This is a genomic window from Cellulomonas sp. Root485 (assembly GCF_001426705.1).
Taxonomy (GTDB): Bacteria; Actinomycetota; Actinomycetes; order Actinomycetales; family Cellulomonadaceae; genus Cellulomonas.
This window is the reverse complement of sequence record NZ_LMFC01000001.1, coordinates 1,305,803-1,421,145: the sequence shown is the minus strand read 5'-3', so window position 1 is coordinate 1,421,145 and position 115,343 is coordinate 1,305,803. Positions and strand designations below refer to the sequence as shown.

Below are 115,343 nucleotides of genomic sequence, written 5' to 3'. Positions count from 1 at the left end.
CTCGGGCGTCGAGCGCGTCAGGGTCGGGGTCTCGACCTCGACGAAGTCCTGCGCGTCGAGCACCCGTCGTGCAGCCTGGTTGGCCTTGGCGCGCAGGCGCATCGCACGGGCCGGCGCGGGCCGGCGCAGGTCCAGGTACCGGTACTTGAGGCGCGCCTCCTCGCCGACGGTCTCGTCGAGGGACGACGAGACCTGGAACGGCAGCGGCTCGGACTCGTTGAGCACGACGACCTGGGCGGCGACGAGCTCGACCTCGCCCGTGGCAAGGTTGGGGTTCTCGTTGCCCGCTGGCCGACGACCGACCTCGCCCGTCACCTGCAGCACGTACTCGGCCCGCAGCCCGTGCGCGACGGCCTCGTCCCGCACGACGACCTGGGCGATGCCCGAGGCGTCCCGCAGGTCCACGAACGCGACCCCACCGTGATCGCGACGCCGGTCCACCCAGCCCGTGAGGGTGACGGTGGTACCGATGTGCTCGGCTCGCAGCGAGCCGGCCGTGTGGGTGCGGAGCACGGAAGGTCCTTCGGGGTCGGGGGTGGGAGCGCCCAGCGGACGCCCGCACGATCTTAGTGCCCGGGCTGCGTGCGCCCCGCCGACATTTCGATGATCGTCCGCACGCGCGTGACCATCGGTGCCGCCGGTACCGACGAGAAGCCGAACCGCACAGCGGGCACCACCGGTGCGACGGCGCCGAGGTCGGCCGACCCCCACAGTGCCCGGACGGCGGTGATCGCGTGCTGGTCACCGGCGACGTACCACTCCCGCCTGCCCTGCCCTGCCGTGCCGCGTGTACGGACACCGTCGAGGAGCAGACGCGCGAACGGATCGGCGGCGGTGGCGACGAGCGTCGCGACCGCGTGCTGGCGCGGCACCGCCACCAGCAGCCGGCCCAGGCGCGTGCGCGAGCCGATGGACAGGTCCGCGGTCAGCGGGCCGGCGCGCAGACGCCAGCGACGTCGACCCTCGTCCGCCCGCAGCCCGACCGGCACCACGTGCACCGCGTCGAAGACGTAGGTCCCGGCCAGGAGGTCCGCGACGTCGTCGCGGGGAGCCAGCAGGACGCGCAGCCCGTCGGCACGCTCGACCATCACGTCGGAGAAGGAGCCGAGCGGGGACGTGCGCCACCGCCCCACGACGATGCGTGTGCCTTCGGTGGTGCCGAACCCGGCGATGTGACCGTCGAAGGCCAGTCGCTGGGGTGCGGTGCCGGTCGGGCTCGTCATTCGTCGTGTCCCTCGCGCCGGGCGTGCCCGCCGATGGCGGGACGGATCGCTGTTCAGGGGCAACGACACCACGCCGCCGCGCGTCCAGCACTCCGAGAGGAACCTCAGAAGAGGACCGGCTGTGCCGCCGCGACCGGCGGCTCGAGCACCGTCAACCCCGCGGGGGCCAGGCTCCCGGCCGGGTAGGTGCCCTCGCCGGGGGTCTCGTACCGCCCCGCGCGGTGCCCCGCCCGGTCGGCGAAGCCGTGCCGCACGAGGAGGGGTCGGACGCGCTCGTCGAGCCAGCGGACGTACTCGCGCGGCGCGTAGGCGCCCCGCCCGTACAGCTCCTCGTAACGAGGCACGAGCGCCGGCGCGTGCTCGCGCAGCCAGGTGAGGAACAACGGCTTCACCGGTCCGCGCAGGTGCAGAGGCAGCACCGTCACCCCGGTCGCGCCGGCGTCGGCGAGGTCGCGCAGCAGGGAGTCGAGGTGCGCACGGTCGTCGGTCAGCCAGGGCAGGACCGGAGCGACCATCACCCCGCACGGCAGCCCGGCCTCCCGGACCGCGCGAACGAGGTCGAGGCGTGCCCGCGGCGTCGGGGTGCCCGGCTCCACGGCCTGCTGCAGCGTCTCGTCCCGGATCGCCAGGGACACGCCGATCCCGACCGGAACCGCGCGGGCGATCTCGCCGAGGAGCGGGAGGTCACGACGCAGCAGCGTCCCCTTGGTCAGGATGGACAGCGGCGTGCCGCTGTGCGCGAGCGCCTCGATGATCCCGGGCATGAACCGGTACCGGCCCTCGACCCGTTGGTACGGGTCGGTGTTGGTGCCGAGCGCGACGTGCTCACGCGCCCACGTCGGCCGGGCGAGCTCGGCCCGCAGCACGTCGACGACGTTCGTCTTGACGACGATCTGCGTCTCGAAGTCCCGACCAGCGTCCATGTCCAGGTACTCGTGCGTCGGCCGGGCGAAGCAGTAACCACAAGCGTGGAGACAGCCCCGCGTCGGGTTCACCGTCCAGCGGAACGGCATGCGCGACGCTTCGGGCACCTTGTTCAGCGCGCTCTTGCAGGTGACCTCGTGGAAGGTGACGCCGGCGAACTCCGGGGTGCGCACGCTCCGCTGGAGACCGGCGAGCGTCAGACCCGGCAGCGCCGTCGCGTCGTCGGTCCCCAGCTTCTGCGCGTCCCATCGCATGTCCCCATGCGAACATGTGTTCGAATACGTGTCAAGCAGGCACGACGCGCGGCCAGAGGTCCGACGCGTCCGGGGTCCATGTCACCGCGTCCGCCTCGACCTGCTCGCCCGAGCGGATGTCCTTGACCTGGTCGCCCGCCTGCTCGTCCTCGCCCACGAACCACACGAACGGGATCCCCCGGCGGTCGGCGTGCCGGATCTGCTTGCCGAACCTCGCCGCGGACGGCGCGACCTCGACCGGGATCCCCCGCGCCCGCAGCGCGGCGGCGACCGCGTCGGAGCGGCCCCGGTCGTCCTCGTTGCTGACCGCGACGAGCACGGCGCTGGGCACCGACCGGGTGGTCGTGACCAGGCCGTTGCTGATGAGGCGGGACACCAGCCGGGAGACGCCGATGGACAGGCCGACCCCGGGGTACGTGTTGGCGCCGTCCGAGGCCAGCGTGTCGTAGCGACCGCCGGAGCAGATCGACCCGAGCTGCTCGTGCCCGACGAGGACCGTCTCGTAGACGGACCCCGTGTAGTAGTCGAGCCCCCGCGCGATCTTGAGGTCGGCGACGACGACGCCGGGCGCCCGCACCGCCGCCGCCCGGATGAGCGCTCCCAGCTCCTCGAGCCCCTCGTCGAGGAGCTCGTGCGCTGCTTCCTGCTCGGCTGCGAGCGTCCGGACACGGTCGATGACGGTCTCGTCGGACCCGCTGATCGCGGCGAGCGCGAGGCACGCACGGGCCTGGTCGTCGGAGGCGCCCGACTCGGCCACGAGGAGCTCGGCGACCGCGTCCGCGCCGATCTTGTCCAGCTTGTCGATGCTCCGCAGCACGGCGTCGACGTCGGTCAGCCCGAGCCCGCGGTAGAAGCCCTCGGCGACCTTCCTGTTGTTCACCAGGATGCGCACCGGAGGGACGCCGATGTCGCGCAGCGCACCGAGCGCCTCGGCCATGACCAGCGGGAGCTCGACCTCGTAGTGGTACGGCAGCGTGCCGGCCCCGACGACGTCGATGTCCGCCTGCACGAACTCGCGGAACCGCCCGTCCTGGGGTCGTTCGCCGCGCCACACCTTCTGGATCTGGTAGCGCCGGAACGGGAACGCGAGGTGCCCGGCGTTCTCGAGCACGTAGCGCGCGAACGGCACGGTGAGGTCGAAGTGCAGACCGAGGCCGCGCTCGGCCTCGCGGTGTCCACGGGTGGCTGCCTCGTCGGGATCCTCCTGCAGGCGCCGCAGCACGTAGACCTCCTTGGAGGTCTCGCCCTTGCGCAGGAGCTGGTCCAGCGGCTCCACGGCCCTCGTCTCGATCCCCACGAACCCGTGCAGCTCGAATGTGCGGCGCAGGACGTCGAGGACGTGCTGCTCGATGATGCGGCCATCGGGCAGCCACTCGGGGAATCCGGACAGGGGGGTCGGTCGCGCCATGGGGCCCGATCTTTCCAGACCGGCCGGGGTCTCAGAGACGCGCGAGGTACGGGTTGTGGACGAGCTCGGTCGCGATGTCGGTCGTCGGGCCGTGGCCGGGGACGACGACGGTCTCGGGCGGCAGGGTCGCGACGACCTCGCGGAGGGTCCGCTGCATCGTCGCGTCGTGACCGCCGGGCAGGTCCGTCCGCCCGACGGAACCTGCGAACAGCACGTCTCCCGTGAAGGCCAGCGCCCCGAGCAGGTACAGCGTCGACCCCTCCGTGTGCCCGGGCGCGTGCCGGGCGACGATGCGCAGGCTCCCGAGCTCGAGCAGCGTGTCGGCCGAGCGGACGTCGTCGACGGCTCCGAACGGCTCGACGCGCTGCGGTGCCGTGTAGGAGGCGGGGTCGACGCCCGTCGCGACCAGCGCCTGGGCGAGCGGTCCCGACGGGTCGTGCGTCGGACCGGCCGCCGAGCCGAGCAGGCCGAGCGTGCCGAACGGGTCCGCGAGCCGGTACACGTCGGCCGCGTGCAGGACGACGGGCACGTCGAGCGCGGCGGACAGCCGACCGGCGTCCCAGGTGTGGTCGACATGACCGTGCGTGGCCAGCACCGCCGCCGGGCGCAGGTCCCGCTCGGCGACGAGCGCCAGGACGTCGTCCATGACACCCGCCCCGGCGTCGACGACGACGCACGACCCGTCGTCGTCGACGAGGACCGAGCACCGGGCCCCGAAGACCGCGGACACCACCGTGACCACCTGCATGGGACGCACGGTAGCGCCCCGGCGTGTCCGGACTGTGATGTCGCACGGCGGTGCCGCTGGTGGCCCGTCGCCAAGGCTTGCCTAGACTGTCCCGGGTCCCCTACATGCAGTGCGGCTGGCGGACGACCGGTCGCACCGAACGACGACGCGAGGAGCGAGTGCGTGTCCACGAAGACCGAGCGTGAGTACGAGCGCCGCCGGTACGAGAAGTGGCAGGAGCGCCAGGCCAAGGCGCGCGCCCGCCGCCATCGCAACCGCGTCATCGCGGGCAGCCTCGTGGCCGCCCTCGTGCTCGCCACGGGTGTCGTCGCCGCGATCGCTCTCACCAACGACGACGAGCCCGCCGCGACACCCACGTCGTCCCCGACGGCTCCCGCCAACGCAGCCGAGGTCCCGGACCCGTCGCTCGCGCAGGGCCGCACGTGGACCGGTGACATCGCGCTGACGCAGGGCGACCTCGGCATCGAGCTCGACGGTGCTGCCGCCCCGCAGGCCGTCGCCAACTTCGTCACGCTCGCCGGAGACGGCTACTTCGACACCACGAAGTGCCACCGGCTGACGCAGGAGGGCATCTACGTCCTCCAGTGCGGCGACCCGACGGCCCTCGGCACCGCGGACCCGACCACGGGCGGCACCGGCGGCCCCGGCTACACGTGGGGCCCGATCGAGAACGCGCCGGCCGACAACGTGTACCCGGCCGGGACGATCGCCATGGCACGGACCGGGAACGACGGCAGCTCGATGGGCAGCCAGTTCTTCCTGGTGTACGAGGACTCGACTATTCCCGCAGACACTGCGGGTGGCTACACCGTGTTCGGCCACATCACGTCCGGTCTGGACGTGCTGCAGGCCATCGCCGACGCGGGCACCGTCGAAGGGACCGAGGTCCCGGTGTCCGACGTCATCATCGAGGGAGTGAACATCCAGTGACGCAGACCCCGACGTCCGGACCCGTGCCCGACGACTCCGTGCCGGCAGCAGACGCCGAGCAGCTCGAGGCACCCACCGTGCCCGACGAGGTCGACGCAGCGGCTGCCGGGACGGTCACGGAGGACGCTCCCCCGGTCGACACACCCGAGGAGAGCCCGGAGGCCGAGGCCGTGCCGGCCGCCGAGCCCGCCGACGACGCACCCGTCGATGCTCCGTCCGAGGAGGCCGAGACGGTCGACGTCGCGACCGACGAGAGCGACGCGGGGACTGCGAGCGACGGTGCCGCGGTCGACGAGAGCGCTGAGCCCGAGCAGGCAGCCGACGAGGCGACCAGCGAGCCCGAGGCGGCAGCGACGGACGTCGCCACCGAGCCCGAGGTGACGGACGCCGCCACCGAGCCCGAGGCGACGGCGACGGACGTTGCGACCGAGCCCGAGGCGACGGCGACGGAGGTTGCCACCGAGCCCGGGGCGGCGCCGACCGAGGCTGCCGGCGAGCCCGAGGCGGCGCCGACCGAGGCTGCCGGCGAGCCCGAGGCGGCGCCGACCGAGGCTGCCGGCGAGCCCGAGGCGGCGACGGCGGAAGCGGAGGCTGCCACCGAGGCCGAGCCGACCCCCGCGCCGGTGCCGACGCCGGCGACGGCCCGGCCCGTCCCGCGTCCGCGGCCGGTCCCGCACCCGCCGGCGCACCCCGCGCCGACGACGATCGACGCCGCCGCTCCGGCTGCACCGGTCGCACCCCCGCAGGACGCCGCAGAGGCTGCACACGCGGCGACGTTCGGCAGCGTCGACGACGAGGGCAACGTCTCCGTCCGCGAGGCCGCGGGCGAGCGCGTCGTCGGTCAGTACCCGGGCGCGACGACCGAGGAGGCGCTCGGCCTGTACGTGCGCCGCTTCCTCGACCTGCAGGCGAAGGTCACGCTGTTCGAGGCACGCCTCGCCGCGACGGACCTGTCGGTCAAGGAGATCGACCAGACCCTGGCCCGGCTCACCGACGAGGTCGCCGAGCCGGCCGCCGTCGGCGACCTCGACGGGCTCCGTGCACGTCTCGAGGCGCTGCGCACGACCGCCGCAGAGCGCCGGGCCGTCGCCGAGGCCGAGCGCGCCGCTGCGCGCGAGGCCGCGGTCCTGGCCCGGACCGAGATCGTCGAGCAGGCCGAGAAGATCGCCTCGACGGACCCGTCACGCATCCAGTGGCGTCCCGCGGGCGAGCAGCTGCGCCTCCTGCTGGACCAGTGGAAGGAGGCGCAGCGCTCCGGCCCGCGCCTCGACCGGCCGACGGAGGAGTCGCTCTGGAAGCGGTTCAGCCACGCGCGCACGACGTTCGACCGCGAGCGTCGCCACTTCTTCGCCGAGCTGGAGTCGCGCAACGCGTCGGCCAAGCAGGTCAAGGAGAACCTGGTGACCGAGGCCGAGCGGCTGCAGTCGAGCACCGACTGGGGCGCGACCGCAGGGGTGTTCCGCGACCTCATGGCGCAGTGGAAGGCCGCCGGGCGTGCCAGCCGGGCCGACGACGACGCGCTGTGGGCCCGCTTCCGTGCGGCGCAGGACGCGTTCTTCGCGGCTCGTGATGCCCAGTCGGCCGCGACCGACGAGGAGTTCCGCGCGAACCTCGAGGTCAAGGAGGCGCTGCTCGTCGAGGCGGAGGCGCTGCTGCCCGTGACCGACCTGGCCGCGGCGAAGTCGGCGCTGCACCGGATCCAGGACCGCTGGGAGGCCGCCGGCAAGGTCCCGCGCGCCGATGTCCAGCGCATCGAGGGCAGGCTGCGCGCCGTCGAGACCGCTGTCCGCGACACCGACCAGGCTCAGTGGAAGCGCACCAACCCCGAGACCCGAGCACGGGCCGAGGGGGCTGCCGCGCAGCTCGAGCAGGCGATCGCCGGGCTCGAGGCCGACCTCGACCGCGCCAAGGCCGCGGGCGACGCCCGCAAGATCGCCGACGCGCAGGCCGCGCTCGACGCCCGCCGTGCGTGGCTCGAGCAGGTCCAGCGCGCCGCTCAGGACGCCCGCGGCTGACAGCCGTCGTCCAGCGGACGAGGCCCTCGCCCTCCGGGCGGGGGCCTCGTCCGTCCACAGATCCCGACGGGCGCCCCCGGGGCACCCGTCCGACCGTCATGCTGCAGCGGTGAGCACCCGTCTCGACGAGTTCCGCACGACCCTCCCGGTCCTCCCCCGCACGGTGAGCCGGGACGACGTCGGCGCCGCCGCGTGGTTCGGGCTGCTGCGCGACGGGGTCGTCCGGGTCGTCTGGGGTGACGTCGCCATCGCAGCGGACCTTCCCGACACCCCGGAGCTGCGGGCGGGTGCGCTCGCCGCGCTGGTGCCCGCCCGGGGGGTCCTCGGGCGCCGGACCGCAGCGTGGGTGCACACAGGCCGGTACCCACCCGTGCGGGTCGAGGTGCTGGTCAGGACCGGCGGGCGACGGACCGACCCGCACCCTGCGCGCGTCGCGGCGGAGGCGACGCTGCCACCGTCGGACGTCGTGCGAGTCGGGACCCACCGGGCGACGTCGGTCCAGCGCACAGGAGTCGACATCGCACGGATGCTGCCTCCGGAGGAGGCCGTCCCGACGCTGCGGGCGTTGCAGGACGTCGGCTTCGAGCCCACCCGAGCACTGGACCACCTGGCCGGTCTCCGGGGGCACCGGGGTGTCCGCCAGGCGTACGCCACGCTCGGGGACTTGTGACCCGTCAGGCGCGGATCGCCGGCTCCTCGGCCGCCTTCGCCCCGGTGATGCGGTAGACGTCGAACACACCCTCGACCTTGCGTACCGCGGCGAGCACGGACGCGAGGTGGGACGGCTCCGCCATCTCGAACACGAACCGCGACAGGGCGACCCGGTCACGCGACGTGGAGACCGACGCCGAGAGGATGTTCACGTGCGAGTCGGACAGCACCCGGGTGACGTCCGAGAGCAGCCGGCTGCGGTCGAGCGCCTCGACCTGGATCTGCACGAGGAACAGCGACGTGCTGTTGTGGCTCCAGGCGACGTCGACCATGCGCTCGGGCTCCGAGCGCAGGCTCGTCACGTTGATGCAGTCGCTGCGGTGCACGCTCACGCCGGCGCCGCGCGTCACGAAGCCCACGATGTCGTCGCCCGGGACCGGGGTGCAGCACTTGGCCAGCTTCACCCAGATGTCGTCGACACCCTTGACCACGACGCCGGGGTCACCGGTGCGGACCCGACGCTGCGTCTGGCCGGGGCGGGCGACCTCGGCGAGGTCCTCCTCGGCCGCCGGCTCCCCGCCCATCGACTGCACGAGGCGCTGCACGACCGTGCCGGCGGACACCTGGCCCTCGCCGATCGCCGCGTACAGCGCGGAGACGTCGGCGTAGCGCATCTCGTTGGCCAGGGCGACGAGGGACTCGTGCGACAGAAGGCGCTGGATGGGGAGGTTCTGCTTGCGCATCGCCTTGGCGATGGCGTCCTTGCCGTGCTCGATCGCCTCTTCGCGGCGCTCCTTGGAGAACCACTGACGGATCTTGTTGCGCGCCCGCGGGCTCTTGACGAAGCCCAGCCAGTCGCGCGACGGACCCGCCGTCTCGGACTTCGACGTGAACACGTCGACCACGTCGCCGTTCTCGAGCGACGAGTCCAGCGGTACCAGGCGGCCGTTGACGCGCGCACCCATCGTGCGGTGACCCACCTCGGTGTGGACCGCGTACGCGAAGTCGACGGGGGTCGAGCCGGACGGCAGACCGATCACGTCGCCCTTCGGCGTGAACACGTAGACCTCGGAGCCGGCGATCTCAAACCGCAGCGAGTCGAGGAACTCGCTCGGGTCCGCGGTCTCCTTCTGCCAGTCGACCAGCTGACGCAGCCACTGCATGTCGTTGCCGGCGGAGTCCTTGTCCGTCGTGCCCGCGTTCTTCGCGCTCTCCTTGTACTTCCAGTGCGCCGCCACCCCGTACTCGGCCCGGCGGTGCATGTCGTGCGTGCGGATCTGGATCTCGACCGGCTTGCCGCCAGGCCCGATCACCGTGGTGTGCAGCGACTGGTACAGGTTGAACTTGGGCATCGCGATGTAGTCCTTGAACCGCCCCGGCACGGGGTTCCAGCGCGCGTGCAGCGCACCGAGTGCCGCGTAGCAGTCCCGCACCGAGTCGACCAGGACCCGGACGCCGACCAGGTCGTAGATGTCGGCGAAGTCGCGGCCGCGCACGATCATCTTCTGGTAGATCGAGTAGTAGTGCTTCGGTCGGCCGGTCACCGTCGCCCGGATCTTGGCCTTGCCCAGGTCGGCGCCGACCTGCTCCCGAACCGTGGCCAGATACTCCTCACGAGCCGGCGCACGCTCGGCCACCAGGTGCACGATCTCGTCGTAGACCTTGGGGTAGAGGGTCGCGAACGACAGGTCCTCCAGCTCCCACTTGATCGTGTTCATGCCGAGCCGGTGGGCCAGCGGGGCGTAGATCTCGAGCGTCTCGCGCGCCTTCTTCTCCGCGGAGGCCGCGGCGACGAACTTCCAGGTCCGGGCGTTGTGCAGTCGGTCGGCCAGCTTGATGACGAGCACCCGGATGTCCCGGGACATCGCGACGACCATCTTGCGGACGGTCTCGGCCTGCGCCGCGTCTCCGTACGTGACCTTGTCCAGCTTGGTCACGCCGTCGACCAGCATCGCGATCTCCGGACCGAACTCGCGACGCAGCTGGTCGAGCGAGTAGTCCGTGTCCTCGACGGTGTCGTGCAGGAGCGCGGCGGCGAGCGTCGACGGCGTCATCCCCAGCTCGGCCAGGATCGTCGCGACGGCGACGGGGTGCGTGATGTACGGGTCGCCGCTCTTGCGCAGCTGACCGCGGTGCGCCTTCTCGGCCACCACGTACGCCTGCTCGACGACCGCGAGGTCGGCCTTCGGGTGGTTGGTGCGCGCAGCCTGCAGGACGGGCTCGATCGCCGGGAACGCAGCACCGCTCCGGGCGCCGAACCGGCCCAGGCGCGAGCGCATGCGGCTGGAGGGCGAGTCGTTCTGCGCCGGGGGGAGACCGGTCTCGGGCGTGCGGACGTCTTCGCTCATCACACCCCCTCCCACGGTCGAGGCGACAGTCTACGACCGAGTACGGGTCGACACGGTCACGAGCACGACGAGGAGGCTGGTCAGGGCACCGCGAGCAGGACGTCGATCGCGTGGTCCGGCAGAAGATCACGCCCACCCAGCGCCTCGAGCTCCACGAGGAACGAGAGTCCGATGACCTCGGCCCCGCACCGTTCGAGCAGCGCGACCGTGGCGGCAGCCGTGCCACCGGTCGCCAGCACGTCGTCGATCACGAGCACCCGGGACCCGGCAGGAACCGTCGCAGGGTGGATCTCGATGGTCGCCGTGCCGTACTCGAGCTCGTAGGACTGCGCCTCGGTGGGCCCGGGCAGCTTGCCGGCCTTGCGCACCGGCAGCACCCCCGCACCGAGCGCGACCGCCACGGGAGCGGCGAGCAGGAACCCGCGCGCCTCCATGCCCGCGACGAGGTCCACCGGACCGTCGACCCGGCCGGCGATCTCGGCGATGACGTCCGCGAACGCGGCGGCGTCCGCCAGCAGCGGCATGATGTCGCGGAACAGGATCCCCGGCTGGGGGTAGTCCGGCACCAGCCGGACCAGCTGATCGATGCGCTGCAGCAGCTCCGCACGCGCCGCGGGGGCACCCGTGGGCACCCCCGCCGCGCTGTCCGGACCTGTCACCGCTTGCGCTTCGGCTGCGCGGCGTTGCCCTGGTGGGCGCCCGGCTTGAGCGCACCGACCGGCACGCGCAGGTCCTCGGCCGAGACCGACACGTCCTCGCCGCTCGCCGCACGCGCGGCGCGGGCGTCCAGGACCTTCTTGGTGTGCTCGCGGATCGCGGGCTCCCGCTCCCGCAGCGCCACCTCGAACGGCGTCGCCAGGAAGACGGACGAGAAGGTGCCGATCAGCATGCCGACGAACAGCGCGAGCGCGATGTCCCGCAGCGTGCCGGCACCGAGGAGGAAGGCGCCGACGAAGAGGATCGCGCCGACCGGGAGCAGTGCGACCACCGAGGTGTTGATCGAGCGCACCAGCGTCTGGTTGACAGCGAGGTTCGCCTTCTCCCCGTACGTGTACCGCGACTGGAGCAGCGTGTCCGCGGTGTTCTCCCGCACCTTGTCGAAGACGACGACGGTGTCGTAGATGGAGTACCCGAGGATCGTCAGGAAGCCGATCACCGTCGCCGGAGTGACCTCCCACCCAATGGCGGCGTACACGCCGACCGTGATGATCAGGTCGTGGAACAGCGCGATCAGGGCCGCCGCGGCCATCCGCCAGTTACGGAAGTAGATCGTCATCACGATCGTGACGAAGAGCAGGAAGACCAGGATCCCGGTGATGGCCTTCTGCGAGAGGTCCTTGCCCCACGACGGCCCGATGAACGAGCTGGTGACGTTCTCCACCGGCACGTCGTACGCCTCGGCCAGCGCGTTCTTGACCTCGGTCACCTCGTCCTCGGTGAGCGTGGAGGTCTGGATGCGCAGCGAGTCGCCGCCGACGGTCGTGACCTTCGGCTGCTCGTCGGGCGAGATCTGGGTGACCGTGTCGATCGCGAGCTGCTGGCCGGTGTCGGAGACCCCGGACACGACGAACTCCGAACCGCCGCGGAACTCGATGCCGGGGTTGAGCCCAGGCTTGATCAGGAAGATCGCGGAGAGCACCACGAGCACCGTCGAGATGGTGAACCAGATCTTGCGTCGACCGACGATGTCGTACGACCGACGGCCGGTGTAGAGGTCGTTGCCCCACTGGGCGAATCCGGAGGCCATCAGTGCTCGTTCCCCTCGGTGCGCCCGGACTCGGGCTCGGACTCCTGGGCGGGTGCGTCGACCGGTGCGTCGGTGGTCGACGCGGCCTTCTGCTCGGCTGCACGTGCCGCGGCGCGGCGCTCGGCGATCGTCAGACCGCCGGTCCCGCCGCCGACGGCGACCGGGACGCGTGGCGTCGCCTCGGCGTCGACGGGTGCATCCTCGACGGCGCGACCCTCCGAGGTCTCGGAGCCGTGCACGACGCGGCCACGGCCCACGTACCGGGTCGACGAGGGTGCACCGAGCCGGCGCGGGTCCAGGCCGGAGAGGCGGTGACCCTGGCCGAAGAACTTCGTCCGCGCGACCAGCTGCATGACCGGGTGCGTGAACATGAAGACCACGAGCACGTCGATCAGGGTGGTCAGACCGAGCGTGAACGCGAAGCCGCGGACGCTGCCGACGGCGAGCACGTAGAGCACGACGGCGGCCAGGAAGTTGACCGCGTCGGACGCCAGGATGGTCCGGCGCGCCCGCTCCCAGCCACGGTCGACGGCCGCGACCAGCGTCCGACCCTCCCGCAGCTCGTCACGGATGCGCTCGAAGTACACGATGAACGAGTCGGCGGTGATACCGATGGCCACGATCAGACCGGCGACACCGGGTAGCGAGAGCCGGTAGCCCTGCGTCCACGACAGCAACGTGATGATGCTGTACGTCAGGAGCCCGGCAACCATCAGCGACGCGACCGTGACCAGACCCAGCGCGCGGTACTGCAGGAGGGAGTAGACCACGACCAGGCCGAGACCGATCAGGCCCGCGAGCAGGCCCATCTGCAGCTGCTCGGACCCGAGGGTCGCCGAGATCTGCTCCTTGCTCTCCGGCTTGAACGTGAGCGGGAGCGAGCCGAAGTTCAGCTGGTTGGCCAGGCTGGCCGCGGACTCACGCGTGAACGTGCCCGAGATCTCCGCCTTGCCGTCCGCGATGATCACGCCGGAGTCCAGGCTCGGGGCCGAGATCACGAGGCCGTCGAGCACCATCGCGAACTGGTTCAGCGGCGGTGACGCGGACAGACCCTGCAGTCGCGTGGTCACGTCGGTGAACTCGGTGGTGCCCTGGTTGTCGAACGCGATGTTGACGACCCACTTGTTGCCCTGACCGCCGCTGGGCAGCTGGTTCAGGCCCGAGGTGGCGCTGGAGATCCGCGCGCCCTCGATCTCGACCGGACCAAGGATGTACTTCGCGCTGCCGTCCTGGCCGCACGTGACGAAGGCCTTGTCCGGGTCCCCGTTGACGCCACCGGTGAGGTTGGTCGGGTCCGTGCAGTCCAGGGCGTCGAACTCTGCCTGGACCGCGGGAGTGATGTAGTAGGCAGTGTCGCTCGGGTTGTCGGGGGCGGCCTTGGTGGGCTCGTCCGACGGCTCCTCCGCGCCAGCGGTGGGCGTAGGGGTCGGGGCGGGCGCCGCCGGGTCCGTCGCCGCAGCCGAATCGGTGGGCTCCGGCGTCGGCGTCGTGTCCGTCGGCGTCGGGTTCCCGATGGCCAGCACCGGCCGGAACGCCATCTGCGCCGAGGTCTCGACCAGCGCGATGGTCTCCTCGCTGGGGTTGCCGGGGAGCGCCACGACGATCTTGCCGCCGCTCTGGCTCGTGATCTCTGCCTCGGCGACGCCCGAGGAGTCGACCCGCTGGCGGATGACATCGATCGCCTGCGCGATCGTCTCGGAGGAGATGTCCTCACCGTTGTCCGCGACCGGCGTCAGGATGATCTGCGTGCCGCCCTCGAGGTCGAGTGCGAGGTTCGGCGTCCAGGAGGCGGTGGACCACTTGGTCCCGGCCGCGATGGCACCGAGCAGCGCGAAGATGATGAGGCCGAGCACGACGAGCGTGCGGACAGGCCTCTGACGGCGTGTAGGAGGAGCCAACGGAGTTCTTCTCTCGTGCGCGCACCGGTCGCGCAGGCGACAGGTGGGGTCGAGGTCCGGGCGTCGTCACCCGGACCGAAACGGTCTACTTGGTGTCCGGCTCCCCGTCCTTGCGGGCGGGCGGGAGCGAGGACAGGTCGTCCGGGACGTCGATCACGTCGTCGTTCGCGCGGCTGATGCGGTCGGCATCGGTCACCGCTGCGTCCTGGGGATCGAGGTCGTCGAGCTCGTCCTCGAGGTCGGCGTCGTCCTCGACGTCGTCGATCTCCTCGACCGGCGGGTCGATCTTCTTGGCGATCGCGGCGCGGATCCAGCGCGTGTGGGCGCCAGGGCTCGACTCGAGCGTGATGACGTCGTCCTCGACGGCCACGACGGTACCCAGCAGACCCGACGCTGTCATGACCTCGTCACCGGGGACGAGGTTGTTCCGGAACTCCTGAGCCACGCGCTGCTGCTTGCGGGTACGGCTCGACATGAGCCAGAGAGCGCCCAGGGCGATGGCCAGGATGAGGAAGAGTTCCACAGCGGTACGGCTCCGATCGGGTGGTGTGTCCGCCGCAGTCTAGGCCCGGCGGCTCGCCGCTCCAACGCACGGACCCCGGTCTTGGTTCCGTGCGGTGGGCGGCTCAGCCGAACAGTGTGCCCGATCCGTGGGGAACGTCGAGCCCGAGGTGCGCCCAGGCGGCCGGGAGCGCGATGCGCCCGCGCGGCGTCCGCCCGATCAGACCCTCGCGCACGAGGAACGGTTCGGCGACCGTCTCGACGGTCTCAGGCTCCTCGCCGACCGCTACGGCCAGCGTCGTCAGGCCCACCGGTCCCCCGCCGAACCGCGTGCACAGCGCGGTGAGGACCGCTCGGTCGAGACGGTCCAGGCCGAGCTGGTCGACCTCGTAGACCTCGAGGGCGGACCGTGCCGCGACGAGGCTGAGGGTGCCGTCGCCACGCACCTCGGCCCAGTCCCGCACGCGTCTGAGCAGGCGGTTCGCGATGCGCGGCGTGCCCCGCGACCGCGACGCGAGCTCGGCCGCGGCCTCGTGCTCCAGCGGGACACCCAGCAGCCCGGCCGACCGCACGAGGACCCGCTCGAGCTCCTCGGCGGAGTAGAAGTCGAGGTGCGCGGTGAAGCCGAAGCGATCCCGTAGCGGTGCCGGGAGCAGGCCGGCGCGCGTGGTCGCCCCGACGACGGTGAACGGCGGCAGCGTCAGCGGGATCGCGCTCGCACCCGCTCCCCTGCCCACGATCACGTCGACGCGGAAGTCCTCCATCGCCATGTAGAGGAGCTCTTCAGCCGGGCGCGCCAGGCGGTGGATCTCGTCGAGGAAGAGGACCTCGCCCTCCTCGAGGGAGGACAGGACGGCCGCGAGATCGCCCGCATGCTGGATGGCGGGGCCGCTGGTGACCCGCAGAGGGGCACCCATCTCGGCCGCGATGATCATCGCGAGCGTCGTCTTGCCGAGCCCGGGCGGGCCCGAGAGCAGCACATGGTCCGGCGCCTTGCCCCGGCCGCGGGCGGCGTCGAGCACCAGCGAGAGCTGGTCGCGCACCACACGCTGCCCGACGAACTCCTCCAGCCTGCGCGGGCGCAACGCCGCCTCCGCCGCACGCTCCAGCTCGTCGGCTCCCGACTGGACCAGCGACTCGGCCGCGAAGCGCTCGGTCACCAGCTCCTCGCGGTCCTCAGCCACGCCCGCCACCCAGCGTCCGCAGGGCCGCGCGCAACACCCCGGCGACCTCGTCGGCGGCCACAGGCCCCTCGGTGCCCTCGAGGACCGTCGTCACGGCGTCACCGGCCGCGCGCGCGTTCCAGCCGAGCCCGACGAGCGCCTCGATGACCTGGTCGCGCCGGTCCCCGCCGAAGACCGCCGCCGCGGGTGTGGTCACGCTGGCGGGCGCACCGATCCGGTCCTTCAGCTCGAGCACGATGCGCTGCGCACCCTTGAGGCCGATGCCCGGGACGCGCTGCAGGGCCTTGAAGTCCTCGTCGAGCACCGCGCGGCGCAGGCCGTCCGGCGTGTGGACCGCGAGCATCGCGAGGGCCAGCCGCGGACCGACCCCGCTGACCGTCTGGACGGTCTCGAAGATCTCGCGCTCGTCGGCGTCCGCGAACCCGAAGAGCGTCAGCGCGTCCTCGCGGACCACGAGCGACGTGGCCAGCTGCGCTGACGAACCAACCCGCAGCCCCGCCAGGGTGGCCGGCGTCGCGTGCACGAGCAGGCCCACTCCCCCGACCTCCACCACGGCGGCGTCGAGCCGCACCGTCTGCACCGTGCCGTGGACCGACGCGATCACCGGTCACCCTCCCTACGGTCGAGAAATCTGCTGCGCACACTCTGGCACACCAGCCGAACAGGTGTACGAAGACACGCGGTCAGCCGCGGCGCCGGGCCGCCTGCTCGGCGGTGGCCCACGCACGCTGCGCTGCCGTCAGGGAACCGGGCGCGCGCTGCGGGGCGCCGAGCGCACCGGCGGGCCGCCAGAGGTGGCACACGGCGAGGGCGAGCGCGTCGGCGGCGTCGGCGGGCCGCGGGAGCTCGTCGAGCCGCAGCAGGCGCTGGACCATCGTCTGGACCTGGGCCTTGTCCGCCCGCCCGTTCCCGGTGACCGCCGCCTTGACCTCGCTGGGCGTGTGCAGCGCGACGGGGATCCGACGACGGGCGGCGGCCACCATCGCGATGCCGGCGACCTGCGCGGTCCCCATCACGGTGCGCAGGTTCTGCTGCGCGAACACCCGCTCGACCGCCACGGCGTCGGGGGCGTGCTCCTCGAGCCACTCCTCGATCTGCCGCTCGATCGACAGCAGGCGCTGGTCGACGTCCCACAGCGCGTCGGACGTGGCGACGCCGACCGCGACCATGGACAGCCGCCGCGACGGCAGGCCGTCGACGACGCCGAGACCGCACCTGGTCAGGCCGGGGTCGACTCCGAGGACGCGCACGCCGTCATGGTCGCAGCCGCGACGACGAAAGGCCCCGACCGGCGCGCGGTCGGGGCCCTTCGAGAAGGCTCAGTCGTCCGTGTTCGTGGTCGGACTGAGCCTGCGCTCCGCTACGGCCGAGTGACGCTCCGCGCCCCTCGACCTCCGCTGCGCTCCGGTTCAGTCCTCCGTGTTCGTGGTCGGACTGAGCCTGCGCTCCGCTACGGCCGAGTGACGCTCCGCGCCCCTCGACCTCCGCTGCGCTCCGGCTCAGTCCTCCTCGAGCTCCGCCATGACCTCGTCGGACGCGTCGAAGTTCGCGTACACGTTCTGCACGTCGTCGGAGTCCTCGAGGGCGTCGATGAGGCGCAGGATCTTGCGCGCGCCCTCGGCGTCAACCTCGATCTGCATGGCAGGCCAGAACACGACGTCCGCAGAGTCGTACTCGATGCCGGCCGCCTGCAGCGCGGTCCGCACGGGGACGAGGTCGGTCGCCTCGGAGAGGACCTCGAACGCCTCGCCGATGTCGTTGACCTCTTCGCCGCCGGCGTCCAGGACGGCCTCCATGACAGCGTCCTCGTCGGTGCCCTCCTTGGGCACGATGACGACGCCCTTGCGGGAGAACAGGTAGGAGACCGAGCCCGGGTCGGCCATCTGGCCGCCGTTGCGCGTGAACGCGACGCGGACGTCGGACGCCGCACGGTTCCGGTTGTCCGTCAGGCACTCGACCAGCACCGCGATACCGCCGTGGCCGTAGCCCTCGTACATGATCGTCGAGTAGTCGGCGCCACCGGCCTCCTGGCCGGACCCGCGCTTGACCGCGCGGTTGATGTTGTCGATGGGGACCGAGTTCTTCTTGGCCTTCTGGACCGCGTCGAAGAGCGTCGGGTTGCCCGCGAGGTCACCGCCGCCCGTGCGGGCCGCGACCTCGATGTTCTTGATGAGCTTGGCGAAGAGCTTGCTCCGCTTCGCGTCGACCACGGCCTTCTTGTGCTTGGTGGTGGCCCACTTGGAGTGACCCGACATCGCTTCGCTACCCCTTCGTCTCCCGCGCGCACCTGCGGCCGGCTCCGACGCCGGTCCTCACAGGGTGTCGCGGACGATCTCTACGAACAATTGGTGCACCCGGGTGTCTCCGGTGACCTCCGGGTGGAAGGAGGTCACGAGCAACGGCCCCTGGCGCACCGCCACGATCCTACCGGCGGCGGGACCCGACTCCACCCGGGCCAGCACGGTCGCGGCCGGACCGACCTCCTCGACCCACGGCGCGCGGATGAACACCGCGTGCACAGACCCGTCGATTCCCGCGACGTCGAGGTCGGTCTCGAACGACTCGACCTGCCGTCCGAACGCGTTGCGACGCACCGTGACGTCGACCCCGCCCAGCGTCTGCTGGCCCTCGATCCCGCCGAGCACCCGGTCGGCGAGGAGGATCATGCCCGCGCACGACCCGTACGCCGGCATGCCGGCGCGCAGCCGCTCCTGGAGCGGCCCGAACAGCTCGAATGCGCGCAGCAGCTTGTCGATGGTCGTCGACTCCCCGCCGGGGATCACGAGGGCGTCGACCGCGTCGAGCTCGCGCTGCCGCCGGACCGGCACGGCGTGCGCTCCCACGGACTCGAGGGCGTGCACGTGCTCGCGCACGTCACCCTGCAGGGCGAGGACTCCGACGGTCACGGTCACGACGGGCGAGTCTAGGCGTGCGCCGGTCACGCCGTACGCTCCCGCGTTGTGACCTTCGACCACCTCGACGCCCGCGCGGCCGACCTCGACGCCGCGCACGCCGCGACCGACCTGCGGGAGCGGTTCCTGCTGCCGCCCGGGGTCGTCTACCTCGACGGCAACTCCCTCGGTGCGCTCCCCCGGGCCGTGCCGGCAGCGGTCCGGGAAGCGGTCGAGCAGCAGTGGGGGCGGGACCTGATCGCGTCGTGGAACACGCACGGGTGGTGGGACGCGCCGGTGCGCGTGGGCGACGCGATCGGCCGGCTGATCGGCGCGGCGCCCGGTCAGGTGGTGGTCGGCGACTCGACGAGCGTGCGTCTGCACCAGTCGCTGCACGCCGCGGCGGCCCTGCGCCCCGGGCGGTCCGTGGTGCTCACCGAACCCGGGTCGTTCCCCACGGACCGGTACGTCGTCGCCGGGGTCGCGGACCAGGTCGGGTGGCACGTCGAGCACACACGTCCTGCCGAGATCGTCGGCCGGCTCGGCCCCGACGTCGCGGTGGTCGTCCTGTCCCACGTCGACTACCGCACCGGCGAGTTGCTCGACCTGCCCGGCATCACGGCGGCCGCCCACGACGCCGGCGCCGTGGTCCTCTGGGACCTGTGCCACTCGGCGGGCGCCGTGCCCGTCGGGCTCGACGAGCACCACGTCGACCTCGCCGTCGGGTGCGGCTACAAGTACCTCAACGGCGGTCCCGGCGCGCCTGCGTACGGGTACGTCGCCGCACGGCACCAGGACGCGTTCGTCAACGTCGTGCCCGGCTGGCACGGGCACGCGCAGCCGTTCGCGATGGCCGACGAGTACGCCGGCGCTCCGGGCATCTCGCGTGCGCGCATCGGGACGCCCCCGATGCTGTCCCTGCTCGCCCTCGAGGCGGCGCTGCAGGCGTTCGACGGGATCGACATCCACGACGTCCGCGCGCGCTCGCTGAGCCTGACGCGGTTCCTGCGGGACGCGATCGCGGACGTCCTGCCCGACGCCGTGTTCGCCTCACCCGAGTCCGACAGGCTCCGCGGTTCGCAGGTCGCGCTACGGCACCCGGACGCCTACGGGATCGTGCAGGCGCTCGTCGCGCGCGGGGTCGTCGGGGACTTCCGCTCGCCCGACGTGGTCCGCCTCGGTGTCGCCGCGCCCTACCTGACCCACGCGGACCTGGTCACGGCCGTGCGGGCGCTGCGGGACGTCCTGGACGCCGGCGAGCACCGCGACCCGGCCTGGGCGCGGCGGAACGCCGTCACCTGACCTACTCGCGCGCCAGGCCGAGGTGCCGCGTCTCGCCGTCCCACTCCGGCAGCAGGCCGCGGACGAGGTCGACGAGGCGGTCGGGGAACACCTCGATGTCCACGCGGTCGAGGTCGTCCAGCGACCACCAGCGCAGCTCGTCGATGACGTCGTGCTCGAGCTCGGTCCAGCCGCCGCGGTCGAGCGCGCCGAACGAGGCTGCGGGTACCCGCGCGAGGTAGAGGGTCTCGTCCTGCCGGCAGTGCTCCGCGAAGAAGTCGAAGATCGCCGACCGCGTGAACACCGGGCCCACCAGGTCAGCGGCGACGAGGGCGATCCCGGTCTCCTCGCGGACCTCGCGCACGGCCGCCGACATCGCGTCCTCGCCGTCGTCGATCCCGCCGCCGACCGTGAACCACCAGCTGCGGTCGGGCTGGTCCACGTCGTGCCCGCGGATGAGCAGCACACGGTCGTCCTCGTCGAGCAGGATCACGCGCGCCGCCTCCCGGAAGAGCAGGCCGTCGGTTCCCCTCCTCCACTCCGGGCCCAGACCGTGCACCGGTCCGCCGCCGTGGGCGCTGGACCGTGGAGGGACGGCAGAGGCCGCGGACGACTCGTCCGCGGCCTCCGGCGTGGTGGGGTGCTGCGTCACCAGCCGCGCTCAGCGAGACGGTGGGGCTCCGGGACGTCCTCGACGTTGATGCCGACCATCGCCTCGCCCAGACCGCGGGAGACCTTGGCGATGACGTCCGGGTCGTCGTAGAACGTGGTCGCCTTGACGATCGCGGCGGCACGCTCGGCCGGGTTGCCGGACTTGAAGATGCCGGAGCCGACGAACACGCCCTCGGCGCCGAGCTGCATCATCATCGCGGCGTCGGACGGGGTCGCGATCCCGCCCGCGGTGAACAGGACGACGGGGAGCTTGCCCGCCAGCGCGACCTCCTTGACCAGGTCGTACGGCGCCTGCAGCTCCTTGGCGGCGACGAACAGCTCGTCCTCGGGCAGCGACGTCAGGCGGCGGATCTGGTCGCGCAGGGTGCGCATGTGCGTCGTCGCGTTGGAGACGTCACCCGTGCCGGCCTCGCCCTTGGAGCGGATCATTGCCGCGCCCTCGGTGATGCGGCGCAGGGCCTCGCCCAGGTTGGTGGCACCGCAGACGAAGGGGACCGTGAAGGCCCACTTGTCGATGTGGTGCGCGTAGTCGGCCGGCGTCAGCACCTCGGACTCGTCGACGTAGTCGACACCGAGCGACTGGAGCACCTGGGCCTCGACGAAGTGGCCGATGCGGGCCTTCGCCATGACGGGGATGGAGACGGCCTCGATGATGCCGTCGATCAGGTCGGGGTCGCTCATGCGCGCCACGCCACCCTGCGCGCGGATGTCCGCGGGGACCCGCTCGAGGGCCATCACGGCGACCGCTCCGGCGTCCTCGGCGATCTTCGCCTGCTCGGCGTTGACGACGTCCATGATGACGCCGCCCTTGAGCATCTCGGCCATCCCCCGCTTCACGCGGGCGGTGCCGATGACGCCGGCGTGCGTCGCGGTGGTGGGCTGGCTGTTCTCGCTGGTCACGTCGAGCCTCGCAGATCCTCGTGCGGTGTGGGACGGCCGCCTCGACGGCCGGATCGGTCAATCGTAGTCCGTCGCACCCGGCGTCCCGGACCCGTCTCAGCCGGGCGGGACGCTCTCCACGGGGCCTCGCCGGGTGCCGGGGCGCCCGAGGTTCTCGGGCCACGCGTCGTCCAGCTCGAGGCTGCGCGGCTCCGGGGCGTGCCCGGCGAGCCGCAGCAGGCGCACCAGCCGGCCACGTCGCGCGCGTGACGTCTGGGCGACCGCCTCGTTGTGGAAACGGCGCGCCAGCTGCACGCGGTACCAGGACGACGCGAGCAGCTCCACGAGCTCGTCGCCCGCCGGGTCCGCGCGCAGGGCGGCGACCTCGTCGGCATCGTCCAGCGCCTCGCGCAGGGTCGCCGACAGCTCGCTCTCGATGCCCCCACGGTCGACCTGGAGCAGGGCCGCCCCGCCGACGGGGAGGTCGTCCGGGCCGACGAGCGCGAGCAGGTCGGCGGGCAGCTCGCTCGCCCCCGTCGACAGCGCGGCCCAGGCCGCCTCGCCGACGAGAACCGAGCTCACCGGGTCCAGGAGGCCGGAGGTCGCCAGCTCGGCGGCCACGGTGGCGCGGCGCACGAGCTGGGCGTCGAGGACCGCGCGCGAGGTGCCGACCTTGCGGTGCAACCGGTCGAGCCGCGACGCGGCGACCCAGAGCCACCAGAGCGCCAGCGCCAGCACGATCGTCACGTAGACGGTGATCTCCGACCATCTCATCGGGACTCACCCCGTCCCCGGCGCAGCTCGAGCAGCCGCGCTCCGCGTACCGACGACGGGTCCTCGCCGACCGGGGTGTCCCGGCCCGCGACGACCATCTCGTAGACGGCGAGCACCTGGTCGGTCACGGTCGCCCAGTCGTACTGCCGCACGACCTCGAGCGCGTGCTCCGAGACGCGCGCCCGCAGGTCCGGGTCGCGCAGGACGCGGACCAGCGTCGAGGCCAGGTCGGCGCTGTCGCCGGTCCGGAACAGGACCCCGGCGGCGCCGTCGTCCAGCACGCGGGAGAACGCGCCGAGGTCGCTGGCCACGACCGTCGCACCGGCACTCATCGCCTCGACGAGCACGATGCCGAAGCTCTCGCCGCCGGTCTGCGGCCCGCAGTACACGTCGACCGACGCCAGCAGGTTCGCCTTGTCCTCGTCGGAGATCCCGCCGAGGAACTCGACGGCGTCCGCCGCCTCGTCGCCGAGCAGCTCGCGGACCTCGTCCGGCCCGGTCTCGCCACGTCCGGCGACGAGGAACCTGGCGCCGGGGATCTCGGCGAGCACGCGCGGCACCGCCTCGAGCAGGACCGGCAGCCCCTTGCGCGCCTCGTCGAGCCGCCCGAGGAACGCGATGGTCGGGCGCTCGGGCGTCCCCGTCCAGCGCGGGTCGGAGGTGGCCGCGGTGAACGCGTCCACGTAGACACCGTTGGGGATCACGACGGCGTCGCCACCCATGTGCTCCACCAGGGTGCGGCGGGCGTCCTCCGAGACGGCGATCCGCGCGGAGATCTTCTCCAGCGACTGCCGCACGAGCGGATAGGCCATCTGCAGGGGGCGGGACCGGATGAGCGCCGTGTGGAACGTCGCCACGATCGGGCCGTCGGCGATCCACAGCGCCAGCATGCCGAGGCTCGGGGTGACGGGCTCGTGCAGGTGCAGCACGTCGAACTCCCCCGCGGCGAGCCACTTGCGCACGCGCGCCGCGGTCACGGGTCCGAACGTCATGCGGGCCACCGCGCCGTTGTAGCGCACGGGGATCGCGCGCCCGGCCGCGGTCATGTAGTCCGGGATCGGGGTGTCGTCGTCGGCGGGCGCCAGGACGGACACGGTGTGCCCGCGCGCGATCAGCGCCTCCGCCAGGTCACGCACGTGGAACTGGACACCGCCGGGCACGTCGTAGGAGTAGGGGCACACGATGCCGACCCGGAGCGTGCGCTCCGCGCGGCGCGGACTCATCCGACGCTCCCCTGGGCGGCGAGCGTGGCGGCGTAGCGCTCCGGGTCCAGGTCCTCGACGAAGACCTTCTGCAGCATGTGCCAGTCCTGCGGCCGCTGCCGGACCCCGGCCGCGAACTCGTCGACCCACGCCTGGGTCATCGCGCGCACCCGGTCGGCACGCGGCACGTCGACCGGCATCTCGATGGCCTTGTTGAACTGGATGACGATGCCCCACGGCGAGCCCGCCGCCCGGCGCTGGGCGCCCCGGAGCCGCTCGTAGTAGATGACGGTGGTCACCAGCGGGGCGCCCGTCGTGATCGCCAGCGCCGCCGGCCCGGCCGCCACCCGTGCCCGGTGCCCGAACAGGTCGACCTCGAGCCCCTTGGACGTGAGGTCGCGGTCGGCGAGCAGCGGCAGGATCCTCGCGCCGTCGCGGGCGGCCCGCACGAGCCCGCGGAAGACGTCACCACCACCGGTCAGCGCCAGGATCGTGATGCCGATGCTCGCCCGGAACGTGACGAACTCCTGGAACAGCTCCTCCGGCTTGAGTCGCTCCGCGACCGTCGTGACGGGGGCGATCTCCCGCGAGCACCACGCACCCGCGAGGTCCCAGTTCCCCGTGTGCCCGACCGCGAGGACGATGGCCCGGTCGTTGTCCGTGTGCTCCCGCACGTTCTCGATACCGACCACGCGGACCCGCGCGTCGACGCGCTCCTGGGTCATGGTCGCCAGGGCGAACGCCTCGCCGAAGTACCGCATGTACGAGCGCATGCCCAGGCGACCGAGCCGCCGCAGCTCGCGGGCGTCGAGCTCGGGCCGGACGCGCGACAGGTTCTTCTCGAGCTGCCGCACCCCGCCCGTGCGACGCGCCCACGCGAGGTCCGCCGCGGCATCGCACAGCGTCCGGAGCACGGGTCCGGGCAGCTTGCCGGCAACCTTCCACGCGAACGCGTAGGCGCGGGCGACGTCGACCTTCATCCCGTCACCTGCGCCGCCTGGCGGTACACCTTGCTCATCCGCTGCACGATCGTCACGGCCGACGCGAGCGCGAGCAGCGCGAGCACGACGGTGAGCACGAGCGTCGGCGCGCCGACGCCCACCGCGAACGTGGCCACGAGCACGAGCGCGAGGCGGTCCGCCCGCTCGGCGATGCCTCCCGACGCGGTCATGCCCAGCCCTTCGGCGCGAGCTCGTGCGTAGGGCACGATCGAGCCGAGCACGAGGCAGGCGAGCGCGAGGACGGCGGCGAGCCGGTCGTCGCCGCCCGCGGTGAACCAGAGCACGAGCCCCGCGAAGATGGCGCCGTCGCCGAACCGGTCGAGCGTCGAGTCGAGGAACGCACCCCACGGCCCGGAGCGCCCGGCCTGCCGGGCCATCACGCCGTCGAGGGAGTCGGTGAGCACGAAGACGGCGATGACCAGCGTGCCGAGCAGCAGGTTGCCGGTGGGGAACGCCCAGAGCGCGGTGACGACCACGACCAGCGTCCCGCCGATCGTCACGGCGTCCGGGGAGATGCCCAGGCGCAGCAACGTCCTGGCGATGGGGGTGAAGAAGCGCGTCATCGCACCGCGCAGTCCGTTCAGCACGTGCCGATCATCCTTTCGATGCGGTCGGCCAGGCGGCCGCCAGCCGTGCCCGCGTGTCGCCGAGAAGCTCCGGCAGCGCGCGGCTACGGGCCACGATCGGCAGGAAGTTCGAGTCGCCGCCCCACCGGGGCACCACGTGCTGGTGCAGGTGCGCGGCGATGCCCGCACCCGCGACCTCGCCCTGGTTCATGCCGAGGTTGAACCCCTGCGGCGCTGAGACGTCGCGCACCACCCGCATCGCTGTCCGCGTCAGCGACGCCACCTCGGCGACCTCCGGCTCGGTCAGGTCCGTGTAGTCGGCGACGTGCCGGTACGGGCACACCAGGAGGTGCCCCGAGTTGTAGGGGTAGAGGTTCAGCACGACGTAGGCCACGGAGCCTCGCGCGACGACCAGACCGTCCTCGTCGCTCAGCGTCGGGATGCGGCAGAACGGGCAGCCGTCGCCGGCCGCGGCGTCGACCGGCTTGTCCTGCCCACCCAGGTACGCCATCCGGTGGGGGGTCCAGAGCCGCTCGAAGCCGTCCGGCACGCCTGCGAAGTGGTCGGCGGACTCGGTGACCATCAGACCTGCACGCGGTCGCGCACCGCCGAGACGATCCGCTCGATCGCCTCCGCCACGGGGACGCCGTTGTCCTGGCGTCCGTCGCGGTACCGGAACGAGACTGCCCCGGCGTCGGCGTCCTCGCCGCCGGCGATGAGCACGAACGGGATCTTCTGCGTGCTGGCGTTGCGGATCTTCTTGCCGAACCGGTCGTCGGTACGGTCCACCTCGGCCCGGATCCCCTGCGCCCGCAGCTGGCTCACGACGTCGTCGAGGTGGCCCTCGAACGGCTCGGCAACGGGCACGGCCAGCACCTGGACCGGCGCGAGCCAGGCCGGGAACGCGCCGCCGTAGTGCTCGGTCAGCACCGCGAAGAACCGCTCGACAGAACCGAAGAGCGCACGGTGGATCATCACGGGCCGCTGGCGGCTGCCGTCGGACGCGGTGTACTCGAGCTCGAACCGCTCCGGCAGGTTGAAGTCGAGCTGGATGGTCGACATCTGCCAGGTGCGCCCGAGCGCGTCCTTGACCTGCACGGAGATCTTCGGCCCGTAGAACGCCGCACCGCCCGGGTCCGGCACCAGGTCCAGCCCGGACGCCTCCGCGACCGCGCGCAGGGTCTCCGTGGCCTCGTCCCAGACCTCGTCGGAACCCACGAACTTGTCCGGGTTCTTGGTCGAGAGCTCCAGGTAGTAGTCGTCGAGCCCGTAGTCCTTGAGCAGGTCCAGGACGAACTTCAGCGTCGTGGTGAGCTCGTCCGCCATCTGCTCGCGGGTGCAGTAGATGTGGGCGTCGTCCTGGGTGAAGCCGCGCGCGCGGGTCATGCCGTGCACGACGCCCGACTTCTCGTACCGGTACACGGTGCCGAACTCGAACAGCCGCAGCGGCAGCTCACGGTAGGACCGGCCCCGCGCCGCGAAGATCAGGTTGTGCATCGGGCAGTTCATCGGCTTGAGGTAGTACTGCTGCCCCGCCTTGCGGACGTGCCCGTCGGCGTCGCGCTCCTCGTCGAGGGTCATCGGGGGGTACATGCCCTCCGCGTACCAGTCGAGGTGTCCCGAGATCTCGTAGAGCTTGCTCTTGGTGATGTGCGGGGTGTTCACGAAGTCGTACCCACCCTGGATGTGCCGCAGCCGGCTGTAGTGCTCCATCTCCATGCGGACGACGCCGCCCTTCGGGTGGAACACGGCCAGGCCGGAGCCGATCTCGTCCGGGAAGGAGAACAGGTCCAGCTCGGTGCCGAGCCGGCGGTGGTCTCGACGCTCCGCCTCGGCGATGCGCTCGAGGTACGCGCGCAGCTCGTCCTTGGTCGGCCAGGCGGTGCCGTAGACCCGCTGCAGCTGTGGGTTCTTCTCGGACCCGCGCCAGTAGGCCGCCGCGGAGCGGGTCAGCTGGAAGCCGTTGCCCAGCAGGCGGGTGCTCGGGATGTGCGGGCCGCGGCAGAGGTCCTGCCAGACGACCTGCTCGCTCTCGCGACCCGCGCCCCGCACGTTCTGGTAGATGCTCAGCCCACCGAGACCGACCTCGACCGACGCGCCGTCGGCGGCCTGCGGGTCACCCTTGAGGCCGATGAGCTCCAGCTTGTACGGCTCGTCGCGCAGCTCGGCACGGGCCTCGTCCTCGGAGAGGTCCCACCGGCGGAAGGTCTGGCCCTCCTTGGCGATCCGGCCCATGACCTTCTCGATCGCCTTGAGGTCCTCGGGAGTGAACGGGGTGTCGACGTCGAAGTCGTAGTAGAACCCGTCGGTGATCGGCGGCCCGATGCCGAGCCGCGCCTTCGGGTTGATCTCCTGGACGGCCTGCGCCAGCACGTGCGCCGCGGAGTGCCGCAGCACCGCGAGGCCGTCCGGCTCGTCGATGGTCACGGCCTCGACCACGGCGCCGTCGGGCAGCGGGAGGTGCAGGTCACGCAGCTCGCCGTCCACGCGGGCGACGACCACGTCGCGCCGGGAAGAGTACAGGTCGGTACCCGTCGTCCCCGGCTCCACCGTGGTCGCGATCCCGTCGACGGTGAGGGTGATGAGCTCGGGCACCGGTACAGCCTCCTTCGTGGCCGCTCGCCCTGGCGGCGAGCCCCTCGATGCTACCGGCGGGGTCGGCGCACCACCGACGACTTACCCGCGGCGGGCGGGCCACGAAGGATCGAGGTTCACCATCGGTGGGCGACGTCGATCACCAGCCGCGTCACATGCTCCCGCGGCCCCGGCAGGAGGAAGGCACGGAAGGGCAGACGCGCCCGGACACCCACGGCGACGCGCGAGACGCCGTCGGACGAACCCGCCCACGAGACCTGCCGCAGCGTCCGGTAGCCGGTGACGTCGCGCAGGTCGGCGACCGTCCCGTCGTTGGCATACACGAAGTACGGCTTCCCCTGCTGGTCCGCCTGGGTCGAGAGGCGGGCGTCGATCTGCAGGCGCGCACCACCCCGGAGCTGGACGACCGTGCCGTCCGTCGCCGTGGCGGTGTCCACGTACCCGACCGAGTAGCCGGCGAACGGGCCTTCCACGTCGATCACGACGCGGTCGTAGCAGGAGTGCCGCCCGGTGCGCACGGCGAACATGTCCCCCGCACCGAACGCACCACCGTTGCTCTTTGCGAGCGATCCCCACCGGATGCCGCAGTACGGGCCTGCGGCGGCAGGCGCCGCGGGCGCGATCAGGAGGCCGGCCAGCAGGAGGAGTACAACCACGATCCCGCGACGCTTCATCGCGGTTCCCTTCCACGAGAGCGATGCCCTCTGCACTCTTCACACTAGCCATGCAGGAAGACGAGCACCAACGCCCGCCGCACAGCAGAAGAGGCCACCCCGAAGGATGGCCTCTGCTGTCGTTCTGGTGGGCGATACCGGACTCGAACCGATGACCTCCTCGGTGTGAACGAGGCGCTCTACCAACTGAGCCAATCGCCCGTCGTTCGCGGGTCCGCCGCCCCCCGACACGCCTGGTGCCGGGAATGACGAGCACCCGCGGGTGACATCGAAGAGGATGCTACCCGGCTCGGGTCGAGAATCCGAACCGGGCTCACCAAGGCTCCCTGCAGGTCATCGCGCCGAAGTCAAGGGGTGCGCTGTAGCCAGGACGGGTGCCATGGTGTGTCGGCGGAACATCCGGCCGCGTCCCTCCGGGTGAACTCGGGCCGTCTACCGGTCCAATCGGGCACCTGGCCTGCCATGATGGGACCTCCAGCCCTTGCGAACAGGAGGACCCGATGCCGAGCTCGACTTACGACGTCGTCGAGGTCGTCGCCATGCAGCTCATCGGATCCGACGCCAGCGTCATCCCGGTGAGCGCCGAGTTCTCCTTCAGAACTTCCGATCCGTACACGGTGCGCGCGGTCTTCACCGGCCCGCACACCATGTCGACCTGGCTCATCGGCCGCGAGCTCCTCTCCCTGGGGATGCACGCGACGGCAGATGCTCCCGCCGGGACCGGTGACGTGCAGGTGTGGCGCGACGAAGACCCCGACTACACGCTCGTGTCGCTCAGTGGAGTCGAGGGCAGCGCACTGCTGGCCGCACCCACGGAGCCGATCGAGCGTTTCCTCGCCGGGACCGAGGCCCTCGTGCCTCTGGGTACGGAGAGCGACCGGATGGAAAGCGAGATCACGGCGCTCATCGCCGCTCTCCTGACCGCCTGACACCTTCCTCACTGCGACCGGTTCCGCCTCGGGCGGGGCCGGTCGTCGTCTGTCACGGGTCGAGATCGTCGGACAGGCGCGCCTGGAAGAGCCGCTGCGCCTCCAGCGAGACCGGCCCGGCGTCGATGTCGACCCCGTCGAGGCTGACCACGGGCGAGACGTTGCGGATGGAGCCGCTCACCATCAGGTGCGCCGACCCGTCCGCCACCTCGTCGAGCACCTCGTACCGGAGCTCGCCCGGCGCCGCCTCGCGGACCGGGAGACCTGCTGCCGCCGACCACTCCAGCAGCAGCTCCCGGGTGATGCCGGCCAGGCAGCCGCTCGACAGCGGTGGTGTCACCAGCTCGCCGTCCCGCTCGACGAAGACGTTCGACGCGGTGCCCTCGCACAGCTCACCGACGGTGTTGGCCAGCACGGCCTCGTCGGCGCCGCGCCGGTAGGCCTCCGCGACGGCCACGACGTTCTCGGCGTAGGACGTCGTCTTCAGGCCGGCGACGGAGGAGCGCTCGTTGCGCACCCACGGGACGCGGACCACGCGGGAGACCTCGGACCGTGCTCCAGGGCCGGCGAGCACGAGGACGCTCTGCCGCTGCTCCTCCGGCGCGAACCGGTGCGACCCCAGCGGTCCCGGGCCGCCCGTGAGCGTGATCCGCAGACGACCGATCTCGGGACCCGCGCCCGCGAGCACCGCCGCGACCCCGTCGCGGACAGCACCCTCGTCGGGCGCGGCCAGCCCGAGACCCAGTGCGGACCGCTTCAGGCGGCGCAGGTGGCGGGTCAGGGCGAACGCCGTCCCGTCGTACACCGCGCACGTCTCGAAGACGCCGTCACCGACCGTGAGCCCGTGGTCGACGCCCGAGAGGAGGAGATCCTCGGGACCGTACAGACGACCGTTCGACCAGATCACGACACCCATCGCGTCAGTCTGTCATCGTCTCGGCGGCCGCACCCGACGCCAGGCCGACCAGCCGCGCGGCCTTGAGCTCGGTCTCCGCCCACTCGCCCTCGGGGTCGCTCCCCCACGTGATCCCCGCACCCGTGCCGAACCGCAGGACGTCGTCGGCCCACCAGAACGTCCGGATGCCGACCGCCAGCTCCGCCTGCACCCTCCCGTCGGCACCGACCTCGATCCACCCGACGGCCCCGCAGTACGGACCCCGCGGAGCTGTCTCCAGCGCAGCGATGATGTCGAGCGCCGACGACTTCGGGGCACCCGAGACCGAGCCGGGAGGGTAGGTGGCGTCGAGCAGCCGTGCCCACAGGTCAGGCGCGGTGGCGACCTCGTCGGCCAGCACGCCCTGCACCGTGCTCACCAGGTGGACCAGGCCAGGGTGACGTTCCTCACCCAGCAGGGTGGTGACCTCGACCGTGCCGGGCGCACAGACCCGCTGCAGGTCGTTGCGGACGAGATCGGTGATCATGACGTTCTCCGCGCGGTCCTTGTCCGTCATCCCCTCCGGTGTGGCGGCCGTCCCCTTGATCGGACCGCTGGTGACGACGCCGTCCTCGACCCGCAGGAAGAGCTCCGGCGACGCGGTGACCACCCACACCTCCCCCGGCACCTGCACGCCGCCCGCGTACGGCGCCGGGTTGCCCGCTCCCAGGACCGCACCCAGCGCACGCGCGTCGGGCTCGCCCGGGAGCGGAGCACTCAGCACGCGGCAGAGATTCGCCTGGTAGACGTCACCTTCCTGGATGTGCGCCCGCACGCGGCCCACCGCGTCGACGTAGCCGGCGCGGTCCAGCGAGGACGTCCACGACGCCGCCGACGGGCCCCTCCACCCACCGTCGGCGCCGGGTTCCGCAGGCCTGACGTGCGCGAACCGCCATGCCCGGACGGCGCCCTCGAAGTCACCCACGACCGCCCACCAGCCGGGCTCCGCGAGTCGCTCCGGCTCTGCCCGGACGTCCACGACCTCGACGACGCCGGTCGCCTCGACACCGGCGAACCACGCGACGCCACGTCGACTGACGGTCTGCTCGGGCACGCCCACACGCTACCGAGCAGCCGACCCGCGCCTCACGATCCGCGCGATCACCCGGGTGCCCGGAGCCAGTTGGACTCTCGCGGAGATCGTCAGTTAGAGTTCGGGACGCACACGGAACACCGGTGAAAGCCGGGGGGACGTGCTGTGCGGACGTGGCTCAGTGGTAGAGCATCACCTTGCCAAGGTGAGGGTCGCGGGTTCGAATCCCGTCGTCCGCTCGGAGGCAGACACTCCTGATCGGCTGACCGCAGCCGCTGAGGACTGCGGTCTCACGGTGGAGTGGCCGAGTGGCGAGGCAGCGGCCTGCAAAGCCGTATACGTGGGTTCGAATCCCATCTCCACCTCGTATCACCACAGCAGTACCCGTGGTTCACCATGGGCGATTGGCGCAGCGGTAGCGCGCTTCCCTGACACGGAAGAGGTCACTGGTTCGATCCCAGTATCGCCCACCAGCATCACCGCAGGTCAGAGGCCGTTTCGGATGACTCCGAGACGGCCTTTCTCCTTGCCCGGACGTGCACTGTGGCAACGGGGCAGCAACGCCTGTCGGGCACCACGTCGTGGGGCGCGCACGGCTTCTCCGATCCGGGACTCGGCGGATGGTCACGACATCGGGTCTCCGACGCCCGACGGCGGGATGCCGGCTGTCATCCCCGACGCGTACGCCTGCAGGTAGTCGCGGAGCAGCACCTCCGACGACGGCGTGCCGGAGGGGATGAAGGACACGTCGGGAGCAGCCCGGGCCGCGCCGGCCGTGCGGCCCAGGTTGACCGCATCGAGGCGTCGGGCGGAAGCGTCCCGGAAGCCGGCGAGCTGGGCAGGGTCGGTCACGGTCGTGGCGCGCATGGCAAGGTCGCTCGGGTTCGGGACGGCCATCGCCAGGGAGACGCCGAGGTTGAACTCTGCCTGGTGGGCGTCGTGTCCATCTCGGTAGCCGAGGCGATAGGCCTCCAGCATGTCGAGGTCAGCCTGGTAGAGGTTCTCGCTGCTGGGAGACCGGGCAAGGCCGTGGCCGTAGCCCGCCTGATAGGCCGGGGTGGCGCTCTTCTTCTCGAACGTCTTGCGTCCTTCCCGCTCGACGTAGTCCGCCTTGCGCTTCGAGACCAGCTTGCCCGGCGAGTCGGGCGCCATCGGGGCCGGCGGTCGGCCGAGCTGCTCGCCGGAGAAGTACTCCCGGTCGGCGTCGACGACGCCGCCGAAGGCTGCATTGTGGCCGGCGAGCGTCTCCGCCTCCCGCTCCAGTGCCGCCTTCTTGACCGGGTTCGGCTCCAGGGCGGCTTCGAGCTGGAGCTGCGACTGCCTGGTGACCTGCGAGTGGAAGAAGCGCTTCGCCGCGTCGAGGACGAACTGCTGCTTGAGCACGGGGAGGTGGTGGGTGGCGAACCAGTCGCGGGCGGCCGTGCCCCATCCCTCTCCCGTGTTGGTGCGCGCGATGATCGTGTCGGGCCCCGGGGCCGGCAGACGAGCGGCAATGAACTTGTCCGTGAAGAACGGGGACGACAGGAACCACTGGAACATGTCCATGTCGTGCTTGCCCCAGGCACCGTTGCACTGGCGGCAGATCTTCATGAGGTTGCCGATGTCGTTGGAGTAGATGTTGACGGCGGCCTTGGTGAGGACGACCTCGCAGCCGACCGTCCCAGGCGTCCCCTTCACCTGGAAGAAGGTGGTGAAGTCGCCGGCGGGGGTCGTGGCCTTGATCCTCTGGTAGAGCGGGTCGCTCAGCGCCATGCCGCGGGCCAGCATGTGCAGGTTGTCCCGCAGCTCGGAGAAGGCCTGCTGGTGGTCGACCTCGAACTGCGTCGCATCGGTGACGCGCCCACAGGTCGCACAGATCTGAGATGCCGTGCCGTCGGCGTTCTGCTGCAGTGCCCCCGCCGCGATGGCCTCCAGGGTGAGGTGGTGACCCACCGTGCTGGTGGTGCTCTTGGTGACGCCAGGGATGGAGCTGGACGTGGAGTTGAAGGCGGCGTCGTCGCGACCCGTCTTGGCGGCGGGCTTGCCCACGAGGCTGGGCGACACCTTGTACCTCGGGTCCTTCGTAGGCGCCGCGAGGGTGGGCGCGGGTCCTAGCCTGGCGGCCCGTGCCAGGGTGAGGGCATCCTCCTGAGCCTGGAGCGCCTGGGTGAACACGGGCGAGAGCTTGGGCGCTGGCTTCATGGCGTCCAGCGACTCCTTGAAGGCGACGATCGTCTCCCACGTGTCCATCCACTGTGCGAACTCGGTCGGCAACGAGGTCAGCGCGTCGCGGGCGAGCTTCACGAGCTTCTTCTGGTTCTCGTACGTGACCGACGGGGTCGGAAAGGTCGTCTCGGCCCAGAACTGGATGACCAGCAGCGCGGCCTTCGGCGCACCCATGACCGTCGCCAGCGGCTGGAGGTCCTTCCAGGTCAGCGGCTTCCCGTTGTCCAGGATGGCGCGCCGCACGGGGGACGAAGCACCGGCTCCGGTGAGGGGACGGGCAACGGCGTCGTCGCCGCCGGGCCGCTCCGGTGTGTGGCCCTCGTCGATGACGTGGACGATCTCGTGGGCGAGCACATGCTCGCCGTGCGCGTCGAGCGGGTCGACGCCGCCACCCAGGAACACGTCGTTGCCGACCGTGAACGCCGTCGCGCCCAGCGCTGCGCTGTGCTGCGCGGCCGCGGGGCCGTCATGCACGCGCACATGGCCGAGCGACGTGCCGAACCCGGCCTCCATCCGACGCCGGATCGCCTCCGAGAGCGGCGCGCCGTCGCCGAGCCTGTCGGAGATCTCCCGGCTGCGGACCGTCGAGACGGCTCCTCCCGAGCGGCCGACCTCCACCTGCGCCGTGGATGACCGCTCCGTTCCGGCCGGCCACCGGTCGTCGTGGAACCGTCGTAGCCGCGAGAGCACCGAGGTGGCGCGCGCCTCGGCAGCGACCTCGGCGGGGTCGTCGGCGCGCCCGACAGTCAGACCGGCGACGGGAGCCGGGCGCAGCTGCGACGGTGCTGTCGTGCGAGCTGTCGCTGAGGCGGCTGGTGTGGGCACTGCAGGGACCATGAGGTTCTCGACGTGCTCTGTCATGGCCACTCCTTGACGGTCTCCCTGCGGCCATCCTGTTCCGGGGGCGACACCTCCGCTTCCGTACTTTCTACGCAACAGGGATACGCGCCACAGGGGCTCCCCGACCGTGGTCGTCGGGCGCCCGGGCATCGCGAATGGCTCGACCCCCGGTGGCCGACGTCGTGGGCGTGTCAGGACTGGATGCTTCGCAGCTCGCCGTCCACCTCGTCGACCCACCGGGCGACGTGTTCCGCATCGCGCCAGTCCCCCGCCATCGTCTTGGCCATGGCGCTCGCCGGGAAGCCCTTGGCGTCGGGCTCGAGGCGCCCACCGAAGGTCTGGACGCCCCGGGCCCCGATGCGCGCCGCTGCGTCGCTGACGTGGTGGACGGGTGCGATCTGGGTCGTCTCCGCGGTGTCGTCGAGCGGACCGGTGGCGACCAGCCACACCGGGAGCTCCGACAGCCGATCGGCCTCGCGCTTGATCAGCTTGCGCGCGTCCTTGTGCCAGCGCCCCGCGTAGAGAGCTCCCGCGACGATCACGGCGTCGACGCCGTCGAGGTTCTTGACGTCCGCCGCAGCGCGGACGGTCGCCTCGTGGTCATGGTCTCGAAGGTCCTGTCCGATCAGCTCCGCGAGACCTCGGGTGCCGCCCCGTGACGTCCCGTAAGCCACCAGCAGATGCGTCATCATGTCCTCCATCGATGAACGACCCGCCCTCCGACGGGCCTCTTCCATCCTCGATTCGCCACCTGTGCAGTGGGAGGGTCGAAGGTCCCGCGGGCGCCTGTCAGGTCGCCCTGAACGGTCCGTGCTCAGCCTGCGCACCCGCCCGTGCCAGAATCTGCGCCGTGATCACGCCGGCCGCAGCCTCCGCCTCGGCGCTCCCGCGAACGTGGGGCGTCGCTCCCTTCACCAAGGTGGCGATGACCACCATCGTCATCGTGCTGGGCCTCGGCTCTGTCGCCGCGATCGTCACCGGGCTGAGCCTTGCCATCAACGACGGCGACTCCATCGGGCTGGTCATCGGCGCCATCGGCAGTGCTCTCGTCCTCGGCGCGTGGCGATTCGGTCTGTACCCGAGTGTCACCGCGACCACCGACGGGATCACGGTGCGCAATCCCCTCGGCACCACGCACGTCCCGTGGAACGACGTGGTCTCGGTGTCCCCCGGCTACAGCGGTCTGGAGATCACGCGCACCGACGGGACGACGGTCATCGTCTCGGCCGTTCAGGAGGCGAACGCCGCGGCCTGGCTAGGACGCCGGACGCGGTCGAAGCTCGTGGCTGCCGAGCTCATGCAGCTCGCCGCGCACGCGCACGGCGACCCGACCTAGACGGCCCGGCGCGCGAGCCCTGTGGCCGCGGGGTGGAGATCGTCGACACCTCGCGAGGGAGCCGCGGGGCTGGTCAGCACTCCGGCGTCGTGGCGATGTCGATGCCGATGCGCGCCCAGTACTCCTTGGGGACGTACCCGGTGTGGGCTGCGCCGTCGTAGAGGATCCCGCCCTCGGGGTAGTGCGGCACCGGTGACTGGTCGTTGACCATCCACTCCGGTGGCATCCAGCACCACGTGTCGCCGGGATAGGTGTCGCGCTCGCGCGGCGTCGGGCTGCCGTCCGCGACCCACCGGGCGAACGTGAGCGGGAGGGCCCTTCCCGGGTGCTCGACGTCCCCCGTCCAGATGATGTCCGCGGCCCAGGTCAGCTTGACGTACCCGCCGGGGTTCCTCATCGGCTCCGGGTAGCCGAGCGCCTGCCACTCGCCGAAGCTGAGGAGGTGGTAGCTGTCCACCTGGTTCGCGAAGATCTCCGGTGACGACGCCCACTTGATGTAGTGCGTGCCGGGCATCCACCCGGCGACGCGCGGCGCCGGGTAACCCGCGTACGCCCACTCCTGCGGCGTCAGGAGATGCCAGTGGGTGTAGGAGCTGCCGAAGTAGGACACAGCCCAGATCTGCGGTGCCCACGTGTAGTGCACGAACTCCGTCGGCACGCGCACGGGACTGGGGGCACCCCACCCGACCCAGTTCTGGAAGGACACCTCGCCGAGGCTCGGGTCGCCGGCCCAGTTGTAGAGCATGGGCGTGTACGGCAGGCCGTAGAACGTCGGCGGAGGCGATGGAGCGACGGCTGCCAGGGTGGGCGTGGCGGGGAGGACCGCCACGGCGAGGGCGAGGGTGGCGGCACCGACCAGCCGCAGGAGCTTCATGGTCGTTCACGGTAGTGACAACCGGATGCTCGCGGGGCTGAACGCGTCGTCGTCCGCACGAAGCAGCACGCGCAGGACGACGGCCCCGCGTCCCTGAGTACGCCGCGGCAGCGAAAGTCGGACATCTGTCCATGAACCGCGCAGCCAGTGGGTGAGGACGCGCCAGGAGGGGACGAACGGCCCTGGTGACCGACCGCAACCCCGCCCACAGTGCTGTTCAGCCGGAGACCCCGGCGCCGCACGGACAGGAGAGGTGGAGACCCCGCATGGATCCAGAGCTGTATCTCATCGAGTACCACACCAAGGAGCACGATCTCGCCGTCGAAGCCGAGCATCGACTGGCGTGGGCGGCCCGCCCGCAGAGCACGCGCCCGCTGCCCCGCAACCGACTCCTGCGTCGTCTGCTGGCCGCCGCGAAGCACTGACCCCACTCGCACACAACGGCCAGTCCCCTCGGGCTGGCCGTTGCTGTTGTGTGCTCGACCGCGGACCGGACCGGCCCTCAGGCCTCGGTGCCGGTCACGCCGATGTACACCGCCGCGTTGCCGCGGGGGTTGAGCAGCACGACCGGGGCGATGCAGCGCTCCGGCAGGGCGACGGTGGCGCGGATCCTGGCGTCACCGGTGGAGGAGAACGGCACCACGGCTGTCGTCGCCACCACGGCGCCGTTGCACGCGACGCTCGCAGCGACCTGCGGCACCGGGTTCGCGCCGGTCGAGGTCAGGACGAGACCTGTGACCCGCACGTCCAGCCGACCGTCGTGGCGCAGGCGGGCCTCGCCGTCGCCGATCACCCAGTCGGCGCCGCCAGGTGCCGTCTGGAACAGCAGGGGGTCCGTGGTCAGGCTGCCGGCCAGCTCCGCGCTCAGGATGGTCCTCCCGCCACCGCCACCGTCACCGTGCCCGCCGCCGGCGAGTGCTGCGGGTGCGCCCACCAGCCCCGCGGTCGCCACGACAGTCGCCGCCAGTGCGACGCGCCTCAGGATCGTCTTCATCGTCAATCCTTCCTCCGCGAGCCCACGACGGGCCCGACAAGGGTTGATACGAGAGCTGGGAGCCGCGGGTTCACGCATCCGCAGAACGGACGCGGTCGTCTGCGGGGGCCGTTGCGCCAGGGGCGAACCACGGCATACCGGTCAGGCCGTCGTCGCTGTAGGGGAACGTGGACGAAGAGCCCCTGGACGCGTACTCGCGCACGGTCATGGCCGTCGCGGAGTCGGTACTGCCCAGCGTCGCCAGCCTGACCGTCCGGACCGGACGTGGGGCCGGTGCCGGCAGCGCGAGCGTCATCACCTCCGACGGCTACCTGCTGACCAGCGCCCACGTCGTGGCCGGCGCCTCCCTCGCCACCGCGGCGTTCAGCAACGGCACCACCCTGCAGGCCGACGTCGTCGGGCGGGACCCGCTCTCCGACCTCGCCGTGCTGCTCGCCCGCGGCGACGTGCCACCGCCGGTCACGCTCGGTGACGCCGCCCGGCTGCGGGTGGGGCAGCTGGTCGTCGCGCTCGGCAACCCGTTGGGCCTGGCCGGAAGCGTGACGGCCGGCATCGTCTCCGCGCTCGGCCGCTCACTGCCCACCGCGTCGGGCCGGGTGGTCGACGAGGTGGTGCAGACCGATGCCGCGCTCAACCCGGGCAACAGCGGAGGCGTGCTCGCGGACAGTGCGGGTCGGATGGTCGGCGTGAACACCGCCCTGGCCGGCATCGGCGTCGGCCTGGCCGTGCCGATCAACACCACCACCCGGGAGATCATCACCGCGCTCATGACGACCGGTCGGGTGCGCCGGGCGTGGCTGGGCATCGTGGGCGCGCAGGTCCCCCTGCCCCCGCACCTGGTGGAGCGGATCGGCTCCCCGACCGGTCTGCAGATCGCCGGGGTCTCCCCCGGCAGCCCCGCCGCCCTGGCCGACCTGCACCGCGGCGACATCGTGGTCGAGCTGGACGGCAGCCGCGTCGTCACGGCGACCGCCGTGCAGAAGCTCATGGTCGAGGACGCGATCGACCGCCGGATCGAGATCACCGTCTGGCGCAACGGTGCCCTGGTCGACGTGATCGTGTTCCCTCGCGAGCTGGTCGCCTAGCTCGGGCTGGGTCGGGGGTACCAGCAGCCCCTCCCGGCGAAGCCGGGTGGCGGTGGTGGTGCGGCTCCCGTCCCACACCCGCTGGCGACGGCTCCTCCTCGGGGGTCAGAGCCAGAGCTCAGTCAGCCGTCCAGCGAGGGCCAGGCCTTGATCGTGACCGGCCCGTGCTGCGGCCGGGCGCAGCGACAGATCCATCGCGCCGGCGCCGAACAGGTGCTCGGAGCCGCCGTCCGGAGAGATCACCTCGACCCTGCTGCCGCGGGCGCGCAGCGCGTCGACCTGGGTGGCGAGATGCGTCCCCCACCGCGCGGGATAGAGCGACCTGCCGCCGAACGGCGACAGCACGAGCACCCGCGCGTACCCGGCTGCGAGGTCGGCGTTCTCAGCGTTGGCCCGGTAGCCGCCGTCGATGTACCCCGTGCCGTGGATGCGGTACGCGGAGCCGCCGCCGGACGTGCTGGCGGCGACGGCGTCGATGAGGTCGACCCCGCTGTGGCGGTCGAACACGACCGGTTCGCCGGTGTGGGCGTCGACCGCCGTGATGAGCACCGTGCGTCCGGGCCAGCGCTGGCTCGGGAGTCGCGAGGCGACCGTGGCGCGCCATCGCGCCTGCCCCGCCTCGTCCGGAACCTCGTCGGTGCCGAGTGCCAGCGCGCCCATCCTGCGACGCATGTCAGCCTGGTCGTCGGCCGCGTCGATGATGGACCTGAACCTGTCCAGATGGTCCGCCACCGGCCGGGCCGGGCCGCGTCCGCGGTCGGGTCCGACCGGACCGGTCCGCTGGGGAGCAGGGGCCAGCGTGGTGGCCAGCAGCTCCGACGGGGTCGCGCCGGCGATCTGGGCCGCGGCCGTCGCACCGGCCGACGTCCCGATGGTCAGATCGGCCGTGGTGACGTCCAGCCCGGCTTCGGACAAGCCGGCGACGATGCCGATCAGCCACGCGTTGCCGGTCGATCCGCCGCCTCCAAGGACCAACGCGCGCTCGCCTGCGGCGGGGACCCGCGCTGTGGCGTCGAGCCGCGGCTGGACCTGGTCGGGAGATGAGATGGGTGTGGTGTTCATGGGAGTGCCTCTCGCGCGCTGCCTGGCGGGCGCTCCCGGTGGCGACTAGCTCAGTCGCGCGACCGTGGACTGCAGTGGAGCACCCAGTGCGGATCCTGCGTTCATGGGTGTCACCTCCTGCCGTCGGGTCACGATCATCACGACCGTACAGAGCGGCGGCGCGAGCACGCAATCGAGATCCTGTGACCTCCGTGTCACCGTCGAACGCTACGGACGCGGCGTGACGGTGACGGTGTCCAGCGGTCGGGCCAGACTCGCGCCGAGCCTGGCTGTCCCCTCGTCGAGGGCGTCCGACGACGGCCGGCGGGAGTCGCCGAAGAACGTCACGGTGAGGTGGTCGCGGCGCACCTCCCACGTCCCGGCGACGACACCGCCCGCGACGACGAGGTTCGCCCCGCGGCTGACCAGGGCGCGCTGCGCGGGCGGCACGACCATGGGGTCCGCAGTCCCGGGACCGAGCACCCACTGGTCGTAGGCGGGCAGCAGCCGGACGGTGCTCGTGGGCTCCGTCGCCAGGAGCTCGCCGACGTCCTCCGCCAGCACGAACGATGCGTCGCCGTCGACCACGACGGGCGCCAGCCGGTCCTCCAGCTCCGTGATCCACCCCTGGATCCGCCGGCGACCCGCGCTCAGGCCGGCTCCGAGCCAGTACTGCAGGTGGTCGGCCGTCGTCGGACCGTACGCCCGCACGTAGGCCTCGATCGCGTGACGACCCGCATCGGCGAGCTCCGGCAGCCCTGCCCAGCGCGGGTTGTGGGCGAGGGGCTGGAACGTCGGCGCCCCGTCACGCGACGGTCCGAAGGTCAGGTCGCCCTGCCAGGCGAGCGCCTTGAGGAGCGTCCACGGCTCGTGGGCGAAGATCTCACGGAGGTGCTCGAAGCGAGGACGTGCCGAGACTCTCGCACCGAGCTCTCGGGACGTCAGCGGGTGGTCGTCGACAGCCTCGCGGACGGCCGCCCGGAAGGCCGGCCAGTCGTGGGGCGTGAGCCCGTAGTACTCCTGCCAGCTCGGCAGCTCCCACTGCCGGCCGGCGGCACGCAGCGCGAGATAGGCGCCGCCCTCCTCGGGGGTCAGGAGATGCACCGCGCCACGGAAGGCGAACGTCCGCAGGAGGCGGCCGTCCCGGAGGGCCTCCGTGACCTCGTCCGGACGGGAGCTCTGCTGCCGGGTCCGGACCGCGAGCTCCGGGTCGGACTGCGCGGGGATCGCGGCCAGCCGGCGCACCACGTCCTCAGCCGGCGACGTTCCGACCGGCTCGAGCAGCTGCCGGCCCAGCCGCCACGCGAGCGCCTGCGGTCGTGTCACCCGGACCTCGTCGGTCATCGGCCCCTCACGGCACCAGCGTGGCATCCATGGCCGGCCTCACGCGCGATGGGTGCGGCCGACTCGCACACCCGCCTGAGCGACGACGCCCCCGTCACTCCTGCGAGGTCTCGAGGTCGAGCTCCACCGCCGAGAGCAGTCCGACGTCCAGGAGGTCGAGCGGGTGGATGAACTCGCCACTGACGACCACGCCGCCGGCCCGCGCGATCGTCGCGCGCAAGGGCTTGGCCCAGACGTGCTCGATCAGCGCGATCGCTGCCGCGCTTCCGTCGGGGATCGTGTCCGCGACGTCCCAGACCTGGGCGTCGTCGATGAGGTGGCCGTCGGACCCGGCCTCGAAGCCCGCGATCGCGCCGGCCTCGGCACCCTCGTCCCCCGCCACTGCCAGCCCGAGGAGCGCGCCGACGGTGGCGCCGAGATCCTCTGCTTCTTCGATCGACAGGTCGCTCCACCGCAGTGCCTCGATCGTCCCGTGCTCGGTCTTCTGCACGGCGAGGACGTCGATGAGCCGGATCTGGTCGTTGTCACGCAGGTAGGCGAGCTCGTCGAGGATCTCCCCGGTGAAGTTCGGCCGGTCGAAGGCGACGACGAGCAGCTGGACGGGTCCGATGGACATGCGGGTCTCCTGAGCGTGGTCGGTCCGGGTGTGCGGTCAGCCGGCGAGGAGCTTCTGCTTCTGCGCGTCGAACTCCGCCTGGGTCAGCACTCCGGCGTCGAGCAGCTCCTTGAGCTTGGTCAGGTCGGCGTAGATGTCGACCGGCGGCGCGGCGGCCTCCGGAGCAGGCGGCGCCTCGTACTGGGGAGCCGGCGGCTGCTCCGCCGCGGCCTGGGCGTTCTGGGCGTTCGCGCGTGCCGCCCCACGGCTCGAGGCGACGTGGGCGGTGGCCCCCAGGACGGCTGCGCGCCTGAGCATCCGCGGCATGGTGTGTCTCCTTCTGGTCGACCCACGAGGGGTCCCCGGCGCCGGGCGACGACTCGTCCGGGTCTGCCCATCGTGCGCCCGGCCCGTCGCGGCGTGCTCACCCGGCGAGCCGCTCACCCGGGTGATCGTCGGGGTGCTCGGCGTCTGCCGAGGGCAGAAGGCGTGGCGCCGCAGCGGTCACGCGCGCGAGGCTCGATCCATGACCACGGGGACGGGCTTCAGCGGCGAGGTCGTCGAGTACTACGCCAGATACAGGCGCGGGTACCCGGACGCGGTGGTGCAGCGGATCGTGGACGCCTTCGCGCTCACCCAGGACGATCTCGCGCTCGACCTCGGGTGCGGCACCGGGCTGCTCACGTACGCCCTCGCAGGCCGGGTCGGGACGATGATCGGCATGGACCCGGAGCCCGACATGCTCGCCGCCGCTGCAGCAGGAGCCGCCACGCACCCGCCCGCGGCGGTCGCCTGGGTGCTCGGCTCGGACCGCGACCTGCCCACCGTCGGTCGGGCGCTGCGACCGCTCGGTGCGCTCACGGTCGCGGTCGCGATCCACTGGATGGACCGGGCCACCCTGTTCCGGGTGGCCGGACCGCTGCTGCGCCGGGGCGGCGGTGTCGCCGTGGTGACCAACGGGGCCCCGCTGTGGTCGTACGACGCCGACTGGTCACGCGAGCTCGCGGCGTTCCTGCGCGACCGGACCGGCCGTCCGGGCGCCACCTGCCAGACGGACGTGGATGGCCGACGCCTCACCCGGGACGCCCTGGAGGATGCGGGCTACGACGTCACCGAGACGACCGTCGACTACACGGCAACGCTGAGCGTCGACGCCGTCGTCGGCGGCGTCCTGTCGGCGATGACCCCGCCTCCCGCTCGGGAGCGCCGGGGGTTCGTCGCCGAGCTCGAGCGGAGGCTGCAGCCCTACGCGCCCCTCACCGAGGAGGTCCACGTGACGCTGCAGCTCGGGCTCCCGCGGCGACCCGGTGCCACGATGTCCGCATGAGGATCAGGCGGCAGGTGGTGGTGTTCGACGCCCTGGACGTGGGGGTGGAGAGCGCGTTCTGGGCGGCCCTGCTCGGAGGCACCGTGTCGGTCGAGGAGGACTGGCACTCCGTTGTCGTCGACGGCGAACCGCGGATCGACGTGCAGCCGGCGCCGAACCACGTGCGTCCCGACTGGCCCGACGGCGAGCCGCAGCAGGTGCACCTCGACCTCTACGTCGACGACATCCACGCGGCGCACGAGCACGCCCTGGCCGTCGGCGCGGTGCTGCTCCAGGCGGCGACGGACTTCTCGACCCCCGACGGGTTCCAGGTCTACGCCGACCCAGCCGGCCACCCGTTCTGCCTGTGCTGGGGGCCGTGAGCTAGCCGTCGGCGATCGTGACGGCAGGCCTCGGGCGCGTGTCGACCGTGAGCCGGAAGATGTCCGGCCGGTGGTAGTGCCCGGTGGGGTCGAACAGGCGGCGGGCCGCGCGGACCTGGGCGAGGTCGATGTCGGCGGTCAGGATGGTCTCCTCGTGGCGGGCGGGTCCCGCGAGCAGCTCGCCGTTGGGCCCGACGATCACGCTGTTGCCCGGCTCCACCCAGCCACCGTCGCCCTCCTTCACGGTCCAGACCTCGTCGCGGCGCGGGAAGTCGGCCGGGAGCTGGTCGATGTGGGTGCACGGGTTCGCCCCGATGACGTAGCAGCGGCCCTCGCGGGCGATGTGGCGCAGGGTCGCGACCCACCCGTCACCCGTGGCGAGCGTGGGAGCCGTCCAGATGTCGACACCTTGCGCGTACAGGTAGAAGCGCGCCAGGGGCATGTAGTTCTCCCAGCACGTCAGCCCGCTGAGGCGACCGAACGGGGTGTCGACGACGGGCAGCGTCGACCCGTCGCCCATGCCCCAGACCGTGCGCTCCGACCCGGTCGGCATGAGCTTGCGGTGCTTGCCGAGCAGCCTGCCGTCGGGTCCGAGGTAGAGCGTGGTGTTGTAGATCGTCGCGCCGTGCGGCTCACGCTCCTCGACGTTCACCACGACGTAGACGCCCGCGGCCTCGGCGGCGGCGCCGAGCGCCTCGGTGACCGGGCCGGGGACGACCACGGCCTGGTCGACGAGGAGGGCGAACCACTCCTCGTCGCCGTCCCAGATGGGCCTCGAGTCCATCCAGATCGGCGTACCCGGGATGAACACCTCCGGGAAGACCACCAGGTGGGCGCCGTCCGCGGCGGCCTTCTCGATCAACTGCACCGCCTTGTCGACGCACGCCTGCTGGTCCAGGAGCACGGGAGCGGCCTGGATCGCGGCGACGCGGGTGAGAACCATGGGCGGAACCCCTTCCTCACAGGTCGATGTGGACCAGGACGGGTCGGTGGTCCGACCCGGGCTCCCCGCGACGGGCGTTGGGGTCGTCGGTGATCGACGGGGTCGGCCCGGCACCGTCGGTCGTGACCGCCCCGTCGCCGACCCGGCCGACCAGGGCGTGGCTGACCAGGATGTGGTCGATCAGCTCCTTGCGGCCTCGGTACTCGCGCGAGAACCGCTGCTCCTCGGGGATCCGGGCGGCCAGGTTCCACAGGCGCTGGCGGTCGCCGAGATCCGGTCGGCCGAACCCGCCGGTGCCGATCTCCGAGCCGGTCGGGCCCAGGAGGATCTGCGTCGTGGCCGCCTGCGGCTCGTCGTTGAGGTCGCCCAGCACGACGACGGCCGCACCGTCGACGGCGGCCAGCCTGCGGGTTGCGGCCGCACGCACGGTGACCGACTCGGCCGAGCGGCGGTGCAGCGCGTACGCGCCGAACCGTGCCCGCTCGCCCTCGTCGCCGGTCGAGAAGCGGCCACCCGGGAACGTCAGCAGCTTGGACTTGAGGTGGCATGCGATGAGGTCGATGCGGCGGCCGGCCACGTTCACCCGGACCTGGAGCGCTGCCCGCCCCATCGTCGAGCTGGACACCGCGGTGTCGTCGACCTGGATCGGGCGCAGCCCCGGCGGGAACGCGGTCCACTGGCGCACGGAGGTCAGCGGGAGGCGGGACAGGAAGCCGACCCGGATGCCGCGACGGTCGGGCGCCGCCGTCGCCTGGTGCCACGTCCCGCCGACGCGCTCGGCGAGGTCGGTCAGCGCCGCCTCGTCGCCGACCTCCTGCACCGCCAGGACGTCGGGGGCCATCGTGGCGATGACGTCGGCGAGCGACGAGAGCTTCGCCTGGTACGCGGCGCCGGTCTCGGGTCCGGCGGCGTCCCCAGGAAGGTAGAGGTTCTCCAGGTTCCACGTGCAGATCCGCACCATGGCCGACCACCCCCTCGGGTCACCTCGTGTCTACTCCTCCACGGAATCGGTCGACAAGGGGCGGCCCGACCCGAGCCGCCGGTGGGCGGTCCGGGCGAGCGTGGCCGGGTCGAGGGCACAGTCGAGCCCGACCCCGGGCTCGTCCGGCGCGAGCGCCTCGAGGGTCGCGAGCTGGGTGTCGAGCAGGGACACGGGCATGAAGTGGCGCTCGCGGGCTCGCATGCGGGACGCCAGCTGGTCACGCGTCCCTTCCAGGTGCACGAACCGCACGTCCGGGACGGCGTCGCGGAGCAGGTCCCGGTAGGCGCGGCGCAGCGCGGAGCACGCCACGACCGCCCCGTCCGGGTGGGCGGCGAGCTCGAGGCCCACGAGCCGGAGCCACGGCCACCGGTCGGCGTCGTCGAGCGGTGTCCCGGTGGCCATCTTCGTGAGGTTCACCTCCGGGTGGAGGCTGTCGGCGTCGAGGAAGGGGACGCCCAGCCGGTCGGCGAGCAGCTCTCCGACCGTCGACTTGCCGCAGCCGGAGACGCCCATGACCACGACGTGGCTCACCAGTCGTGCACCGTGCCGTCGGCCAGGCGGTTGTACGGGAGGTACGCCACCTCGTAGGGGAACCTGCCGGCCTCGTCGACGTCGAGCTCCACGCCGAGGCCGGGAAGGTCGCCCGGGTGCAGGTAGCCGTCGGTGAACGTGAACGACTGCTGGAACACGGCGTTGGTCTTGGCGCCGTGCTGCATGTACTCCTGGATGCCGAAGTTGTGGATCGCCATCCCCACGTGCATCTGCGCGGCCAGGCCGACCGGTGAGATGTCCGTCGGGCCGTGGAACCCGGACTTCACCTGGTACTGCGCGGCGTAGTCCATGACCTTGCGCAGCGGGCTGATGCCCACGAAGTGCGTCGAGGCGGCCCGGACGTAGTCGATGAGCTGTTCCTTGATCAGCGCCTGGAAGTCCCAGACCGTGTTGAAGATCTCGCCGATCGCCAGCGGCGTCGTGGTGTGCTGACGGACCAGGCGCAGGGCCTCCTGGTTCTCGGCCGGGGTGCAGTCCTCGAGCCAGAACAGGTCGTACGGCTCCAGGGACTTGCCCAGCTTGGCCGCCTGGATCGGTGTCATCCGGTGGTGACCGTCGTGCAGCAGGGGAAGGTCGGGACCGAACTCGTTGCGCACGGCCTCGAACACGGTGGGCAGGTGCCGCAGGTACGCGCGGGTGTCCCAGTCCTCCTCGGCGGGGTAGGCGCCGCGCTGGGCGGGTTCGTGGTCGTACCGCTCCTCCCCCGTGGACTGGGCGGCGATGCCGTAGATCGACTTGAGGCCCGGCACACCGGTCTGCACGCGGATCGACCGGTAGCCCTGCTCCTGGTGCTCCCGGATGGAGTCGAACAGGGCCGGCAGCGAGGTCCCCGGACGCGTGGCCGTACGCCATCAGACCGTCGCGGCTCGCTCCCCCGAGGAGCTGGTAGACCGGCATCTGCGCGGCCTTGCCCTTGATGTCCCACAGGGCCATGTCCACCGCGGCGATCGCGGCCATGGTCACCGGTCCGCGGCGCCAGTAACCGCTGCGGTAGAGGAACTGCCACGTGTCCTCGATGCGGCTCGCGTCGCGACCGATCAGCAGGGGCGCGACGTGGTCCCGCAGGTAGCTGACGACGGCGAGCTCGCGGCCGTTCAGGGTGGCGTCGCCGAGCCCGGTGAGGCCTTCGTCGGTGGTGATCTTCAGGGTGACGAAGTTGCGGTTCGGGCTGGTGACGATGACGTCGGCGGTGACGATCTTCATGGTCGGGCTCCTGCGGGGATGGGTGAGGTGGGACGGCGGACGGCGAGCCGCTCGGACACGTGCCGGGCGAAGACGTCCTTGCGGGCGAGACGGGGGGCGATCGCGTCGAGCACGAGCACGGCGCGGGCGGAGCTGCCCTGACCCGGCAGGCGTGCCACCAGGTCGGCGGCTCCGGGGTCGGAGACGGTCCCGTCGAGGTGGTCGATCCACGCGGCCACGACGCCGGCGCCCGCCGGACCGACCGGCAGCCCGGCGACTGCTCGCGCCTGGGCGACGGCAAGGATGCGGACGGGGAGCTTGACGGACCCGTCCTGGGCGATCTGCGCGAGCCGGTGCTCGATGCGGGCGTTCGCGAACCGCTCGCGCAGCGCGGCGGTCGCGTCGTCCGCGGGGAGCGTCAGGACCTCGGCGGCCTCCGACCACAGCCGCTCCAGCTCGGTGCGGCACGACGGGTCGGCGAACGCGTCCGCGACCGTGGTCAGTCCGCGCGCCAGACCTGCGTAGGCGAGCAGGGAGTGGCCGGCGTTCAGCAGCCACAGCTTGCGGCGCTCGTACGGCTCGAGGTCGTCGACGAACCGCGCCCCGGCGGCCTCCCAGCGCGGCCGGCCCGCGGGGAAGTCGCCCTGGAGCACCCACTCGCTGAACGGCTCGGTGACGACCGGCGAGCGGTCCTCCCGCCCGGTGAGCTTGCGGACGACAGCCCGGTCGGTCTCGGTCGTGGCGGGCGTGATGCGGTCGACCATTGTGGACACGAAGGAGACGTGCTGCTCGATCCACGACGCGAGCGACTCGTCGATCGCCGACGCCACGTCGAGCGTGACGCGGCGAGCCACCAAGCCGTTGTCCGGCAGGTTGTCGCAGCTCACGATCGCGATCGGCCCGGAGCCTGCCGCCCGGCGTGCGCGCAGGCCGTCGACGAGGCGGCCGGGGGCCGCGACCGCACCGCGGCCGGAGCGCAGGTGCACGAGGTCGCGGGCGACCTCGTGGTCGTGGAGGTCGAGCGCACCCGTCGACGTGCGCCGGTACCCGGCCTCCGTCACGGTCAGGGTGACGACGCCGACCTCGGGCCGGCGGAAGTACTCGCGCCACGCGTCGGCGTCGGCACCGTCGTGCACCGCGACGAGCGCGTCGATCGTCTCGGGCGCGTCGCCGTCGGGTGAGCGGACCAGCAGCGTGTACCGGCCGTCCTGCCGCGCGAGCACCTCGGCTGCCGCGGCCGACCGGCCGGTGAACGCGGCGACGCCCCACCGCTCGGCGGTGCAGGACTCGTTGGCGCGCTGGGTGTACCAGAGCAGGTGCGCACGGGCGAAGGCGCCGAGCCCCAGGTGGACGAGGCGCACCGGTGCGGGGGGCTCGGTTCGCTCCCAGCTCGTCGGGTCGGGCACGGCTCCACCTCCTGGTCGTCGGACCGTCGTCGGCCCTTGACCATTCAGCGCTCTCCCGCACCCCAATGGCAATCGATTGCCATGACTTGTCCTACGACGCGGCCACGGACCGTCGTCGCCGCGCGCGTCTCGCCGTCGACTCCCGGATCACGAGCTCGGCCGGCAGGAGCGCGGGCCGGACCTGCGGTGGCGTGCGGGACGCCATCCCGGCGAGCAACGTCTGCACGGCGTAGCGCCCGAGCGCTGCCAGCGGCGCCGCCACCGTGGTCAGCGCCGGCGAGCACAGCTCGGCGCCGAAGATGTTGTCGAAGCCGACGACGCTCACGTCCCGCGGCACCCGCACCCCCACCGCGGCCAGTCCGCGCATCAGCCCGATCGCGACGAGGTCGTTGTAGGCCACGACCGCGGTGACCGCCGAGTCGGCGACGACGGGCGCGACCCCCGTCCCACCGACGAGTGTCGGGGCCACCGGGCCGAACCGCTGCACCCGGACGTCGAGCGCCTCGGCCGCATCGCGCATCGCCCGCCAGCGCATGCCGTCCGCCCAGGAGGCCTCCGGCCCGGCCACGTACCCGATGCTGCGGTGCTCGAGGTCCACGAGGTGCTCCATCGCCCGGCGGGTCCCGCGGGCGTTGTCGGTGATGACGCTCGGGATGCCGGTCAGCACGCGGTTGAGCACGACGGTCGGCCGCTGCTGCGCCATCACCCGGATCGCCGAGTCCGACATGCGCGACGTGCCCAGCACCACCCCCTCGACGAGGGGCAGCGCGCGTTCGAGCGCCTTGCGCTCCACCGCCGCCGACTCGTACACGTCCGCCACGAGCAAGGTGTAGTCGGCCGCGTTCGCCGCGAGCTCGGCCCCACGGATGATCTCGAAGTAGAACGGGTTGGTCACGTCGGAGACCACCAGGGCGAGCAGGGACGTCTTCCCCGTGGGCAGCGCCCGGGCCAACGGGTTCGCCCGGTAGCCGATCTCCTCGGCGACCTTGCGGATGCGGGCGGCGGTCTCGGCGTTGACGCGGCCCGGACGGGAGAACGCCCGGGAGACGGTCGACGGTGCGACGCCGCAGGCCTTGGCCACGTCGTAGATCGTCGGCACCCGGTGCTCGTCCACGTCTCGACGGTAGGGACTGCGACAAGTCATGGCAACCGCTTGTCGTCCCGTGATCACGGGTCCTCAATGGTGCTACCGGCCGGTGCGCAGATGCTCAGCCGGCGATGAGAGGAGAGCACCGATGCTTCGTCCCCAGGACACCGCGAGCCGCGAGCGCAAGACGCTGAACGGCTTGTGGGACTTCCGCCTCGACGCGACAGGCGCCGGTCGGCGTGAGGGCTGGCACGGTGCCCCGCTGACCGCCGCGCAGGCCATGCCGGTCCCCGCGAGCTACAACGACGTGCTCGTGGGGACCACCGGCCGGGACCACGTCGGTGACGCCTGGTACCAGACCTCGGTCCGGGTGCCGCGCGGCTGGGCCGGTCAGCGCGTGGTGCTGCGCTTCGACTCCGCGACGCACGCCGCGGTCGTCTGGGTCGGCGACACCGAGGTGGCCCGGCACGAGGGCGGGTACACGCCGTTCGAGGCCGACGTCACCGAGCTGGTCTCCCCCGGCGACGAGGTCCGCGTCACCGTGGTGGTGAACAACGAGCTGACCTTCCAGACCATCCCGCCGGGCATCGTGCACGACACCCCGCAGGGTCGTCGGCAGCAGTACTTCCACGACTTCTTCAACTTCGCCGGCCTGCACCGGTCGGTCTGGCTGTACGCCACGCCGACGACGTACGTGGACGACGTGGTCGTGGTCACCGACCTGCAGGGCACCTCCGGCGTCGTCGCGTACGACGTGACGGTCGCGGGCGGGTCGCAGCACAGCGTCCGGGTGACCCTGCGCGATGCCGACGGCCGCGTCGTGGCCATCGCCGAGGGCTCCAGCAACGAGCTGACCGTCCCGGACGTGCACCGGTGGGAACCCGGCGCCGGCTACCTCTACGACGCGCAGGTCGAGCTCCTCGACACCTCCGGGACGCCCTTCGACAGCTACCACCAGAGCGTCGGCATCCGGACGGTCGAGGTGCGCGGGACGCAGTTCCTCATCAACGGCGAGCCGTTCTACTTCCAGGGCTTCGGCAAGCACGAGGACACGGCCGTGCGCGGCAAGGGGCACGACGACGCCTACCTGGTGCACGACTTCGAGCTGCTCGACTGGATCGGCGCCAACTCGTTCCGGACCTCGCACTACCCGTACGCCGAGGAGGTGTACGACTACGCGGACCGCAAGGGCATCGTCGTCATCGACGAGGTCGCGGCGGTCGGGCAGAACATGGGGCTGGCCGGCGGGATCTTCGGCGGGCAGAGCTACACCACGTTCTCCCCCGAGACCGTGAACGACGTGAGCCAGGAGGCGCACAAGCAGGCGATCCGCGAGCTGGTGGGCCGGGACAAGAACCACCCGAGCGTCGTGCTGTGGTCGATCGCGAACGAGCCGGAGTCCGACACCGACGCGGCGCGCACCTACTTCGAGCCGCTCTTCGCGCTCACCCGTGAGCTGGACCGCAGCCGGCCCGTCGGCTTCGTCAACGTGATGCTCGCGCCGCACGGCGAGTGCAAGGTCTCGGAGCTCGGCGACGTGATCATGCTCAACCGCTACTACGGCTGGTACGTGAACACGGGCGACCTGGTCGCCGCAGAGTCCGCCTGGCTGTCCGAGATCCAGCAGTGGGCCACGGACGGCAAGCCGATCATCATCACCGAGTACGGCGCCGACACCGTCGCCGGCGTGCACTCCCTGACCCCGCAGCCGTGGTCCGAGGAGTACCAGGTCGAGTACCTGGAGATGAACCACCGCGTGTTCGACGCGGTCGACGCCGTCGTCGGTGAGCAGGTCTGGAACTTCGCGGACTTCGCGACCTCCTCGACCAGCGTGTTCCGGGTGGACGGCAACAAGAAGGGCATCTTCACCCGGGACCGCCGCCCGAAGGCTGCCGCGCACGTGCTGCGCCGCCGCTGGACCTCCAAGCCGTGACCACCCCCAGCACCGTCGCGTCCGCGCGGCCCGACCGAGGAGTCGACATGACCAGCACCGTCGCTGTCTCCGACCCGATCACCACCCCTGCCAGCACCCCCAAGCTGAGATTCCGTTCCTACCTCGGCTACGCCGCGGGCGACGCGGGCAACAACCTGGCGTTCTCCATGACGTCGATGTTCCTGCTGCTCTACTACACCGACGTCGTCGGCATCTCGGCCGCAGCCGCGGGGACGCTGTTCCTCGTGGTGCGGGTCTGGGACGCGTTCGCCGACATCTGGGCCGGCCGGCAGGTCGACAAGACGATGACCCGGTGGGGCAAGTTCCGGCCGTTCTTCCTGTTCGGCTCCCTGCCCCTGCTGCTGCTGTCCGTGGCGACCTTCACGGTTCCCGGCGGGCTCGGGGGCACGGGCAAGCTGATCTACGCGTACGCCACCTACGCGCTGCTCGGCCTGGCCTACAGCCTGGTGAACATCCCGTACGGCTCGCTGGCGTCGGCCATGACGCAGGAGCCCGTGGAACGCGCCAGGCTGGCGAGCTTCCGCTCGATGGGCACGGCCGCGACGATCATCGCGCTCGCGTTCATCGTGGCCCCGCAGATCAAGAGCTCCGACAACCTGCAGCAGTCGCTGACGCTGACGACCCTGCTCTTCGTCGTCATCGGGTTCGGGCTCTACATGCTGCTCTTCTCGACGTCGAAGGAGCGCGTGGCCCGCGACGTGGCGCACGTGACCCTCAAGCAGAGCATGGCCACGCTCAAGGGCAACCGCCCGCTGCTGATGCTCTGCCTGAGCGCGCTGTCGTTCCTGGTCGGCATGTTCACGCTGCAGACCGTCCAGGCGTACTACGCCCGCGACGTGCTCGGCGACGCCAACTACTTCATCATCCTGACCGTCGTGAGCACCGGCGTCATGTTCGTCGTCGCCGGCTTCATTCCCCGGATCGTGCGCGCCGTCGGCAAGAAGCCCGCCTACCTGAGCGCCAGCGTCCTGGCCATCGTCGCCGCGGTCGGCATCGCCCTGACCCCGTCGACGAGCCCCGGGCTCGCGATCGTGTTCTTCGGGATCTACGGCGTCGGCCTCGCCGCCGTGAACACGCTGATGTGGGCGTTCGAGGCCGACACCGTCGAGTACGGCGAGTGGCGGACCGGGGTGCGGACCGAGGGCACCACCTACGCGGTCTTCTCGTTCACCCGCAAGGTCGGCCAGGCCGTCGGTGGCGCGGCTGCCGCGTACGGGCTGGGCTTCGTCGGGTACGTGGCGCAGCAGGAGGTGCAGAGCCAGGCGACCCAGGACGGGATCCGCTTCATCGCCGGCTTCGTCCCCGCGGCGTTCATCCTGGTCGGCGTCCTGATCATGGTCTTCTACCCGCTGACCGAGACCCGGTTCCGGTCGATGGTCGCCGAGGTCGCCGCCCGTCGCGCAGCGCGGGAGGACTGAGACGTGCCGACGCTCACTGCACAGGCCCTGCGCCTGCACCCCGACCGGCTGCTGCCCACCGCGCCCGAGGTGCGCTCGATCGCCCGCCGCCTCTACGACGAGGTCAGCGACCTGCCGATCCTCTCCCCGCACGGGCACGTCGAGGCGCGGCTGCTCCTCGAGGACCGGCCGTTCGCCGACCCGACGACCCTGCTGGTCACGCCGGACCACTACGTCACCCGGCTGCTCCACGCGTCCGGCGTGCCGCTCGACCAGCTGGGCGTCGGCCAGGGACCACTGTCGCCCGAGGCCGCCCGCGAGGCGTGGCGTCTGCTCTGCACCCACTGGTCCGTGTACCGCGGCACCCCCGTCAAGTACTGGCTGGAGAGCGCGCTGGTCGACGTGTTCGGCCTCGACGTGCGGCCGAGCGCCGCGACCGCCGACGTGCTGTACGACGGGATCGCCGACCAGCTCGCCCGGCCGGCGTTCCGGCCGCGCGCGCTGTTCGACCGGTTCCGGATCGAGGTCCTCGCCACCACGGACGACCCGGCCGACGACCTGGCCGCGCACGCGGCCCTGCGCGCCGACCCGTCGTTCACCGGTCGGGTGGTCCCGACGTTCCGGCCGGACAAGTACCTCGAGGTCGGCCGCCCCGACTGGGCGCGTGACGTCCTGCACCTGGGCGCGGTCGCCGGCGTCGACACCGGGTGCTACGCCGGCTGGATCGTCGCGATGGAGGACCGCCGCACCCACTTCCGGCGGCACGGCGGTGTGTCGACCGACCACAGCCACGAGGACGTGGGGACCGAGCCGCTCGACGCGGCGCAGGCCGAGCGGATCTACCACGCAGCCCTGGCCGGGACCGTCGCCCCGGACGAGGCGACGGCCCTGCGCCGGCACATGCTGCTGGAGATGGCCCGGATGGCGACCGAGGACGGCCTCACCATGACGCTGCACCCCGGGGTGCGCCGGGGACACCACCGGCCGACGGGCGCACGGTTCGGCCCCGACACCGGTCACGACCTGCCGCTGCCCGGCGCCTTCACCGACGCCCTGCGTCCGTTGCTCGACCGGTACGGCACCCACCCGAACCTCACTCTCGTGCTCTTCACGCTCGACGAGTCCGTGTTCTCCCGCGAGCTCGCGCCGCTCGCTGGCTTCTACCCGTCGGTGTACGTCGGCGCTCCGTGGTGGTTCCTCGACGCCCCCGACGCGATCCGGCGGTGGCGCTCGGCCGTCTCCGAGACCGCCGGTCTGTCCCGGACCAGCGGGTTCATCGACGACACCCGGGCCATCTGCTCGATCCCGGCCCGCCACGACATGGCGCGCCGGCTCGACGCCGGCTACCTCGCGGGGCTGGTGGCGGACCACCGGCTCGACGAGGACGAGGCGGCCGACGCCGTGGTGGACCTGGTCCGCGGCAGGCCTACCGAGGTGTTCGGCCTCTAGGCCCGCTCGGCGACCGGGGCGTCCAGGCGCTGCGCGGCGAGCCACTCGAGGGCCACGTCGGCGACGTCCCGCCACCCGGCGTCGATCGTCAGCGAGTGCCCGCGGCCGGGGAACTCGTGGTACTCGGTGATCGAGCTCGGGTTGTCCTCGTACATCTTCGCCACCTCGAGGGTGACCGCCTTGGGCACCGTGTGGTCCTCGCTGCCGGAGGTGATCAGCAGCGGGCCGCGGACGGCGTGGTGGGTGTCGACCCTGGCGGGCGAGTTCCGCCGGAAGTTCGCCGTGGCGTCCTCGAAGAGCGGCCGGCCCGGCCCGGGGATGGTCCACGCCTCGAACAGCGCGTCGGACTCCTCCTCGGTCAGGGTGTTGCCGAAGCTGTACCGGAACTGCTTGGCCGTGAGCGAGACGGTCCGCTTCTTGTTCGCCGGGTTGCCCAGCACCGGGAACCCGGAGCGCAGCTGCGAGAAGGGCAGGGTCTTGACGCCCTTGATCGGTGCCGGGTCGATGGCGACGGCCGCGACGGCCAGGTCGTTGGCGAGCAGCTCCTGTGCGATCAGCCCGCCGAACGAGTGCCCGATGACGATCGGCTTGGCATCGAGCGTCTCGATGTGGTCGGCGTAGTGGTGGCAGATCTGCTCGATCCCGACGTCGTCGAGCGCGGCAGCGGCGGCCCGGGTCTCGGCGACGGTGTCCGCGTCACCGGGCCAGCCGGGCGCTGTCGGCGAGTACCCGCGCTCGGCGAACAGCTCCAGCCACGGCGCCCACGCGGACGAGTGGATCCAGAGACCATGGATGAACACGACGGGTGTGCCGGGCATGAGAGCTCCTTCGGGATCGTGGTCACAGCTGTTTGGTGAAACCGCCGTCGATGAGGAAGTCCGAACCGGTCACGTTGCCCGCCCGGTCGCTGGCCAGCAGCAGGACGAGGTCGGCGACCTCCTCCGGCTCGGTGAAGCGACCCGTGGAGAACCCGCCCGCCTCCTCGATGATCCGCCGCCGAGCCTCGTCGAGCGACACGCCCAGGCTCGCCGCGACCGTGGCCGCGACGCCGGTCTCGCCGAGCCACAGCGGCGTCGCGACCGGCCCGGGGCTGACCGTGTTGAAGCGCAGGCCCCGGGGGCCGAACTCCTTGGACAGCGACTTGGACAGGTTCCAGACCGCCGCCTTCGTGGCCGAGTAGTCGATGACCCCGGGGTCCGGCAGGTAGGCGTTGACCGAGCAGATCGTCACCACGGTGCCGCTCCCCCGGTCCAGGAGCAGCGGGATGGCTGCGCGCGTCGTGCGCACGGCGGCCATCAGGCTGAGGTTGAGGGTGGCGTGCCAGTCGTCGTCGCTGACGTCGAGGAAGCCGGTGGTGCGTGGCGTCACGGCGCCGACGTTGTTGACGACGACGTCCAGCCCCCCGAAGTGGGCGGCCCGCGACACCAGCTCTGCCGGAGCGTCGGCGTCGGCGAGGTCGATCGCGACCGCGAGGACCTGACCGGTGTCGGACAGCGCGACGAGCTCGTCGGTGACCGAGCGCGCCCCGGCCACCACCGACACGCCTTCCGCGACGAGTGCCCGCGTGACTGCGAGACCGATGCCCTTGCTCGCGCCCGTGACGACCGCGACCTTGCCCGCCAGATGGAGGTCCACGCACGCGACGCTAGACCTCGGGAGCGCCCGCTTCCTGGCCCTGCTGGTCCCCCCCATCACCCGCCAGCCGCTGCATCGCCGCCTCGCTGGGCGACCCCGGCTCCGCGAAGTAGAGGAACAGCGACTGGCCGTGCGAGTCGACCAGCGGCAGCCGCAGGAAGGTCAGCCGGAGCTCGCCGACGAGCGGATGGTGCAGGACGTGCACACCGTCGCCGATGCGGCGCACGTCCTGCCGCTCCCAGAGCTCCCGGAACATCGCGCTGCCGGCGGCGCCCGCCGCGACCAACGCCTCCAACCGGGTGTCTCCGGTACGCGCCTCGGCCGTGGCCCGCAGCAGCGCGACAGAACGGGCAGCCAGCGCCTCCCAGTCGTCGTGGAACCGGCGCTCCGCCGGATCCTCGAACAACGACAGCACGCTGTTGACGCCCGACCGGAAGTTCGGGTTGAGCCGTCGCGCCAGACGGTTGGACGCGAGGACGTCGACGTACCGGCTGTGGACGACCGCGGCGGTGAGCGGCCACGAGTCGATCAGCCACCGCGTCGCGTCGTGGACGACGTCACCCTGCTCGGCGGCACCGGCGTGCTCCGCCGGTCGCGCGAGCGCGTGGAGGTAGTCGGTGGCCACGGCGTCGAGCCGCAGCGCCCGCGCCAGCGCGTCGAGGACCTGGTCGGACGGGCGCGCATCGCGGCCCTGCTCGAGGCGCAGGTAGTAGTCGGTGCTGATGCCGGCCAGCACGGCCACCTCTTCGCGCCTCAGGCCGGGCACCCGTCGCGCTCCCGCGCCCACCACCAGCCCCACGTCGCTCGGCTGCAACCGATCACGTCGTGCGCGCAGGTAGTCACCCAGTGGGCCCGCAGCGGTCATAGCGCACGGTAGCGGTCAGGCGGGTGCAGGCCTCGTCGCCGGCGCTGCGACAGGCTCACCCGCTGCGGTCCGGTCCGCGATGTGACGCGCGACGACGGCCGCGTCGGCGCCCACACCGCTGACCATCGACGACGCCAGCGAGTGCTGGAAGAGCAGGCCGAGGAAGTACAGACCCTCCGCGGCCGTGACGCCGCGCTCGTGCACGGGACGCCCCTGGAGATCGAGCACGGGTACGTCGATCCAGCGGTGATCGGGGTCGAAGCCCGTGCACCACACGACGGTCGAGACGTTCATCGTGCGGCCGTCGTCGAGCACCGGGAGCCCGTCCCGGACCCCGGCGGTCCGCGGCACTCGCTGGACCCCGGCGGCGGACAGGTCGCGTGCCTTCACCCGGATCAGCGGACCGCTGTGAGCGAGCACGTCCGCACGGGCGCGACGGCCGATCGGCGTCCCGGTGGTCAGCACATGACCGAACGCCCAGAAGACCAGCCGGTTCAGGGGCCGGGCCAGCGGACGGGTGATCCGCCACGGCACCTGCCCGGGGTGCCGGCCGGACAGGAACGTGCGACGGGTCGCCGCCAGCTCGAGCGCGATGTCCGCACCGGAGTTGCCGGCGCCGACGACGAGCACGTCGCCCGGGCCGAGCAGGTCCGGTCGGCGGTAGGAACCGGCGTCGAGCTGGACGATGTCCGGGCGCAGCGCGCTCGCGTACTCCGGGACACGAGGAACGCTGTCGAACCCGGTGGCGACGATGACGTTCTGCGCGCGCCACGTCCCGGCGTCGGACTCGACGAGGTAGTCCGCCCCCGACCGCGACACCCGTCGCACGTGCACGCCGGTGCGTACGGGCAGGTCCGCCGCGTACGCCTCCAGGTAGTCGGCGAGCTCGTCCTTCGTCGGCAACGACCACGGGTCGCCCGGGAACGGGCGACCCGGCAGCGCGTCGTACCGGGCCGGCGTGAACAGCCGCAGCGAGTCCCACCGCCGGCGCCAGGAGCTCCCGACGCGCTCGCCGGCCTCGAGGACGACGTGCGGCAGACCCCGGGCCGACAGCTCGTGGCTGGCCGCGAGCCCTGCCTGACCGCCGCCGACCACCACGGTCTGCACGCTCTCGACGTCCACGTCTGCTCCCTCGCGCCCTGCTACTCTTTCATCCGAAGTTGGTTCGGACGAATCCCTGGAGGGTAAGGCGGATGTCGCAGGACGTCAACGGTGGTCGGTCGTACCACTCGCCCCGCCGCGCGGAGCAGGCGGCCGCCACGAGGTCCGCCGTCATCGGCGCCGCACGCGAGCTGTTCCTGCGCGAGGGCTACGCCGGTACCACGGTCTCCGCGGTCGCTGCCCGTGCACAGGTGGCCGTCGACACGGTCTACGCCGCCGTGGGACGCAAGCCTGCTCTGCTTCGCGAGGTGGTGGAGACGTCCATCTCGGGGACCGACCACGCGGTGCCGGCCGCGGAACGTGACTACGTGGTCCGGATCCGGCAGGCGGCGGGCGCCCGCGAGAAGATCCGGATCTACGCCGACGCCGTCGCCCAGATCCAGGGACGGCTGGGGCCCGTCTACCTCGCGCTGCGCGAGGCGTCGTCGACCGACCAGGACTGCCGGGAGCTGTGGACGACGATCTCGTCGCGACGGGCCGCGAACATGCGCGACTTCGTCGCGGACCTGCGCGTGACCGGCGAGCTGCGCGACGACCTGTCCGACGAGGACATGGCGGACATCGTGTGGAGCATGAACGGACCGGAGCACTGGGCGCTCCTGGTGCACGAGCGGGGCTGGACGACAGAACGCTTCGGGACGTGGCTCGCCGACGTCTGGACGCGCTCGCTCACCGTCACCGGCTGAGCTGCTCAGAAGCGGTACGCGGTCTGCCCGTGACCGCCGCCGAACGCCAGCACCTTGGCCGGCACGACCCGGTACACCCAGGCGCCCTCCGAGCCCCCACCGGAGTCGCTGCGCTCGACGAAGCGGTCGTCGCGGACGTCGAACGCCCAGTCCTCGCCGTACTTGGCGTACCAGGCGTCCGCCAGCGACTGCAGCGCGCCCGGCTCGGTGACGCGCACCGCCTCCCCTTCGAGCACCAGCTCGACGCCGGTGTCCCACCCGCCGGACCCGGTGCTGCCCGTGGTCACCGCCACGTGCGGGTTGGCGTCGAGGTTGTGCAGCTTCTGCTCGTGCGGGCCGGTGCAGAAGGCGAAGGCGCCGTCGTGCCAGACACCGACCAGCGGGACGGCGTGCGGGCGCCCGTCGGTGCGGACGGTGACGATCCAGTAGAGGCCTGCCTCCGAGAAGCGGCGCTCGATGTCGGTCCACGGTGGCGCACTGGCCGACGCGTCGCCGTACCTGGGGTCGATCACACCGGTAGGTCCTGCCTCACTCATGCGTTCCTCCTCGTACAACCCGGAGCCACACCACGCCGTGGGCCGGGACCGTGAGCCCGTCGCGCAGGTGGACGACGCCGCCGGCGATCAGGTCGTCGGCCGACGGGGGCAGACCCGAGAACGTCGTGGCGTCCACGTGCTGCGGATCGTCCGCCAGGTTGGCGACCACCAGGACAAGCGTGCCGAGCCCCGGCCGCTGGTACGCCACCAGGTGCGGGTTGTGGGTGTCGAACGTGATGAGGGCGTTGCCCGCGAGCTCGGGCGTGCGGCGGCGGACGTCGATCAGGTGCCGCAGCCGAGCGTAGATCCGCCCTGCGTCGGTGGACGGGTCGTCCCGCTCGGCATACCGGGCCGCCGGGTAGCGCGGACGGTTCACCCAGCGGGAGTCCTCGCCGTGGCCCGGCTCGTCCAGCGCGGCGTAGTCGTTGAGCTGGCCGACCTCGTCGCCGAGGTACAGCAGCGGCAGCCCACCGGTGGACAGCACGATCGCGTGCGCCAGCAGGATCCGGTCGACCGCACCCGCGTCGCGCGCCTCCAGGCCCGCCAGCGACGCCGTCGTGCCCGCGATCCGGCAGTCCCCCGTGCGCGGGTTGTCCTGGAACGGCACACCGCGCGCGAACGACCCGGGGAACCGGTCGACGAAGAACTGGTTGAGGAACCGGCGGTGCGCGGCGGCGTCGATGCCGAGCTCGGCGGCGTCCTCGTCGGCGAAGGTCCAGCCGATGTCGTCGTGGCTGCGCACGTAGCTCACCCAGGACGTCCCCGGCGGCAGAGCGTGCCGCCGGTCGATGGCCTGCTGGAGCAGGCGGCCGTCCCGCGTCGCCAGGCCGCTCCAGATCAGCGCCATCTTCAGCGGGTCGTAGGACAGCTGGCACTCGTCGACGGAGATGTACTCGATCACCTCGTCCGGGTGGACGATCGCCTCCGACTTGAACAGGACGGCCGGTGCGGCGATCCGGCAGACCGCGTTGAACGCCTGCAGCAGCAGGTGCGCCTGCGGCAGCGACTCGCACGACGTGCCGAGCTGCTTCCAGATGAATGCCACGGCATCCATCCGCAGGATGTCCACCCCCTGGTTCGCGAGGAACAGCATCTCCGCCGCCATCGCCCGGAACACCGCCGGGTTGGCGTAGTTGAGGTCCCACTGGAACGAGTGGAACGTCGCCCACACCCACCGCTCGCCGAGCCCGTCGGGCGTGGGGACCGGCACGAAGGAGCCGGGGTGGTCGTCGGGGAAGATCTCCCGCACCGTGCGCTCGTACGCGTCGGGCATGGTCCGGTCGGGAAAGATCCAGTAGAAGGCCTCGTGCTCGGGGTCCCCGGCTCGCGCCGCGCGGGCCCACACGTGCTCGTCCGACGTGTGGTTGAAGATGAAGTCGACGACGAGCGCGATCCCGTGCCGGCGCAGCTCGGACGCCAGGTCCGCCAGCTCCGCCATCGTGCCCAGCGACGGGTCGACCGACCGGTAGCTCGACACCGCGTAACCCCCGTCGGAGTTCTCCGGCGGTGCCTCGAACAGCGGCATGAGGTGCAGGTACGTCAGGCCGAGCTCCTCGAAGTACGGGATCCGGCTGCGGACCCCCGCCAGGTCGCCCGCGTACCGGTCCACGTACAGCACCCCGCCGAGCATCTGCTGGGACGTGAACCAGGCCGGGTCCGCCTCGCGCGCGGCGTCGAGCGCGTGCAGGTCGGCGGGTCGCTCCTGCCAGCTCGTCGCCAGCTGCCCCGCGAGCAGCGCCAGCTCGCGCGTCGTGGCGTCCCCCGACCCGTACACCTGCTCGAGGAGGCGTTCCAGCCGTCCGAAGTGCCGGTCGAGACGCGCCATCAGCGTGTCCCACTGCGCGTCGGTCGTCCGCGGCTGCCGCGCGGCGGCGACCGCGTCCGGCACCGCACTCCCCGCAGGACCGCTCACCAGAGGGACACCACGTCGGCCGGTCACCCTCGCAGACTCACCCGCCGGACCACGCCCGTCAACCGGGGAGCGCATGCGCATCTGAGCACCGGGTGCTGCGGACTAAGGTGTGGCCGGAGCAGCAACGGGGAGGCGGAGGACCGTGCCACGGTTGACGAGTGCCGATGTGGCGCGGGAGAGCGGCGTCTCACGGACGACCGTGAGCTACGTCCTGAACGGGAAGACCGGCGTCACCATCCCGGAGTCCACCCGGCAGCGCGTCCGCGACGCCGCCGCCCGCCTGGGCTACACGCCGTCGGCCGCCGCCCGGACCCTGCGCTCCGGCCGCAGCGACCTGGTCCTGTGCGTGCTGCCCAACTGGACCATCGGCCCGGTCATCGACACCCTGCTCGACCACCTGACCACCCGCCTGGCCGACCGCGGGCTGTCCGTCCTGGTCCACCAGTCGCGAGGCCCGCGACCGCTGTCCGAGCTGTGGCGGGCCGTCACCCCACGTGTCGTGCTCGGCCTCGCGCCCTTCGCGGAGGAGGACGAGCGCGCGATGCGCCAGGCCGGGATCCAGGTGGTCGGGAGCGCCCTGGACGAGATCACCCACCCGGGGACGTTCTCCGTCCCGCAGACGCGGATCGGCCAGCTCCAGGTCGAGCACCTCGCCGAGCGCGGCCACCGCGTCATGGGGTACGCAGCCCCGAGCGACGACCGGTTGGCCGCGTTCGCCGACCGCCGGCTCGCCGGTGCCGCCCAGGGGTGCGAGCAGCTCGGACTGCCCGCTCCCGAGGTCCAGGTGGTCGACCTGGACGTGGCGTCCGCCGTCGCCGCCGTCCGGAGCTGGCGCGCCGGTGCCGAGCCCGTGACCGCCATCGCGGCCTACAACGACGAGGTGGCGCTCGCGGTCCTGTCCGGGCTGCGCGCCGAAGGGCTGCGCACGCCGCAGGACGTGGCCGTCATCGGCGTCGACGACATCCCCGCCGCACGCCTCGCCGCACCGGCGCTCACGACGATCTGGCAGGCCATCGACGCGCAGGCCCGCTACCTCGCCGACGCCGTCCTGGCCGCGCTGGACGACTCGGTCGAGCCCCCGGCCCAGCCGGACGACGTCTTCCACGTCATCGCCCGCGACTCGACGTGACGCACCGCGGCCCGGCAGCGTGGAGATGCTGCCGGGCCGCGAGCGTCCGCTAGCTGAACGTGAACCAGTTGATGTTCATGAAGTCGGCCGGCTGCCCCGAGTCGAACGTCAGGTAGACCGTGTGGGTACCGGTCGTGGCCTGGATGTTCGCGGGGATCGTCCGCCAGGTCTGCCAGCCGCCGGTGTTCGCGATGGCGAAGCTGCCGATCGACGGGCCGGTGAGGCTGTCGAGCCGCACGTTGACCAGTCCGCTGACCCCTCCGGCCGCGCCGGACGCCACCCGGGCGGTGAACGTCCTGCGCTCGGTGCTCCCGAAGCTGACGTTGTCGAACCGGAGGTGGTCGCCGTTGGCGATCCAGGCGACGTTCTGGCCGCCGTCGGTGTCCGACGTCGTCTCCTTGGCGACGCCCGCCATCCCCGACCAGGCCTCGGCCTGGATCCGCGAGGTGGCGTCGATGCCCGTCGACCCCGCGGACGTGGTGACGGTCACCGCGCTGCTGGCCGCTGACCGGTTGCCCGCCGCGTCGTACGCCCGCACGGAGAACGTGTAGGCGGTGGACGGCGACAGGCCGCTCGCCGTGTACGTCCGGCTCGACGTCGAGCCGATCACCGTGCCGCCGCGCAGCACGTCGTACCCGGTCACGGCCACGTTGTCGGTGGACGCCGACCACGCGAGGGTGGTCGCCGAGGACGTGGTGCCCGACGCGGCCAGGCCCGTCGGGGTCGACGGAGCCGTGGTGTCGCCGGTGGCTGCCGACGTGGTGACGGACAGCGGGGTGCTGCTGGACGAGCGGTTGCCCGCCGCGTCCAGGGCCCGGACCGTGAACGAGTAGGTCGTCGACGCCGACAACCCGCCGGCCGCGTAGGTGGTGCCCGATGCGGTGGCGACGACCGACCCGTTGCGGAGCACCTCGTACCCGGTGACGCCCACGTTGTCGGTCGACGCCGTCCACGACAGGTTGGTCGAGGTCGCTGTCGTGCCCGACGCGGTCAGGTACGCCGGCGTCGTGGGTGCCGTCGTGTCGGACGGCACGGTGGTGTTCGAGCTGGCCACCGAGCGCGCCGGGACGGCCAGCGTGACGCCGTTGGAGAAGGTGACCGTGATCGCCGACCCGCTCATGTTCGCCGCCTGGTAGGTGCGGACCCCGTTCTTGACGAAGACCGCGTGCAGCGGGGTGTTCGCCGTGACCGACCGGTCGACGGTGCCCAGGCCCGACAGGCTCTCGAGCCAGTAGAACGTGTGCGCCCGCGACTCCCCCTCCTCGACCGCGTACGAACCCGCCTGCGAGCGGAACTGCGCGAGCGCCGTCGGGGCGTCGGCCAGGGCCTGGAACTCCCAGATGATGTCCTGCCAGACCGTCGCGGGACCGCCGTTGTTGCGTTCGAGCTCGGCGATGTTCCGGCTGATGTACGACGGGTTGTAGCCCAGGTACAGGTGCCCCGCGGTGCTCGGCAGGAGGTTGATCCCCTGGATCATCTCCGGCTCGGCGCTGAACCACGTCGAGTAGGAGCCGCCGTCGCCCCAGACCATGCCGACGGTGGAGTGCCCGAACGCGGCCGGGAAGGCCTCGTCGTCGGTGTCGAACCAGTAGTTCTCGATGGCGGAGGCCTGCGTCGTGTACAGGTAGATGCCCAGGTCACGGACCGCGGTGTTGCCGGTCACCTGGCCCCACTGGATCAGGCCGCTGGCGAAGTTCATTCCCTCCGACGACGACTCCTGGTTGTTGCCGGCCGCGAACGCACCGTGCCCGGCGGCCCAGTCGTGCCCCGCGTAGATGTCGAAGTCGCGCAGGAACGGGAACCGGGTGTCGGTGCGGTCCCAGTTGGCCGCGTCCTTGATGACGGTGTTGACCATCCCGCCGTACGCGGACTGCGCCGCCCACGAGGGGTCGAACTGCGCGACCGTGGCGGCGCCCACCACGTAGTAGCCGTAGTGGAAGTGGTGGTCGTTGAGGTCGGTGTCCGAGCCGTAGGAGGCCGGGTAGCCGATCAGCGTCCCCCACGACGGGTTGTACCAGAACGACCGGGTGGTCTCGCCGGGCGACGCCGTCATCCAGTCCGTGAGCCGGGTCCGCATCGCGCCGACGAGCGTGTCGCGGGCGGCGGTGTTGCCGGTCAGGTTGGCCATCTGCGCGACCTGCGCGGCCCGCCCGAACGCCTTGCCGGTCCAGTAGGTGTCGTCGCCGAACCCGGCGAAGGGATCGCTCGCGGCGACCTGGGAGACGTACCCGTTTAGCTGCGTGGCGTCGGCGGAGCCGGCCGCGAAGCCGGTGTTCGCCAGCTGCGGGAGCACACCGTTGAACGTGGTCACCGTCTGGAACTGCGAGCTGCCGACGACGACGCGCATCGGCCCGCGCGGGGAGGTGTAGGAGTAGCTGCTCAGGGTGACGCCCGCGAGGTTGTCCCGCTGGTGCGGGTACAGGGCGTAGACCGTGCCGGTGCCCGAGCCCTGGCGTGCGGTCGTGGTGAACGCGTAGGTCGCGGTCATCTTGGCGGTGGCCTCGTTGTACGACCACGAGACCTTGGTGCCGGTCACGTGGTTGTGCGCGTAGGGCGCGAACGCGTTCAGCGCGGCGGCACGGTCGGCGTTGCTGCTGCTCGGCGTGGTGGGCAGCACTGCGACGGAGAAGAAGGTCCCGCCGTTCAGCGACGAGCTGATCGTGCTGCCCGAGACCGACCACGTCGACCCCGTCGGGCCGAAGGCGGCGTAGTCGTGCCCGTTGATCGTGTAGCCGATCGCCGCGTTGGCGTTGCTCCACACCGTCGGGGTGGCCGCACCCGTCAGCGTCGCGTTGCCGCCGGTCTTCGTCGCGTAGACGAAGGGCAGGCCGTGACCGAACGTGGTGCGCAGGCTGCTGCCGCCGTTGGTCCACAGCTCGCTGACGGTCCAGTCGGAGTAGCCGTCGACCTTCCCGTCCGCGTCGAGCCCGGCGATCCCGAGCTTGAAGTCCTCGGCGTAGTTGTAGTGGTACTCCCCCACGCCCGTGGCGGTCCCGGAGATGCTCGCGGTGGTCGGGTAGCTCACGCCGAGCCCGGTGGTGTACGCGTGGAAGGCCAGCGGGTGCGCCATGAGGTTCTCGGAGACCGACGCGCAGTTGAACTTGCGCCACAGCAGCGAGGTCCACCAGTCGTTCGTCGGGATCGCACCGGCCGGGAAGTTCGCCGTCACGTGGGCCCGCGGGTTGGTGATCGGGGTGTTGTTGCACTCCGTGGGTACGGCGCCACCCGTGGGGGTGCCCTCCGCATAGCTGCCCGACCCGACCGTCACCGCCTCGGCACGCGCCACCGGCAGGGCGATCGCCTGCACCAGGTACGCCAGCAGAGCACCGACCGCGACCATCGCGACGAGGCGGCGACGGTCCAGCGGACGACGGGACGGGATCGGTCGTGGGTGAGCAGACATTCCGGGTGGCTCCGTTCAGGTACGGCGCGGCGCACCGACCAGAGGGTCGACGACGACGGGCCTGAGGGCGCGATGGTCCGGCCGCCCGACGACGGCCGGTCTGGAGCTCGGCCGTCAGATCCGGCGCGACGTTGCGCCGAGCCTGAGCGGCCCTGGGCTGACGGCGTCAGCCCGGTGCGGTACGTGCGGGCGGGAACGCCCGCAGTGAGCCGGCCGCGGCACGGGGACCGTGTGCTGGCCGAGGGGTGGATGTCGAACCGACCCGGGAAGCGCGCCCTCGCCGGTGAGGACGGTTTGACCAGGTGACTCGTGTCACTCCTGCGCTCACCTTCTGCCCGGACCGGGTGAAAGTCAAGTGTTGAATCACCTCAGACAGCGCCGGTACGACTCCGGCCGGTGCTCGCAGGCAGCACGACGGCGCCCGCCCCGAGGTCTCGGGACGGGCGCCGTGTCGCTGCTGTCAGCCGGCCGCCGCGATGAACGCCAGCGTCGCCGCACGGGAGGTGCCGTCGTCGATCGCGACGTCGGGCAGGCTCATCGCCTCCTCCCAGGCAGCCGCCGCGTCGTCCGCGCCGGCCAGCGCCCGGTACATGAGCAGGTAGCCGCCGAACTGCACGCCGTACCCGCCCGGGGTCGCCTCCTCGACGGACGCCCGGATCTGCTCCGGGTCCACGCCCAGCGCGATCGAGGTCTGCACCGGACCCATGGGGATGAGCTGGATCCCGAGGATCGCGCTCGGCTCCGGGCTGAACCACGTCGCGTAGTCCCGCTTGCCGCCCCAGTTGAGCGACACCATGGTGTGGTCGAAGCCCTCGAACTGCTCGAGGTCCGGCGCCGTCCAGTACGTCCGGGCCGTGAGCGCCTCGGTCGACGCGAGCCAGGTGGCCTCCGTCGCCAGCTCCGGCTGGCCGGACGCCTGCGCCCACAGGCCCAGGCCGTTCCAGGCGGTGACCGCCTCCGACGACGACTCCTGGTTGTTACCGTCGGCGAACGGGGACGTCCCCGACGCCCACGAGTGCCCGGCGTACGGGTCGAACGACCGCAGCTGCGGCAGCTCGCTCGACGCCTGCGCCGCCGCGATGTCCTGCGCGAGCAGGTTCATCACGGGTGCGAGCTCGTCGGCGAGGGCCGGGTCGTCCGTCGCCAGCAGGCCAGCCGCGGCCAGGAAGTAGCCGTAGTGGAAGTGGTGGTCGTTGAGCTCGTCCGAGCCGAACGACGGCGTGAGGCCGATGGCCGACCGGGCGCCCTCGTCGTACACCACGCACCGGGCGTCGCGCCGCGTGCACCCGTCGGGCTCGGCCCACTCCCGCAGGGCGTCGGTGGTCGTGGCCCGCAGGTCGGCCACGACGTCCGGCACCCCCAGCTGCTCGCCGAGCACGACGAGCGAGGCCGCACGGTTCAGCGCCTTGCCCCCGAAGTACGTGTCGGACGGGAACGCCGGGGTGTCCGCGACATCGGCCTTCAGCGCGTCGACGATCGCCGTGCGCTGGTCGTCGGAGATGCCGCCGAGGTCCAGCTGTCCGGTGGCCGGCAGCGCCGGTGCGAAGGAGGTCAGCTGGGAGCCGGCGCACAGCTCCAGGTCGCCGTAGACGCTCGGGTAGGCGCCCAGCCCGCAGTCCTCGCGCTCCGGCTGGTCGCCGGTGCGGTGGTGCGGCATGAGCACGTACGCGGTCGGCGCGCCGCCGGCCGTGCGGTACGTGAGGGTGGTGCGGGCGACCTGGTCGTCCACGCCGTAGGTGACGTCGACCCCGGTGACCGGGTCGGCTGCCGCGGTGCGCAGGGTGGTCGCCGCCGCGTCGGTCGCGTCCGGGGGCAGCGCGTACCAGGTGGCCGTCGACCCGGCGCTCAGCGTCGTCGAGCCGCCGTCCGTCGTCCCGCCCACGAGCCCCCACTGCGAGGTGCCCGCGTCGGCGGTCGCCGCGCCGTCGTCGCCCGGCTCGAACGCACCGCCGGCCACGGTCGAGCTCAGCGTCACGTCCTGCTCGGCCGTGAGGCTGACGAACGGCGAGCCCGCCGCCAGCACCACGTGGCCCAGCACCGCGCCCGACCCGTCGAGCAGGTCGATGGTGACGCTCACCGGGTCCGCGGCACTGACCTGGGCCGAGGCGGCGCCGGCGTCCACGGTCACGGCCGGCACGTGCGGCGCGATGATGACCTTCGAGTCCACCGTCGGGGTCGGCAGCCCGAGCGTGAAGCCCGAGTCCGTGAGCCCGAACGAGAGGGGCTCGGCGAACACCGGCTGCGGCTGCTCCCCGAACACGAGGCCGCTGTACCAGCGGTTGCTGGGCGGCACCACGCCGGGCGCGAGCCGCACCGGGTCGATCTTGGCGAGGGACTCGGCCGGGACGGCCGCGACGAGAGCCGCGGTGTCGACCTCCGGCGGGGTCGCGTCGGGCGGACCGCTCACGTCGGCGACGGGAGCCGACCCGGGACCGCCACCGGCGGCCGGCGCGGGGCTGTCCTTCGCCCACGGGGCGACCGCCACGACGACCGCCACCAGTGCCACGACGACCGCGCCCGCCGCAGCGATCACCCACCACCGGCGCCGGGTCGTGGGCGGGGGTCGCACCTCGGTCAAGGAGTCTGTGGTTCGAGTCGTCATCGGAAGAGTCCTCCCAGATAGGTCTTCACCGAGGCCGCGGTCCGCGTCACCACCCCGTCGTTGTCCAGCTGCAGCTCGGCGGTCACGGGCGTACCCGCGGAGACCAGGCCGTTCTGCGCACCGTCCACCAGCGAGCCGCCGGTGAGCGTGAGCACCGCCTGGGCGCTGCCCGCGACGGTCTCGACCTTCACCTCGGACACGTGCACCGTGATCGTGCGCTGGTTCGGCAGGACGACGGTCGCCGTGGCGTCGTCCGCCACCCGTGCGTACTCCTTCGGTGTGAGCGTGTACTCGGCCTGCACGTACAGGGTGTCCGCCCGCTGCACCGTCGCCAGCTGCGTGGCGGACTGGACGAACGTGCCCCGCTCGGAGGCGATCTCGGTCACGACGCCGTCGCCCGTGGCAAGGACGACGAGCCGACCTTCGGCGTCGATCTGGGTCGCCTCCGTCGACGTGCGTGCGAAGCCGTTCTTCACGTCGTACTGGAGCGTCGCCGAGTCGATGACGAAGAGCTGCTGGCCCGTCGTCACCTCGTCCCCGACGTCGACGAGCTGGTCGACGACCAGACCCGAGTAGGGCGTGCCGACGCCGTAGGACTTGGCGAGGATCTGCGCGGAGTCGCTGACGGCGACCCCTCGCGTCTCGTTGAGCTGGTAGGTCGCCAGGGCGGCGACGACGAGCACGACGAGCATGCTCGCGAGCAGTCGGATGCGGCTGGTCCAGGTCATGCTGCACCTCCGGGAAGTGCGGTGGCGGGGACGGTCGCAGGGGTCGATCGAGCGGCGCGCTTCTGCGCCTTGATGGCGCCTCGGGCGCGGTGGCCTTCCTTCCAGGCGGTGACGACGAAGCCTCCGAGGATCAGGGTGTTGGTGGCGTTCCAGGCGACCGCGAGGCTCCCGTACCCGTTGCCCATGTCCTTCCAGAGGCCGACCACCGTGGTGATGAGCAGGAACTGGAAGAACAGGACCTGCGGGACCATGAACGCGAAGGGGGAGCGGTACGCGCCCTTCTGCCCGGTCACGTGCCACTTCTGGTCCTTCTTGAAGATGGCGTTGATCAAGGCACGCGTGTAGATCGGGAACGACACCGCGGCGAGCAGGAGCACCTGCCACCGGAACGAGCCCAAGGTGTAGAACGCCACCAGGATCTGCATCACGTAGAACCCTGCGTAGTACAGCGCCCAGGTGAGCGGCGTGATGGTCAGGTTCATGGGCGTGAGGTTGAAGTAGATCTGCAGAGGTGGCACCAGGATCAGCAGGAGCGGCGCGATGCCGGTCAGGTAGTGCGTCGAGGTCACCAGGTACTGCAGCCGCTGGTCCATCGTGAGGTTGCGCTTCGGCGCCAGCGGGTTGTGGGTGAGCATGATCTCGAAGCCGCCCGTCGCCCAGCGCAGCTGCTGCTTGGTGTAGGCCTCGACGGTCTCGGGGGTGTCACCGACGGCGAGCTCGGTCGGGATGTAGACCGTCCGCCAGCCCTTCTCGTGCAGCATCAGCGACGTCCAGACGTCCTCCGACTTGGAGTCGGAGTAGATGCCGCCCACCGAGTCCGCGGCGGAGCGTCGGTAGATGACGTTGGTGCCCACCGAGAACGCCGCGTTGAACCGGTTCCGGCCGGGCTGGATGAACTTGTAGAACACCGACTGCATGTAGCCGGCGCCCTTGGAGATGACCGTGTCGAGGTTCCCGTACACCTGCGGCGTCTGCACGAACGCGACGTCGTCGGTGGCGAAGAACGGCACGGTCTCGTGCAGGAACTGCGGCAGCGGCACGAAGTCGGCGTCGAAGATGACGAAGAAGTCACCCTTGGCGATCGACAGCGCGTGGTTGATGTTGCCGGCCTTGGCGCCGTTGCTCGACAGCCGCCGGATGTACCGCGCACCGAGCTCCGCGGTGAGGTCGCGGACCTCGTCGGACCGACCGTCGTCGAGCACCCACGTGTCGTGCTTGCCCTGCATCGCGACCGCTGCGGACACCGTCCGCCGGATGGTCTCGAGGTCCTCGCCGTACGTCGTGATGAAGACGTCGACGGTGATCGGCCACTCCTGCAGGTACATGCGCCAGGCGCGCGGGTCCTTCTCGGTGTTGTCGCGGATGATCTCGCCGAGGTCGTACAGCCGGTCCTGGGCGTGGTGGAACGCGAACCCGCGCGGGTCGTGCCCGCTGGACAGCACGGTCCACATCGCCAGCAGGGCGTGCGCCACGAGGACGGACTCCGCGACGATCACGAGCGTGTACGGCAGCCAGTCGCCCCGGTTGGCCGGGTTCAGCAGGAACACCGCGTAGATGATGACGCCGGCGCAGGCCAGCAGGACGAGCAGCATGAGTGACGGGCTCTGGGCGGACTGGTTCTCGCCCGCCCTCGTGGGCTTGATCCTGACCTGGTCGGATCGGCGTGGTTCGAGCAGAAGCTTGTCGAACGTCGTGGCCATTCTTCGCGCCCTTCGGTCGTCCAGTCGGACGGCCGGGTGGGCTCACGGGCCCACCTGACCGGTGTGACAGCGACATTGGCGCCAGATGCACGAAGGGCGTCGGACCTGAGGTCCCGGTGCTGAAAACCCGGTTCCGACAGGCGCCGCCGCCCTTGTGATGACAACGACGCTACGGAGCACATCGGGACATGTCCACCCCAACGACGGTGCGCCACGTCACAGCGTGAGAACGCGTCCACGATGTGGGAACGGCAGGGCGACCACGCCTGGACGGGGGTGGGTGAACTCCCCCGCGACCCTTCGCCAGCCACCGGGCGGACGGTGTCGAGCGCCCATCCACGCATCGGCTCCCGGGCGCGCGACCGACGCGTTCCCGCAGCATGATGGCGGTGGGAGGCGGAGCGTGGACGTGTACCTCATCACCGACGACGGCGTCCGCGAGTGTGCGGTCGACGAGCTGCCCGAGCTCCTCTCCGGACGGCACGGGATCGTGTGGGTGGACATCCCGCAGTGGTCGCCCGAGGCCGCCGACGTGCTCTCCACCACGTTCGGGCTGCACCCCTTGGCCGTGCACGACTGCGAGGTCCGCAACCGGTTGCCCAAGCTGCACGCGTACGCGAGCTCGCTCTTCCTCGTCCTGCACGCCCCGGAGCGCGGGGCTGGTGGTCACGTCCACCACGTCGAGCTCGACCGGCTGATCGGACCCCGCTACCTCGTCACCGTCCATGGCCCGGTCAACCCGGCGGTCCCGATCGAGGTGGCCCTGCGCGACACCCGCGAGGTCCTCGAGCGCATCCGCGCCGGCCGGTTGCGGCCGCGGACGTCCTTCGACATCTCCCACGCGATCGTCTCGACACTGACGCGGCGCATGGAGAGGTTCGTCGAGGACCTGACGAGCGACGTGTGGGAGCTGGAGCGACGCGTCACCGACGGCGCCTACGGCAACCCCGAGCACTTCCTCGACGAGATGTTCCGTACGCGGCACGGGCTCCTTGCCGTGAAGACGATCGCCGCGCAGACCGCCGAGATCTACCGGCGCCTGGCCGGGCTGCCGCGCGCCGTCCCCGACGAGAGCCGGCACCTGGTGACCGACCTGATCGACCAGTTCGACCGCATCGCGGGCCTCGCGGGCGAGGAGAAGGACTACCTGCAGGGCGTCATCGAGTTCTATCGCACCCGGACCGAGACCAAGATGACGATCGCCGCCGAACGGCTCGCGGTGATCGCGGTCGTCACCCTGCCCATCACCGCGCTCGCCTCGGTGCTCGGCATGAACCTCATCGTCAACGACCGGACGACCGTGATCCCGCTCGGTGTCGCACTCGCCGTCATGCTCGCGATGTCGGGGAGCCTGCTGTGGTGGGCCAAGCGCCAGGGCTGGTGGTGAGCCGGGCGGTCACCTGCCCGACATGTCGCCCACACCTGGACGGAGTACCGTGCGCGACGCACCGCAACCCGGTGCAGAACCGACAGCACGGGAGGACGTCGACATGGGTTCCACCATCCTGCAGCGTGGCAGGGTCAGGGCGGGGGTGGCTGCAACGGCTGCGGTCCTCGTCGTGGCGCTCGCCTCGCCCGCGACGGCCGGCGACGGCCACGGCCACGGCCACGGGCATCCGAACGGCACCGACTACCAGCTCACCGTCATGGGCACCACGGACCTGCACGGCAGCGCCCTGAACTGGGACTACTTCAAGAACGCCGAGTACGACGACAGCGCTCACAACGACGTGGGCCTCGCCAAGATCTCGACCCTCGTGAACCAGGTGCGGGCCGATCGCGGGGACCGCAACACCCTGCTCATCGACGCGGGCGACACGATCCAGGGCACCTCGCTGGCGTACTACTACGCCAAGATCCAGCCCATCTCGAAGAGCGTCGAGCACCCCATGGCTGCCGCGATGAACGCGATCGGCTACGACGCCGCCGCGCTCGGGAACCACGAGTTCAACTACGGCATCCCGTACCTGCGCACGTTCGAGAAGCAGCTCGACTTCCCGCTGCTCGCGGCGAACGCCACCAACGACACGAACGGCAAGGCCGCGTTCACGCCGTACATCATCAAGACCGTCCGGACGCCCGCCGGCAAGCCGGTGAAGGTCGGCATCCTCGGCCTGACCAACCCCGGGATCGCGATCTGGGACAAGGCGAACGTCGAGGGGCAGATGAGCTTCGGCGGACTGGTCGAGCAGGCGGCGAGGTACGTGCCCGAGATGAAGCGCAAGGGCGCCGACGTCGTCGTCGTCTCCGCGCACTCGGGCGCCGACACCTCGTCGTCCTACGGGGACGCGCTGCCGTTCCCCGAGAACGCCGCGACCCTCGTGGCGCAGCAGGTGCCCGGCATCGACGCGATCCTCGTGGGTCACGCCCACCAGGAGATCGCCGAGCGCGTGGTCACCAACACCGCCACGGGCAAGCCTGTCGTCCTGTCCGAGCCCCTGAAGTGGGGGCAGCGCCTGTCCGTGTTCGACATCGACCTGTCGTACAGCCGGGGGCACTGGACGGTGCAGTCGGTGGACGCGTCGGTGCTCAACTCGAACACCGTGCCGGACGACCCGAAGATCGTCAGCCTGCTCCAGGACGAGCAGGAGACCGTCGTCGACTACGTCAACGGAGTGATCGGCACCTCGACCGAGGCCATGTCCGCCGCGACCGCCCGGTACGAGGACACCGCGGTGCTCGACTTCATCAACTACGTGCAGGCGGGTGCGGTCAAGGCCGAGCTCACGGGCGCCGACGCCGACCTGCCCGTGCTGTCGATCGCGGCGCCGTTCAACAAGGACGCGGCCATCCCCCAGGGCGACGTGTCGGTCCGCGACATCGCCGGCCTGTACATCTACGACAACACGCTCCTGGGCATCAAGCTCACCGGTGCGCAGGTCAAGGCGTACCTGGAGAAGTCGGCGGAGTACTTCAAGCCGGCCCTCGCCCCGGGCGCCTACCCGGCCGCCTCCCTCACCAACGCGGTGACGCCGACGGCCCCGAACGGCACGCCCGACTACAACTACGACGTCATGGGCGGGCTCGACCAGCCGCTGACCTATGACATCGACCTCGCGCAGCCTGTGGGCAGCCGCATCGTCGGGCTCGCCTACGGCGGCGTCCCGGTGACGGACTCCCAGGAGTTCGTCGTCGCGATCAACAACTACCGGCAGTCCGGCGGAGGCAACTTCCCGGGCGTCACGACGGCCCCGGTCGTCTACAACCGGCAGGTCGAGATCCGGCAGCTGCTCATCGACTGGGTGAGCGCCAACCAGGTGGTGGACCCGGCGGTGTTCTCGTCGACGAACCCCGACTGGCAGCTGACGTCCGGCGGAACGCCGCTGACCGTCACGCCATAGCTCCCGACCCGGGCGGCCGTGTCAGCGCTTCGCTGAGACGGCCGCCCGACCGGCCTCCAGCCGGGCGATCGGGACCCGGAACGGCGAGCACGACACGTAGTCCAGGCCCACGTCGTGGAAGAAGTGGATCGACTCGGGGTCTCCCCCGTGCTCCCCGCAGACACCGAGGTGCAGACCGGGCTTCGTCGCGCGCCCGCCCTCGGCGCCCGCCCGCACCAGCGCACCGACCCCGTCGGCGTCGAGCGTCTCGAACGGGGAGATGGTGAGCACCCCGTTCTGCAGGTAGTCCGCGAAGAACGCCCGCTCGACGTCGTCGCGCGAGAACCCCCACGTCGTCTGCGTCAGGTCGTTGGTGCCGAACGAGAAGAAGTCGGCCTCCTCCGCGATGCGGTGCGCGGTCAGCGCTGCGCGGGGCAGCTCGATCATGCAGCCGATGGGCACGTCGAGCGGGACCCCGGACGACGCGCTGACCTCCGCCAGCACGCGCTCCGTCTCCTCGCGGACGAGCTGCAGCTCCCGCACGGACCCGACCAGCGGGACCATGATCTCCGGCCGCGGGTCCAGACCGGCCCGGCGCAGCTGCACGGTCGCCTCCGCGATCGCCCGCACCTGGAGCGCGAACAGACCCGGCAGCGTCAGCCCCAGGCGCACCCCGCGCAGACCGAGCATCGGGTTCTGCTCGTGCATCCGCTCCACGGCGGCCAGGAGCGCGACGTCCTTCGGGTCCGGCTCGGCCGCCACGGCGACCTTGACCGCCAGCTCGGTGAGGTCCGGCAGGAACTCGTGCAGCGGCGGGTCGATGAGGCGGATGGTCGTCGGGAGGCCGTCCATCGCCTCCAGCAGGCCGATGAAGTCCTCACGCTGGAGAGGCAGCAGGGCGTCGAGCGCGGCCCGGCGAGCGTCGTCGGTGTCGGCCAGCACGAGCCGTTCGATGTACTGGCGACGGTCCCCGAGGAACTGGTGCTCGGTGCGGCACAGCCCCACACCCTCGGCACCGCGGGCGCGGGCACGACGCGCGTCGTCGGCCGAGTCGGCGTTGGCGCGGACGTGCATGCGACGGACGTGGTCGGCGTGCCGGAGCACGCGGTCGACGGCGGTGACCAGCGCACGGGCCTCCGGGTCGCGGGCGGCCGCGAGCCCGGCGTCCAGCCCGTCGGAGATGTAGACCATCACCGGGGAGTCCACCACCGGGACCTCGCCCCGGAACACCTCGCCGGTGGATCCGTCGATTGCGATGGTGTCCCCCGCGCGCAGCACCTCGCCGCGCACCCGGACCTCGCCGTGGACCGGGTCGACGTCGAGCTCCTCGGCCCCGACCACGGCGCACGTGCCCATCCCGCGCGCCACGACCGCCGCGTGCGACGTCTTGCCGCCGCGGGCGGTCAGCACGCCGTCGGCGACGATCATGCCCTGCAGGTCGTCCGGGTTGGTCTCCCGGCGGACCAGGATCACGTGGGCGCCGGCCGCCGTGCGCTCGAGCGCCTGCGCGTTGTCCAGCACGATCTCGCCCACGGCCGCACCCGGGGACGCCGGCATCGCGCGGGTCAGCAGCTGCCGGGCGGTGCTCGCGTTGCCCACGTCGAACTGCGGGAACAGCAGCTGGTTGAGCTTGTCCCCCGTGCAGCGCGTGATCGCCTCGTCCATCGTGATGAGGCTCTCGTCGACCAGCTCGGTCGCGATCCGGAACGCCGCCGCGGCGGTCCGCTTGCCGACGCGCGTCTGCAGCAGCCACAGCTTGCCGCGCTCGATCGTGAACTCGATGTCGCACAGGTCGCGGAAGTGCGTCTCGAGCCGTCGCATCGCGTGCCGCAACGCGTCGTACGAGACCGGGTCCAGCACCTCGAGCTCCGCCAGCGGCAGGGTGTTGCGGATCCCCGCGACGACGTCCTCGCCCTGTGCGTTCGGGAGGTAGTCGCCGTAGACGCCGCTCTCCCCCGTCGACGGGTCCCGCGTGAAGCAGACCCCTGTCCCCGACGTCTCGCCGAGGTTGCCGAAGACCATGCTCACGACGTTGACCGCGGTGCCCAGGTCGTGCGGGATGCGCTCGCGCCGGCGGTACAGCCGCGCACGGTCGGTGTTCCAGGAGTCGAGGACGGCCTCGATCGCCATGTCGAGCTGCTCGCGCGGGTGCTGCGGGAACTCGCGACCGGTCTCCTCGACGACGATCTCCTTGAACCTCTGCACGAGCACGCGCAGGTCCTGCGCGGTCAGGTCGACGTCGGTCGTCGCGCCGACCGTGGTCTTGCACTCGTCCAGCGCCGCCGCGAACACGTCTCCGTCGATCCCGAGCACGGTCTTGCCGAACATCTGGATGAGCCGCCGGTAGGAGTCCCACGCGAACCGCTCGTCGCCGGAGAACTCGGTCAGGCCCTTCACCGACGCGTCGTTGAGCCCGATGTTCAGGACCGTCTCCATCATCCCGGGCATCGAGAACTTCGCACCGGAGCGGACCGAGACCAGCAGCGGCTCGTGGAAGTCCCCGAGCCGTCGACCGATCGCGTCCTCGATCTCCCGGACGGCCAGCGTCACCTCGACGCGCAGCTCGGGCGGTACGTGCCCGTCGCGCATGTACGCGCGGCACGCCTCGGTGGTGATCGTGAACCCCGGGGGCACCGGCAGGTCGAGGTTCGTCATCTCCGCCAGGTTGGCGCCCTTGCCACCGAGGAGGTCCTTCTGGTCCTTGTCACCATCACGGAACCGGGAGACGTAACTCGTCATGAAGGGCTCCTGTTCGCAGGGCAGGACGAGAGGAATTCTCGTCTCCTTCTACCCTCGACAGTACTCCCGCAGATCCTCAAGAGCGCCGCAGGTGCAAGAACGTGCATTCTTGGCCTACCGTCAACGTCATGGCCACCAACTCGCCCCGACCGGTCATCGACCTGCCGAGCGACCCGCGCGAGCCGACCGCAGCGGGGAGCCAGCTGCTGCTGCTCGGCCGACGCATCCGCCACGCGCGCACCGAGCGGGGTCTCACGCTGGACGAGCTCGGGCAGCTCGTCGGCTCGACCGCCAGCCAGCTCTCCCTGGTGGAGAACGGCCGGCGGGAGCCACGGCTGAGCCTGCTGCAGTCCCTCGCCTCGGCGCTGGGCACTACCACGACGGACCTCCTGGATGCCGCACCGCCGTCACGGCGGGCCGCGCTCGAGATCGAGCTGGACCGGTCGCAGGGCACGGCGACCTACGCGGCGCTCGGGCTGCCGACCGTACGTCCGGCGAAGAACCTGTCCACCGAGGCCCTGGAGGCGCTCGTCGGCCTGCACCGCGAGCTCGCCCGCCGGGACGACGCCGCCATCGCGACGCCCGAGGAGGCCCGCCGGGCCACGACGGCCCTGCGCCAGTGGATGCGCGAGCGCAACAACCACCTGCCCGAGATCGAGACCGCGGCGGAGGACCTGGTGCGGCGGGCCGGCTACACCACGGGCGCCCTGACCCACAGCGCCGTCGCGTCGATGGCCGCCGACCTCGGCTTCACGCTGATCCACGTCGACGACCTGCCGCACTCCACGCGCACGGTGACCGACCTGGCCAACGGCCGCATCTACCTGCCGCCGGCGTCCATCCCCGGCGGACACGGCCTGCGCTCCCTGGCGCTCCAGGCGATCGCGCACCGGGTCCTGGCCCACTCGACGCCGCGCAGCTATGCGGACTTCCTGCGGCAGCGGGTCGAGATCACCTACTTCGCCGCGGCGTGCCTCATGCCCCGCACCGCGGCCGTCGCCCACCTGAGCGCCGCCAAGCGCCGCAAGGAGCTGGCCGTCGAGGACTTCCGCGACTCGTTCGGCGTCACCCACGAGGCTGCCGCGCAACGGCTCACCAACCTGCTCACCGAGCACCTCGACATCCGTCTGCACTTCCTGCGGGTGGGCGACGACGGCACCCTGTTCAAGGGGTACAGCAACGACGCCGTCCGCTTCCCCACGGACAGCACGGGCGCCATCGAGGGCCAGGTCGTGTGCCGGGAGTGGGCCGCCCGCTCGGCGTTCACGCGTCGCGACCGCGCGGGCGAGTACTACCAGTACACCGACACGCCCGAGGGGACGTTCTGGTGCACCACGCAGACGGGCTCGACGTCGGCGGGTGGGTTCTCGATCACCGTGGGGGTCCCCTTCGGCGCTGCGAAGTGGTTCCGCGGCCGGGACACGTCACGGCGTCGCGAGTCCCGGTGCCCCGACCCGACGTGCTGCCGGCAGCCCGACCCCGGGCTGGCCGCGCAGTGGGCACCGCACGCGTGGCCGAGCGCCGCCGTGCACGCGCACGTGCTCTCGCCGCTGCCCACCGGCGCGTTCCCCGGCGTGGAAGATGCTGAGGTCTACGCGTTTCTCGACCGCCACGCACCCCGATGATGGTGCACAGTGGCGCCATGCCACAGATCCGGGTGTTCCTGCTCGACGACCACGAGGTCGTCCGCCAGGGGCTTCTGCGCCTCCTCGAGTCGACCGCGGACATCACCGTCGTCGGCGAGGCAGCGACCGCGCAGGAAGCCCTCGTCCGCATCCCTCGCTCCGAGGCCGACGTCGCACTCCTCGACGTGCGGCTGCCGGACGGCAGCGGGATCGAGGTGTGTCGCGAGCTCGCCTCGCTGGCCCCCTCCGTCCGCTGCCTGATGCTCACGTCGTACGAGGACGACGAGGCCCTGCTCGCGGCCATCACGGCGGGGGCGGCCGGCTACGTGCTCAAGGAGATCCGCGGCTCCCAGCTGCTCGACTCCATCCGCCTGGTGGCGTCCGGGAAGTCGTTGCTCGACGCGGCGACCACGCAGCGCGTGCTCGCACGGGTGCGCGAGACCCAGCAGCGCGACCCTCGGCTCGACCTGCTGACCACCCAGGAGAGCGCCGTGCTCGACCTCATCGGGGAAGGGCTGAGCAACCGGGAGATCGCCGAGCGGATGTTCCTCGCGGAGAAGACCGTGAAGAACTACATCTCGAGCCTGCTGGCCAAGATCGAGGTGCGCGGGCGGACGCAGGCGGCCCTGTTCATCACCGAGCAGAACCGCCTGCACCCCGAGTAGGACGCCGTCAGCCGACGGGCGCCCCGACCGGGCCGATCGGGTGCGGGCCTCTCAGCAGGCTGACCAGGCTGGTGCCCCAGGACTGCGCACGGTCGAGCTCGCCGTCGCGCAGCGGCCCGCGGATGCCCAGGACCCAGAAGCTCTCCGCCTCCGCCGAGACCTGGTAGCCGTCGCGCCGCAGGACCCGCCACGCACCGACCGCGGCGGAGCCGGGGACGTGCGGCGTGTGGATCCGCGTGTCGAACGTCGCGGCGTGCACCGGACGCTCGGGGGGCTCGAGCTCCCTGAGCCACTCCCGCACGCCGAACGACAGGTCGCTCGGGTCCTCACCCGCTGTCCTGCGCGCGTCCTCGCGGGTGCTCGGCCGGCTCATGCCGAACGCCTGCGTCGGGGCGCCGACGACCAGCAGCTCCAGCTCCGGAGGCAGTCGGCGCGGAGCGTGCGCGACATCCAGCAGGGCCACGTCCGACAACCGCCGACGCATGCCTTCCCAGACTGCCTGCGCCACCTGTCCCGTGTTCCCGAACGACGACTCGTACACCACCAGTGCGCGCACCGTCCTCACCTCCTTGTGCCTCGGTCTCGCGACTTCCTCCAGGGTTCGCCCGGGACATGCCGGACCCCAGGGCCGAAAGACCCTGATCACCCGTCGGCCGACCTATGCTCCGAGCATGCGGCCCGACGGCATGGACTCCGGCAACGAACGAGACGACCGCCTCGAGGCGATGATGGACGCGGTCGTCTCGATGACCGCCGACCTCGACATGGCCACCGTCCTCGAGCGGTTCGTCGCTGCCGGGTGCAGCCTGACGGGCGCCCGGTACGGAGCCCTGGGCGTGCTCGGCGAGCACGGCGGGCTGCAGGAGTTCGTGTACCAGGGCATCGACGCGCAGACGGCGCTGCTGATCGGTCACCTGCCCGAGGGCCGCGGGGTGCTCGGTCACCTCTCGACGGCCCCGGACGTGCTGCGCCTGCACGATCTCGCCGACCACCCGTCGTCGGTCGGCTTCCCGGCGAACCACCCGCCGATGCAGACCTTCCTGGGGGTCCCCGTGCGCGCCCGGGGTGCGGTGTTCGGCAACCTCTACCTCACCGACAAGCTGGGTCCTGGCGGCACTCCCGTCGACTTCACCGCGCGGGACGAGCAGGTCGCGGTGGCGTTGGCCGCTGCTGCCGGCGTGGCGGTCGGTCACGCGCGCGCCTACCACCAGGCCCGCCAGCACGAGCTCTGGCTGGAGGCCGCTGCCGCCGTGTCGTCGTGGCTCACCGGCGGCCTGCCCCGGGACGAGGCGCTGGCCGCGGTGCTGACCCGGGTCGAGGAGACCGCTGGTGCGACGAGCTCGGCCCTGTTCGGCGAGGAGGACGAGCTGCCGACGGCGCTGGCGGAGGAGCTCGCAGGCGTCTGGCCCGTGCTGCGCGAGCTCGAGGACAGCACGTGGGCTCTCGCGCTGCCCTTGCGCAGCGGGGACCGGTGGGTCGGCGCGCTCGCCGCGTCGTTCCCCGCGGGCGAGGCGCCGCAGCTGGACCTGCCCAGCATCGCGGGGTTCGGCGAGCAGCTCGCGCTCGCGCTCGACGTCGCGGACGCCCAGGCGGACCGCGCGCGGCTGGCCGTGCTCGAGGACCGCGAACGGATCGCCCGGGACCTGCACGACATGGTGATCCAGCGGCTGTTCGCCATCGGTCTCGACGTCCAGGGCGCTGCCGCGCACGACGCGGTGCGCCCCGAGGTGGCCCGCCGGCTGGAGTCCGCGGTGGACGACCTCGACGAGACGATCAAGGACGTGCGCACCGCGATCTTCCGGCTCGGCCCACGGGCCGGCGGGACCGGGACCGGGCTGCGCCACCGGATCGACGCCGAGGTGGTCAGCGCGCGCCAGTCGCTCGGTTTCCTGCCGCGCCTGCGCACCGACGGGGTCACCGCGACGGTGCCGGACGACGTCGTGGAGGACGCGGTCGCCGTGGTCCGGGAAGCACTGGCGAACGTCGCCCGGCACGCCCGCGCGCACGACGTCGTGGTCCGGGTCGAGGTCGGCTCGCACCTGGTGGTCGAGGTCCAGGACGACGGCCGCGGCATCCCCGGGGACGTCCCGCGGCGCAGCGGGCTGGCCAACCTGGAGAACCGGGCCGCACGCCGGGGCGGGACGGTGGTCGTGACCGCGCTGCCCGAGGGCGGGACCGACCTGCGCTGGTCCGTGCCGCTGTCCTGAGCTGATCACCTCCGCGCGTCGCGCCGGCTGGTCGCGCGCGCCGTCATGCGCGCGTGACCTGGGACGAAGAGGACCTTCGACCCTGGGACCGCTGTTGCGGACCGGCGCACTGTGGACCCGTCGGCACGGTTCATCTACGGGTCCTTCACAGGACCGCCACGGAGGAGATTGATCATCATGGCCACAAGCCATCCCGAGGTCAGCACCTCGACGCACCCCGCGACCCTGGTCGAAGACGACCTGGTCACATCCTCGACGGGCCGTCGCTGGCTCGCCGTCACCCGGCTCGCCACGGGCTTCATCTTCCTGTGGGCGTTCCTCGACAAGACGTTCGGGCTGCACTACAGCACGGGCGCCGCGGTGGCCGAGGGCGACCCGAGCCTCTCGTGGATCAACGGCGGCACCCCGAGCCAGGGCTTCATGCAGTTCGCCGCGGTGGGTCCGTTCAAGGACGTGCTCGCCTCGATGGCGAGCCCGGTCACCGACTGGCTGTTCATGCTCTGCCTGCTGGGCGTCGGCACCGCCGTCATGCTGGGCATCGGCCTGCGGGTGTCGGCAGTCGCCGGCTCGCTGCTGATGGTCTCGATGTGGATCGCCGAGTGGCCCCTCCTGCAGGGCTCGAACAACCCGCTGGTGGACTACCACATCATCTACGCCCTGGTCCTGGTCGTCTGCGCGACGCTCCTCGCCGGAGACACGTGGGGCCTCGGTCGTCGGTGGGCACGCCTGCCGCTCGTGCAGCGGTTCGGCTGGCTGCGCTGACGTCGGACGAGACCCACGCTCACCCGCGGCACCTCGACGTCGAGGTGCCGCTGGTGTGCGTTCGGACGACGCACGCGGCGCGCCGCGACGTGCGTCTCGCCAACAGAGGGTCGCTCTGTCACGATCTGTCGCATGGTGGACATGGGCGCCGGATGGACCGAGAGCACCGTCGAGGTGGAAGGGCACGACGTCTTCTATCGCGTGAGCGATCCGGTGCCCGGCGCCCTGCCGATCGTGCACGTGCACGGCTTCGCGATCTCGGGCGCGTACCTCATGCCGACGGCCCGGGCGCTGGCCGGGCGGGCGAGCAACGTCGTCCCTGACCTGCCCGGCTACGGCAGGAGCGCGAACTGGGAGTACACGCTCGGGATCCCGGCCCTGGCGCTCGCCCTGCTCAAGATCCTCGACGCCCTGGAGCTGGACAGGGTGATCCTCGTCGGCAACTCCCTGGGGTGCCCGATCAGTCTCGAGGTCGCGCACGCCGCACCCGACCGGGTCGACCGGATCGTGCTGGTGTCCCCTGCCGGCGGCGTGCACAACCAGGGTCTGGGCCGCGCCATCCGGCAGCTCGCGATCGACGGGGCCCGGGAGAACCGGAGGATGGCGAGGGTGGCCGTCCCCGACTATCTGCGATTCGGACCGGTGAACACGTTCCACCTCTTCAGCGAGATGACCCGGTTCCCCTCCCTGGAGCGGCTCCTCAAGACGCCCGTGCCGACGCTGGCGGTCATCGGCAGCAAGGACCCGCTGATGCCACCGCCCGTGCGGGTCCGGGAGGTGAGCCGGCTGGCGAGCGACCACACCACGGTCGCCCTGATCGAGGGCGCGGCGCACGCGATCAACTTCAGCCACCCGGGCGAGCTCTCGCACGTCATCTCGTCCTGGCTCGACGGACGCGAGATCGTCGACGACCCCGACTCCCCCGGCTACACGCGGGTGCTTCAGCTCCCGCGGAGCTGAGGCCCGACGATCCGCAGCAGCAGGAGCTCGTGGAGCCGCGGGTCTGCGAGGGGGCGGAAGTGTCCCGGTGTGTCGAGCACCACCTCCGTGGCGCCGTCGAGCGAGCTGCCGGCCGGGATGTGCGGGTCCCACCAGCTGTACACGGACGTGATCCGGTGGTTGACGGTGCGCTCGGCGTCGAGCGCGACGATCGTGGCGTCGCTCGGGATGAACGCGCGCACCGCGGGCGTCACGAACCAGCGCGCGTACGACGACCCGGCGAACGGCGTGTTGACCGCGATCATCGACGCGGTGCGGCCGTCGGGGTCCTCCCGCAGCATCGCGAGCTTGCCGATCAGCCCACCCTTGCTGTGCGCCACCACGACGACGTCGCGCAGGTCGTGCGCGGCGAGGTACCGACCGAGCACGCTCGCGCCGCGCAGGACGGGCCGGCGGTTGGTGCCCAGGTCCGGGAGCACGTGGACCCGCACGCCGTGGCCGTGCAGGAGCGTCGCCAGCGGGAGCAGGAAGTGCCACGACTCGTACACCCCAGGGACGAGGACGACGGGCGGCCCGACCGGGTTCTCGGGCCGGCGAAGGGTCTCGGGATCCACGCGCGAGACCAAGCCCGAGGCCTGCCACGCCAGCACCGCGGCGTAGTCGCGGGCACGCCACCAGGTCTGGCGGAGCAGACCGCCGGGCGCCTTCGTCGCATCGCGCATGACGACATGGTGCCGCACGACGGGTCCGGTTTGGCCCTATCTTGAGCCTGTGCCCCGACGTGACCGCCTCGCGAGCCCCGCCGCATGAACATCGTCGTGGGCGCGCTGATCACGCTCGGCGTCACGGCGTTCACCGTGACCGCCATGCTGCTGGTGCGGCGACGCGCCCCGGAGGGCAGCTACTTCAGCGACGGGGACCGCGCGTCCGGCGTGTTCGGGGTGCTGGCGACCGGGTTCTCGGTCCTGCTGGGGTTCATCATCTTCCTGGCGTTCCAGTCGTACGACGAGGCGCGCTCCGGTGCGGAGACCGAGGCCGTCACGGTCGCGCAGCAGGTGCAGACCGCCCAGTTCCTGCCCGCCGACGTGCGCGAGGAGCTCACCGGCCAGCTCGTCTGCTACGCCCGGGCCGTCGTCGGCGTCGAGTGGCCGCGGATGCAGGACGGCACGCTCGGTGATGCGTTCAACCCGTGGGGTCCGGCGCTGTTCGAGACCATCGAGACCGTCGAGCCGCAGACCGACGTCGAGCAGTCCGCGTACGACCGGTGGATGGACCAGACGTCCGCCCGGGAGCAGGCCCGCATCGACCGCGTGCACGGCGCGGAGGGTCTGATCCCCCTGCCCCTGTGGCTCGTCCTGTTCGTGATCTCGGGCGTGATCTTCGTGTACGTCCTGTTCTTCGCCGACTCGGCGGAAGGACCCGTCACGCAGGGCCTGCTGATGGGCAGCGTGACCGTGGTCATCACGTTGCTCCTGCTCCTGCTCGGGTTCTTCGACCACCCGCACGGGGACGAGGTGGGCAAGCTCGAGCCGGTCGCGATGGAGCGCACGGTCCGCATCGTGAACGCGGAGCTGGTCGAGGTCGGCCTCGACGTGACGCCGCCGTGCGACGACACCGGCATGGCCGACTGACCTAGCGACGGACACCACGCACCGGTGCCGCGGTGAGCGGGTCGTCGGGCCACGCGTGCTTCGGGTACCGGCCGCGCAGCTCTGCCCGGACCGACAGGTAGCCGCTGCTCCAGAAGGACTCCAGGTCGGCGGTGACCGCGGCAGGACGACCCGCGGGCGAGAGCAGGTGCAGGAGCACCGGGACCCGCCCGTCGGCGAGCCTCGGCGTGGCCCGCCACCCGAAGACCTCCTGGAGCCGGACCGGGAGCACCGGCTGGTCGCCCGTGTAGTCCACGCGCAGGCTCGATCCGCTGGGCACGGTGATGCGCTCGGGCGCGAGGGCGTCGAGCCGGCTCGCGTCCGGCCACGGGAGGAGCCGGCGCACCGCCTGCACCACGTCCACGCGGCTGAGGTCCCGGGCGCCCCGCACCCGGGCGAGGTCCGGTCCGAGCCAGTCCTGGAGGTGCGCCAGGAGGGCGTCGTCGGACACGTCGGGCCACGGTGCACCGAGCGCGCGGTGCAGGAACGCCATCCGCTGCCGCAGACCCGTGGCGGCGTCCGTCCAGCGCAGCAGGGCCAGTCCCTCGCGCGCCAGCCCGTCGCGCAGCGCCTCCACGAGGAGCGCCGGTGACGGGTCGGCGAGCGGCACGGACGTGAGCTCGATCGCGCCGAGCCGCCGGACGCGGCGCGCGACGACCGCGCCGTCCGCCCACGCGACGACCTCGTCGTCCCGCAGCAGCGCCGGCGCGGCCTCCGTGGCCAGCTCGAGGTCGATGGGCGCCGCGGACCGGATCGTGGCGTCCCGGCGGCCGGCGCCACGGTCGGCGTCGGCGACGGCGAGCCAGGGCAGTCCCGTCAGCCCGGAGCCGGGTGGCAGCACCGCGCCCGTGCCGGACGTCATGAGGTACGTCGACCCGCCGGGACGCAGCCGGGCGATGCGGTCGGGATGAGCCAGGGCGACGACGAGCCCCACCGCGAGGTCGTCGCCGAGGTCCTCGGGCGCGGGCCCGGGCGCTACCGTTGACCGCAGCCTGCCCACCTGGGCCTGCCACGGTCCGGACTGCGGTCCCCCGCGACGCAGGGCACGCAGCGCCGCGACCAGGTCACCACCGGGGGCGCGCACGTCGTCGGTGAGCAGGGCGACCACCTCGGCGGCGCGTCGAGCCCCGACGAGCGCAGCACCGTCCAGCACACCGCGGGCGAGCCGGGGGTCGGCAGGCACCGCGGACACGGCTCGTCCCCGCGCGGTCGGGTGACCGTCGGCGTCGACGGCGCCCAGTGCGACGAGCGTCGCGTGCGCCACCGCCATCGCCGCGGCGGGTGGACGGTCGAGCAGGGCGAGGCCGACGCCGTCGGGGCTCCCCCAGCACGCCAGCTCGAGCGCGAACGCCGTGAGGTCCGCCGTGAGGATCTCCGGCTCCGGGTGGGCGACGAGGCGGGCGTGGTCGTGCGCGGACCAGCACCGGTACACCGCACCGGGTCCCTCACGACCGGCCCGGCCGGCCCGCTGCTCCGCGGACGCCCGGCTCACCCCGACGGTCACCAGCCCGGCGAGCCCGCGTCGGTGGTCGGTGCGCGGCTCGCGCGAGAGTCCCGCGTCGACCACCAGCCGGACCCCTGGCACCGTGAGCGACGACTCCGCCACGGCCGTCGAGACGACGACCCGTCGCCGCGGACCCGCCGCGAGGGCCAGGTCCTGCACGTGCCCGGACAGCCGACCGTGCAGCGGGCGGACGTCGACCCCCTCCAGCCCGGCGAGCCGTCGCACGATCCCGTCGACCTCCCCGGCGCCCGGCACGAAGACCAGGACGTCCCCCGTGCGCTCCGCCAGCGCGCGCCGGACGGTCGACGCGACGTGGTCGAGGAAGCCGGGCGTCACCCCGCGCTCGTCGGTCCGGGCGGTGCGCGCGGGTGCGGGGCACCACACCTCCTCGACGGGGAACAGGGCACCGGGGACCGCGACGACCGGCGCGGGCTCGCCCCCGCCGAGGACCGCGGCGGTGCGTTCGGCCTCGACGGTCGCGGACATCGCCACCACCACGAGGTCGTCGCGCAGGTGTGCCCGGACGTCGACCAGCAGGGCCAGGCCGAGGTCGTCGACGAGGTGCCGCTCGTGGACCTCGTCGAGGATCACCGCCCCGACCCCTGGAAGCTCCGGGTCGCGCTGCAGGCGCCGCAGGAGCACACCGGTGGTGACCACCTCGACCCTCGTCGCGGCGCTCGTGGAGCTCTCGCCCCGGACCGAGAACCCGACGGTGCGGCCGACGGGCTCGCCGAGCAGCTGGGCCAGCCGGCGCGCGGCCGCACGTGCCGCGATCCGGCGCGGCTGGGTGACCACGACGCGCCCGGCGACGGCAGCGGCGACCGCGGGCGGGACCAGGGTCGTCTTGCCCGTGCCGGGCGGCGCCTGCACGACGACGACTCCGCGGGTCCGGAGCGCGGCGACGACGTCGGCGAGCCCCTCGCGCACGGGCAGGTCGGGCGGGTCGGCGAGCAGCCGCGCGATCGGGTCGTCGTCCACGGACGCAGTCTGCGGGGTCAGGCCGACGATCGCTCCTTCGCGGACTCCACGGGCAGCAGCACGGCGCCGACGAAGAAGCACACCGCGCCCACGAACGTGCCGAGGTTCACCAGCTCGAGGTTGGCCAGCTCGCCCGTGGAACGCACGTAGCGCGCGGCGACGGCGGAGACCCCGAACGCGACGGAGCCGAGCATGTTCAGCGCCGCGATGCGCCACCCGATCGAGCGGTCGGAGCGCGGCAGGACGCCCCGGTTCACCTCGGCGTAGGCGAACCAGCTGGCGACGAGGAAGCAGATGGACCCGAGCACGTCGGGTGCCCAGATGAGGTGCCGGGCCTGCGCCGTCGTCAGGTCGGCCTGGGTCGCCGAGAAGGTGCTGATGTTGAAGAAGACCGTGCCCACGAGCTGGACGAGCACCGCCCAGAAGTCGATCCGGCGTGGCTGCCAGCCCACCAGCGACGCCAGCCGGCTCGGCCGCGCCGACTCGGCGAGCACCCCGCCGGGCGCCCGCAGGGTCTCGTGGAACTGCAGGTAGCCGGCCGACGTGAAGAAGATCGACCCGACGAAGAACGTGCCGGCGACCACGGCCGGGTCGAGCGTGTCGAAGTACAGCGGCACCGACCCGAGGGCGAAGCAGAGCGACCCGACGGCGAACAGGCTCCCGATCCACCAGCTCATCGCGCTGGCACGACCACCCTCGGCCCGGACGCCGGCGAGCCGCAGGCCCAGACCCTTGCGGTGCCGCCGCGAGCTCCACTCGACCTCGCTGCCGTCCGGGCGCACCAGCACCGCGTGCGTGACGAACCCCAGCGGGCCGTGGGTGTGCAGGACCCGCCAGCCTGCGGGCAGGTCGGGGACGGTCGAGGTCACTTCTGCAGGCCGGTGCGTGCCTTGCTCTTGGCCGCGGCGTGCGCAGGTGACGTCCACACGTCGGGCTTGGCCGTCGGAGTGTGCACGGGTTGTTCCGCGACGAGCGCGTCCCACGCGGCCATGAGGTCGCGCAGGAGCAGCTCGACCATCATGCGGCTCAGGTCGAGCCGGACGACGACGCGCAGGAGGTGCACCGCGTCCGCGTCGGGCGGCAGGCTGTACGCCGGGACGATCCAGCCGTCCTCGCGCAGGCGGGCCGACAGGTGGTAGACGTCGAAGCCCGGGTCCCCCTTGATCGAGAAGGTGACCACCGGCTCCGCCAGCCCGGGGTTGAGGATCTCGAAGCGTCCGCTCGCCTCGAGGCTCTCGTTGAGGAACCGGGCGTTGGCGAGCATCGTCTCCACGATCGACGTGTACCCGCTGCGTCCGAGCCGCAGGAAGTTGTACATCTGCGCCTGGATCATGGCCGAGCCGCGGGAGAAGTTGAACGTGTAGGTGGGCTGCGCGCCGCCGAGGTAGTTCACGCTGAACACGAGGTCCTCCGGCAGCTTCGAGGCGTCCCGGAAGATCAGCCAGCCGACACCCGGGTAGACCAGGCCGTACTTGTGGCCGGACACGTTGATCGACGCGACCTGCTCGAGGCGGAAGTCCCAGCGCAGGTCGGGCTCGGCGAACGGGGCGATGAACGCGCCGCTCGCGCCGTCGACGTGCAGCGGGATGTCCCAGCCCTTCTCGGCCTTGATCCGCACCAGGAGGTCGTTGATCTCCTCGATCGGGTCCGCCTCGCCGATGTGGGTGGTCCCCAGCACCGCACCGACGGCGATCGTGTTCTCGTCGACGTGCGCCTCGACGTCGTGCGCGTTGAGCACGAACCGGTCCGCCTTCATCGGCACCTTGCGCATCTCGACGTCGAAGTAGTTCGCGAACTTGTCCCACACCACATGGGTCTCCGCGCCGAAGACCACGTTGGGCCGGTCCGTCGGCAGCCCAGCGGCCCGGCGCCGGTCCCGCCACGCGCGCTTGTGGGCGAGCAGGCCGAGCATGATCGCCTCGGAGGACCCGATCGTGGCCACGCCGACGACGGCGGTGGGGTCGGGCGCGTTGAACAGGTCGCCCAGCATGTGCACGCAGGCTTCCTCGATCAGCGACGCCGCCGGGTACTCCTCGTGGTCGATGTGGTTCTTGCGGAGCGTGTCGTGGATCAGCTTCTCGGCCTGCGGCTCCATCCACGTGGTGACGAAGGACGCGAGGTTGAGCGTCTCCCGTCCGTCGAGCATGAGGCCGGTGTGGATGAGCTCGTAGGCCTCGTCCGGCTCCAAGCCGTGGGCGGGGAACGTCCCGCGGTCGATGTGATCGCGGAAGCTGGGCCGGCCGTGGATCGGGCCGAACGGGTCGGACGTCTCGCTCACCTGTGCTCCTCCAGTTCATCCGTCCGGAGCTCTGGCTGGACTGCCGTCTCCGGCGGGCACCTGCGGAATCGAACGTAGCGCCGCCGAGGCTCGTCTGTCCCGATTTGTCGGGAGACCGCCCGATGGGGACCGAGGGCTCGGAGGCCCTCGCCGGGGGGCAGGTAAGATCGACCGTTCCCCCGCGCGCCCGGCTCTCGTGCTCCCTGCTCGTCGGCCACTCCCCTGACGACCAGCTAGGACCCGCACGATGACTGCCCTCACCACGACCCCTCCGGCGCTCGACGGCGTCGACCCCGCCGACCTCGACGTGTTCCTGCGGGTCGCGGACCAGATCAGCCGGCTCCCGTCCGACCACCCGCACCTCGCCCTCGCCCGGCGCGCGACGTCGGCACTCTTCAAGGCCGCCAAGAAGCAGCGGCGCGCCGAGAAGCGGGACGCCATCAGCGCCGCCGACCGTGCGGTCATCCACGCGACCGCCACCGGCAGCCCGGGCCGCATCGACGACGAGACCCAGGGCATCCCGCTCGTCTCCAGCGCGCAGGGCGCGACCGCGGGGACGCTCCTGAAGGCCCGGCCCTGCTACATCTGCAAGGAGCCGTACGTCGAGGTCGACGCGTTCTACCACCAGCTGTGCCCCGCGTGCGCGCGGCTCAACCACGCCAAGCGCGACGCCCGCACCGACCTGACCGGCAAGCGTGCGCTGCTCACGGGCGGCCGCGCCAAGATCGGCATGTACATCGCACTGCGGCTCCTGCGGGACGGCGCGACGACGACGATCACCACCCGGTTCCCCCGCGACGCGGCACGCCGGTTCGCCGCGATGCCGGAAAGCGCCGACTGGCTCGACCGGCTGAGCATCGTCGGCATCGACCTGCGCGACCCGGCCCAGGTCGTCGCGCTCGCGGACTACGTCGCCGCGCAGGGCCCGCTCGACATCCTCATCAACAACGCCGCGCAGACGGTCCGCCGCTCCCCCGGCGCGTACACGCACCTCGCCGACGCGGAGCTGGAGCCGCTGCCGGACCGCCCGCTGCCGCAGATCACGACCTTCGGCCGGACCAGCAGCGCCCACCCCGTCGCGCTCGCCGGCTCCGTCACCGAGCTCACGAGCATCTCGGCCGGCGCCGTCGCGACGTTGGCGCTGAGTGCCGAGCACGCCTCGCTCGAGCGGCTCGTGGCCGGCACCGCGATCGATGCGGGCGGCCTGGTGCCGGACACCGCGGAGACCAACAGCTGGGTCCACACGGTCGACCAGGTGGACCCGATGGAGCTGCTCGAGGTCCAGCTGTGCAACCAGACCGCGCCGTTCATCCTGGTCAGCCGCCTGCGCGGTGCCATGAAGGCGACCGCCGGCGCCCGTGCGTACGTGGTGAACGTGTCCGCCATGGAGGGCGTCTTCTCGCGCGGGTACAAGGGCCCCGGCCACCCGCACACGAACATGGCGAAGGCGGCGCTCAACATGCTGACCCGCACGAGCGCCACCGAGCTGGCGACGGACGGCATCCTCATGACCAGCGTCGACACCGGCTGGATCACCGACGAGCGCCCCCACCCGACCAAGGTCCGGCTGGCCGAGGAGGGCTTCCACGCCCCGCTCGACCTGGTCGACGGCGCCGCCCGCGTGTACGACCCCATCGTGCGCGGCGAGGCCGGCGAGGACCTGTACGGCTGCTTCCTCAAGGACTACGTGCGTTCTGCCTGGTAGTCCCCAGAGGCGCGCTGCACATCTGTGCACCACGATGGGCGCGTGCATCGCGACCTGAGCGCCCACCTGTCCCTCGACGTCACCTCCCCCGCCACGCTCGCCTTCGAGCTCGCCGTGTCCACCCAGCTCGTCGCGCAGGAGTCCCTGCGGATCACGCTCGACGGTGCGCCGGTCGAGGTGCGCGAGGTCCCCGACCACCACGGGACGCGGCTGCACGTCGTGCAGGCGGACGTCGGCCGCCTCGTGCTCGACTACTCGGCCGCGGTCCGCGGCCGCGCGGCACCCGTCGCCTCCGACGAGGCCGACCTGCTGCGCTACCTGCGGCCGAGCCGCTACTGCGAGTCGGACACGCTCGGCCCCACGGCGCACGCGGAGTTCGCGGGCCTGCGCGGGTTCGACCTGCTGTCCGCCGTGAGCTCCTGGGTCGGGTCCCGGCTGTCGTACGTCCCGGGGTCGAGCCTGCCCACCGACGGTGCGGTGCAGACGCTGCTGGGCCGCGAGGGCGTCTGCCGCGACTACGCGCACCTGGTCATCGCGCTCCTGCGCGCGCTGGACGTGCCCGCGAGGCTGGTCTCCGTCTACGCGCCGGGCCTGTCACCGATGGACTTCCACGCCGTGGCCGAGGCTCACCTGGAGGGCCAGTGGTACGTCGTCGACGCCACGACCCTCGCTCCGCGCACGAGCCTGGTGCGGATCGCGACCGGTCGCGACGCCTCCGACACCGCGTTCCTCAACGTGCACCACGGGTACGCCGACCTCGACGAGCTGGAGGTCACCGCGGTCGCGGACGTGCTGCCCGACGACGACGTGCGGGACCTGGTCATGCTCGGCTGAGACCCGCGCTGCTAGCCTCCGGAACGTGACAGAACCGGACGAGTCAGGCGCCGCGACCCCACCCCGCCGCCGCTCCTTCCTCGCCCGGCGCACGGGCACCGACGACTTCGGGATCGTCCTGTCCTTGCTGGTCACCGCGTACGTCGCCTACGCGCTGAGCTCCGCACTGTGGGTCGAGCTCATCGTGCTCGTGCTGTACCTCTTCACCCTCGGTCTGGCGGTGCGGACCTCCCGGCCGATGCCCCACCAGAAGCGGTTCGTCCGCATCGTGCTCGTCGTCTCGGCCGTCGTCGTCGTGGTGGCGCTCCTCGCCCTCCCCCAGGCCGCGGCGGACGGCGTGATCGATGCCGTGGTCTGCGTGATCCTCATGACCGCGCTGGTGGTGATCCTCGACCGGATCCTGCGCCGGACCGCGGTCACGGTGCAGTCGCTCGCGGGCGCCCTGAGCGCGTACCTGATCATCGGCATGTTCTTCGCGAGCCTCTTCGGCGTCATGGACGCGCTCACCGCGGGCGAGTTCTTCGCCTCCGGCGAGGCCGCCAACGCGCGCTCGTTCCAGTACTTCTCGTACACGACGCTGACCACGCTCGGGTACGGCGACTACACCGCTGCGGAGTTCCCAGGCCGCAGCATCGCGACGTTCGAGGCGCTCGTCGGCCAGGTGTTCCTCGCGGTCCTGGTCGCCCGGCTCGTCGCCTCGTTCCACGGCCGGTCGGAGGCCGTCCTGCCCGAGCACACCGACGGTGGACATGGATGACGGCACGACGTACGCCTGGCACGCCCTCGGCGGAAGCGACGACCTGGTCGATCACGTCACGTACGTCGGCGTCCCGGGGCTGACGTCCGGGCTGCCGGTCCGCGAGCTCGCCCGTGCGGCCGTCGGTGCCTGCTCGCTCGCCGCCGCGGAGCTCCTGGCGGCGCGCACCGGACGCACCGTGCCGGAGGTCCGCGTCGACGAAGGAGCGGTCGCGGTCGCGTTCACCAGCGAGCGGCACCTGCGGGTGGACGGCCGTCCGATCCCGCTGTTCGCGCCCCTGTCGGGCTTCTGGGAGGCCGCTGACGGCTGGGTCCGCACGCACGCGAACTACCCCCACCACCGTGCGCGACTGCTGGTCGCGCTCGGCATCCCGGAGTCGGGGGACGACGCCGCCCTGGCCGAACGCCTGTCCCGCGTCGTCGCCGAGCACTCCGCGACGGACGTGCAGGAGCAGGCCTACGCGGCGGGCGGGCTCGCGGTCGCCGTGGCGCCTCCCGGCCCCCTAGGCGAACCCCTGGTCACCACCCGTCCGACCGGCGCCGGCACGTCGCGGCGGGAGCACACGGTCACCCGCCCGGCGGACGGGATCCGGGTCCTCGACCTCACGCGGGTGCTGGCGGGCCCCGTCGCGACCCGGACCCTCGGCCTGCTCGGGGCGGACGTGCTGCGGGTGGATCCACCCTGGCTGCCGGAGGACGAGGGCACCCACATCGACACCGGCTTCGGCAAGCGGTCGACCCGGCTCGCGCTCGACGACGCCGCCGACCGTACGGTGCTCGAGGACCTGCTGCGGAGCGCCGACGTCGTGGTCACGGGCTACCGGCCCGGCGCCCTCGACCGCCACGGGCTCGACGCGGCCGCTCTGCACGACCGCCGGCCCGGCCTTCTGGTCGTCGAGCTCGACGCGTGGGGCTGGCACGACCCGTGGGCCGGCCGGCGCGGGTTCGACAGCCTGGTCCAGGCCCGGTGCGGGATCTCCGACCTCACCCGCGGGCCGGACGGCCGCCCGGGTGTCCTGCCCGCCCAGGCGCTCGACCACGGGACGGGGTACCTGATCGCCGCCGCCGTCCTGCGCGGGTTGACGGAGGGGACGGGCCGTCACGTCCGGCTCTCCCTGGCGGGGACCGCGTCGTGGTTGCTCAGCGGGATGCTCGCGCCGCCCCGCGACGCCGGTCCGGTCGCGGCCGCCGACCCCGACCGCTGGCTGGTGGAGACGGACTCGGTCTACGGCCACGTCCGCCACGCGCGCTCGCCGGTCGGCGTCGCGGGGCTCGCGACGGACTGGGACCGCCCGCCGAGCCGGTGGGGCACGGACGAGCCCCGGTGGGCGCCGACGGAGCCCGCGGGCTGACCGGCAGGTCCCCGTATCTGCGACCCGGGTCGCCGACCCCTTCTCACCAGCAGCGCTCGCGCCCGTCGAACAGGAGCCTCCGATGTCGACAGCACCAGGATCAGGCGGGCTGGTGCCCGCACCCGTCGAGCTCGGCGGACTCACCGAGATCCGCGTGCACGGCGTCGGCGGCACCAGCCCGGAGTCGCTGCTCGGCGACCCGACGCCCACCCGCGTCGCCGGGGACCGCGTCGCCGGCTTCTACCGGACCACCGACGCGGCCGGGCGTCATCGGGAGGCCTACTCGTGGGGCGGACTGACCTCGCGGAGCCGGATGCGTGCGCTGTGGGCCCTGCTCCTGCCCTCGATGCTGGCGAACATGGCCGGCTGGATGGCCCGGCGCTGGGTCACGGCCGGCGAGGAGGAGGTCAGCCGACCCGCCACGCTGTGGGTGTTCCGGTGGTTCGCGCGGCTGTCGGCACTGGCCCTGACCCTGAGCACCGCGGCGATGGTGACCTACCTGGCGCTCGACGTCCTCGCCTACCAGTGGGGCCGGACGCAGCCGCTGCCCAGCCCGGACCCGGCAGCGCAGCAGGACGGGGTGCCGGGGGGCGTCACGTCCTGGTGGAACCAGACCGTCGAGACGTGGACTGCGGTCGACCGCCCGGGCAACCGCATCGTGCTCGGCGCCCTGGCGGCCGTCCTGGTGGCACTGGTGTTCGCGGTGCTCGCTCGGCACTCGCGGTCGTCCTACGAGAGCGTCGTGCCGCCGACCCCGATCAGCGCCGAGCCCGGAGCGCCGGACGTCACCACCGCGGCCCCGCCCCCGCCGTCCCTGCGGTGCGCGGCGGCCCTCGACGGCGGGCTGCGCGCGGCCGACTTCTGGGCGGGTCTCGAGTGGCACCGGTTCCTGTCGCGGATCCACCTCACCGCCTGCCTCGGCGTCGTCGCGCTCATGCTCGGCTGGTCCACAGCGGCCCTCGGGGCCGGCAGCGGTGCGGGGTCCTACGGGCAGGTGGCCACCGTCGCGGCGGCCCTCGCGCTGCTGCTCCTGATGGGCATGCTCGCGTTCGACGACGCGCAGCCGGACCTCGGCCGGGTCGCGCTGACGCTCACCACCGCGGCCCTCGTCCTGGCCGGGACGGCTGCGGTCCTGCTGCCGTCGGACCCGGGTCCGGCGGGGATGCTGCCGGGTGCCCGCCCGGCGCTCAACGTCGTCTGGGGTGTCAGCCTCGTCCTGCTGGTGCCTCTCGCCGTGCAGCAGTCCCTGGCGTGGTTCTACCGGAGGTGGCAGGTGCACAAGCTGCGCCGGGACAACCAGCCGGTGCCCCGCCTGAGCACCTTCCCCTGGGCGGGCCCGTTCGTCATGAACACGATCGCCCTGGTCGTCGCGAACACCGTGCTGCTGTCCGCCATCGTCTACGTCGCGGGCGTCGTCGGCACGGTCGCATGGGGCTTCGGCCCGGACACCGGCACCACCGCCGCGCCGGGCACCATCTACGTCCCCATGGCGATCGGCTCGCTCGCGTCGATCCTCTCGCTCGGGCTCATCCTCCTGGTGCTGCTTTTCGGGGCCACGTTCCTGGTCGTCCTGCGCCACCGGACCACGGCGAACGCCCCGACGGTCGAGGCGGACCTGCGCACGCAGTACGCGGCCGCCGGGATCCCCGCGGTCGAGGCCGGCGAGTCCGCCGGGGCGGGGGCGGCGTGGTGGCGCTCCGCGTTCGACCCGCCGCTGTTCGGCGCACGCGGGCGCCAGCGGGCAGGTCGGCCGACGCCCTGGGTGCACAAGGTCGCCACCATGCGGTTCGTCGGCGACCACTCGCGTGCCGTCGCCGTCCTGTTCGTCGCGCTCACCGTGTGCGCGGTGGTCGGGCTCGTGCTCTTCCTCAACGAGGTGCTGCTCCAGCACCGCGAGCCGCCGATGTTCTTCGTCGGGATCGGCACCAAGGTCGCCGTCGCCTTCCCGCCCCTGTACGTCCTGGTGCTGACCCTCGCGTGGCGCAACGAGCGGTGGCGCCGCGTCCTCGGGTCGCTCTTCGACGTCGGCACGTTCTTCCCGCGGGCGTTCCACCCGTTCGCCCCGCCGGCCTACGCCGAGCGCGCCGTCCCCGAGCTGACGCGCCGCATCTGGCGCCTGCACGACAACGGCGGCCGGGTCGTGGTGTCCGCGCACTCCCAGGGCAGCGTGATCGCCGCCGCCGCGCTCGGCAGGACGTCGGGTCGGGCCGGACAGGAGCCGGCGATCGGCCTCATCACGTTCGGGTCACCCCTCGGCAAGCTGTACCGCTGGGCGTTCCCTGCCCTGTTCAGCGACGGGTTCCTCGCCGGGATCACCGACGACACCGCCGGGATCGGGCCGGTGCTCTGGCGCAACGTCCATTACGCGACCGACTACATCGGGGGCCACGTCAGCTCGGGCAGCTCGACGATCCCCGACAGCGTCGACGTCGAGCTCGTCGACCCGCCGACGCACCGGTACGTCGTCGACCAGCCCCTGCCGCGCGTGCTGAGCCACACCGGCTACTGGTACGACGACGCCTTCTGGCGGGAGGTCGACGAGATGTGCAGCCTGACGCTGTCCACCGGCGGCACGAGAGAGGGCTCGGAGGTCGGCGGTGGCGTGGACCTGGTGCCGCCCGACCCCACCCTGTCCGGGAACTACCGCGCTCAGGCGGTGATCCCGCTCGTGGACGCGACGACGTCGCCGATCTTGCGGGACAGCGCCTCGTAGAACATCGACAGCGGGAACTCGTCGTCAAGGACCGCGTCGGTGAACCCCTTGGGCGGTCCGTCCAGCGGCAGGTCCCCGCGTGCCCATGCGGACGCCGGGTGCGGCGTCACCGTGCCGGACACCAGCGCGTACGCGGCGAGCCAGTGCGCAGTCTTCGGCCGGTCGATCGAGCGCCAGTAGAGCTGCTCGATCTGCTCGGCGAGCGCGATCACCGCGTCGGGCACCTGCGGCCAGTCGATCGTCAGCCGCGAGTCCGTCCAGTGCAGCACGTGGTGCTGGTGCAGCCAGGCGAACAGCAGCTGACCGCCGAGGCCGTCGTAGTTGCGCACGCGGGTGCCCGTGACGGGGAACCGGAACAGGCGGTCGAACAGGATCGCGTACTGCACGTACCGCGCGTGCGGGACGCCGTCGTCCTCGAGCCGCACCGCCGCCCGGAACGCCGTGAGGTCGCAGCGCAGCTCCTCCAGGGAGTAGAGGAAGAACGGCATCCGCTGCTTGATCATGAACGGGTCGAACGGCAGGTCGCCGCGCATGTGGGTGCGGTCGTGCACCAGGTCCCACAGGACGAACGTCTCCTCGGCGAGCCGCTGGTCGTCGAGCAGCCGCGCCGCGTCCGGCGGCAGCGCGAGCCGGGTGGTGTCGGCCGCGGCGCGCACGACCCGGCGGAACCGGGCGGCCTCGCGGTCGGCGAAGATCGCCCCCCACGTGAAGGTCGGTACCTCGCGGACGGCGACCGTCTCCGGGAAGAGCACCGCGGAGTTGGTGTCGTAGCCGGGCGTGAAGTCGAGGAACGTCACCGGGACGAAGAGCGCGTTGCTGAACTGCTCGGCCTCGAGGTGCGCGACGAGGTCCGGCCAGCGCACCTGGAGCAGGACCGCCTCGACGCGCCGGTCGGTGCTGCCGTTCTGTGTGTACATGGGGAAGAGCACCAGGTGCGGCAGGCCGTCGACGCGCTGGCGCTGCGGGTGGAACGCGACGAGGGAGTCGAGGAAGTCGGGGACCCCGAACCCGGCGTCGGACCAGCGCGTCAGGTCCTTGCCGACGGCCGTCAGGTAGTCCTCGTCGTGCGGCAGCGCGGGTGCCAGCTCGTCGACGGACCGGACGATCGCGTGCACCAGCTCGCGGGCGCGGGCGTGCTGCTCCTCGTCCGGCACGGACCCGTCCTTGACCTGCAGGACCTGGAGCTCGCTGACGTCCCGCTTCAGGCGGGTCCACGCCGGGTGCGCCACGAGCTCGTCGTGGCGGTCGTCGGCCATCGCCGCAGCCGTCGGGCGGGCGGCCCAGATCGCCGCGTTGAGCAGGACCTCCGGGTGGGCGAGCGCGTCGACGCCGAGCACGAGCAGCCTGCCGCGCTCGTCGCGCACCCCTGCGCCCACCGTGAGGCCGAGCGCCTGGCTGCCGGTGGCGGTGCGCAGGAGGGGGGTGGCGGGACCGTCGACGTCCAGGGTCGCGTGCACGGGCAGGACCACGTCGGTGGTCCACGCGAGGAGGTCGTCGGCGGTGAGGTCGGCGGGGACGAGCCCGCTCGGCGGTGCCGTCGAGGCGTGCACGGTGATCCCGCGGGAGGCGAGCAGGCGCGTGACCTCCGGCGTCTCGGACCCGGTCGCGAGCACGACCACGCCGGAGCGTGCGGCGACGTCGGTGGGTGCCGTGCCGGGCAGGACGAGGACCAGGTCCGGGTCGTCGTCGGCAGCGACGAAGGCCAGGCCGTGGAGCTCCAGGTGGGCTCGGTGTGCGGGCGCCAGATCACCTGTCGCGTGGACGGTCGGGAACAGCCTCATGCGTGATCTCACCATTCGGACGGCAGCGTTACTGCACGGTACGTTTCGCGCGCCGCCCGGTCAACGATCTCAGGGGCGCAAGAACGTCAGGGCGCTGAGCCCGGCGATGAAGGCCACCGCGACCCCGACGACCACGAGCGCGACCCGCAGACCGCGTCGGCTGTCTCCCGTCCAGTGGGCCTCGAGCGTGTCCTTCGAGGTCAGGTAGCGCAGCGCCAGCCGGGTGCCGGGTGCGGGTGCCACGACGTCGTCGACCGGCGCGGTGATCCCGAGCGCGCGCGGGTCGGCCTGGACGGCCGCCGCGGCACCGTCGTCCGTCGCGGCGAGCAGGTGGCTCAGGTCCTCGACGGGCGGAGCCGTGGCCGGGCCCGGTGCGGGCGTGACGATCGGGGCGTCCACCGGCAGCGACAACCGGCTCGCCGCCGTCAGGGCCGCGCCCAGGCACACCGCGTACTTCGGGTGCGCGTCGACCACCACCGGGACGCCGAGCTCCGCCGCGATGAGCTCGGAGACCAGCGGGATCCGGCTCGAGCCGCCCGTGAGCAGGACCGCGTCCAGGTCGTGCGGCGCCAGCCCGGCGGACTCGATCGTGCGAGCCAGGGTGTCGATCGTGCGCAGCACGTCGATCCGGATGGCACCCTCCAGCTCCCCCCGCGTCATCCGGACCTCACGGGTGATCCCCGGCAGGATCACCGGGATCGTCGCCTCCACGTCCTGCGACAGCGTCTCCTTGGCCAGCACCGCCGCCTCCCGCACCGCAGCCAGCCCGTGCCGGACGGCAGGCTCCTCCACGTCGAGCGACGTCCACGCGCGGCCGAGCGTCGCGGCGACGTGGTTCATCACCACCTGGTCGACGTCCTGCCCGCCGATGTGCTCGTCGCCCCCGGGCTCGCCCCGCAGCTCGTACCCGTCCGCCGTCTTCTCGACGACCGCGGCGTCGAACGTGCCGCCGCCGAAGTCGTACACGGCGACGACCGCGCCCGTCGGCACCCGGCGCAGCGCCGCGTAGTGCACGGCCGCGGCCACGGGCTCCGCGAGCAGGCCGACGTCGGCGAGGTGGGCCTCCCCCGCCGCGGCGACCAGCAGGTCCCGGCGCAGGTCTCCCCAGCCGGCGGGGTGCGTCAGCGTGACGTGCGCCGCCGGGCCGCCCTCGCGCGCGGTCACCGTCTCGACGACCCAGCGCAGCAGCGTGCCCGTCAGCACCTCGGGCGCGAAGCTCTCGTCGCCCAGCAGCAGGCCCGTCGGATCACCCATGCGGCGCTTGAACCCGCGGCCGAGCCGCTCGGGCTCCAGCACGCCGCGCCGCACCGCCGCGTCCCCGACCAGGAGCGAGCCGTCCGACCGGAGCAGCACCGCCGACGGGATCGTGTCGGTGCGGTCCCCGAGCGCCACGGTGGCGGCCCGGCCGTCCCGCCAGACGGCGGCCGCGGTGTACGCCGTGCCGATGTCGATGCCGAGCGTGTACGAGCTCACTGCACTCCCCTCTGCACGATGCACTGCGACGCGACCGCCTTGAACCGCTGGCACTCGGCGTTCGCGGTGGGCTCGTCCGGGAAGCCGTCCGTGAAGACGACGATGTTCGGCACCCCGTTCGCGCCCTCGAGGAAGAGGGCGGAGTCGGCGCTGCTCTTGAGCTGCACCCCCAGCGCACCCGCTCCCTGGAGTGCCGCGACCATCGTGTCCGCCGCGCCCGCGTTCGCGGTGTCGTCCTGCGGGAAGTTGCCCCACCGGACGTAGAAGCCCTGCGGCTCGAACGCCGCCCCCGCGGGTGCGGCCGTCGTCGGTGTCGGCTCGGGTGTGGCGGTCGGCGTCGCCTCGGCCGGCGGCACCGCGACGCACTTCTCATCGCCGAACGTGCCCTGCACGTCGTCGGCGACCGCGCGCACCTGGAAGCAGTGCTCCGCCTCGGTCAGCCCCTCCCAGAGGAACGACGTCTGGTCGGGATCGTCCACGCCCTCGCTCGAGGTGCCCGTGACCCCCTGCGTCCACTCCTGGATCCCGTAGCCGGTGGCGTACGGGCTCCGCAGCCACACCACCCGGACGCCGCCCGGCACCGCCTCGAGCGACTCGACCTCGACGGGCGGTGGTGTGCCCGTCCGGAGCGTGGCCGCACCGCCCTGCCCGCGCAGCCACAGGTACCCGAGCACGGCCGCCACGACGAGCAGCAGCGCGAGCACCACCCAGAGCTTGCGGACCACGGCGCGCTGCTCGAACGTGCCTGGAAGCTCCCCGCCGCGGTCCGACCTGCTCACGCGGTACGTCACGGTGAACGCGTGCGGCACCGGCTTGCCGAACAGCTTGGGGTTGCGTGCCTGGACACCGAGGTAGGCCGGCACCGTGCGGCCCGCGGGCACCTCGACGACCTGCGGCGCCAGCACGAAGCGGAGCAGCTCGGCCGCGTCCGCCACCTCCAGGGTCACGGTCAGGTCCGTCGTGCCGGTGTTGCGCAGCTCGACCCGGAACCGTCCCGCGCGGGCGCCCTTGGGCCCGTCGCCGCGCAGCCGTACGTCCAGACCCTGGATCGGGCTGACGACGACGTCGCCCTCGACCACCGCGGCGACGTCCCGGTTCTCGAGCGAGACGCACCGCACGCCGAAGGGGATCGTGCCCACGGGCGCGGCGGGCGCCGGCGGCGGGCGGAAGACGATCTCGACCGTCTGCTCCTCGGACTCCCCCGGCAGCACGGAGACGTGCTGCGGCACGACGGTCGACCAGCGCGCCGCCTCGCCGAGGACCTCGACGCGGTACTGGGCGACGATGTCCCCGACGTTGCGGACCGTCACGCGGGTGCGCACCTGGCCCCCGGGGTCCGTGGCGAGGGTGCCTTGGGCAAGGACGAGCACCGGGTCCATGTCGGGGCCCCCTCCCGATCGGGCAGTGCAGGACGTATCTCTGCGACGGTTCGCGTCTCTACTATCGACGTACGGATTGTCCCAGTTGTGAAGAACACGACCGTATCGGGGGATGTCGTGGATCGTGAGGTCGAGGACGGCACGTCGGCGGGCCGGGCTGCCTGGTTCGCCGACCGGTTCGACGCACTGGCAGCGAACGTCGAGTCGTTCATCAAGGGCAAGAGCGACGTCGTGCGCATGGCCCTGATCTGCATGCTGGCGGAGGGGCACCTGCTGCTGGAGGACGTCCCCGGCACCGGGAAGACGTCGCTGGCCAAGGCGATGTCGCAGTCGATCGACGGGTCGATGCGCCGCATCCAGTTCACGCCCGACCTGCTGCCGTCGGACGTGACGGGGGTGCAGGTCTACGACTCCGGCAAGCGGGAGTTCGTCTTCCACCCCGGAGCCGTGTTCGCCAACATCGTCCTCGGCGACGAGATCAACCGCGCGTCGCCCAAGACGCAGTCGGCGCTGCTCGAGGTCATGGCCGAGCGTCAGGTCACCATCGACTCGATCCCGTACCTGGTGCCGCGGCCGTTCATCGTCATCGCCACGCAGAACCCCGTCGAGCAGGGCGGCACGTACGACCTGCCCGAGGCCGAGCTCGACCGGTTCATGATGCGCGCGACGCTGGGCTACCCGGACCACGACTCCGAGGTCCAGGTGGTCACCAACATCACCGCGGGCCGCACGACCGACGAGCTCCAGGCCGTCATGAGCACCATGGACCTGCAGCAGATGAACCAGATCGCCTCGTCCGTGCACCTCGCACCCGCCGTGCTGGCCTACATCGTCACGATCACCGCGTCGACGCGGACGCTGCCCGAGCTGCGGCTCGGCATCAGCCCGCGCGGCACCATCGCCGTGGCCAAGGCCGCGCAGGCGTTCGCAGCCGCACAGGGCCGCTCGTTCGTCACCGCCGACGACGTCAAGGCCGTCCTGCAGTACGTGCTGCCGCACCGGATGATCCTGCGGCCCGAGGCCGAGCTCCAGGGCCGGACAGCGCGCGAGCTGCTGGAGACCCTCGTCACCTCCGTGCCCGTGCCCCAGGTGCGAGCCGGGGTGTGAGCCGTGATCACCACCTCGGGCAAGGGGGTTGCGGTCGCCGGGGTCCTGCTCCTGGTCGCCGGCTGGTGGCTCGACTACCCGGAGCTGGTCGTCGTCGGCCTCGCGTGCGTCCTGGCCCTCGCGATCTCCGCGCTGTGGATGATCTACCGGCCGTCGCTGGACGCCGTCCGCGAGATCCAGCCGCTGCGCGTCCAGGAGGGTGAGCTCGCCCGCGGCGTCGTCACCCTGACGAACACCGCGAGCCGGCGCAGCCCGCCGGTCCTCGCGCTAGAGCGGTTCGGGACGCGGACCATCACGCTGCCGCTGCCGAGCCTCGCCCCCGGCGCGTCGCACGCCTCGACCTACCCCCTGCCCACCGACCGGCGCGGGGTGTTCCCGGTGGGGCCCCTGTCGATCGGGCACACCGACCCGCTGCGCCTCATGCGCATCTCCCACGACTACGCCTCGACCGGGGCGCTGACGGTCTACCCGCTGATCCACGCGGTCGCCGTCCTGCCCAGCGGCCGGTCGCAGGACTCCGAGGGGCCGACGTCGTCGAGCGCACCGCGCGGCGGCATCGCGTTCCACAGCCTGCGCGAGTACGAGCCCGGCGACGACCACCGGCTCATCCACGCCAAGGCGAGCGCGCGGACGGGGACGCTCATGGTCCGGCACAACGTCGTGCCCCAGGAGCCGCGCCTCATGATCGTGCTCGACACGTCCGCCGAGCCCTACGACGCGCAGAGCTTCGAGGAGGCCGTCCGCGTGGCCGCCTCGCTCGCCGTGGCCGCCGTGGACGGACGCTTCCCCCTCGCGCTGCACACCACCGGGGGCGCGGCGGTCGTCGTCGACCGCACGCGCGACCGCAGCGAGGTGCTCGACCTGCTCGCCCGGGTCGAGCCGTCAGCCGACGACCCCGGCCTGGCCGCGCTGCTCCGGCTCACCCCGCGGGAGGAAGGCGTGTCGCTCGGTGTCGTCACCGGCCAGCCGTCGCCCGAGCAGCGGGCCGCCGTGTCGCGCGCCCGCGGGCGGTTCCAGATGGTGTCGGTCGCCCAGCTCGGTGAACGGTTCGGTCGACGGGCCGCACCGCTCGAGGGAGCGCTCGTCGTGAACGTCGCCACGAGCGAGGACTTCGCCGAGGCGTGGAACTCGCAGATCAGGGGCTGACGTGGCGGACCGGGGGCGATGGGGCGCGACCGCGGCGGTCGTGCTCGAGCTCGTGCTCGCCGCTGTCGGTGTCGCCGTGGCGTGCCTCGCCTTCATGCCGTACTTCGCCGGGTCGTCCTGGCTCGCGGTGACCCTCGGGGCGGTCGTCGCCGGGGTGGGCCTCGCGGTGGCCGGGGCGGTGTGGCGCTGGCCCGCGTGGGTCCTGGCGCCGGTGGGGCTCGTGGGGCTCTTCCTGTACGCGCTGCTCGCCCTGCGTCCCTGGCCCCCGAACCCCGCGACCACCGCCCAGGACCTGCTCTCCGGGTGGGACCGCATGCTCACCGTGGCGCTGCCCGCCGACCCCGGGCCGGAGGTCCTCGCGCTGCCGGTCGCCGCCGGCTTCGTCGCCGCCTACGTCGTCGGCCTGCTGGTCCTGCGGACGTCCGCCGTCGTCACGCTCTGCCTCCCGGCGCTCGGCGTGCTGCTCCTCGCCCTCGCCGTCACCGCCGCGCGCGGCATGCCGCAGCTGCCGGTCACCGTCGGCGTGCTCGCGTGCCTCGCCGCGCTGGTGCTCGTGCGGGCGAACCGACCCGACCCGGCGGCGGTCGTGAGCCAGGCCGTGGCCGCGGAGCACGCCCGCGACGACGCGCTGGACAAGGCCGTCGGGTCGGACGCGGTCGCCGCCCGCCGCACGTCCGCCGTGGGCCGGGTCCTGCTCGGCCTACCGGGAGTGGCCGTCGTCATCGCGCTCGCTGCGGCGGGGGCGCTGCTGCTGCCGATCGCCGACGGCACCGACCGGGCGGACCCCCGCGACTCCCACGAGGCCGAGGTGCAGGTCACCGCCGGCCTGTCCCCGCTGGTGGAGCTCAAGCCGCAGCTGGTCGGACCGGCGACCCCGCTCTACCGGGTGACCGTCACGGGGTCGAGCAGCACGCCTGTCGACCGGATCCGTCTCGCCGCGCTCGACTCGTTCGACGGCGCCCTCTGGAGCCAGTCCGGCACCTTCGTCCTGGCCGGCACCCAGCTCCCGCACCCCCCGCCGCCGACCGCGGGCTCCGACGAGGTCACGCTCGACATCGCCGTGCTCAGCGGCCGCAGCCCCTACCTCCCCGTGATCGGCCAGCCCCTGACCCTGCGCGGGACGACCGTGGCGATCGACGAGGACAGCGGCTCGCTGGTGCGGGCGTCGACGGACGAGCAGGCGGGCGCCGTGACGTACGCGCTCACGGCCGACGTGGCGCGCGAGGCGGACATCGACACGGCCGCACCTCCGACGGTGCCGGACCGGTTGCTCGCGGTGCCCGACGCACCCGACTGGGTCCAGACGGAGGCGCGGGCGGCCCAGGGCGACTGGGTCACGCCGTGGACCCAGCTGCGCAGCCTGGAGGAGATGCTCCGCAAACGGCCCTACGACGTGCAGGCGCGACCCGGGCACTCCTACGGGGCGGTCAAGCGCACGCTCGTCGGACCGGATGCCGAGCCGGGCAACGCCGAGCAGTACGCGTCGGCGTTCGCCATCCTGGCGCGTTCGATGCAGTACCCCAGCCGGGTCGCCGTGGGCTACCTGCTGCGCGAGGACGCGCGTTCCGGCGACACCTACACCGTGACGACGGCCGACGTGCACGCCTGGCCGGAGGTGCTGCTCGACGGGTACGGCTGGGTCGCGTTCGACCCGACCGACACCGGCAACATCGCCGGGCCGCAGCCGCCCCGCGACCCCGAGGCACCCGTCCTCCCGCAGGACCCGGCCGCCGCGCAGCCCGCGCAGCCGGACACCTCCGCGCTCGACGCCGCGAGCGAGGTCCCGGGAAGTGCGCTCGCAGCGGTCGCGCGAGGCTCCGCGTACGTCGTCGCCGGCATCGTCCTCGTGGCACTGCTGCTGCTCCTCGCGATCGTGGTCGCCAAGCACCTGCGCCGAGCACGCCGCCGGAGCCGCGGGAACCCGTCGCAGCAGGTGGCCGGCGCCTGGCGCGAGACGACCGACCGCCTCCGGGAGGCCGGGGTGCCGACACCGCCCACCTGGACGGCCATCGAGGTCGCGCGCCGCGCGACGGTGGGCGAGCACGCGCCGGACGGTGCCGACCTCATGGAGCTCGCCCGGCTCGCGACCGCAGCCGTCTACGCACCGGGCGAACCCTCCCCGGGCGTCGCCCGCCAGGCGTGGGAGCTCGAGCAGCGCGTCCGGGACGACGTCGCACGGCGCCTGCGGCCGATGCGTCGATGGCGCGCCGCACTCGATCCACGCCCGCTCCTCGACCCCGGGAGCCGCTGGGTGCGCCGCTCGGTCCCGCCGACACCGCCCGGTGAGCCGCCGCCGACCCCCGAGCTGGTCACCGCGGGCCGGTCCGCCGAGGACTGACGCGTGCTCCGGGACACCCACCCCCGCCCGCGCCGCCGCCACCGCTCCCGGCACGTGGTGACCGCCGCCGTCGCGTGCCTCGTGATCGCCGCACCCGTCGCGCTCGCCGTCCGGATGGGCAGCGACGCGCCCCTCGACGCGCCCGAGCAGGCGGGGGGCCGCGCCTGGGTGGCGTCGCCGGAGCAGGCGACGGTCTCGCTCATCGACGGCTCGTCGCAGGAGGTCGTGGTGACCGTGCCCGCGCCCGACTCGCTCGCCGGCGACGACCTCACCGTCACGCAGAGCGGGTCGTCGGCGTACGTCGTCGACCGCACCCTCGGGACTGCCGCGCGCATCGACGGCGCCACGTTCGAGGTGGGCGAGCCGGCCGCGCTCGCCGCCCCCGTCGGGCGCCTCCAGGTGCTCGAAGGAGGCGGGTCCGTGTACGTCCTGGACCCGGAGCGGCGGACCGCCTCGCTCGTCGACCCCCTCGCACTCACGGAGGGCACCGAGCTCTCGCTCGCCGCGCAGCCCGGTCCCGGGCAGGCACTGGTCGACGACGCGGGGCGGCTCTGGGTGGTGGACGCCACGTCCGGCTCGCTCACCTGGTTCGACGACGGCAAGCACGTCGACGACACGCTCGGGCTCCCGGACGCGCAGCTCGTCCTGGTCCAGGGGCAGGCCGTCCTGGTCGACGTCGCCGGCGGACGTACCGTGCAGCTCGGTCCCGACGGTCCGCAGGGTCGCTGGTCGTGCGCGGGCCCCGCACCCGGGTCCCCGGCCCGCCTGCTGGGGTCGCAGACCAGCGGGCACGTGTACGCCGCCGTCCCCGCGGACGGCACGCTCGTCGTCGCGACGGTCGGGCGCGACGACTGCCGCACGACGATCCCGCTGGCGGAGCCGGGCACGGCCGACTTCGGTCCGCTGGCCCAGGACGGGCGGTACGTCTTCGTGCCCGACCGCGCCACCGGCACCACCTCGGTCGTGGACACCGCGAGCGGCACCCTCGTCGCGGACCTGCCCCTGTCCAGCGCAGGCAACCGGGTGGAGCTCACGGCCAAGGACGGCATCGTCTTCTACAACGACCTCGACTCCGAGGTAGCAGGAGTCATCACGCTCGACGGCGGGAGGTGGGCGGCCGACGAGGTGCGCAAGTACGACCCGGAGACCGACGAGAGCGTGGCCGCCCTGGGTGCCGGTGCGCAGTCCGACCGTCCCGCGGACGTCGGCGGCAACGCGATCGAGGGCTGGTCCACCGTGGCGCCGGAGCGTGACGGCCGGACGGCCGAGGTCGCCCCGTCGACGGCCGTCGCCGGCGGGCCGGTCATCGCGGGCCTGCGCGCGCGCCCCGACCCCATGGTCCTGGGCAGCCCGGTGCGGTTCGAGGCCCGCGCGCGCGGGACCGTCGGCACCACCTGGGAGTGGACCCTCACCCGCCCCGACGGGTCGATCGCGTGGTCGTCCGACCAGGCCGGCTCCGTGGACGCCACGATCCCGGACGCCACACCGGCCACGTACACGCTCTCGCTCGTCGTCGTCGACGCCGCCGGGCACCGCGCGACGAGCGAGCGCGACCTCGACGCGGTCCTGGTGCCGACGCCCCACATCGAGCTCTTCCAGGTGGAGGACCGGTCGCCCGGCCTGGGCGAGGTCACCAACATCTCCGCCGTCGAGTCGGGGCTGTCCGACGCGGCGGCGACCTGGACCTGGACGGTCGCCGTGGGCGACCTCGACCTGGCCTTCCCGGTGCAGCCGGCACCGGGGGCACCCCTGCCGCTCCAGTTCGACACCGAGGGCACGTACACGGTCACGCTGACTGTCGAGAGCGGGGGCCTCTCCGACGAGGCCTCCGTCCGCATCACCTACGCGGACCGGTGCGTTCCTGCGCTGGCCGACCGCCGCTTCGTCGACGTGCGCCGGGAAGGCACCGCGAGCGTGCCCGTCACCACGGCCGAGTGCTTCGTCGACGCTCCTGTCACGCTCGAGCTGCCGGCCTGGCTGTCGACGACGACGCCGACCGTCGACGTGCCGGCCGGCCGGACCGAGATCCTCGACGGGCTGCACCACACCTTCCCCCCCGACCCCGTCCCGGTCGAGGTCACCGTCGTCGGCACGCCTCCGGCCGACGGTCTGATCCGCGGGGCGGTCACCCTCGTGCTCGGGGAGCAGCGGGTGCCCGTCGACGTGCGGGTCAACACGGCACCCGTGTGGACGGCCGACCCGGTCTGCACCCGTGGCACGACCGGCCAGGCCCGGTTCGTGGCACCGCTCGCCGACGCCGACGCGGGATCGCTGGACGTCCGCCTGACGCTCGACGGCATCGCCGGTGGGCCCGAGGACGGCTACCGCATGGTTCCCACCGGCGCGGAGCAGGGCGTCTACCAGCTGCTCGTCCCGCTCACCGTCGACCTCAGCGCGCTGACCACGTTCACCGTCCGGGCGACCGACCGCTTCGGGGTCGCCGCCGAGGTCCGGACGGCACCTGCCGGGGAGTGCGCGCCATGAGGCGGCCGGCTGTGCGCGACTGGCGCCGGGCCGGGGTCGTCGTGCTCGTGGCCGCGCCTCTCGTCGCTGCGGTCGTCGCAGGACAGGGCAACCCGCTCGAGTCGTTCGCCCAGGACGGCGGCGGCGCGTGGGTGGTCTCGCCCTCGCAGGGGCTCGTGACCCTCATCGACGGGCCGTCGGAGGAGCTGGTCGCCTCGGTGCGGGTCCCCGGCAGCGAGAACGGGCTCACGGTCACGCAGGCCGAGTCGTCGGCCTACGTGGCGGACCAGACCGCAGGCACCGTCACGCACGTCGACGGAGCGACCTACGACGTCTCCGCCCCGGTCCTGCTCGGGTCGCCGGGCGCGGCCCTGCACGTGCTGCAGGGCGGCGGTGAGGTGGTCGTGGTGGACTCCGGGCGGCGGACGGCCGTCCGAGTCGACGCCCGCACCCTGGCCGTGCTGGACCAGGTCTCGCTCGCCGCGGCTCCCGGTCCCGGGCAGTCCGTCGTCGACGCCGACGGCCGGCTGTGGGTGGTGGACGCGGAGCGCGGCGGCCTGACCTGGTTCGACACCGCCAAGCACGTGGACGCGGACGCCGCCGACGCCGGCACCCGGCTGGTCCTCGTGCGCGACCGTCCCGTCCTCGTGGACATCGCCGCGGCCCAGGTCCGGCCGGTCGGACCCACGGGACGGGTCGGCGCCGCGACGTGCCTCGACGTCCGCCCCGACGACGAGGTCCAGGTCCTCGGCTCGCGCAACGGGGACGACGTCTTCGCGGCGGTGTCCGCCACCGGCACCGTCGTCGTCGCCGGGGTCGGGCGTGACGACTGCCGCCGCGTGATCGGCGTGGCGGATCCCGGGACCGCGACGTTCGGGCCCCTCGCGCAGTCCGGGAGGTTCGTGTTCGTCCCGGACGTGGCCTCCGGACGGACGAGCGTCATCGACACGGCACGCGACGTCGTGGTGACGACGTTCGACCTCACCGACCCGGGGCACCGCGTGGAGCTCATCGCCAAGGACGGCCTCGTCTTCTACAACGACCTCGACGGTGCGGAGGCCGGGGTCCTCACGCTCGACGGGACGACCTGGCGAGTCTCCGAGTCGCTCCAGAAGTACGACCCCGACACCGGCGCCCCGGCGGTGCTGGCACCGCAGGACGCCCCGGCCGCTGCCCAACCAGCTCCGCAGGTGCCGGGCGACGAGCCTGCGGCACCCGCTCAGGCACCGCCGACCACGCCGACCACCCCACCCGCGGACGCCGCCGCACCCCCCGCACGCGGCATCCCCGCGTCGACGACACCGGTGGACCGCCCACCGCCGACGACCCCGCCCCCGTCGGACCCCGACGAGCCACCCGTCGTGGGCAACCTCGTGATCGAGCCGGCCGTCCCCGCACTGGGTTCGTCGGTGACGTTCGCCGCAGCCGTGGACAACGCGGCGGGGGCGACCTGGGAGTGGACGTTGTCCGTCGCGTCGGGTCCGCAGGTGACGACCTCCACCCAGGCGAGCGGCTTCACGACGACGTTGCCCACGGACGTCGGGACCGACTTCCTGGTCGAGCTCACGGTCTCCGGGCCGGGAGGCACGTCCACCGGGGCGCCGCTCGCGTTCTCCGCGTCCGACCCGTTCGCGCTCGCGATCACCTCGCTGACGTCGGACGCGGCCGAGTACCAGCCGCTGACGACCGCCGTGATCACGCCCGTCGTGCAGGGTGCGGGTCCGGGAGCGACGTGGACGTGGGACGTGACGCGCGACGGCGCCCCGTTCGACCCGCAGAGCACGCCCGGTCCCGGCGAGCAGCTCCAGATGTCGGTCGACGTGGACGCCGACCTCGTCTCGCAGTTCCGGGTGACCCTGACCGTCACGGACGGGATGCGCAGCGACACCGCCTCCGTCGACTTCGCGGGAAAGTACGTCTGCTATCTCGCGGTCGAGGAGTCGGTCGACCTGCGGTCCGGGAGCGGTGGTCTGAACGTCTCCGCGTTCGACTGCGTGGGCGACGCGCACGCCACGATCTCCTACCCGGGCTGGATCACCGGCCCGGCGACGCTGGACATCGGGCCGTCCGGGCCGACGTGGGCGGACTTCGTGGTGAGCGGCATGCCTCCGGTCGACGGCACGTCGGCCGACGCGATCGTCGTGACCCTGGAGAGCACGCCCGTGCTGACCTACCCGATCGACGTCATCGCCAACCTGCCCCCGGTCAGCGTGAACGGCTACACCGTCTGCGTGCCGGACACCGCGAACGGTCGCGTCCAGTTCCTCGCGTCGTTCGACGACGGCGACCTCGACACCCTGGACGTCGTCGTGACCGTGAACGGGCAGTCGCTGACCCTGCAGAACGGCTCGTCGGCACCGACCCTGTTCGGCGAGTACCTCCCCATCGCGAGCCTGGGCGCTGCGACGACGTGGACGGTCCAGGCGACGGACTCGTCCGGGGCCAGCTCGGCGGTGGTCAACGGCAGCGACCAGTGGAACTGCTGGTGAGCCTCACCCCGAGACGCGTGGCGCCACCCAGACCGCCCAGTCCTGCGACGAGCTGGTGCCGGCCTCGACCCGCAGCACGATCGCCTGCGCACCGACCACCGGGGTGAGGTCGAGGTCGATCGGCCGCAGCACGCCGTCGGCACCGGTGTCCGTGACGGTCGCGAGCGGCACCCGAGCCCCGCCCGCCGTGACGGCGCTGACGCGGAACGTCGCGTTGCCGGCCGACGGCGGCGCCGCCACCGCGAGGAAGCCCACCGTCGCGCGGAACCGGTCGCCCGCGATCACCGGCGCGTCCAGGGCGAACACGCCCTCGATCCACCCGTCGGCCACCCACTCGGGATGGGTCTCGAGGACCGTCGGGGCGCTGCCGTCCTCGAGCAGGAGGGTCCCGGGCCGGATCAGGGCGAAGCCGCGCACGTCGTCGTCCCGGCCACCGAAGGCCAGACCGCCCGCGCCGCTCGACCAGCTCGCCGACGAGGCGCGCGAGAGGAGATCGGTCGGTGGCCGAGGACCGCCCGACGCCACGACCTGGACGGTGTCGCCCACCACGACGACCGAGCCCGCACCGGGGTCCGACCGCAGCGCGGTACCGGCGGGCACGGTGTTGCTCGCCTCGCTCACCACGTCCGCCGCGAGCCCGAGCTCGGCGAGCCGAGCGGTCGCGTCGTCGACCGACAGTCCCGCGACATCCGGCACGACCGCCGACGACGCGACCTCGGTCGTCGCGGACACCTCGGTGCCCTTGTAGCGGACGGCGAGCGTGACGACGTACCGCGCCGCCCGCGGGAGCGTCGTGACCAGCGGTTCGGTGGCGGTGCGGGCCGTGGGAGCCAGGACGACCTCGCCGCTGCCCACGTCGGTGACCGACCACGTCCACGTGCCGCGCGTTCCCACCACCGACTCGGTCGCCTGACAGGTCATGGCCTCACCGGGCGACGGGTGCTCCGGCGTGCACGTCGGGCCGGAGATCACCGGCGTGCTCGCCGGGTCCGCCACGAGCTCGACGGTGGTGCTCGACGTCGCCGTCCCGGCCGGGCCGACCACGACGAGGTCGACCGTGTGGACCCCCAGGCACTCGCTGGCGAGAGGGCCGAGCGAGGCTGACAGCCGGTCACCGTCCGGCACCGCGGCCATGGGCGTCGTGAGCTCGTAGTCGCAGTCAAGGGCACGCACCGTCACCGCCCAGCGGGCTCCGCGCGCGTTGACGACCGGGGCGGACAGGGTGGTGACGCCGTCCGCACCGAACACGGCCGGCTCCGCCGTCAACGTGCCGACGGCCAGCTGGTCCGGTGGCGGTGGCTCGGAGGCGGCCCGCTTCGCCGAGCCCGTCGGGGGCACGACGGCCGTCGGGGCGCGCGGTGGCTCGGTGGCCGCGGTCGACGGCTCCGGCTCGGGCGTGGCCGAGGGTTCGGTGGGCAACGGCTCCGCGACGCCGGGGACCGGACCGGGTTCGACAGGCGTCTCCACGGTCGCGGCCTGACCCGTCGCCGGGTCGTACTTGTCGACCGACGGCCCCTGCACCCACGTCCCGTCGCGCAGGGTGAGCACCCCCGCCGACTGCGAGTCCAGGTCGTTGTAGAAGACGAGACCGTCCTTGCTGAGCAGCTGCACGTCGTGACCGGGCTCGGTGAGGTCGAAGCTCGCCACCTGCTCGTCGGAGCGGGTGTCCACGACGGTCGTGGAGCCGTCCGCCTTGTTGGGCACGAAGAGGTAGGCGCCGCTCTGCGCGAGTGCGCCGAAGTCGCTGGCACCCGGCTGACCCACCGGGACGACCCGGGAACAGTCGTCGTTCCCGACGTCCGCGACGACGACGCTGCCCGTGCTGGGCACCGCGGCATACACCTCGTCGGCCGTCCGCGAACCGAGCACCTCGATGTCGTCCTCGGCCCGGACGTCCAGGCAGGACCAGTCCCCCACCCCGCCGCCCTGCAGTGCGGCGACCTGTCGCTGGGCGACGTCGACGAGCACCGGGCGACCCTGCACGAGCACGAGGCGCGCCCCGGCGTCGACGTCGGGCACGACGCCGCGCCGCTCCCCGTCGACCCAGGTCAGCCCTCCGCCGACGGAGTCCACCACCCACAGGCGACCGTCGTCGTCGACGACGGACTGTCCACGCCCCGGCTCGGCCGCGAGCGACACCGTGCTCCTCACCTGGAGCGTCAGGGGTGCCACCCGGGTCGCTGTCCGGGCGACCGAGTCGATGACGAACACCGTGCCCCCGCCCTGCAGGACGGTGGTCCCGCCGCCGGGGGTGCCCAGCTCGTACGCCGCGGACGCCTCGTACGTCCCACCGTCGACGCGGGTGACCGTGCCTGCTCCGGTGTCGGTGACGTACGCGGACGCCACGGCCTGCGTGACATCGAGGTCCGCCGACGGGACGGGCACCTGGACGGCCGCCACGACCTCCTCCGACGCACCGTCGATGAGGCTGAGCAGCCCTTGCCCGGGCGATGCCACCCACACGGTCCCCGGCGCCTGCGACAGCTCCGCGACCGGGTTGCCCTGTCCGGCCACGGCGACGAGCGCGAGCGGAGCGACGACGGCGCCGGCCGTCACCGCGAGCACGGTCCTGGCTCGTCGCCCCTGCACGAACCCGGGCACGGACCGTCACCTCCCCCCGCGCCCCGCACAGCGCGCTCGGCGGAGCGGGACCCACGTCCTAGTGCACACCTACACCGCGCCCCGCGGAAGTGCCTGCGCCTCGGCGACCATCCCCTCGCAGGACCTGCGCACGAGCTCGGCGGTCCGCCGCAGGTCGGGCGTCGCCAGCGGGCTCGATCCCCGGCGCTGCCACCGCCGCAGCGCCTCGATCGCGGCGGTCCGCACGTCGGCGTCCTCCGCGTCGGCGTCGAGCCCCAGCCGCTCGCGCGCGGAGGTGCCCTCGACGCCGAGCAGCCGTTCCGCGTCGAGGAGCGCGTCGTCGTCGCCGAGGTCCAGCTCCCCGGTGCGCAGGTCGCCCAGCAGGCGCAGCTCCGTGAGCTCGTGGGCACCGGCCAGCACCCCCTCGATGCGTCGGCGCAGCGCACCGGCCTCCGGCACAGGGCGCTCGGTCAGGGCGGCCTCCACCGTCCGCACCGCATGCTGCGCCTTGAGCACGCCGGCGCGGCCCATGAACCGCTCCAGGAGCAGCGCGCGCACGTCCTCCAACCCGCTGAGCCGGCGCAGCGCAGCCGCGAGGGCTCCCGCGTCCGGGGCGGACCCGAGCCGGACCAGGCTCACGCACAGGCGCACCCCGAACAGGCCGAGCACGTCGAGCAGCTCGGCGCGGACCTCCCGCGACGGGCCGAGCTCGGGCCGCGCGTCGAGGAGCCGGTCGGCCGACAGGAGCAGGGACGTCGGGGCGCCTGCCAGCTCGACGACGGCCGCGTGCTGCCGCTCCTGGAGCCCGGTCGACGCCAGGGCGAGCAGCCCCGAGACGGACACGACCGTCTGCACGAGCGCCCGCACGCGCGCGTCGGCGGCGTACTGCGCGGCGATGCGACCGGCCACCTCGAGGGAGTCCTCGCGGCCGCCCGCGATCTCGTCGGCGCGCGACAGGACGCCGACCGCGTTGACGGGCGACGTCCCGGCGTCGTGCTCGTCGGACATCGAGCGCAGGAAGCCGACGTCGGCGGTGTGCAGGTGCCGCATGAGGTAGAGGACCGCGTCGGACCCCGGGGCGGAGTCCACGAGGAACGCCTCGGTCCGGGCCGACACCTCGCGCCGGGCCGAGCCGATGCCCGGGGTGTCGATGAGGGTGAGCCGCTCGAGCCGACCGTTGGGGGTCTCGACGACGAGCTGGGAGACGTCCTCGACCGTCAGGGCACCGAGGTCGATATGTGTCTGCCCACGGGCACGGACGAACGGCACCTGCACCGGCTCCGCACCGAAGGGGTACGCCCACGCGCGCGTCGCGGGGCCGTTGACGTAGCTGGTGACGATGCGGGTGCACTCCGTCGCGTCGGTCGCCGCCAGCCGCTCACCGACGAGCGCGTTGAGCAGGGTCGACTTGCCGGCCTTCACTCGCCCGGCGAACGCGACCCGCAGCGGGCCGTCGAGGCGGTCGAGCACGTCCTGGAGCTCGTCGGCCTCGGGCAGGCCCTGGTACGCCATCCGCGCGTCGAGGAGCAGGGCACGGACCGCGGTCGACGTCGCGCTGCTCACGCCGGCACCGGGAGCAGGCCGGTGAGCAGGCCGCCCACCTCGCGCTGCAGGCTGCGCAGCGCGTCCAGCTCGGAGTCCAGCTCCGCGCGCCGGGTTGCACGCGCCTCGTCGTCGCCCGTCAGCGACGTGGACAGCGACTCGGCCGACCGGGTTGCCGTGGTGAACAGCTCGCTCGCCCGCGCGGAGAAGGTCTCGCGCAGCCGGCGCTGCAGCCGCCGGACCGCGTCGCGGGTGTCCTTGCGCGCGGCGGTGTCGACCTCCTCGAGGTACCCCGCGACCGCACGGTCGGTGTCGGCCCGCAGCGCCCGCAGCTGCGCCTTCTGCGCGCTCTGCCACGACTTGCCCGCGAGCACCGTCGACAGGACGAGGGCGGCGGGCAGGACCACGGGGAACGCGAGCCCGAGCACCAGTCCGGCGGCGTGCG

94 protein-coding genes, 4 tRNA genes and 1 pseudogene (2 of these 99 running past the window's edge) are annotated in these 115,343 nt (G+C 72.4%); 36 read left to right on the top strand and 63 right to left on the bottom strand.

Annotated elements, in window-relative coordinates:
• The 5 genes from aspS to ASD16_RS06450 all read right to left on the bottom strand — a co-directional run.
• Positions 1-513, bottom strand: partial view of an aspartate--tRNA ligase gene (gene aspS / locus ASD16_RS06470; protein WP_055914345.1) — the start only. The gene continues 1,257 nt to the left of window position 1, outside the view; 513 of the gene's 1,770 nt are visible here — the first part of the coding sequence; its start codon is at positions 511-513; its stop codon lies beyond the left edge, outside the window.
• 53 nt (positions 514-566) lie between these two features.
• Entirely contained in the window at positions 567-1,223 is a 657-nt protein-coding gene (locus ASD16_RS06465) for a hypothetical protein (RefSeq protein WP_055914342.1), read from the bottom strand.
• 104 nt (positions 1,224-1,327) lie between these two features.
• The gene (locus ASD16_RS06460; protein ID WP_055914340.1) at positions 1,328-2,401 is read right to left on the bottom strand and encodes an Rv2578c family radical SAM protein; all 1,074 of its coding nucleotides are present in this window, start codon (positions 2,399-2,401) and stop codon (positions 1,328-1,330) included.
• Positions 2,402-2,432: 31 nt separating this feature from the next.
• Positions 2,433-3,809: a histidine--tRNA ligase gene (gene hisS / locus ASD16_RS06455; protein ID WP_055914337.1), complete on the bottom strand. Its 1,377-nt coding sequence runs from the start codon at positions 3,807-3,809 to the stop codon at positions 2,433-2,435.
• Positions 3,810-3,840: 31 nt separating this feature from the next.
• The gene (locus ASD16_RS06450; protein WP_055914335.1) at positions 3,841-4,557 is read right to left on the bottom strand and encodes an MBL fold metallo-hydrolase; all 717 of its coding nucleotides are present in this window, start codon (positions 4,555-4,557) and stop codon (positions 3,841-3,843) included.
• Positions 4,558-4,719: 162 nt separating this feature from the next.
• On the opposite strand from ASD16_RS06450, the gene ASD16_RS06445 reads away from it, so the two are divergent.
• The 3 genes from ASD16_RS06445 (at position 4,720) to ASD16_RS06435 (ending at position 8,172) form a co-directional block, all read left to right on the top strand.
• Complete coding sequence (locus ASD16_RS06445) at positions 4,720-5,487, top strand: peptidylprolyl isomerase (protein WP_055914332.1); 768 nt, start codon at positions 4,720-4,722, stop codon at positions 5,485-5,487.
• Positions 5,484-7,502, top strand: coding sequence for a DUF349 domain-containing protein (locus ASD16_RS06440; protein WP_235523132.1), 2,019 nt, complete (start codon positions 5,484-5,486; stop codon positions 7,500-7,502). Before ASD16_RS06445 ends, ASD16_RS06440 begins: the two co-directional genes overlap by 4 nt.
• 109 nt (positions 7,503-7,611) lie before the next feature.
• Positions 7,612-8,172: a hypothetical protein gene (locus tag ASD16_RS06435; RefSeq protein WP_055914329.1), complete on the top strand. Its 561-nt coding sequence runs from the start codon at positions 7,612-7,614 to the stop codon at positions 8,170-8,172.
• A 4-nt stretch (positions 8,173-8,176) separates the two neighbouring features.
• Here the strand turns inward: ASD16_RS06435 and ASD16_RS06430 are convergent, their stop codons facing one another.
• From ASD16_RS06430 to pdxT, 10 genes are all read right to left on the bottom strand, one after another.
• Complete coding sequence (locus tag ASD16_RS06430) at positions 8,177-10,501, bottom strand: bifunctional (p)ppGpp synthetase/guanosine-3',5'-bis(diphosphate) 3'-pyrophosphohydrolase (protein WP_055914326.1); 2,325 nt, start codon at positions 10,499-10,501, stop codon at positions 8,177-8,179.
• A gap of 80 nt (positions 10,502-10,581) precedes the next feature.
• Positions 10,582-11,160, bottom strand: coding sequence for an adenine phosphoribosyltransferase (locus tag ASD16_RS06425; RefSeq protein ID WP_369817924.1), 579 nt, complete (start codon positions 11,158-11,160; stop codon positions 10,582-10,584).
• The gene (gene secF, locus ASD16_RS06420) at positions 11,157-12,248 is read right to left on the bottom strand and encodes a protein translocase subunit SecF (protein ID WP_055914321.1); all 1,092 of its coding nucleotides are present in this window, start codon (positions 12,246-12,248) and stop codon (positions 11,157-11,159) included. The genes ASD16_RS06425 and secF overlap by 4 nt, the downstream gene beginning before the upstream one ends.
• Positions 12,248-14,101 carry a protein translocase subunit SecD gene (gene secD, locus ASD16_RS06415; RefSeq protein ID WP_235523131.1) on the bottom strand — a complete coding sequence of 618 codons (1,854 nt, stop codon included), beginning with the start codon at positions 14,099-14,101 and terminating at the stop codon, positions 12,248-12,250. The genes secF and secD overlap by 1 nt, the downstream gene beginning before the upstream one ends.
• Positions 14,102-14,231: 130 nt before the next feature.
• Positions 14,232-14,669 carry a preprotein translocase subunit YajC gene (yajC, locus tag ASD16_RS06410; RefSeq protein WP_082570622.1) on the bottom strand — a complete coding sequence of 146 codons (438 nt, stop codon included), beginning with the start codon at positions 14,667-14,669 and terminating at the stop codon, positions 14,232-14,234.
• 103 nt (positions 14,670-14,772) lie between these two features.
• Positions 14,773-15,831: a Holliday junction branch migration DNA helicase RuvB gene (gene ruvB / locus ASD16_RS06405; RefSeq protein WP_055915819.1), complete on the bottom strand. Its 1,059-nt coding sequence runs from the start codon at positions 15,829-15,831 to the stop codon at positions 14,773-14,775.
• The gene (gene ruvA, locus ASD16_RS06400; RefSeq protein ID WP_055914315.1) at positions 15,824-16,435 is read right to left on the bottom strand and encodes a Holliday junction branch migration protein RuvA; all 612 of its coding nucleotides are present in this window, start codon (positions 16,433-16,435) and stop codon (positions 15,824-15,826) included. The genes ruvB and ruvA overlap by 8 nt, the downstream gene beginning before the upstream one ends.
• 79 nt (positions 16,436-16,514) lie before the next feature.
• Complete coding sequence (ruvC, locus tag ASD16_RS06395; RefSeq protein ID WP_055914312.1) at positions 16,515-17,081, bottom strand: crossover junction endodeoxyribonuclease RuvC; 567 nt, start codon at positions 17,079-17,081, stop codon at positions 16,515-16,517.
• Between the two features lie 249 nt (positions 17,082-17,330).
• Positions 17,331-18,086 (bottom strand): YebC/PmpR family DNA-binding transcriptional regulator, encoded by a 756-nt coding sequence (locus ASD16_RS06390; protein WP_055914308.1) that lies wholly within the window; start codon positions 18,084-18,086, stop codon positions 17,331-17,333.
• A 57-nt stretch (positions 18,087-18,143) separates the two neighbouring features.
• A complete protein-coding gene (gene pdxT, locus ASD16_RS06385) occupies positions 18,144-18,743 on the bottom strand; it encodes a pyridoxal 5'-phosphate synthase glutaminase subunit PdxT (protein WP_055915818.1) in 600 nt (199 codons plus the stop codon).
• Between the two features lie 48 nt (positions 18,744-18,791).
• On the opposite strand from pdxT, the gene kynU reads away from it, so the two are divergent.
• Positions 18,792-20,024, top strand: coding sequence for a kynureninase (kynU, locus tag ASD16_RS06380; RefSeq protein ID WP_055914305.1), 1,233 nt, complete (start codon positions 18,792-18,794; stop codon positions 20,022-20,024).
• Between the two features lies 1 nt (position 20,025).
• Here the strand turns inward: kynU and ASD16_RS06375 are convergent, their stop codons facing one another.
• The 10 genes from ASD16_RS06375 to ASD16_RS06330 form a co-directional block, all read right to left on the bottom strand.
• Entirely contained in the window at positions 20,026-20,655 is a 630-nt protein-coding gene (locus ASD16_RS06375; protein ID WP_055914302.1) for an NUDIX hydrolase, read from the bottom strand.
• Complete coding sequence (gene pdxS / locus ASD16_RS06370) at positions 20,652-21,575, bottom strand: pyridoxal 5'-phosphate synthase lyase subunit PdxS (protein WP_055914299.1); 924 nt, start codon at positions 21,573-21,575, stop codon at positions 20,652-20,654. The genes ASD16_RS06375 and pdxS overlap by 4 nt, the downstream gene beginning before the upstream one ends.
• A gap of 96 nt (positions 21,576-21,671) precedes the next feature.
• Positions 21,672-22,328: a hypothetical protein gene (locus ASD16_RS06365; protein WP_055914296.1), complete on the bottom strand. Its 657-nt coding sequence runs from the start codon at positions 22,326-22,328 to the stop codon at positions 21,672-21,674.
• Positions 22,325-23,551, bottom strand: a complete 1,227-nt coding sequence (locus ASD16_RS06360; RefSeq protein WP_055914292.1) for a glycosyltransferase family 4 protein — start codon at positions 23,549-23,551, stop codon at positions 22,325-22,327. Before ASD16_RS06360 ends, ASD16_RS06365 begins: the two co-directional genes overlap by 4 nt.
• Positions 23,548-24,510, bottom strand: coding sequence for a phosphatidylinositol mannoside acyltransferase (locus ASD16_RS06355; protein WP_055914289.1), 963 nt, complete (start codon positions 24,508-24,510; stop codon positions 23,548-23,550). Before ASD16_RS06355 ends, ASD16_RS06360 begins: the two co-directional genes overlap by 4 nt.
• Positions 24,507-25,118, bottom strand: coding sequence for a phosphatidylinositol phosphate synthase (pgsA, locus tag ASD16_RS06350; protein ID WP_055914286.1), 612 nt, complete (start codon positions 25,116-25,118; stop codon positions 24,507-24,509). Before pgsA ends, ASD16_RS06355 begins: the two co-directional genes overlap by 4 nt.
• A 7-nt stretch (positions 25,119-25,125) precedes the next feature.
• Positions 25,126-25,680, bottom strand: coding sequence for an HIT domain-containing protein (locus ASD16_RS06345; RefSeq protein ID WP_055914283.1), 555 nt, complete (start codon positions 25,678-25,680; stop codon positions 25,126-25,128).
• Entirely contained in the window at positions 25,680-27,692 is a 2,013-nt protein-coding gene (gene thrS / locus ASD16_RS06340; protein WP_055914280.1) for a threonine--tRNA ligase, read from the bottom strand. Before thrS ends, ASD16_RS06345 begins: the two co-directional genes overlap by 1 nt.
• A gap of 116 nt (positions 27,693-27,808) precedes the next feature.
• Positions 27,809-28,366, bottom strand: a complete 558-nt coding sequence (locus ASD16_RS06335; RefSeq protein WP_055914276.1) for a hypothetical protein — start codon at positions 28,364-28,366, stop codon at positions 27,809-27,811.
• 125 nt (positions 28,367-28,491) lie between these two features.
• Positions 28,492-28,567 (bottom strand) — tRNA-Val (locus ASD16_RS06330).
• Positions 28,568-28,866: 299 nt separating this feature from the next.
• Between ASD16_RS06330 and ASD16_RS06325 the strand changes: the two genes are divergently transcribed.
• Complete coding sequence (locus ASD16_RS06325; protein ID WP_055914274.1) at positions 28,867-29,295, top strand: SsgA family sporulation/cell division regulator; 429 nt, start codon at positions 28,867-28,869, stop codon at positions 29,293-29,295.
• Positions 29,296-29,347: 52 nt separating this feature from the next.
• On the opposite strand, the gene ASD16_RS06320 is transcribed toward ASD16_RS06325, so the two are convergent.
• Positions 29,348-30,211, bottom strand: coding sequence for an aminotransferase class IV (locus ASD16_RS06320; RefSeq protein ID WP_055914271.1), 864 nt, complete (start codon positions 30,209-30,211; stop codon positions 29,348-29,350).
• Between the two features lie 4 nt (positions 30,212-30,215).
• A complete protein-coding gene (locus tag ASD16_RS06315; RefSeq protein ID WP_055915816.1) occupies positions 30,216-31,283 on the bottom strand; it encodes a chorismate-binding protein in 1,068 nt (355 codons plus the stop codon).
• A 146-nt stretch (positions 31,284-31,429) separates the two neighbouring features.
• On the opposite strand from ASD16_RS06315, the gene ASD16_RS06310 reads away from it, so the two are divergent.
• The 3 genes from ASD16_RS06310 to ASD16_RS06300 all read left to right on the top strand — a co-directional run bounded on the left by ASD16_RS06310 (position 31,430) and on the right by ASD16_RS06300 (position 31,735).
• Positions 31,430-31,501, top strand: a tRNA-Gly gene (locus tag ASD16_RS06310).
• A gap of 55 nt (positions 31,502-31,556) precedes the next feature.
• Positions 31,557-31,627, top strand: a tRNA-Cys gene (locus ASD16_RS06305).
• Between the two features lie 33 nt (positions 31,628-31,660).
• A tRNA-Val gene (locus tag ASD16_RS06300) sits at positions 31,661-31,735 on the top strand.
• 151 nt (positions 31,736-31,886) lie between these two features.
• Here the strand turns inward: ASD16_RS06300 and ASD16_RS06295 are convergent.
• Positions 31,887-34,328, bottom strand: a complete 2,442-nt coding sequence (locus ASD16_RS06295; RefSeq protein ID WP_055914268.1) for a DUF4157 domain-containing protein — start codon at positions 34,326-34,328, stop codon at positions 31,887-31,889.
• A gap of 170 nt (positions 34,329-34,498) precedes the next feature.
• Complete coding sequence (locus ASD16_RS06290) at positions 34,499-34,996, bottom strand: flavodoxin domain-containing protein (RefSeq protein WP_162250283.1); 498 nt, start codon at positions 34,994-34,996, stop codon at positions 34,499-34,501.
• A 161-nt stretch (positions 34,997-35,157) separates the two neighbouring features.
• Between ASD16_RS06290 and ASD16_RS21930 the strand changes: the two genes are divergently transcribed.
• A complete protein-coding gene (locus ASD16_RS21930) occupies positions 35,158-35,643 on the top strand; it encodes a PH domain-containing protein (protein WP_055914265.1) in 486 nt (161 codons plus the stop codon).
• A gap of 73 nt (positions 35,644-35,716) precedes the next feature.
• On the opposite strand, the gene ASD16_RS06280 is transcribed toward ASD16_RS21930, so the two are convergent.
• Positions 35,717-36,517 carry a hypothetical protein gene (locus tag ASD16_RS06280; RefSeq protein ID WP_055914261.1) on the bottom strand — a complete coding sequence of 267 codons (801 nt, stop codon included), beginning with the start codon at positions 36,515-36,517 and terminating at the stop codon, positions 35,717-35,719.
• A 266-nt stretch (positions 36,518-36,783) separates the two neighbouring features.
• On the opposite strand from ASD16_RS06280, the gene ASD16_RS21685 reads away from it, so the two are divergent.
• Positions 36,784-36,942 carry a hypothetical protein gene (locus tag ASD16_RS21685; RefSeq protein WP_157453807.1) on the top strand — a complete coding sequence of 53 codons (159 nt, stop codon included), beginning with the start codon at positions 36,784-36,786 and terminating at the stop codon, positions 36,940-36,942.
• 77 nt (positions 36,943-37,019) lie between these two features.
• On the opposite strand, the gene ASD16_RS06275 is transcribed toward ASD16_RS21685, so the two are convergent.
• The gene (locus ASD16_RS06275; RefSeq protein ID WP_055914257.1) at positions 37,020-37,511 is read right to left on the bottom strand and encodes a hypothetical protein; all 492 of its coding nucleotides are present in this window, start codon (positions 37,509-37,511) and stop codon (positions 37,020-37,022) included.
• Between the two features lie 206 nt (positions 37,512-37,717).
• Here ASD16_RS06275 and ASD16_RS06270 point away from each other — a divergent pair, with 206 nt between their 5' ends.
• Entirely contained in the window at positions 37,718-38,596 is an 879-nt protein-coding gene (locus ASD16_RS06270; RefSeq protein WP_055915812.1) for a S1C family serine protease, read from the top strand.
• A 105-nt stretch (positions 38,597-38,701) separates the two neighbouring features.
• On the opposite strand, the gene ASD16_RS06265 is transcribed toward ASD16_RS06270, so the two are convergent.
• The 4 genes from ASD16_RS06265 to ASD16_RS06250 all read right to left on the bottom strand — a co-directional run bounded on the left by ASD16_RS06265 (position 38,702) and on the right by ASD16_RS06250 (position 41,903).
• A complete protein-coding gene (locus ASD16_RS06265) occupies positions 38,702-39,658 on the bottom strand; it encodes a patatin-like phospholipase family protein (protein ID WP_055914254.1) in 957 nt (318 codons plus the stop codon).
• Between the two features lie 207 nt (positions 39,659-39,865).
• Positions 39,866-40,963 (bottom strand): DNA glycosylase AlkZ-like family protein, encoded by a 1,098-nt coding sequence (locus ASD16_RS06260; RefSeq protein WP_235523130.1) that lies wholly within the window; start codon positions 40,961-40,963, stop codon positions 39,866-39,868.
• 112 nt (positions 40,964-41,075) lie between these two features.
• On the bottom strand, positions 41,076-41,597 hold the full coding sequence (locus ASD16_RS06255; protein ID WP_055914246.1) for a DUF1269 domain-containing protein: 522 nt from the start codon (positions 41,595-41,597) through the stop codon (positions 41,076-41,078).
• Between the two features lie 36 nt (positions 41,598-41,633).
• A complete protein-coding gene (locus ASD16_RS06250; RefSeq protein WP_055914241.1) occupies positions 41,634-41,903 on the bottom strand; it encodes an SHOCT domain-containing protein in 270 nt (89 codons plus the stop codon).
• Positions 41,904-42,102: 199 nt separating this feature from the next.
• Here ASD16_RS06250 and ASD16_RS06245 point away from each other — a divergent pair, with 199 nt between their 5' ends.
• Both ASD16_RS06245 and ASD16_RS06240 read left to right on the top strand, forming a co-directional pair.
• Positions 42,103-42,903, top strand: coding sequence for a class I SAM-dependent methyltransferase (locus ASD16_RS06245; protein WP_055914238.1), 801 nt, complete (start codon positions 42,103-42,105; stop codon positions 42,901-42,903).
• On the top strand, positions 42,900-43,265 hold the full coding sequence (locus ASD16_RS06240; RefSeq protein ID WP_055914235.1) for a VOC family protein: 366 nt from the start codon (positions 42,900-42,902) through the stop codon (positions 43,263-43,265). Before ASD16_RS06245 ends, ASD16_RS06240 begins: the two co-directional genes overlap by 4 nt.
• A gap of 1 nt (position 43,266) precedes the next feature.
• On the opposite strand, the gene ASD16_RS06235 is transcribed toward ASD16_RS06240, so the two are convergent.
• From ASD16_RS06235 to ASD16_RS06210, 6 genes and pseudogenes are all read right to left on the bottom strand, one after another.
• A complete protein-coding gene (locus ASD16_RS06235) occupies positions 43,267-44,208 on the bottom strand; it encodes a carbon-nitrogen hydrolase family protein (RefSeq protein WP_055914232.1) in 942 nt (313 codons plus the stop codon).
• A 16-nt stretch (positions 44,209-44,224) separates the two neighbouring features.
• The gene (locus ASD16_RS06230; protein WP_200942862.1) at positions 44,225-45,169 is read right to left on the bottom strand and encodes an endonuclease/exonuclease/phosphatase family protein; all 945 of its coding nucleotides are present in this window, start codon (positions 45,167-45,169) and stop codon (positions 44,225-44,227) included.
• A gap of 30 nt (positions 45,170-45,199) precedes the next feature.
• Positions 45,200-45,721 (bottom strand): gluconokinase, encoded by a 522-nt coding sequence (locus tag ASD16_RS06225; RefSeq protein ID WP_082570618.1) that lies wholly within the window; start codon positions 45,719-45,721, stop codon positions 45,200-45,202.
• A pseudogene (manD, locus tag ASD16_RS06220) lies at positions 45,718-46,945 on the bottom strand (D-mannonate dehydratase ManD). Before manD ends, ASD16_RS06225 begins: the two are co-directional and overlap by 4 nt.
• Positions 46,942-48,330 carry a mannitol dehydrogenase family protein gene (locus ASD16_RS06215; RefSeq protein WP_055914229.1) on the bottom strand — a complete coding sequence of 463 codons (1,389 nt, stop codon included), beginning with the start codon at positions 48,328-48,330 and terminating at the stop codon, positions 46,942-46,944. Before ASD16_RS06215 ends, manD begins: the two are co-directional and overlap by 4 nt.
• Positions 48,331-48,421: 91 nt before the next feature.
• Positions 48,422-49,444, bottom strand: coding sequence for a LacI family DNA-binding transcriptional regulator (locus ASD16_RS06210; RefSeq protein ID WP_235523128.1), 1,023 nt, complete (start codon positions 49,442-49,444; stop codon positions 48,422-48,424).
• A 121-nt stretch (positions 49,445-49,565) separates the two neighbouring features.
• Here ASD16_RS06210 and uidA point away from each other — a divergent pair, with 121 nt between their 5' ends.
• The 3 genes from uidA to uxaC are packed head-to-tail and all read left to right on the top strand — an operon-like array spanning position 49,566 to position 54,217.
• On the top strand, positions 49,566-51,350 hold the full coding sequence (gene uidA / locus ASD16_RS06205; protein WP_055914222.1) for a beta-glucuronidase: 1,785 nt from the start codon (positions 49,566-49,568) through the stop codon (positions 51,348-51,350).
• Positions 51,351-51,397: 47 nt separating this feature from the next.
• Positions 51,398-52,789, top strand: a complete 1,392-nt coding sequence (gene uidB / locus ASD16_RS06200) for a glucuronide transporter (RefSeq protein ID WP_055915807.1) — start codon at positions 51,398-51,400, stop codon at positions 52,787-52,789.
• A 3-nt stretch (positions 52,790-52,792) separates the two neighbouring features.
• Positions 52,793-54,217 carry a glucuronate isomerase gene (gene uxaC / locus ASD16_RS06195; protein ID WP_055914219.1) on the top strand — a complete coding sequence of 475 codons (1,425 nt, stop codon included), beginning with the start codon at positions 52,793-52,795 and terminating at the stop codon, positions 54,215-54,217.
• Here the strand turns inward: uxaC and ASD16_RS06190 are convergent.
• From ASD16_RS06190 to ASD16_RS06175, 4 genes are read right to left on the bottom strand one after another with little or no spacing between them, the layout of a single operon-like run.
• The gene (locus ASD16_RS06190; protein ID WP_055914216.1) at positions 54,214-55,035 is read right to left on the bottom strand and encodes an alpha/beta hydrolase; all 822 of its coding nucleotides are present in this window, start codon (positions 55,033-55,035) and stop codon (positions 54,214-54,216) included. The genes uxaC and ASD16_RS06190 overlap by 4 nt on opposite strands.
• 22 nt (positions 55,036-55,057) lie before the next feature.
• Entirely contained in the window at positions 55,058-55,852 is a 795-nt protein-coding gene (locus ASD16_RS06185; protein ID WP_055914214.1) for an oxidoreductase, read from the bottom strand.
• Between the two features lie 10 nt (positions 55,853-55,862).
• A complete protein-coding gene (locus tag ASD16_RS06180) occupies positions 55,863-56,717 on the bottom strand; it encodes a helix-turn-helix transcriptional regulator (RefSeq protein ID WP_055914209.1) in 855 nt (284 codons plus the stop codon).
• A 15-nt stretch (positions 56,718-56,732) separates the two neighbouring features.
• Entirely contained in the window at positions 56,733-57,839 is a 1,107-nt protein-coding gene (locus ASD16_RS06175) for an NAD(P)/FAD-dependent oxidoreductase (protein ID WP_055914207.1), read from the bottom strand.
• Between the two features lie 71 nt (positions 57,840-57,910).
• Here ASD16_RS06175 and ASD16_RS06170 point away from each other — a divergent pair, with 71 nt between their 5' ends.
• Complete coding sequence (locus ASD16_RS06170; RefSeq protein WP_055914204.1) at positions 57,911-58,564, top strand: TetR/AcrR family transcriptional regulator; 654 nt, start codon at positions 57,911-57,913, stop codon at positions 58,562-58,564.
• A 5-nt stretch (positions 58,565-58,569) separates the two neighbouring features.
• Here the strand turns inward: ASD16_RS06170 and ASD16_RS06165 are convergent, their stop codons facing one another.
• Together ASD16_RS06165 and ASD16_RS06160 are read right to left on the bottom strand one after the other, a co-directional pair.
• Entirely contained in the window at positions 58,570-59,100 is a 531-nt protein-coding gene (locus ASD16_RS06165) for a pyridoxamine 5'-phosphate oxidase family protein (RefSeq protein WP_082570617.1), read from the bottom strand.
• Complete coding sequence (locus tag ASD16_RS06160) at positions 59,093-61,087, bottom strand: alpha-amylase family protein (RefSeq protein ID WP_082570709.1); 1,995 nt, start codon at positions 61,085-61,087, stop codon at positions 59,093-59,095. Before ASD16_RS06160 ends, ASD16_RS06165 begins: the two co-directional genes overlap by 8 nt.
• A 34-nt stretch (positions 61,088-61,121) precedes the next feature.
• On the opposite strand from ASD16_RS06160, the gene ASD16_RS06155 reads away from it, so the two are divergent.
• Positions 61,122-62,141: a LacI family DNA-binding transcriptional regulator gene (locus ASD16_RS06155; RefSeq protein WP_369817923.1), complete on the top strand. Its 1,020-nt coding sequence runs from the start codon at positions 61,122-61,124 to the stop codon at positions 62,139-62,141.
• Positions 62,142-62,190: 49 nt separating this feature from the next.
• On the opposite strand, the gene ASD16_RS06150 is transcribed toward ASD16_RS06155, so the two are convergent.
• The 4 genes from ASD16_RS06150 to ASD16_RS06135 form a co-directional block, all read right to left on the bottom strand.
• A complete protein-coding gene (locus ASD16_RS06150) occupies positions 62,191-65,544 on the bottom strand; it encodes a glycosyl hydrolase (RefSeq protein ID WP_055914195.1) in 3,354 nt (1,117 codons plus the stop codon).
• A 460-nt stretch (positions 65,545-66,004) separates the two neighbouring features.
• Positions 66,005-68,146, bottom strand: coding sequence for a glycosyl hydrolase (locus ASD16_RS06145; protein ID WP_055914192.1), 2,142 nt, complete (start codon positions 68,144-68,146; stop codon positions 66,005-66,007).
• Positions 68,143-68,874, bottom strand: coding sequence for an HlyD family efflux transporter periplasmic adaptor subunit (locus tag ASD16_RS06140; RefSeq protein WP_055914190.1), 732 nt, complete (start codon positions 68,872-68,874; stop codon positions 68,143-68,145). Before ASD16_RS06140 ends, ASD16_RS06145 begins: the two co-directional genes overlap by 4 nt.
• On the bottom strand, positions 68,871-70,574 hold the full coding sequence (locus ASD16_RS06135; protein ID WP_055914187.1) for a glycosyltransferase: 1,704 nt from the start codon (positions 70,572-70,574) through the stop codon (positions 68,871-68,873). Before ASD16_RS06135 ends, ASD16_RS06140 begins: the two co-directional genes overlap by 4 nt.
• Before the next feature lie 403 nt (positions 70,575-70,977).
• Between ASD16_RS06135 and ASD16_RS06130 the strand changes: the two genes are divergently transcribed.
• Together ASD16_RS06130 and ASD16_RS06125 are read left to right on the top strand one after the other, a co-directional pair.
• A complete protein-coding gene (locus ASD16_RS06130; RefSeq protein ID WP_055914183.1) occupies positions 70,978-71,961 on the top strand; it encodes a magnesium transporter CorA family protein in 984 nt (327 codons plus the stop codon).
• 103 nt (positions 71,962-72,064) lie between these two features.
• Positions 72,065-73,915: a bifunctional UDP-sugar hydrolase/5'-nucleotidase gene (locus ASD16_RS06125; RefSeq protein ID WP_055914180.1), complete on the top strand. Its 1,851-nt coding sequence runs from the start codon at positions 72,065-72,067 to the stop codon at positions 73,913-73,915.
• Positions 73,916-73,936: 21 nt separating this feature from the next.
• On the opposite strand, the gene ppdK is transcribed toward ASD16_RS06125, so the two are convergent.
• On the bottom strand, positions 73,937-76,633 hold the full coding sequence (gene ppdK / locus ASD16_RS06120) for a pyruvate, phosphate dikinase (protein WP_055914178.1): 2,697 nt from the start codon (positions 76,631-76,633) through the stop codon (positions 73,937-73,939).
• 128 nt (positions 76,634-76,761) lie between these two features.
• Between ppdK and ASD16_RS06115 the strand changes: the two genes are divergently transcribed.
• On the top strand, positions 76,762-78,258 hold the full coding sequence (locus tag ASD16_RS06115) for a helix-turn-helix domain-containing protein (RefSeq protein ID WP_082570616.1): 1,497 nt from the start codon (positions 76,762-76,764) through the stop codon (positions 78,256-78,258).
• A gap of 17 nt (positions 78,259-78,275) precedes the next feature.
• Entirely contained in the window at positions 78,276-78,923 is a 648-nt protein-coding gene (locus tag ASD16_RS06110) for a response regulator transcription factor (protein WP_055915800.1), read from the top strand.
• 7 nt (positions 78,924-78,930) lie between these two features.
• Here ASD16_RS06110 and ASD16_RS06105 read toward each other — a convergent pair whose 3' ends face one another.
• Positions 78,931-79,479 (bottom strand): flavodoxin family protein, encoded by a 549-nt coding sequence (locus ASD16_RS06105; RefSeq protein ID WP_055914175.1) that lies wholly within the window; start codon positions 79,477-79,479, stop codon positions 78,931-78,933.
• A 115-nt stretch (positions 79,480-79,594) separates the two neighbouring features.
• Between ASD16_RS06105 and ASD16_RS06100 the strand changes: the two genes are divergently transcribed.
• From ASD16_RS06100 to ASD16_RS06090, 3 genes are all read left to right on the top strand, one after another.
• Positions 79,595-81,130 (top strand): GAF domain-containing sensor histidine kinase, encoded by a 1,536-nt coding sequence (locus tag ASD16_RS06100; protein WP_055914171.1) that lies wholly within the window; start codon positions 79,595-79,597, stop codon positions 81,128-81,130.
• A gap of 177 nt (positions 81,131-81,307) precedes the next feature.
• Positions 81,308-81,892 (top strand): hypothetical protein, encoded by a 585-nt coding sequence (locus ASD16_RS06095; protein ID WP_055914167.1) that lies wholly within the window; start codon positions 81,308-81,310, stop codon positions 81,890-81,892.
• Positions 81,893-82,024: 132 nt separating this feature from the next.
• Positions 82,025-82,852 (top strand): alpha/beta fold hydrolase, encoded by an 828-nt coding sequence (locus ASD16_RS06090; RefSeq protein WP_055914160.1) that lies wholly within the window; start codon positions 82,025-82,027, stop codon positions 82,850-82,852.
• On the opposite strand, the gene ASD16_RS06085 is transcribed toward ASD16_RS06090, so the two are convergent.
• The gene (locus ASD16_RS06085) at positions 82,834-83,553 is read right to left on the bottom strand and encodes a triacylglycerol lipase (RefSeq protein ID WP_055914156.1); all 720 of its coding nucleotides are present in this window, start codon (positions 83,551-83,553) and stop codon (positions 82,834-82,836) included. The genes ASD16_RS06090 and ASD16_RS06085 overlap by 19 nt on opposite strands.
• Before the next feature lie 84 nt (positions 83,554-83,637).
• On the opposite strand from ASD16_RS06085, the gene ASD16_RS06080 reads away from it, so the two are divergent.
• A complete protein-coding gene (locus ASD16_RS06080; RefSeq protein ID WP_055914148.1) occupies positions 83,638-84,462 on the top strand; it encodes a DUF4239 domain-containing protein in 825 nt (274 codons plus the stop codon).
• A gap of 1 nt (position 84,463) precedes the next feature.
• Here the strand turns inward: ASD16_RS06080 and hrpB are convergent, their stop codons facing one another.
• The 3 genes from hrpB to ASD16_RS06065 are packed head-to-tail and all read right to left on the bottom strand — an operon-like array spanning position 84,464 to position 89,240.
• Positions 84,464-86,962, bottom strand: a complete 2,499-nt coding sequence (gene hrpB, locus ASD16_RS06075; protein ID WP_200942857.1) for an ATP-dependent helicase HrpB — start codon at positions 86,960-86,962, stop codon at positions 84,464-84,466.
• Between the two features lie 17 nt (positions 86,963-86,979).
• Positions 86,980-87,831: a YrhK family protein gene (locus ASD16_RS06070; RefSeq protein WP_082570614.1), complete on the bottom strand. Its 852-nt coding sequence runs from the start codon at positions 87,829-87,831 to the stop codon at positions 86,980-86,982.
• Complete coding sequence (locus ASD16_RS06065; RefSeq protein WP_055914145.1) at positions 87,828-89,240, bottom strand: glutamate decarboxylase; 1,413 nt, start codon at positions 89,238-89,240, stop codon at positions 87,828-87,830. Before ASD16_RS06065 ends, ASD16_RS06070 begins: the two co-directional genes overlap by 4 nt.
• Before the next feature lie 247 nt (positions 89,241-89,487).
• On the opposite strand from ASD16_RS06065, the gene ASD16_RS06060 reads away from it, so the two are divergent.
• From ASD16_RS06060 to ASD16_RS06040, 5 genes are all read left to right on the top strand, one after another.
• Positions 89,488-90,945: an SDR family oxidoreductase gene (locus tag ASD16_RS06060; protein ID WP_055914142.1), complete on the top strand. Its 1,458-nt coding sequence runs from the start codon at positions 89,488-89,490 to the stop codon at positions 90,943-90,945.
• Between the two features lie 42 nt (positions 90,946-90,987).
• The gene (locus tag ASD16_RS06055; protein WP_055914139.1) at positions 90,988-91,779 is read left to right on the top strand and encodes a transglutaminase family protein; all 792 of its coding nucleotides are present in this window, start codon (positions 90,988-90,990) and stop codon (positions 91,777-91,779) included.
• A 25-nt stretch (positions 91,780-91,804) separates the two neighbouring features.
• On the top strand, positions 91,805-92,536 hold the full coding sequence (locus ASD16_RS06050; RefSeq protein WP_082570613.1) for a potassium channel family protein: 732 nt from the start codon (positions 91,805-91,807) through the stop codon (positions 92,534-92,536).
• Positions 92,529-93,887 (top strand): CoA transferase, encoded by a 1,359-nt coding sequence (locus ASD16_RS06045; RefSeq protein WP_082570612.1) that lies wholly within the window; start codon positions 92,529-92,531, stop codon positions 93,885-93,887. The genes ASD16_RS06050 and ASD16_RS06045 overlap by 8 nt, the downstream gene beginning before the upstream one ends.
• Before the next feature lie 82 nt (positions 93,888-93,969).
• Positions 93,970-96,600 carry a hypothetical protein gene (locus tag ASD16_RS06040; protein ID WP_157453805.1) on the top strand — a complete coding sequence of 877 codons (2,631 nt, stop codon included), beginning with the start codon at positions 93,970-93,972 and terminating at the stop codon, positions 96,598-96,600.
• Here ASD16_RS06040 and ASD16_RS06035 read toward each other — a convergent pair.
• From ASD16_RS06035 to ASD16_RS21925, 3 genes are all read right to left on the bottom strand, one after another.
• Complete coding sequence (locus ASD16_RS06035; RefSeq protein ID WP_157453850.1) at positions 96,537-97,856, bottom strand: DUF6421 family protein; 1,320 nt, start codon at positions 97,854-97,856, stop codon at positions 96,537-96,539. The two genes, ASD16_RS06040 and ASD16_RS06035, sit on opposite strands and share 64 nt — an antisense overlap.
• Before the next feature lie 594 nt (positions 97,857-98,450).
• Entirely contained in the window at positions 98,451-99,854 is a 1,404-nt protein-coding gene (locus ASD16_RS06030; protein WP_055914132.1) for an Hsp70 family protein, read from the bottom strand.
• Complete coding sequence (locus tag ASD16_RS21925; RefSeq protein WP_055914129.1) at positions 99,851-101,233, bottom strand: hypothetical protein; 1,383 nt, start codon at positions 101,231-101,233, stop codon at positions 99,851-99,853. The genes ASD16_RS06030 and ASD16_RS21925 overlap by 4 nt, the downstream gene beginning before the upstream one ends.
• 117 nt (positions 101,234-101,350) lie before the next feature.
• On the opposite strand from ASD16_RS21925, the gene ASD16_RS06020 reads away from it, so the two are divergent.
• From ASD16_RS06020 to ASD16_RS06000, 5 genes are read left to right on the top strand one after another with little or no spacing between them, the layout of a single operon-like run.
• Entirely contained in the window at positions 101,351-102,340 is a 990-nt protein-coding gene (locus ASD16_RS06020; protein WP_055914125.1) for a MoxR family ATPase, read from the top strand.
• 3 nt (positions 102,341-102,343) lie between these two features.
• Positions 102,344-103,486 carry a DUF58 domain-containing protein gene (locus ASD16_RS06015; RefSeq protein WP_055914122.1) on the top strand — a complete coding sequence of 381 codons (1,143 nt, stop codon included), beginning with the start codon at positions 102,344-102,346 and terminating at the stop codon, positions 103,484-103,486.
• Between the two features lies 1 nt (position 103,487).
• Positions 103,488-105,824 carry a transglutaminaseTgpA domain-containing protein gene (locus ASD16_RS06010; RefSeq protein ID WP_055914119.1) on the top strand — a complete coding sequence of 779 codons (2,337 nt, stop codon included), beginning with the start codon at positions 103,488-103,490 and terminating at the stop codon, positions 105,822-105,824.
• A 3-nt stretch (positions 105,825-105,827) separates the two neighbouring features.
• Positions 105,828-108,308, top strand: coding sequence for a hypothetical protein (locus tag ASD16_RS06005; protein WP_055914116.1), 2,481 nt, complete (start codon positions 105,828-105,830; stop codon positions 108,306-108,308).
• On the top strand, positions 108,305-110,776 hold the full coding sequence (locus tag ASD16_RS06000; RefSeq protein WP_157453803.1) for a YncE family protein: 2,472 nt from the start codon (positions 108,305-108,307) through the stop codon (positions 110,774-110,776). Before ASD16_RS06005 ends, ASD16_RS06000 begins: the two co-directional genes overlap by 4 nt.
• A 3-nt stretch (positions 110,777-110,779) precedes the next feature.
• Here ASD16_RS06000 and ASD16_RS05995 read toward each other — a convergent pair whose 3' ends face one another.
• From ASD16_RS05995 to ASD16_RS05985, 3 genes are all read right to left on the bottom strand, one after another.
• Positions 110,780-113,377, bottom strand: a complete 2,598-nt coding sequence (locus ASD16_RS05995) for a PASTA domain-containing protein (protein ID WP_157453802.1) — start codon at positions 113,375-113,377, stop codon at positions 110,780-110,782.
• Positions 113,378-113,446: 69 nt separating this feature from the next.
• The gene (locus tag ASD16_RS05990; protein WP_055914107.1) at positions 113,447-114,919 is read right to left on the bottom strand and encodes a dynamin family protein; all 1,473 of its coding nucleotides are present in this window, start codon (positions 114,917-114,919) and stop codon (positions 113,447-113,449) included.
• A protein-coding gene (locus ASD16_RS05985; RefSeq protein WP_055914104.1) for a dynamin family protein crosses the window boundary here: on the bottom strand, positions 114,916-115,343 show its end. 1,378 nt of this gene lie beyond the right edge of the window; 428 of the gene's 1,806 nt are visible here — the last part of the coding sequence; its start codon lies beyond the right edge, outside the window; the stop codon is at positions 114,916-114,918. Before ASD16_RS05985 ends, ASD16_RS05990 begins: the two co-directional genes overlap by 4 nt.

Coding starts and splice junctions, on each gene's coding strand:
- ASD16_RS06240 (WP_055914235.1), top strand. CDS start 42,900: ATGAGGATCAGGCGGCAGGTGGTGGTGTTCGACGCCCTGGACGTGGGG.
- ASD16_RS06145 (WP_055914192.1), bottom strand. CDS start 68,146: ATGACGACTCGAACCACAGACTCCTTGACCGAGGTGCGACCCCCGCCC.
- ASD16_RS06430 (WP_055914326.1), bottom strand. CDS start 10,501: ATGAGCGAAGACGTCCGCACGCCCGAGACCGGTCTCCCCCCGGCGCAG.
- ASD16_RS06345 (WP_055914283.1), bottom strand. CDS start 25,680: ATGGTCACCGAGTCCGCCGACCACTTCGCAGGCGTGCCGGACGGCTTC.
- ASD16_RS06230 (WP_200942862.1), bottom strand. CDS start 45,169: ATGGTGCGGATCTGCACGTGGAACCTGGAGAACCTCTACCTTCCTGGG.
- secF (WP_055914321.1), bottom strand. CDS start 12,248: ATGGCCTCCGGATTCGCCCAGTGGGGCAACGACCTCTACACCGGCCGT.
- ASD16_RS06390 (WP_055914308.1), bottom strand. CDS start 18,086: ATGTCGGGTCACTCCAAGTGGGCCACCACCAAGCACAAGAAGGCCGTG.
- ASD16_RS06355 (WP_055914289.1), bottom strand. CDS start 24,510: ATGAAGGTCGACGTCGCCCGCGCCTACGCGTTCGCGTGGAAGGTTGCC.
- ppdK (WP_055914178.1), bottom strand. CDS start 76,633: ATGACGAGTTACGTCTCCCGGTTCCGTGATGGTGACAAGGACCAGAAG.
- ASD16_RS06250 (WP_055914241.1), bottom strand. CDS start 41,903: ATGCCGCGGATGCTCAGGCGCGCAGCCGTCCTGGGGGCCACCGCCCAC.
- ASD16_RS06465 (WP_055914342.1), bottom strand. CDS start 1,223: ATGACGAGCCCGACCGGCACCGCACCCCAGCGACTGGCCTTCGACGGT.
- ASD16_RS06100 (WP_055914171.1), top strand. CDS start 79,595: ATGCGGCCCGACGGCATGGACTCCGGCAACGAACGAGACGACCGCCTC.
- ASD16_RS06180 (WP_055914209.1), bottom strand. CDS start 56,717: ATGACCGCTGCGGGCCCACTGGGTGACTACCTGCGCGCACGACGTGAT.
- ASD16_RS06160 (WP_082570709.1), bottom strand. CDS start 61,087: ATGCGCTCCCCGGTTGACGGGCGTGGTCCGGCGGGTGAGTCTGCGAGG.
- ASD16_RS06095 (WP_055914167.1), top strand. CDS start 81,308: ATGGCCACAAGCCATCCCGAGGTCAGCACCTCGACGCACCCCGCGACC.
- ASD16_RS06090 (WP_055914160.1), top strand. CDS start 82,025: ATGGTGGACATGGGCGCCGGATGGACCGAGAGCACCGTCGAGGTGGAA.
- ASD16_RS06165 (WP_082570617.1), bottom strand. CDS start 59,100: ATGAGTGAGGCAGGACCTACCGGTGTGATCGACCCCAGGTACGGCGAC.
- ASD16_RS06365 (WP_055914296.1), bottom strand. CDS start 22,328: ATGAGATGGTCGGAGATCACCGTCTACGTGACGATCGTGCTGGCGCTG.
- ASD16_RS06125 (WP_055914180.1), top strand. CDS start 72,065: ATGGGTTCCACCATCCTGCAGCGTGGCAGGGTCAGGGCGGGGGTGGCT.
- ASD16_RS06275 (WP_055914257.1), bottom strand. CDS start 37,511: ATGAAGACGATCCTGAGGCGCGTCGCACTGGCGGCGACTGTCGTGGCG.
- ASD16_RS06170 (WP_055914204.1), top strand. CDS start 57,911: ATGTCGCAGGACGTCAACGGTGGTCGGTCGTACCACTCGCCCCGCCGC.
- hisS (WP_055914337.1), bottom strand. CDS start 3,809: ATGGCGCGACCGACCCCCCTGTCCGGATTCCCCGAGTGGCTGCCCGAT.
- ASD16_RS06085 (WP_055914156.1), bottom strand. CDS start 83,553: ATGCGCGATGCGACGAAGGCGCCCGGCGGTCTGCTCCGCCAGACCTGG.
- ASD16_RS06060 (WP_055914142.1), top strand. CDS start 89,488: ATGACTGCCCTCACCACGACCCCTCCGGCGCTCGACGGCGTCGACCCC.
- ASD16_RS06335 (WP_055914276.1), bottom strand. CDS start 28,366: ATGAAGCGTCGCGGGATCGTGGTTGTACTCCTCCTGCTGGCCGGCCTC.
- ASD16_RS06320 (WP_055914271.1), bottom strand. CDS start 30,211: ATGGGTGTCGTGATCTGGTCGAACGGTCGTCTGTACGGTCCCGAGGAT.
- ASD16_RS06140 (WP_055914190.1), bottom strand. CDS start 68,874: ATGACCTGGACCAGCCGCATCCGACTGCTCGCGAGCATGCTCGTCGTG.
- ASD16_RS06040 (WP_157453805.1), top strand. CDS start 93,970: ATGTCGACAGCACCAGGATCAGGCGGGCTGGTGCCCGCACCCGTCGAG.
- uidB (WP_055915807.1), top strand. CDS start 51,398: ATGACCAGCACCGTCGCTGTCTCCGACCCGATCACCACCCCTGCCAGC.
- ASD16_RS06080 (WP_055914148.1), top strand. CDS start 83,638: ATGAACATCGTCGTGGGCGCGCTGATCACGCTCGGCGTCACGGCGTTC.
- ASD16_RS06255 (WP_055914246.1), bottom strand. CDS start 41,597: ATGTCCATCGGACCCGTCCAGCTGCTCGTCGTCGCCTTCGACCGGCCG.
- ASD16_RS06360 (WP_055914292.1), bottom strand. CDS start 23,551: ATGAGTCCGCGCCGCGCGGAGCGCACGCTCCGGGTCGGCATCGTGTGC.
- ASD16_RS06290 (WP_162250283.1), bottom strand. CDS start 34,996: ATGACGCATCTGCTGGTGGCTTACGGGACGTCACGGGGCGGCACCCGA.
- ASD16_RS06035 (WP_157453850.1), bottom strand. CDS start 97,856: ATGGCCGACGACCGCCACGACGAGCTCGTGGCGCACCCGGCGTGGACC.
- ASD16_RS06045 (WP_082570612.1), top strand. CDS start 92,529: ATGGATGACGGCACGACGTACGCCTGGCACGCCCTCGGCGGAAGCGAC.
- ASD16_RS06235 (WP_055914232.1), bottom strand. CDS start 44,208: ATGGTTCTCACCCGCGTCGCCGCGATCCAGGCCGCTCCCGTGCTCCTG.
- uidA (WP_055914222.1), top strand. CDS start 49,566: ATGCTTCGTCCCCAGGACACCGCGAGCCGCGAGCGCAAGACGCTGAAC.
- ASD16_RS06135 (WP_055914187.1), bottom strand. CDS start 70,574: ATGGCCACGACGTTCGACAAGCTTCTGCTCGAACCACGCCGATCCGAC.
- ASD16_RS06460 (WP_055914340.1), bottom strand. CDS start 2,401: ATGCGATGGGACGCGCAGAAGCTGGGGACCGACGACGCGACGGCGCTG.
- ASD16_RS06450 (WP_055914335.1), bottom strand. CDS start 4,557: ATGCAGGTGGTCACGGTGGTGTCCGCGGTCTTCGGGGCCCGGTGCTCG.
- ASD16_RS06190 (WP_055914216.1), bottom strand. CDS start 55,035: ATGCCCGGCACACCCGTCGTGTTCATCCATGGTCTCTGGATCCACTCG.
- ASD16_RS06110 (WP_055915800.1), top strand. CDS start 78,276: ATGCCACAGATCCGGGTGTTCCTGCTCGACGACCACGAGGTCGTCCGC.
- ASD16_RS06265 (WP_055914254.1), bottom strand. CDS start 39,658: ATGAACACCACACCCATCTCATCTCCCGACCAGGTCCAGCCGCGGCTC.
- ASD16_RS06325 (WP_055914274.1), top strand. CDS start 28,867: ATGCCGAGCTCGACTTACGACGTCGTCGAGGTCGTCGCCATGCAGCTC.
- ASD16_RS06245 (WP_055914238.1), top strand. CDS start 42,103: ATGACCACGGGGACGGGCTTCAGCGGCGAGGTCGTCGAGTACTACGCC.
- ASD16_RS06000 (WP_157453803.1), top strand. CDS start 108,305: ATGAGGCGGCCGGCTGTGCGCGACTGGCGCCGGGCCGGGGTCGTCGTG.
- ASD16_RS06115 (WP_082570616.1), top strand. CDS start 76,762: ATGGCCACCAACTCGCCCCGACCGGTCATCGACCTGCCGAGCGACCCG.
- ASD16_RS06280 (WP_055914261.1), bottom strand. CDS start 36,517: ATGAAGCTCCTGCGGCTGGTCGGTGCCGCCACCCTCGCCCTCGCCGTG.
- ASD16_RS21925 (WP_055914129.1), bottom strand. CDS start 101,233: ATGGACCCGGTGCTCGTCCTTGCCCAAGGCACCCTCGCCACGGACCCC.
- ASD16_RS06295 (WP_055914268.1), bottom strand. CDS start 34,328: ATGACAGAGCACGTCGAGAACCTCATGGTCCCTGCAGTGCCCACACCA.
- ASD16_RS06270 (WP_055915812.1), top strand. CDS start 37,718: ATGGCCGTCGCGGAGTCGGTACTGCCCAGCGTCGCCAGCCTGACCGTC.
- ASD16_RS21685 (WP_157453807.1), top strand. CDS start 36,784: ATGGATCCAGAGCTGTATCTCATCGAGTACCACACCAAGGAGCACGAT.
- ASD16_RS06150 (WP_055914195.1), bottom strand. CDS start 65,544: ATGTCTGCTCACCCACGACCGATCCCGTCCCGTCGTCCGCTGGACCGT.